Here is a 115,343-nt window from a genome sequence, read left to right as displayed (position 1 = left end):
TTTGAGGACGTGGATTTATTCGTAGTTGAATTAGCAAGTTTACTACACGATGCTGTTGATAAGAAATTATTTAAAGATGCCGATACAGCGTGGCAACAACTTTATCAATGGATGAATGACATGGAGCTAAGTGAAGCGATTCAAACAGAGATTATCCATATTCTAAAGTATGTTAGTTATAACGGTGGTAAAAATGAAGGTAAACTTACAAGCTTAGCAGGAAAGATCGTCCAAGATGCAGACCGTATAGATGCGATTGGCGCGATAGGAATAGCTAGAACATTTCAATATGCCGGTCATTTTAAAGAACCTATGCATATCTCCTCTCAACAACCGCGTAATTTAAATGACCTACAAGAAGGTCAATATCATGATGAACCGAATACAGCAATCAATCATTTTTACGAGAAATTATTACTATTAAAAGATTTAATGAATACTAAACGCGGCAAACAAATTGCTGAAGAACGCCACCTATTTATGGAAAACTTTTTAGAACAATTTTATCAAGAATGGAATATAATTAAAAAAACAAACTAATCACGATGATTAGTTTGTTTTTTTGCTTTTATTTCTTTTTCTTCTTATTAGATACGAGTTTAGCTGGTTTCTTCTCTTTGTTAGCTTCTTGTTGATTTCTTTCATGTGCTTCAATGATTGGTTTCATTTCTTCTTCAACTTTGTTGTTATAGAAGACATTACCTAACCATGTTTGAACAACTAAGAATGCACCACCGACTGCCCAGTATAAACCTAATGCAGATGCTGAAATGTATGACATCCAAATAATCATAATTGGAGAAATAAACATCATCATTCTCATCATATTTTTCTGTTCATCTGGAACATTCGCATACTTCATAGAAACAAATGCTTGTAATGCATAAATGATACCTGCAATGACCGTAATAATTAAATCAGGTTCAGTTAAATTAAACCATAAGAAATTCGGATATTCTGTAATTCCGCCTTCAGTAGGATATTTTAATACATAGAATAATCCCATGACAATTGGCATTTGTATAACGATTGGTAAACAACCCATGTTCATTGGATTAATACCATGTTTTTTGTATAATGCCATCATTTCTTGATTGGCTGCCATTTTTTCTTCTTGAGTACGAGCACGTTTAACTTTTTCTTGAATTGCTTCCATTTCAGGTTTAGCAAGTTTCATTTTTTCACGCATTAACTTTTGATTCTTATACGTCTTCATCATAAATGGGAATAACGCAAAACGCACAATTAATGTTATAACGATAATAGCTAGACCATAATCGTGATTCAAATTTGTACCAAGCCAATGAATAACACTATCCATCGGTTTTACGAATGTATTATAAAAGAATCCATCCCTATTCTCAGGTTTAGAATAATCACAACCAGCTAGCACAACCATTACACCAAATAATAATGGCCATAAAGCTTTTTTCTTCATTTTTCCACCTCTATTGATATACTCACATAAAACTCATTCTATCATAGAATAGCGACAACATAAATCAATATATTAATTTTATCAAATATTTTTATACTGTTTATGAAAGCCCTTCACAGTTTGTTCAATATTTTGACTTTTCGCTATAGCAGAGATAACACTTACACCATTTGCGCCAGCTTTAATAAGTGGTTGTACATCAACTTCAGTAATGCCGCCGATTGCAACGATAGGAATATCTTGATTGATTTTTCTCATATTTTCAATCTGTTGATACCCACCTTCTTCTCCTGCATCAGCTTTAGAATTTGTAGAATGTATAGGTCCGGTTCCAATATAATCCACGTCGGATATATCAGATTGATCATATTCCATTTTATTTGCAACACTTAAGCCAATGATTTTATCTTTAAACTTATCTTTAAAATCAGCTACGTTTCGGTCATCTTGACCGACGTGTATGCCATCAGCATTTAATTTAATTGCTAAATCTACATCATCATTGACGATAAATGGAACTTGATATTGCTTGCAAAGCTCAAATAATGATTGCACAAGGGCTTCTTTTTCTGCCCCTTTCTTACTCGTCTCACCTTTTTCACGAAATTGAAACATCGTGATGCCTGCTTTTAAAGCTTCTTCAACAACTCTTATAAGATTACCATCAGCAATATCTTGACTGCCTGCTATAAAATATACTTTTAACGTTTTTGGATCAAACATTTAGTTCACTTCTTTCACAATCTTTTTCTCTTTAACGATGTCTTCCGTTATAACATTCAGTTGATCTATAAACGAAATTTGAAATGTACCTGGTAAATGTGCCCCAGGTTGTTGATATGCCAACTCACTTGCAATATTATATGTTGATAACGCTTCTTCTAATAAGTCTATTGTGATGGTATTTTCATGAGATAAGAATGCAGCTATTACCCCACCTAATAAACAACCTCCACCAGTTACTTTCGTTAACATCTCACTACCATTGTGCAATTCGATGATTTTATTATGACATGCAATGACATCGACTTTACCAGTTATGATAATCGGTAGCTTTAATTGTTGATGTGCTTTTTTTGCAATTTTAACAGCATCAAGCGTATCATCACTATCTGTACCTTTCATAATTGTATCTTCTTCTATAAGCGCTAATATTTCTGATGCATTGCCTCTTATAACATCAACTACTTCATCATTTAATAATGTCGTACAAAAAGTCTTTCTTAATTGTGATGCACCAACAGCAACTGGATCTAGAACTACTGGAACACCATTTCTATGCATAATTTCAGCATATTGCTTCATATCATATGCTTTATCAGTCGTAATCGTACCTATGTTAAGAAGAAAAGCGCCTGCTGCTTTTGAAAATTCTTCTGCTTCTTCAGGTTCTTCACTCATTGCTGGACTTGCGCCTAATGAAATTAAACCATTTGCTGTAAAGTTTTTAACGACATCATTTGTATAACATACGATTAATGGACTATTTTCTCTAATATTTGTTAATTTACTCATAATCTAATCCCTCTATCTTTTGGTATGCAAAGTGGTTTACTGGACCTCTACCTTTGCCTATTTCAGGTGTATATTGAATAGCTAACGTAATAAATCTTTTAGCTACTTCTACCGCTTCTTCAATTGTATGACCTTTAGCTAATTCTGCTGTTATTACTGCACTAAATGTACAACCTGTTCCATGTGTATGCTTCGTATTGAATCTTTCACTTTTCCAACTTTTCACGCCATTTTCAGTAAATAAATAGTCGATTGCATCACCTTCCAGATGGCCACCTTTTATAACGACACCTTTAGATCCAATTTCATTTAAGAAAAATGCACCAGCTTTTTTAATTTCTTCTTCAGTTTGAATCTTAAATCCAGTAATATCTTCTGCTTCTGGAATATTAGGTGTAACGACTGTAGCTAAGGGTAATAATATTTCTTTAAGTTTCCCTTTCCCTTCATCATCCATTAGCGCATCACCACTTTTAGCAACCATGACTGGGTCAATAACATACGGTTTACCAGATTGTTCAATAAATGGTTTAATCGTTTGCATCATTTCTTCTGATGCAATCATACCTGTTTTGATAGCATGTGGCACTTCATCATCAAAGACACTTCTTAATTGGCTTTCAATAACATCAACAGGTAAATGGTAAACGTCTTGTACACCTAGACTGTTTTGAGAAACGATACTAGTAGCAACTGCCATTCCATAAACGCCCGATGCATGAAATGATTTCAAATCTGCCATAATACCCGCTCCACCACTTGGGTCCGTTCCAGCAATCGTTAATGCTATATTCGGTTTTTTCATTGTAATCCACCTCAAATTTATATTTATAATTCTATTATTGATAACTTCATAAAAAATGACCTCTTTCATAAGAAAGAGGTCAATTAATAGTTGTAAAAACGTTCATCGACCACTTTCCTACGTTGGCATTATCCAAATCAGGTGTTAAGGGACTGAATTAATTCATCTCAGCCAAATGGCGCCCCTAGCAGTCACTCATATATTCAGTTTATTTAAGATTATCAAATAGACGTATTGTGGTCAAATTAAAAAATCGCCTAGGATATTTCCTAGGCGATTGGATAAATTAATTTATAACCACTTTAGATTAAAGTGTATGGCTTACCAGTATGTGTTTGAAGAACGGAATGCTACTGCATTATCAATTGAACCATAACGACTTTTAGCATAATTAATCATACCTTTAGTTTGTTGTTCAACAGTTCCTCGACCCCATGCTTCTTTAGTTTGTCCAAGACCACGGTAGCCTAATTCATTAACTGCATTTGGATTACCACTTGATTCAGGTAAAACAATTGTATTCCACATAGCTTCAGTACCACCAGCAGCTAAGAATTGAGCTTTTACTGATCCACCAGTGCTAGCTGTTGAAGTTTGAGTAGTTCTAACTTTTTGAGCTGGAGCTTGGTATGATTGTTGAGCTGGTGCTTTATATGTTTGTTGTGCTGGCGCTTGGTAAGATTGAACAGGCGCTTGGTAGCTTTGTTGTTGAGCTGGAGCTGCAACTTGTTCTTGAGTTTGTTGAACTGGCGCTTGTTGTGCTACAGGCGCTTTAGCTGGCTCAGCTGATTGAGCTGGAGCTTGTAATGATAAAGTTTGTCCAACAATGATTAGATCTGAAGATAAGTTGTTCCATGCTTTTAATTGAGATACAGTTACATCGTATTTAGCTGCGATTTTACCTAAAGTATCTCCTGCTACTACAGTGTATTCTGTAGTTGATTCTGAACTTTTCTCGTTAACCTTGATTACTTGGTTAGGGAAGATTAAGTTAGATTTTAAACCATTTTCTGCTTTAATAGCACTTACTGAAGTACCATATTGTTGTGAAATACTACCTAAAGTATCACCAGATTTTACTGTATGTGTTGCTGCATCGGCTGTAGCTGTTACCCCTGTAGTAACTGCAACTGCCGCAGTTGAAACTGCTAATAATTTTTTCATGATTGAATGTTTCCTCCTGTAAGGTTTTCACTTTTTATATGATTTTTACTGTTTAAACTATACCACTTATTTTTATGTCATAGGTTACAGCTATATGAAAAAATTACAGCTAATATTACAGTTAGATTACGTTAATTTTCAGACAATATTTTGAATATTAATCATTAAAATACCTAAACAAAGGGATTTATAAAGATTGAACAAAATTAATTATCAGACAATTTGTCATATTCATGTAATTTTTTAAACAATTACGTGTAATTATGTATACTTGCTGCCCTACAGCAAGACAGCAAGTTTCGGAATTTAGAATCAAGAATATTTATTTTCGGAAGTATTTCTATAAACAGTTTTTATTGAAGTTTAATGCTACGAGGTTGTTACTTTTGATGCATCAGCATCAGGAGTTTGTTGTTCAGTTTCTTTAATAACGTCAACGACATTATGATATTCGCTATATAACTTTTCATCTAAGTTATTTTCACCATTTTCTTTAGCTAATGCTTCAGCTCGTAATTTTTCTTTTGCTACTTTTGATGAAAGGTCACTAGCATAACTTTCACTAATTAATTCACTCATTTCCTCTTTCGTTTGAGGGATCGTTGATTTACTTGATGCAGGCATATTTAAGAATTTAATCGTTTCACATATAATTTCTGTTATATAGTGTTTCTTATCATCTTTAACATATGCTCTTGATTGAATTTGCCCAGTTAATGCAACAAGCTGTCCCTTCTTAGTATATTCATGAATATTATGTGCAAGTTTACCAAATGCTTTACATACAATAAAATCAACAGCAATCGTGCCATCTTTAGTCTTATATCCACGTTCAACAGCTAAACAAAATGTAGAAATGATAATTTCGCCTTTCTTATAATATGCAGGGTCCTTAGTTAAACGTCCAACTAATACAGATTTATTTAACATATTCTCACCTCCTTATACTTATAATATAATGAGTCAATTTTTTCAGTCAAAGTCCGATAAATCATAAAATAAACACCTATTCTTCACTTTATTTTATGATTATTGTTATTTCATGCAAAAGTGCTTTATAATAGATAACAAAGTTAAACATTCGTAGATTTAACGATAAGGGGGATGTTTATGAAAACATTTAAAGCCGTACGCTTTCAAATTGTAGATGATGAACAGATTACAGAGTATGAATTATTAGATGGTATCATTATAAATAAAGAAAATAGTGGTACAGGATGGCTATTAGAGATCTTAATTTCAGATATCCATTACGAACAAATGAAAGAATATCACGATAACCAAACCTTACTAGATACACGTGTCGTTATAACAAGACCTTCAAACGACCCAGCATTATTTGATGCAACCATCAAATACATAGAACAACTAGAAGATAAAATATCCGTCGTATTTGAATGTCATATCTATACATTACGACAAGTATATGCAGAACGATTATTAGAGCAACTCATAGATGAAGGCTTATCAGGAGATGAGCTTAAAACATCATTTAATAGATTGATGCAATCTAAACCAAAATTAAAAGACGAAAAAAGCAATATATAAAGAAAAATCTAGGACAGTTTGTGGTCCTAGATTTTTTGTTAGGTGTGTATTTGGGTGTGTAACTTCCATTATTCCGAATTCTGGTAATTAGAATCCGTTAACTTCCATTATTTCGAATTCTGGTAATTAGAATGCGCTAACTTCCATTATTTCGAATTCTGGTAATTAGAATCCGCTAACTTCCATTATTTCGAATTCTGGTAATTAGAACGTTGTAACTACCACTATTCCGAATTCTGGTAATTAGAACTCTGTAACTACCACTATTCTGAATTCTGGTAATTAGAATCCGCTAACTTCCATTATTTCGAATTCTGGTAATTAGAATCCGCTAACTTCCATTATTTCGAATTCTGGTAGTTAGGTGGGCGCTCTCTTAGAGACATTTCTCGGAATTCTGTCCCTAACAACGCCTCTTACGGACATTTCTCCGAATTCTGTCCCTAACATCGCCTCTTAGAGACATTTCTCGGAATTCTGTCCCTAACAAAATCAAATCCCATTTATAAGCAGAAAAAAAGAGAAAACAGTCGCCTGTTTTCTCTTTTCTATTTATTGATCTACAATAGCAAAGCTAATTTCACAACTACATGCAACTTCTCCATCTACTGTTGCTTTTGCTGTTCCTTTTCCTATTGGACCTTTTATTTTGTTTATTTCTACTTCAAGTCTTAGAGTGTCACCTGGTGTAACTTGTTTTTTGAATCGACATTTATCAATTCCTGCAAACATTGCTAGTTTACCTTGGTTTTCTTCTAAGCGTAACATTGCAACTGCACCTGTTTGTGCTAATGCTTCTACGATTAATACGCCTGGCATTACTGCATAATCAGGAAAATGTCCTTGGAAAAATGGTTCGTTACCTGCTACTTGTTTAATACCTACACAACGTTTACCGTCTTCTAATTCTACTATTCTATCTAATAATAAAAATGGGTAACGGTGAGGTATAATTTTTTTAATTTCGTTAAAGTCATAAATAGTTTCCATTATGAGCTCCTTCCAGTTAAATCAAAGATGTGTTGCCAAGTTTCGGGATTAAACACCCCAAATGGATTATGAAGTATACCGTATCCAATCATAGTTCCAACAATAAATAATAAAATCATTAATACTAATAATATAAGTAATTTAATCCATAATGGAATGACACGATGCTCTACTTCCACTCCTTGAATTGTTTCTACTCTATTTCTTTGAAGTTTCTCTTTAATAGATTGATAAGTTGACTTTCTTTTTTTATCGTCAGATCTTGATGATTGTGTTTCAGCCATACTAAACCCTCGCTTTATCGTTTAACTTGCCATTATCATTGATGCGTTCAACATCTGCACCTAATGCTTTAAGTTTACCATGAAAATCAACATAACCTCTATCTAAATGTTTAAGTTCTGTAACGTTTGTATATCCGTCAGACACAAGTCCAGCAAGAATCAATGATGCACCAGCTCTTAAATCTGTAGCTTTTACATCTGCACCTTGTAATTTACTGTTACCTGTAATCATTGCACTTCTACCATTAATGAAAATATCTGCATTCATACGTTTGAATTCTTCTACATGCATAAATCTGTTTTCAAATACTGTTTCAGTTACTTTACTAGTACCATTAGCTGTTAATAATAAAGCCATAATTTGAGATTGCATATCTGTAGGGAATCCTGGATGTGGCATTGTTTTAACATCAATTGCTTTAATTTCACCAGGTACTTGAACATTTAATCCATCTTCGATATCCGTAATTTGAACACCAGCTTCTTCTAATTTAGACACTAAGCTAGTCATATGTTCTCTAATTGCTCCAATAACATTAACGTTTCCTCTAGTAATCGCTGCTGCAATCATAAATGTACCAGCTTCAATTCTATCTGGAATAATAGAATGTTCTGCACCGTGTAATTGACTAACACCTGTGATTCTAATTGTATCTGTGCCAGCACCGTGTACTTGTGCACCCATTTCATTTAAATAGTTAGCTAAATCTACAATTTCTGGTTCTCTTGCAACGTTTTGAATTTCAGTTTTTCCTTCTGCAAGGACTGCTGCCATCATAATATTTTGAGTAGCACCTACACTTGGGAAATCTAAATAAATTTTAGCCCCTTTTAAGCCATTAGGTGTTGTTGCTTCAATAAATCCGTTATGTAGTTCAATTTCTGCACCTAAAGCTTCGAATCCTTTTAAATGTTGTTCAATAGGTCTTGAACCAATTGCACAACCACCAGGTAAAGCAACTCTAGCATGACCTTCTCTTGCTAATAAAGGACCCATAACTAAAATACTCGCTCTCATCTTACTTACGTATTCATATGGTGCTTCGATTTTTAATGTATTTGATGCATCTATTTTTACAGTGTTATGATCTGCATCATATTCTATATCTGCATTTAAATGCGTAAGTACTGTGTTAATTGTATCTACATCACTTAATTTAGGTACATTCGTTAATACACTTTGACCAACACTTGGTAAAAGTGTAGCTGTTAATATTGGTAATACTGCGTTTTTTGCCCCTTCGACTACAACTGTGCCATTAAGACTTGCTCCGCCTTTCACGACGATTTTATCCATATAATTATCCTCCAAAAAACTTCACTTTTATTTATTTTACAAATGTATATATTTATTTAATACACATTTTTCTTGATTCATAAACATCACCAAAATATTATACTACTTTTTTGTTCTTTTTTCATATATTTATGTAATTTTTTCTTATTATTAGAATAGCAATCTTAATTGTAGCGAATATTGGAGTATATCTAAAATAAAACGACTTACAGCCGTACCTAATATGATAGATAAGATGATAATAAATGTTTGAGCTTGAGCAACATGATTTTTCTTAAAAATTTGTTCTAATCGTACGCCTTGGAGTGCCCAAAATGCTAAACATACACAGATGACATGTAGTAAAAGTCCGATAATACCTAATTGACCATAATATTCCATATTAACAACTCCTTCTAAAAATATAAGGCTGAGACATCACCTGTCTCAGCCTTATATTTTATCTAAATTTAGCCACTTCAATTCGATTAATTGCACGATGAAGTGCACGTTCAGCACGTCTAAAGTCTACTTCATCACGATTCATTTTCAATCGTTCTTCAGCACGTTCTTTAGAATTAATCGCACGGTCTTTATCTATTTCATCGGCAGTTTCAGCCGCTTGAACTAGAACTGTAACTTTATTAGTTCTTACTTCAACAAATCCTTCGGAAACAGCTAAATACTCCGTACCACTTGCTTTGTTTACTTTAACGTATCCTGTTTTCAAAGCTGCAACAGTTGGAATATGTCCAGCCATTACACCCATTTCACCAGTTTCAGTATGTAAAACAACAAGTTCTACTTCTTTTGCTGAGTAAACAGATCCATTAGGAGTGACAACATCTAAGGTAAATGTATTCATTTTCCATTCCTCCTAATTATTATTAGACCTCTACACCCATGTTTTTAGCATTTTCAAGAACTGCTTCAATACCACCGACTAAACGGAAAGCATCTTCTGGGATATGGTCATATTGTCCTTCTAGAATAGCTTTGAAATCTTGTACAGTTTGACTAACTGGTACGTATGAACCTTTTTGACCAGTAAATTGTTCAGCTACATGGAAGTTTTGAGATAAGAAGAATTGAATACGACGAGCACGTTCAACTGTTTTCTTATCTTCATCTGATAATTCATCCATACCAAGTATGGCAATGATATCTTGTAACTCTCTATATTTTTGTAACGTTTGTTGTACACGACGCGCAACATCATAATGTTCATCTCCAACAATTTCTGGAGTTAAAGCACGTGATGTTGAAGCTAATGGGTCAACGGCTGGATAGATACCCATTTCCGTTAATTTACGTTCCAAGTTAGTAGTAGCATCTAAGTGAGCGAAAGCTGTTGCTGGCGCTGGGTCAGTATAGTCATCGGCAGGTACGAATACTGCTTGGATAGATGTAACTGATCCTTTATTAGTAGATGTAATACGTTCTTGTAATTGTCCCATTTCAGTAGCAAGTGTTGGTTGGTAACCAACGGCAGATGGCATACGGCCTAATAATGCTGATACCTCTGAACCTGCTTGTGTAAAACGGAAGATGTTATCGATGAACAATAATACGTCTTGTCCTTGCTCATCACGGAAGTATTCTGCCATTGTTAAACCAGAAAGTGCAACTCTAGCACGTGCACCAGGTGGCTCGTTCATTTGACCGAATACCATCGCTGTTTTCTTAATAACACCTGAATCGCTCATTTCATAGTATAAGTCATTTCCTTCACGTGTACGTTCACCTACACCTGCGAATACAGAAATACCACCATGTTCTTGCGCGATGTTATTGATTAATTCTTGAATAAGTACTGTTTTACCTACTCCGGCACCACCGAATAGACCGATTTTACCACCTTTGATATAAGGTGCTAATAAGTCTACTACTTTAATACCAGTTTCAAGAATTTCTACTTTTGTAGATAAATCTTCGAATTTAGGTGCTAAACGATGAATTGGATCGCGACGTACGCTTTCATCAATTTCTTCACCTAAATCAATTTTTTCGCCTAATACATTGAAAACACGACCTAATGTAGCATCACCAACTGGTACTGAAATAGGTCTTCCTGTATCAGTAACTTCTTGTCCACGTTTAACACCATCAGTTGATGCCATTGCTATAGAACGTACAACATCATCACCAAGGTGTAATGCAACTTCTAATGCTAAGTCAAAGCTTGATCCGTCTGGACGTTCAACTTTAAGTGTTAAAGCATTATTAAGTTCTGGCAATTCACCATGTGGGAAGCGTACATCAATAACTGGCCCTGTAATTTGCGTTACTCGGCCTAATCCCATGTAAATTCCTCCTAATCATTATTCGAGTGCAGCTGCTCCGCCTACAATCTCAGTAATTTGTTGAGTAATTGCAGCTTGACGAGCTCTGTTATATTGTAATGATAATTCATCAATTAATTCTGAAGCGTTATCTGTTGCATTCTTCATAGCTGTCATTCTTGATGCATGTTCACTAGCTTTACCATCTAATAATGCACCATAAATTAAACTAATTGCATATTGCGGTAAGATAACTTTTAAAATCGTTTCTTTATCTGGTTCAAATTCATAACCAGCCATCATACTAGAACCTTTTCCAGTATCTTCATCAGATAATGGTAAGATTTTTTTAGATTTAACTTGTTGTTCAAGCACACTCACGAAATGACTGTAGTAAATTGTTAACTCATCATAAAATTCTTCATTAAACAAGTCTACAGCTTTCTCAGTTAAGGCTTGTACATTTTTAAATGTTGGTTGGTCAGGTAAACCTACATACTCTTCAATGATGTTATATCCTCTAGCTTTGAAGAAGTCTCGGCCTACTCGTCCGACAACAATAATGCCGTATTCGTCACTATTGTTGTTATGTTTTTCTTTAATATCGTTAACGACATTTTTCAAAATGTTAGCACTATATGGTCCTGCAAGTCCTTTATCACAAGTAACAACTAAGTAACCAGAACGTTTTACAGGTCTTGTTTTAAGCATTGGATGATTAACATCTGTACTCTTAGAAGCAATAGCTGTTACAGCATCTTGAATCTTATCCATATATGGTTGAAATGCTTTCGTATTCTCTTCTGCTTTACGCAATTTAGAGTTTGAAACCATATTCATTGCTTTTGTAATTTGACTAGTCTTTTGAGTAGAAGTAATTCTACCTTTGATTTCTCTTAGTGAAGCCACAATTTCACCACCTTTTATTTAAAGCTTAATATTACTCTACATGAGATTTATTAAATACTTTTTTGAATGCATCGATTGCTGAAACAAATTTATCATCAGATGGTAATTGTTTTGTTTCACGAATTTCTTTAAATAGATCGCTTGCATTTGCATCAATCCAATTTAAGAATTCATCTTCGAATCGTGTAATATCTTCAACTGGGATATCATCTAAATGACCTTTAGTTAAAGCATATAAAATAACAACTTGACGATCTACAGTCAATGGTTTGTTTTGATCTTGTTTAAGTACTTCTACTGTACGTTTACCACGTTCTAATTTAGCTTTCGTAGCTTGGTCTAAATCTGAACCAAATTGAGCGAATGATTCTAACTCACGGTATGATGCTAAATCTAAACGTAATGTACCTGCTACTTTTTTCATCGCTTTAATTTGAGCTGAACCACCTACACGTGATACAGATAAACCAGCGTTGATCGCAGGTCTTACACCAGAGAAGAATAAGTCTGATTGTAAGAATATTTGTCCGTCAGTAATTGAAATAACGTTTGTTGGAACGTATGCTGAGATGTCCCCTGCTTGAGTTTCAACAAATGGTAATGCAGTAATAGAACCGCCACCTAAGTCATCATTTAATTTAGCAGCACGTTCTAATAAACGACTGTGTAAGTAGAATACGTCACCTGGGTAAGCTTCACGACCTGGCGGACGACGAAGTAATAATGATAACTCACGGTAAGCTGCTGCTTGTTTTGTTAAATCATCATAAACGATTAATACATGTTTACCGTTAAACATGAATTCTTCAGCCATACTTACACCAGCATAAGGTGCAATGTATAATAATGGCGCTGGTTGAGCTGCTGACGCAGATACAACGATTGTATAATCTAAAGCACCATGTCTACGTAAAGTTTCTACCGCTGTACGAACTGTAGATTCTTTTTGACCAATCGCAACGTAGATACAAATCATATCTTCGTCTTTTTGGTTTAGAATTGTATCAATCGCAACTGTTGTTTTACCAGTTTGACGGTCACCGATGATTAACTCACGTTGTCCACGTCCAATAGGTACTAATGCGTCAATCGCTTTAATACCAGTTTGTAATGGTTCATCAACTGATTTACGATCCATAACACCTGTTGCAGGTGATTCTACAGGACGAGTCTTAGATGTATTGATTGGACCTTGTCCATCCAATGGTTGACCTAATGGATTTACAACACGACCAATTAATTCTTCCCCTACAGGTACTTCCATAATACGACCAGTTCTTTTAACTTCGTCGCCTTCTTTAATACCTTCTGCAGGTCCTAAAATTACGATACCTACATTATTTTCTTCTAAGTTTTGTGCTAACCCTAAAACGCCAGTATGGAACTCTAATAGTTCGCCAGCCATAACGTCATTTAAACCATGAGCTAATGCAATACCATCGCCGACTTGGATAACTGTACCAACATCGGTAACTGACATTTCTGACTCATAGTTTTCAATTTGAGAGCGTAATAAAGCACTGATTTCTTCAGCTTTAATGGCCATCTATGTCACTCCTTAATATTATTTCATTTGTTGAAATGATTTTGCTAATTGATTTAAGTCATTCTGAATGGAACCATCGTATACTTTTGTACCTATGGAAACACGAATACCACCAATTAAAGAATCATTAACTTGATTTTCTAAAATAAGTTTTTTCAAACCTGTTCTTTTAATAAATGCTTTACCAATTTCGTCTAATTCTTCATTAGATAAAGGATACACAGATTCAACTTTCATTAAATCTTGGCTATGTACCTGATTGTATATTTTGCTAAAATCTTTATGAATTTCTGGAATTAGTGACAATTTACTGTTATTAGCAAGTAGGTATAATGTGTTTAACAAAGGTTTAGAAGCACCTTTAAATACATTGTCAACAAATTGTTGTCTGTCGTTTTTTGCTAATTTAGGATTGTTATCAATTGCTTTTAAATCACTAATTTGTTCTTTAACACTTTCTGATACTTGAGTAAGTTCATCTAAGACGCTGTCTGTTAAATCTTGCGCTTCAGCTACATCATATAAGGCTTGGGCATATTTCTGACTAATATTCGCCATTATTTATCCCCTGCCTCTTTAATGTATTTTTCAACAAGGTCTTTTTGATCTTGTTCAGAGATTTCTTTATTGATTACTTTAGAAGCAATTAATACAGAAAGTTCTGAAACTCTATTATTAATATCTGCAATAGCTCTTTGTTTCTCTTGTTGAATTTCTGCTTGAGCTGATTGTACTAAGCCATTTGCTTTAACATTTGCATCATTAATAATTTGCTCTTGTTGTACTTTAGCTTGATGTTTAGCATCATCAAGAATTGTTTGTACTTCTTCTTGAGTTTTTCTTAATAGATTTCTATTTTCTTCTTCTAATTTCTTAGCGTTTACTTTTGCTTCATGAGCATCATCAATATCTTTATTAATAGCGTTCTCACGCTCATCCATAATTGATTTTAATGGTCCCCAAGCAAACTTTTTTAATAAGGCAAGCAGGATAATAAATGTGATCAATGTAAATAAGACTGTTCCCCATTCGACACCGCCACCTGCTGCTCCTAAAACTAATACGTTTTGATCCACTGCCAACTACACTCCTTTCACTGCAATTAAAGATGAATAACATCTCATAAATGAATGGCGAAATCCTTTTTAGATAGACTCCGCCTGTTCTAAAAATATTTTAGCTTATCGATTCATTACCATGAATGCTACTACTACTGCAATGATAGGAAGGGCTTCAACTAAACCAACACCGATAAACATGATTGTCATTAATGGACCACGTGCTTCTGGTTGACGTGCAACACCTTCTACTGTTCTTGATACGATAAGACCGTTACCGATACCTGCTCCTAATGCTGCTAAACCAATCGCGATTGCTGCTGCTAATACACCTAAACTCATTATAATTTTCCTCCTAGAAATAAAAATATTAATTGTTTTTTTAAATTATATATTAATGATCGTCTGCCACTTTATGGGACATATAAACCATTGATAACATTACGAATATGTAAGCCTGAATTGAACCAATAAATATTGAGAATCCTTGCCATACTATCGCTGGTAAAACTGCTCCGAACGCGCCTAAAACGCCTCCAGCTGCTAATGTTGCTAATAAACCAAGTAATACTTCACCTGCGAATATATTACCGTATAAACGTAGACCAAGCGTTAATGTTGAAGCAAATTCTTCAACAATTTTGAATGGCACCATAAATGCTACTGGTTGTACAAATGATTTCAAGTACGCGCCAGTACCACGCATTTTAACACCATAGTAATGTGTTAAAAGAACCATCAATGTTGCTAACGTTAATGTTACTGTTGGATCTGCTGTAGGTGATTTCCACCATAGTGTATGTCCTACAACAATTGAGAACGGTAATCCTAGCATATTTGATACAAATATGAAGAATATAAGTGTAACCGCCAAGAAGTGAAATCTTCCTCCGTCTTTCCATGCCATATTGCTTTGGATAATACCTTTTACAAAGTCAAATACCCATTCAATAAAGTTCTGTTTACCAGTAGGTCTAATTTTTAGATTCCTAGTACAGACAACAGCTATTACAAAGACGATAACTGCAGAAACTAACAACATTAACATACTTGAAAGATTGAATACTAAATCAAATCCTCCCAAATTGATGGACCACATAGGTGATTCGTGTTCCATATCTTCACCTCTTTTCACAATTTTAATTATTTAATCGAGACTTTTCAGTGATTTAAACATAATTAATACATATGCTATCATCAAACCAAATAAAATCCCGATAATATCAACGATTAGTGGATATTTAAGCCAAAAACAGCAAGCAACGATTGTCACAAGATATCTGACCCAGTTTCCTGTTGATAATTGTAATGATTCAGCATTTTTAGCTCGATTGAGGTAAACTTCCCATGAAAACAAGTTAACAGCTGATGCTATTGTTCCAATAATAAGTCCTAAAACGAACTCATGTTTCAAGAAGAAATACACTACAACTAGAATAATAATAAAGAAAATAAAATACTGTAAATAAGACTTAAAAAAGCCCTTTATATCAAACATTCAGCTGAAACTCCTTAGATAAGTGGCATATCTTTGAAAACCGTTTCATCACACAATTTTCATGATAATATAGTGGACTTATAGTGTCAATGCTATGACAAAAATAGAAAACAAATTTTTGTCATTTTTTTGTCACAGAATTGACACAAACCACCACTTTAATTATTTTGTTCTAAATGGTTCCGGTGCTTCTTTCAGAATATCAAAATAATATTTAATATTTTCACATATTCTCTTAGAAGCGAGACCATCCCCATAAGGGTTTTGAGCGATACTCATTTTTTCATATAATGATTGATCATTTAATAACGCTTTAGTTTCGTTATAGATGTTCTCTTCTTCTACACCTACAAGTTTTAATGTTCCAGCTTCAACGCCTTCAGGTCTCTCAGTCGTATCTCTTAAGACAAGTACTGGTTTACCTAATGAAGGTGCTTCTTCTTGAACACCACCTGAATCTGTTAAGATCAAGTGAGAATTAGCTGCAAAGTTATGGAAATCTATTACTTCTAAAGGTTCAATCAATTCTATACGATCATGATCACTCAATATTTGGTTAGCAATTTCTCTAACCTTAGGATTTTTGTGCATTGGATAAACGACAACAACATCTTCATGCTCTTCAACAATTTGTCTCACAGCTTTAAAAATGTTCTCCATCGGTTTACCAATGTTTTCACGTCTATGCGCAGTTAATAGCACGATGCGTTTACCTTCGTGACGTTTAATAATTTCACTTTCATAATCGTCAGTTACAGTAGTTGATAACGCATCTATAGCTGTATTACCTGTCACAACAATAGATTCGTCTTTTTTATTTTCCTGAAGTAAATTATGTTTAGACTGATCAGTTGGTGAGAAGTGTAAATCAGCAAGGACCCCCGTCATTTGTCGATTCATTTCTTCTGGGAATGGAGAATATTTATTCCAAGTTCTTAACCCTGCTTCTACATGGCCAATTGCAACTTCATTGTAGAATGCTGCTAAACTGCCTGCAAAAGTAGTTGTTGTATCTCCATGTACCAATATCATATCTGGCTTAGCTTCTTGAATAACACTTTCAAGTCCACCTAATACTCTTGATGTTACTTCTGAAAGTGTTTGCCCTTGTTTCATAATATTTAAATCATAATCTGGTGTAATATCAAATGTTTCTAGAACTGAGTCTAGCATTTCTCTATGTTGTGCTGTTACTACAACAATTGGTTGTAACTCCGGATCATTTTTTAATTCTAAAACTAAAGGTGCCATTTTAATAGCTTCAGGTCGCGTACCAAATATCGTCATAATTTTCTTCATTGTAATAAAATCCTCCTATTATCTATTTAGTGCCAAATAATCGATCACCTGCATCACCTAAACCAGGTGTAATGTATGCATGGTCATCTAATTTTTCGTCTAATGCAGCAATATAAATATCTACGTCTTCATGTGCTTCTTGTAATGCTTTAACCCCTTCAGGTGCAGCAATTAAGCCCATAAAACGTATTTTATTTGCTCCACGATTCTTCAATGATTGAATCGCTTCGATTGCTGATGCACCTGTAGCAAGCATAGGATCTACTACAATAATTTCTCTTTCTTCAATATCTTGTGGTAATTTCACAAAATATTCTACCGCTTCTAAAGTTTCTGGATCACGATATAACCCTACATGTCCTACTCTAGCAGCTGGAACGAGTTTCATAATACCATCTGTCATTCCAAGGCCAGCACGTAAAATAGGAATAAGTGCTAATTTCTTACCAGATAATCTTTGAGCGTTCATTTTAGTTACGGGTGTTTCGATTTCAACATCTTGTGTTTCAAAATCTCTCGTAACTTCATACGCCATAAGCATACCGACTTCATCGACAAGCTCTCTAAACTCTTTAGTGCCAGTTTTACGATCACGAATATAACTCAACTTATGCTGAATTAATGGATGATCAAAAACGTGTACTTTACCCATAAGTCTAGCCTCCAATAAATATTTATTTGTTGTAAAGTGGAAACTTAGAAGTTAGTGATAATACGCTTTCATGTGCTTCTTTTAATGTTTGTTCATCTTCTGGATTTTTAAGCACAAGTGCTATTATTCTACCTACTTCTTCAACTGCTTCCTCATCAAATCCGCGAGATGTTACTGCTGGTGTACCTAAACGAATACCACTTGTTACGAAAGGTTTTTCTTGATCAAATGGAATTGTGTTCTTGTTACATGTAATACCAACTTCATCTAAAGCATTCTCAGCTAATTTACCAGTAATGCCAAGAGAACCTTTAACATCTACACAGATAAGATGATTATCAGTACCGCCTGATACAATTCTTAAACCTTCGTCTTCTAGAGTTGCTGCTAATTTTTGAGCATTCTTAATTACTTGTTTTTGATATTCCTTAAATTCTGGTTGTAATGCTTCACCAAATGAAACTGCCTTACCAGCGATAACATGCATTAATGGACCACCTTGAATACCAGGGAAAATTGTTTTATCAATTTCTTTAGCATATTCTTCTTTACAGAAAATCATACCGCCTCTTGGTCCTCTTAATGTTTTGTGTGTTGTCGTTGTTACAAAGTCTGCATAATCTACAGGGTTTTGATGTAAACCTGCTGCAACTAAACCAGCGATATGAGCCATATCAACCATTAATTTAGCGCCAACTTCATCTGCTATTTCTTTGAATTTCTTAAAATCAATTTGTCTTGGATAAGCTGAAGCACCTGCTACGATTAATTTAGGTTGTGCTTCTTTTGCAACTCTCAAGATTTCTTCATAGTCAATTTGTTCATTTTCTTCAGAAACACCATACTCTACAAAGTTGTATAACTTACCACTGAAGTTAACTTTTGCTCCATGAGTTAAATGTCCACCATGACTTAAGTTCATTCCAAGTACAGTATCACCCGGTTCTAAAGCTACAAAATATACAGCCATATTTGCTTGTGATCCTGAATGAGGTTGTACATTTACGTGTTCTCCACCGAAAAGTTGTTTAGCTCTATCACGCGCTAAATCTTCAACGATATCAACGTATTCACAGCCACCATAATAACGACGACCTGGGTAACCTTCTGCATATTTGTTAGTTAATACAGAACCTTGTGCTTCCATTACTGTTTCAGAAACAAAGTTCTCTGATGCTATAAGTTCGATATTATTATTTTGTCTATCAAACTCTTTTTTCATTGCTTTGAAAAGTTCTTCGTCTTGCTTTTTAATTAATGACATGTACAATCCCTCACTTTTAAGAATTTAATACTTTGCTCTTTCGCCGCCTATTAATTTAGGACGACTCTTAGCTATTGTAACAATAGCTTCTCCAATGCGCTTAGTTTCAATTGATACAGGTACTGCGACGTGCTTTAAATGCATACCAATTAGTGTCTGACCAATATCAATACCTTTATCGCATTGAATGTGTTCAACAACTATTGGGTCTTTCATGTGTTGATATGCATAAGTTGACAAACTACCTCCAGCATTGGCTTGTGGTACAACAGAAACTTCAGTCATTGTATAAGGATCAAATATTTCTCGCTCGATTGTTATAGCTCGGTTAATATGTTCGCAACCTTGAAACGCAAAGTGAACACCTGTCTCTTTATGTATAAAATCAAGACTTTCATATATAACCTTAGCAACATCAATCGAACCATCTGAACCTATCTTTGAACCTTTAACTTCTGAAGTTGAACACCCAATGATGCATAGTTCTTGATTGTTAAAAAAATCAATAGACTTTAGTTCATTCAACAATTGTTTTAAATCTTCTTTCATGAATAACCGCCTTCAATCTTGTCTATACGTCTTTGGTGCCTACCGCCTTCGAATTCACTTGTCAACCAAGTCTTGACGATGAGAAGTGCTAAACCTTCACCTATAACACGTTGGCCCATTGCTAATACATTAGAATCGTTATGTTGTCTCGTCACTTCAGCAGTAAAAACATCATGCACAAGTGCACAACGAATCCCCTTTACTTTATTTGAAGCGATAGACATACCAATTCCAGTTCCACAAATCAAAATTCCTTTATCAAACGTTCCATCAGCAACACTTTCAGATACTGGTCTTGCATAATCTGGATAATCTACCGACTCACCTTTATGTGTACCAAAATCTTTATATTCAATGTTCATTTCATCAAGTAATTGTTTGATTGCTTCTTTGTATTCATAGCCACCATGGTCTGCTGCAATAGCTACTTTCATCTTCCCACCTCCCAATTTGTTTATACTATAATATTATAACTTATTTTCTATGTCTGTTATAGCAATTCTGCAAATTATTTGAATTCTTAATTACTTTGTAATAAATCTTCAATTAGTGCTCGAAGTTCTTCGTAAGTATTTTGATAAATGATTTGTGACTGCCCAAAGGGATCTGAAACATCTCCTTTTTCGCCTCTTACGTATTGTTTTATTGAATGAATGTTGTGATGTGTAAATTGCGATTCTAGAATTATTTTATGAGATTCAGTCATAGTTAAGATAATGTCAGCATCTAAATCTTGTTCAGAAAATTGTTTAGCAGTATCAGGTATTGGCAAATCATTTTTAAAGATGATTTCCATTGATTGCGGAGATATTGGTGTCCCATCAAAAGCTGAAATGCCTCTAGATTGAATATTATATTCAGGTTTAATATCTTTGGCTATCGCTTCAGCCAAAGGACTTCTACAAGTGTTGCCTGTACATACAAAAACTATTTTCACAATTCATCTTCTCCTTTAATATTGTGACCACTTGCTTTATCAATTCTATTCATTAATGCGATTGTATCGTCATTTCTTTCGTAGCCACTTATATAAATTTCATCAATATTTGTGAGTTGATCTGCTATTCGCAAAGCATCATACAGATCATGATGAGCACCTTTAATATCTGCAATATCTCTACCAAGCGGTATAAAAGTCATTTGTTCTGAGATTAATGGCTCAATACTTTTAGGACCTATTACTGCTATCTTTTTAGAAGTATTATCTGACAAACTCATTTGTTTTGTAATACCACCTTCTATTAATGTTACAGGTTGCGAAGGTGCATAATGTTTATATTTCATACCTGGTGCAATTGGTTTTTCCAAATCTAACTTTTCGTTAATGACACTGTTTGGCAGAACTTTATTAATCATCTCTATTGTTATAGAACCAGGTCGTGCAATTTTAAATGGATAACTTGTACAATCTAATACAGTACTTTCTATGCCTTCATCAATATCTTCTGCTTGAATGATGCCATATATTCTTTCATCCAAGTCATGTTTAACATGTTCAAATTTAGTTGGCGAAGGACGTCCACTAATGTTTGCACTTGGAGCCGCAATTGGTAAATCCGTTAATTGTAGAACTGCTCTACCAACATGATGACTTGGCATGCGTACAGCAACAGATTGTAATCCACCGGTAACGCGATCACTTAAAAATCCTGACTTGTAAGGAACAATAAATGAAATTGGTCCTGGCCAAAAAGCATCCATTAAAATTTCAGTTTCTTGAGATATATTTTGGGTGAAGTCATTTAATTGAGATTTATCATGTATATGTACGATAAGTGGATTATCAGACGGTCTACCTTTTGCTACATATATTTCTTTAACCGCTTCTTCATCTTTTGCATTAGCGCCTAATCCATATACCGTTTCAGTTGGTAAAGCAATCAATTTATTTTGATGATATCCTGCAATAATCTCATCGATTTGTGGATAACTTTGTAAGTTATGAACATACTTGCGCACATCCCAAACATTTGTTTCCAATGCATTTCTTCCCTTCTTTAAAGCATTTATTGTATTAAAACAAAAGTTATCCACACAACGTGGATAACTCCCGTTAAATGTGCATAACTTCTATTGATTATTCCAATTAAATTGTATCATACGATTGTTTTGATTTATATCTTGAATGATTTTTACATCTTCAACATTCAAATGGGTTTCAATAAAGTCTTTTAATAGTTCACCTTGTAAATGGCCAATTTCAAAAATGACGAGTCCATTATCCGACATAACGTGTTCTAAATTTAGAATAATATCTTTATAGATCGCTAAGCCATCATCTTCTGCAAATAAAGCTAAATGTGGTTCATAATTTAAGACTGTATCAGACATTTCTTTTTGTTCTGCATATGAAATGTACGGTGGATTGGAGACGAGTACATCCACTTTAATATTTTCTTTAATTAGTGGTTCTAAAGATTTACCTTTTAAAAATTCTACCGGTGCTTCAAGTGTCGATGCATTTGTTTCGGCGATTAATAATGCTTCTTCACTAATATCAGTTGCGATAACAGATAAATCAGGTCGCTCTTTTTTCAGTGTAATTGCGATAGCTCCTGTCCCCGTTCCTATGTCACATACGACTACTTGCTCGTTCTGAATCATTTGTAATGTTTGATAGACAAGTTCTTCTGTTTCAGGTCTAGGTATTAATACATGTTGGTTCACTTTGAACTTTCTACCATAAAATTCTGCAAAACCTGCAATATATTGTACAGGCTCACCTTCATACATACGTTCTCTACTTTTTAAGTAAGCATCTAAAATATTATCAGGTACATTTTGATTTAAATTCATGGCAATTTGCGTTCTAGACATGCCTGAAATATCCTCTAATAACCAATCAGCACGAGAGGTTTCAAACCCTCGTGCTGATAATCCATCATAAGTTTCATTTAGTAACTGTTGAAAATTATAATTGGCCATTATTTAATTCTTCCAATTTTTCCGTTTGTTCATGCAACGTTAATGCATCGATAATTTCGTCAACTTTACCTTCCATAATTTGATCTAACTTTTGTAAAGTTAATCCAATACGATGGTCAGTTACTCTGTTTTGAGGATAGTTATACGTTCTAATTCTTTCTGAACGATCTCCTGTACCAACAGCAGACTTTCTTTTTTCAGCGTATTTAGCATTTTCTTCTTGAACCATCATATCGTAAACTCTGGCTTTCAATACTTTAAATGCTTTTTCACGGTTCTTAATTTGAGATTTTTCAGATGATGTCGCAACAATACCAGTTGGTAAATGCGTGATACGTACAGCTGAGTCTGTCGTATTGACGTGCTGACCACCAGAACCACTAGAACGGTAAGTTTCGATTTTTAAATCTTCAGTTCTAATATCAATTTCAACATCTTCAGCTTCAGGTAATACTGCAACTGTTGCTGTAGAAGTATGAATACGTCCGCCTGATTCAGTTTCTGGTACACGTTGTACACGGTGTGCGCCGTTTTCATATTTAAGTTTACTGAATGCACCGTTTCCTTGAATTGAAAAGCTGACTTCTTTATAGCCACCATGGTCACTAATATTCTCTTCAACGACGTCAATTTTGTAGCCATGTGCTTCAGCAAATCTTGAATACATTCTGAATAAGTCACCTGCGAAAATAGCTGCTTCATCTCCACCTGCTGCGCCACGAATTTCCATAATAACGTTCTTATCATCGTTAGGGTCTTTAGGAATAAGTAGGAATTTCAATTCAGATTCTAATTCAGGTACACGTTTAGTAAGACTGTTAATTTCTTCTTTCAACATATCTTGTTCTTCTTTATCTGTTGTTTCGTTTAACATTAATTTCGCATCTTCAATGTCACCTTTAACTGATTTATAAGTTCTATATACATCAACTGTCTTTTGTAAGTCAGATTGTTCTTTTGAATATTTTCTTAGCTTGTCTGTATCCGAAACGACATCTGGATCACTAAGTAATTCATTTAATTGTTCATATCTATTTTCAACAATTTCTAATTGATCAAACATTTATATCACTCCTTATTTCAGTTCTAATTATATGATGATCTCTACATCTTGGTTCATAACTTTCGTCTGCACCAACTAATATAATCGGGTCATCAATATGTGCTGGTTCACCATTTATAAGTCTTTGCGTTCGACTTGATGGAGATCCACATACTGCACATACCGCTTGTAATTTTGTTACAATTTCTGCAACTGCCATCATTTCAGGCATTGGTTCAAATGGCACACCTTTAAAGTCCATATCTAATCCAGCTACAACAACACGATAGCCTTCTTCTGCTAACTTTTGTGCTACGCTTACGATTTCATTATCAAAAAATTGGACTTCATCTATTCCAATAATATCGATGCCTTGTAAATCATATTTTAATATTTGACTAGAATGTTCTATGCTGATTGCATCAAGCTGATTTCCATTATGAGATACTACAGCTTCTTCACTATATCGATTATCAATAGATGGCTTAAATACTTTTACATTTTGTTTCGCATATAAACCTCTTCTCAGACGTCTAATAAGCTCTTCTGACTTACCACTAAACATACTTCCGCAAATACATTCTATCCATCCGGAATGGTAATTTTCGTACATATTACTTATCCACCTTTTTCAACATAATCGCTTAATTATATCATATTATTTTTACTTATTTATTAATTTTTACAAAAAAAAGCACCCTTTATAAAAGGATGCTTGATTCGCTTCATAATTAGTTGTTTGATTTGAAACCAAATTTTTTGTTGAAGCGTTCCACACGACCATCCGCAGATGCGAATTTTTGACGTCCTGTATAGAATGGATGTGAATCTGAAGAGATATCTAAACGGATAACTGGGTATTCGTTTCCATCTTCCCATTCCATAGTTTCATTTGAAGTACGTGTTGAACCACTTAAGAATTTGAAGTCTGTAGTTGTATCTAAAAAGATAACTTTATTATACTCTGGATGAATTCCTTGTTTCATTTTTTTCAGCTCCTTTGCCCTGAACCATCTGGAACAGAGTTTATTTGTGACTTATTCACTCAATACTTACATATTATATATGTTGAAGAATTAAAATGCAACCTTAAATTTATATAATCGGTTTACCAGTCTTGGCACTATCGACCATAGATTTTCTTAAGACTTCAAAGAATTCTTCATTAGAATCCGTGCGTTTTAACTTTCTAATAAATCTTTCAGAGAAATCATTTGAATCAGTAAATAAATTACGTAGTTGCCAAATCATTTCAAGTTCTTCTTTATCTAATAGCAATTCTTCTTTACGTGTTGAACTTCTTCTAATATCAATTGCAGGGAATACTCTCTTCTCAGACAATTTACGATCTAAATGAAGTTCCATATTACCTGTACCTTTAAATTCTTCATAAATCATATCGTCCATACGAGAACCTGTTTCAACTAATGCAGTCGCTAATATTGTTAAACTTCCACCCGCTTCAATATTTCTAGCAGCTCCGAAGAAATGTTTAGGTCTATGAAGTGATGCTGGATCTAAACCACCTGATAATGTTCTACCACTTGGTGGTACAACTAAGTTATATGCTCTAGCTAATCTTGTTAATGAATCCATTAAGATAATGACGTCTTCACCGATTTCAACAAGACGTTTAGCTCTTTCAAGTAATAATTCAGCCACTTTAACATGATGTTCTGGCGGCTCATCAAAAGTTGAGTTAACGACTTCAGCTTGTTCAACAGAACGTTCAATATCCGTTACTTCTTCTGGACGTTCCCCAATTAATAATACAAATAATTTCGCTTTTGGTTGGTTAATTGCGATAGCATTTGCAATTTCTTTAAGTAATGATGTCTTACCAGCTTTAGGTGGTGCTACAATCATTCCACGCTGTCCTAGACCTATTGGCGTAATTAAATCCATGATTCTAGTTGAATAATTTTTACTTGTAGTTTCTAATTGGATACGTTGTTGTGGGTATAGAGGAGTTAACGCTTGAAAGTGTGGTCTTTTTTTAACTTCTTCTGCATTTTGATCATTTACAAAGTCAACTTGTAACAATCCATAATACTTTTCATTTTCTTTAGGTTTTCTAACTTTACCAGTTACTTTGTCACCTTTTTTAATTTCAAAGCGTCTAATTTGGCTAGCAGATATATAAATATCTTTTTCACCTTTAGAATAGTTAACAGTACGTAAAAAGCCATAACCATCAGGTTGAATATCATCTAAGATACCTTCCATATAATAGTTGCCGTCTTTTTCCATTTGAGCTTCCATAATTGCTAAGACAAGTTCTTTTTTATTTAATTTACTATAATTTGTTATTCTTAGTTCTTTTGCCTTTGATGTTAATTCTTTAGTTGTATAGTTCTTGTATAATTCGTGAAACGATTCATACTGAGGACTTGTTCTAACTCTTTCAGCCATATTTATGACACCCATTTCTTAAAAATCTCATTCATTTTTATCAGATTTATAATCTGCCTTTAAACTATAGCATTTTTTTATGAAGATGACAAAATAAGTTATATATAAATTATGTTAAAATATTTCACTTTTTTATTCAATTATAACTATCATATAAAAAGACTGAAACATCGAAATGTTTCAGTCTTAAAAATATATTGTATTTTGTATTTTTACTATTCTTTAAAATAACCTGGAATTGCTTTAATTTCTAAGAATTCTTCAATTCCGTAGTCGCCCCATTCTCTACCAATACCTGATTGTTTATAACCACCGAATGGTAAATTAGGTTTTCTACCTGCATCATTAATTTCCACAGTACCTGCTTCTAACGCTTTAGCAACTTCTCTTACACGTTCTGTATCTTTACCATATACATATGCTGCTAAACCATAAATTGTATCATTAGCAATTTCAATTGCTTCATCTAAGTCTTTATAAGTAATAATTGTACCTACTGGACCAAAGATTTCTTCTTGAGCAATTGTCATATCATTTGTTACATCAGTAAATAATGTTGGTTTAACGAAGTAACCTTTTTCAAGACCGTCTGGTTTACCAACACCACCATGTAATAATGTTGCACCTTCATCGATACCTTTTTGAATGTAGCTTTGAACTGTATCAAATTGTTTTTTAGATACAACTGGACCAGCATCTTGGCCAGCTTCTCTAGGATTACCAACTTTAACATTTTCAATTGCTTTTTTAGCTGCTGCGATAAATTCATCTTTAATACTTTCTGGTACTAATGTACGTGTACCTGCTGTACAAACTTGACCAGTATTTTGTACGAATTTAGCAACTGCACCTTTAGCTGCTTCTTCGATATCAACGTCATCTAACACTACTAATGGTGATTTTCCACCTAGCTCTAATGATACTTTTTTGAAGTCTTTAGCTGAGTTTTCCATAATTTTTCTACCAGTTGGTCCTGAACCCGTAAATGACATCATACGTACATCAGGATGTGAACTTAATGGATCACCAACACTTTGGCCATCACCATTTACTAAGTTGAACACACCTTTAGGCACGCCAGCTTTTTCAAATATTTCAGCTAAAATAATCGCTGCAAATGGTGTTTCTTCAGATGGTTTTAAGACTACAGGTGAACCTGCAGCAAATGCACCAGCTAATTTTAATGATGTTTGGTTAGTTGGGAAGTTCCATGGTGTTACTAATCCAGAAACACCGATAGCTTCTTTAATAACTAAATCATCACCACGACGTTCTTCAAATTGAATTGAATCGATCGCTTTACTTGCTTCTCTAAAATGATTTAAGCCCATTTGATAATGAACAGATTCTGATTTTTCAATTGGTGAGCCAAGCTCATCCGTCATTACATCTATTAAATCTTCTTTTCTATTTTCATATTCATCTGCAATTCGTTCTAATAAAGCTTTTCTTTCTTCTAAAGAAGTATTTCTAAATTTCACGTACACTTTTTTAGCGGCAGCTACAGCGTCATCAACATCTTGTTTGTTACCTGCAGCAATTTTACCCATTACTTCTTCTGTAGCAGGGTTAATAACATCTAATGTTTGTCCACTATGACTTTCAACCCATTCGCCATTTATATATTGCTTGATATCTTGTCTCATGAATTATCTACTCCTTTATATTTGTTACATTGGTTATTATAGTATGGATGATAGTCATAATTAAAATAATCTGTTTGAGAATTGAATATTTTAAATTTCAAACAAATAAAATACCCGCCAACGAAATAGGTTTCATCGCATTGACGGGTACTTTATAATATTCAATTTGTTTAGGAATGATTCTCTTGCAATTCCACATTTTTTTGCGCCCACTCTTCTAATGGTACAAGCGCTTGTGCTAATTCGTATCCTTTAGTTGTTAAATGATATTCAACTGATAGAGGCGTTGTTGTAACAACTTTCTTCTCAACTAATCCCCAATCACTTAATTCAGTTAATTTAAGAGATAATGCTCTAGGTGTAATACGTCTTAAGTCTCTTTTCATATCAGAAAAGTGAGCCGAACGTTCATCACAACGTGATAAATAATTAAGTATTAAACCATTCCAACTGCGTCCTATTACTTTAAAAGTTTCTTCCAAATAAGGACATACTTCCATGTTACTCACCTCTTTAACTTCTATATTGCCATTATACTACACTTTATATACAAAGTATATAATTTATACTTGTTATACGGTTTCAGTCCAAATATCAGCACCTAGTACTTTTAATTTTTCAACAATTCCGCTGTATCCTCTATGAATATGCTTCACATTATAAACCGTTGTAACGCCTTCAGACATTAATCCAGCAATTAATAAAGATGCACCTGCTCTTAAATCACTCGCTGCTACACTTGCACCTGTCAATTGAGATGGATAATAAATAGCTGTGCCATTTTCTAAATTCACATTTGCACCCATTCTGATCAATTCATCAACGTGTTTAAATCTTGCAGGATAAATCGTTTCTGTTATTTTACTTTGACCATTTGCTTTTAATAATAAAGGTGTAAATGGTTGTTGTAAATCTGTTGCAAAGCCAGGATAAACTGCAGTTTGTATATCAACTGGTTTATATTCGTCTTTACCTTTAATAACAACTGAATCTTCACCTAAATCGATTTCAGTGCCCATTTCTCTTAATTTAGCGATTAATGGTTCTAAATGTAAAGGAATGATATTTTCGATGTACACTTCTTCACCCATGGCTGCTGCTGCACACATGTATGTACCTGCTTCTATTCTATCAGGAATAATTGTATGTTTCGTACCGTGCAAGGATTCTACACCTTCAATTTTCAATGTATCTGTACCTGCACCTCTAATTTTAGCGCCCATATTATTTAATAATGTCGCAACATCAACAATTTCAGGTTCTTTCGCTGCGTTTTCAATTACTGTTTTACCTTTTGCTAAAGAAGCTGCCAACATAATATTGATCGTTGCACCAACACTCACAACATCCATAAATATTTTAGCGCCAACTAATTCTTCAGCTATTAAATACATCGCACCTTGTTCGTTTGTTACTTTTGCACCTAGTGCTTCAAAACCTTTAATATGTTGGTCAATTGGTCTAGGGCCTAAAGGACAGCCACCAGGTAAACCAATCACACATTTTTTAAAACGTCCGAGCATAGCCCCCATCATATAATAAGATGCTCTTAAAGATTGTACTTTATTGTTAGGTAAAGGTAGATTCACTGCATCGCTTGAATCAACGACAAGCTGATCACCATTTAATTCTGTTTTAATATTTAAATCACCAAGTAGGCTCATTAAAGTTTTGACATCTGAAATATCTGGTAGTCCATCTAATGTCACAACATCATTCGCCATTAAACTTGCTGGAATAAGTGCAACTGCACTATTTTTAGCACCGCTTATTTGCACTTTACCATTTAATTTTTTGCCACCATTTATTTTTATAACTTCTTGAGACATATGTTTACTCCTTTACTTCATCGTCTTAGAGAATGCATACTCTCTCAACATGAATAGATAATTATTTCCATTATATACTATTCAATAAGATAAACGCAAAAACATAAAAAGTAAATAGAAATGACATAATTTACTACGAAAGAAGTATCAAATTTTAAATTTTTGACATTAAAATAAATTGAGTAAACGTATTGAATAAATATTCAATTTATCTTTAAAAACAGAAAAAACTACTACAAGCACGATGCTTGTAGTAGTTTGAATTTAAATAAAATTAAGCTTGGTTAGAAGTACCAAATTCTTGGATTTTACCTTTAACAGTTGCTTTAATTGCTTCACGAGCAGGTCCTAAGTATTTACGTGGATCGTAAACTTCGCTGTCGTTGTTTAACACTTCACGAACTGCTTTAGCAGATGCGATTTGGTTTTCAGTGTTAACGTTGATTTTAGCTGTACCGAAAGTGATAGCTTTTTTGATATCGTGAGTTGGGATACCAGTACCACCGTGTAATACTAATGGTAAACCAGTTGAAGCACCGATTTCTTCCATTTCTTTGAAACCTAAGTTTGGTTCACCTTTGTAAGGTCCGTGTACTGAACCTAATGCAGGTGCTAAAGTATCAATACCAGTTCTTTCAACTAATTCTTGACATTCTTTAGGATCAGCATAGATAACGCCTTCTGCAACTACGTCATCTTCTTGTCCACCAACAGTTCCTAATTCAGCTTCAACAGAAACACCGTTAGCATGAGCATATTCAACTACTTTAGAAGTAATTTCGATGTTTTCTTCGAATGGGTGATGAGATGCATCGATCATTACTGAAGTGAATCCAGCATCGATAGCTTCTTTACATTTTTCGAAACTTGAACCGTGGTCAAGGTGAATAGCAACTGGAATTGTAATGTTGTAATCTTCAATTAAACCTTCAACGATTTTAACGACAGTTTTGAAACCACCAATATAACGTCCAGCTCCTTCAGATACACCAAGGATAACAGGCGCATTTTCTTCTTGTGAAGCTTGAAGAATAGCTTGTGTAAATTCTAAGTTATTGATGTTGTATTGACCAACAGCATAACCATTTTCTTTTGCTTTAATTAACATTTCTTTCATTGAAACTAAAGGCATTGAGTTTCCTCCTAATGTGCAAGGCACGAATTATTTACAAGATTATTATATCAAACTTTGTGAATATATGCACCTTTTGAAAGCCCTATCCTAAATGTTTTCTTACAATTTTCATAACTTCTTCAATTGTAAACGGCTTCATTAGCACGCCTGTAATATTTCCTTTTTTTAAAACTTCTAACTCGGTAGATGATTGAAATGCTGAAATGATATAAACCGGAATATTTTTATCAGATTTTCTAATTTCGGCAAATACTTCTTCACCAGAAATTCCAGGCATTCTTTTATCTATAAAAATCAATTTATAAGTATTTTTATGAAATAATTCAATACCCTCAGCTCCATTTTTTGCAGTATCTACATTGAATTGATTTAATTCCATAATTTCTTTTAGTAATTGTCTAATATTCTTTTCATCATCTATAATAAGTACATCCATTGAAGATACCCCACTTTTTCTATAAAATAAATTTAATGACGTTAATAAGGAGAATACAAATTGCTTAAAATTTTTAATACACAATTAAACGGCATATTTAGTAAAATAGATGCCCAAATTGAAGAAATTGAAATTGCATCACAACTGCTTATGCAAGCAGCAAACGGTGAAGGCAAAATACGCATCAAAACTTTCGATGAAATCAATCATTTCCAAACATTTATGACTGAGGGTAACGAAAGCTTACCACATGCAGAAACACTCAATACTTTAGATGAAATCGAAAAGATCGACTCTACTGACCGCGTATTATTAGCCGGAACTTCCTTTACTGAAGAACTCAACGAATGGATTACAAAATTAAACGACCACGATATAGATTTTGTCGTAATAGCCAACAAAGATAAAGACAATAAAACACACGAATCACTCATGCATTATATTGACTTAGCAACACCAAGAGCAATCGTTCCAACCGCTGATTACAGTAAAATTATTACCCCACATCTTATGGCTTTAAATTATATATATTATATCATGTTTGCTGAAATGCACGAGATTACACAAGATTTAAATGAAGAAATTTAGTAATAGTAGATAGTGGGTTTGCGTTTTATGAGTTGGTGGATAATGGAGGTTTTAGTTACACTTCTTATGAGTTTTGTAATTATGGGCCTCCTTAGTTACAATTCCGCCGACTTTTGTTACTATGGGCCGCCTTAGTTACACTTCTGCCGACTTTTGTAATTAACGCACCCGTTATGAACAAGTTTGGCGAAAAGTGTTCACAACGCACCCGTTACGAACAAGTTTGGCGAAAAGTGTTCACAACGCACCCGTTATAAACAAGTTTGGCGAAAAGTGTTCACAACACACCCGTTACGAACAAGTTTACCCAAAAGTGTTCACAACGCAGCACTTAATATCCCACACACATATTCATAAAAAAGCGCCCTCTATCTTAAATACTTGAAAAAGTATTAGGATAAAGGGCGCTTTATATATTATTTATTTTGAATACTTGCTTCTACAAATCCTCTGAATAATTTTTGTGGACGTGTTGGTCTAGATAAGAATTCTGGATGGAATTGACATGCTACAAACCATGGGTGATTTTCTAATTCTACGATTTCTACTAATCTACCATCTGGGCTTGTGCCTGAGAATTTCATGCCTTTTTCTTCTAGTCTTTCGCGATATTCGTTATTAAATTCATAACGGTGACGGTGTCTTTCGTCTACTTCTAATTCACCATAGACTTTATGTGCAATTGTACCTTCTTCAATTTTACATGGGTAAACACCTAATCTTAATGTGCCGCCTAAATCTTCGATGTCTTTTTGTTCTGGTAATAAATCGATAATTGGGTATGGTGTGTTTGGATCTAATTCTGCTGAATGTGCATCGTTTAATCCAACTACGTTTCTAGCAAATTCAACTGTTGCTAATTGCATACCTAAACAAATACCTAAGTATGGTACATTGTTTTCACGTGCATATTGAATGGCTAATATCTTACCTTCTACACCTCTATCTCCGAATCCGCCAGGTACTAAAATACCATCTACATCTGCAAGTTCTTTTTGATAGTTTGTTTCGTTTAATTTTTCAGAATCAATCCATTTAATTTCAACATCTGATTTAAAATCATAACCAGCATGTTTTAATGCTTCTGCAACTGATAAGTATGCATCTTGTAAACTAACATATTTACCTACTAAACCAATTTTCACTGAACCTTCTAAATTACGTACAGTGTCTAATAATTGGTTCCACTCTGTTAATTCCGCTTCTGGTGCAGCTTCTAAATCTAATCTTTCAATGACGATATCATCCATATGTTGTTCTTTTAAAGCTAATGGAATTTGATATAACGTATCAGCATCTCTACATTCAATGACTGCACGTTTGTTAATGTCACAGAATAATGCAATTTTATCTCTTAAATCTTGAGTCATTTCATATTCAGTACGTACCACAATTAAATCTGGTTGAATACCTAAACCTCTTAATTCTTTAACACTATGTTGTGTTGGTTTAGTCTTCATTTCACCAGCAGCTTTAATGTATGGAAGTAACGTACAATGGATGTACATAACGTTTTCACGACCAAGATCACTCTTGATTTGTCTAATTGCTTCTATAAATGGTAAAGATTCAATATCACCAGTTGTACCACCAATTTCAGTAATAACAACATCAGCATTTGTACTTTCGCCAGCCATTAATAATCTTGATTTAATTTCATTTGTAATATGTGGGATAACTTGGACAGTACCACCTAAGAAATCTCCACGTCTTTCTTTTTTAAGTACGTGAGAATAAACTTTACCTGCCGTTACATTTGAATATTTATTAAGGTTAATATCAATAAATCTTTCATAATGTCCTAAGTCTAAGTCTGTTTCTGCACCATCTTCAGTTACAAAAACTTCACCGTGTTGATATGGACTCATTGTACCTGGATCAACATTTAAGTATGGGTCGAACTTTTGAATTGTTACATTTAATCCTCTATTTTTAAGTAATCTCCCTAGTGATGCTGCTGTAATACCTTTACCAAGAGACGATACTACGCCACCTGTTACGAAAATGAACTTTGTCATGTTTGTACCTCCATTTATTTTTTAAAAAATAAAAAACGCTCCCACTTACATTAATTAAAATGTAAGGAGGGAGCGCTATATTTATACGATTGTCCTATTTAAAGGAGCCCAAATAAAATATTACCATCTTTTAAAGAAAAGTCAATTAAAATTCGTCTTCCTCATCTTCGTCTTCTTCGTCTACAACAAGTCCAGCTTCATCTAATTCATCTTCTACATCTTCATCTTCAGGGTCTTCAGGATCATTTAAACCTTCTTCATCATCTTGATCAATTGTAATATCAAAATCTTTAGATTTATCTTCTTCCCCTAATAATGAAATTTCTGAATCAGCTTCATCGTCTTCGTCTAGAACGTTGAATTTTTGAATTGTTGGTGCGATTTTTTCTTCGATATCGTCAACTGAATACCAGTCACGAAGTCCCCAAATATTCTCACCCACACTTAAGAAGCGTCCATCAGTATTTAAGTCCGTATAAAATTGTAAAATACGGTTCTCAATTTCTGAATCATTATAATTACCTAAGCTTTTGAATTCGTCTATCATATCATATAAGTTTGTTTCTTTACCGTTCTCTGTTAATAAAATATAAGCCATTTCGATAAATGAATGCTCATCTACCATTTCTTTTGTGAAATCTTTTAATTTCATGCTTTACTCTTCCTTTCAACAATCGAACTATTGTCGCACATTAATATTTATAATCATAACAGTTTACGATTATAATTGACAAGATGATTTTTAGCAAATGTTAGTTAATACTTAATATATTTCATGAGTTTAATATAGTCCTCAGATTTTTGTATTTCTACAAATCTTGCTTTCTCACATAAAGGTTTCAATTTATTGTTTGAACCGAATAAAGTGATGTGTATTTCTTTCTTATCTTCAAACCTTCTTCTAACAAAAGTACTTAACTGTCTTAAAGCACTCTCTGCAATACCTTCTTTTCTTTCGTCTTCTTCAACTTCTATACTACGAATATCAAAATAGTGATCTTTATCTTCTAATACGATGATACCTACTTTTTGATTATCTTTCATTAAATGTATATCGACAAATTCATTATCTAAATCATCTTCATTTAATACAAGTTTCAATGAAGATACATATTTTGAATCTAAATCTAAATAATATAAACGTTCTTTACCTAATGGACCTTCTTCTTTTGTAGCTGTATGCATAAAGCCAGCTCTTTCATATAAATTCCATGCTGCCTCATTTTCAGCATCTACTACTAAATATAAATGATCAAAATCAGGGAACACATGTTGAACGTACTCAGGTAAATTCATCATTATAGTTGTGCCATACCCATTTCCTTGATACTTTTCATTAATTGATAATGAACGTATATATACAACATTATGCGGTGTATCGTAACCTTCATGTTGATAATACTTATGCAATACAAAGAAACCAACTATGTCGTCTTGATCGTTTACAACAACATTAGGTCTTCTATCAGGATCTTCGATAGCACCATCCAACACTTCTTTAGGCAATGAAGAATAAATTTGTTGTCGTTCGTTTAATTCAAAATCATATAGTGCCGTTCTCATATGTTCTTCAAATGGTTTAATGACGATTTCACCGAATGATTTAGCTTTCATGATTGATATCCCCCCGTTTGTTTATATATATCATAACGAATTTTACATTCATTGCGCAATTAAGAACCTTATAAAACGTAATTATCGTACACATGTTAGTTTGATTTGGATGAGGGTAATAGAATTAAGACTGCATAATTTAAAGGGGGATATTAATGAAACAGTCAAAAGAAAATACAGACAGGCAAAATAATAAGACAACATTAGTATTTTGGGTATCTATGTCTATTATATTATTAGTAACTTTAACTGCTGGGATTTTCCCAAAAGGTTTTGGTAAATACGCTAATATATTATATACATTTATATCGAACAGTACTGGATGGTTATTCTTAATCATCGTATTCGTTTTAGATATCTTTTTACTCGGATTAGCTATAACGAGGTTTGGTCGATTTAAACTCGGTAGAGACGACGAAGAACCAGAATTCTCATTTATATCATGGGTCGGCATGTTATTCTCTGCTGGTCTCGGTGTCGGGATTGTATTCTGGGGCGTTGCTGAACCAATGACACATTACTTAAAATCACCACTTCCAAATGAAGTAGATGGCTCTACATTAGAATCAGCTCGACTTGCTATGGGATATACATTCTTCCATTGGGGCATTTCACAATGGTCTATCTTTGCAATGGCAGGGCTTATCGTAGCTTACTTCCAATTTAGAAAAAGAAGAGACGGTTTAATATCTACAGCAATGGAACCTGTATTCGGTGAAACTTATAAGAAACCATTCAGAAATGTTATCGATATCTTAGCGATAGTCGCAACTGTCATGGGTATTGCAACATCAATTGGTCTAGGAATAATGCAAATTGGTGGCGGACTTCATCATGTTTTTGATATTCCTAATAATAATTGGACTAAAATTATCATCACCGTTATTATGACTTTACTATTTCTTGGATCAGCAGCATCAGGTCTTAATAAAGGTGTTAAATGGCTAAGTAATGCTAACATATTTATTTGTTTTTCTTTACTTATATTTATACTTATTTTAGGACCGACACAATTTATATTTGAAACATTTACAGTTGCTATAGGTGACTATATTACAAACTTTGTACAATATAGTTTAAGATTAAATCCTTATGAAGGCGACAATTCTTGGATTCAACAATGGACTGTGTTCTATTGGGCATGGGTTATTGCTTGGTCTCCATTTATCGGAGGATTTGTAGCCAGAGTATCAAGAGGTAGAACGATAAGAGAATTTGTAATTGGCGTGTTAATTATTCCACCACTTATTTCATTTAGTTGGATTGCCACTTTCGGTGGAACGGCCATGTATTTAGTTATTAATAAAGGTGCTTCTATTGCGGAAGATGTTAAAGGAGATTATACAGTTGCACTATTCTCCCTATTATCAAACTTCCCATTTTACGAAGCAACAAGTATTCTAGCAATAATATTAATCTTCTTGTTCCTTGTTACAAGTGCGGATTCAACTACTTTTATCTTATCAAGTATGTCTGATAAAGGTTCAATCGTACCGCCATTCAAGTATAAATTAGTTTGGGGAACATTAATTGGTGCCATTTCAGTTGCCATGACATTAGCAGGTGGTTTAGAAAGTTTACAAACCGCTTCTGTCGTGGCCGGCCTACCATTCGCATTTATACTATTCTTAATGATGTTCTCTATTATGAAAGCATTACGTAGAGAACCATCTAAACATTTCAAAATGACTTATATAGATGACGACACAGATTTCTCCAAGTCATTAGAAGAACGTGAAGAAGAAGAAAAATAATTAAAATAGGCACCATTCATTGTTTAAATCAATGAATGGTGCCTTTTTGATTGTCTTATTTTCATAAACTAAAACGCATGTATCGAAAAATATACCCAATAGACGATTATCCAAACGATTAACCATAGTAATATTTTGATATATCGATTAACGTTTTTAAACACTATATGACTGAGTACATATGCCAGATAGCTCGTTAAGATAAATCTCAAAAGTCTTGCAATGAAACTTACGAGTATAAATACAATAAAAGATATACCTTCGTGATAGCTCATCATTGCATAAAGTTTATATGGAACACCAAACAATGGTGCTTCTATTAATCCGAGCACTCCTTTATCTTCTAATGAATGTATCACATGTTCTATCATATAAGGATGAATACCAGGAATCTTAACCATGATCATTTCAACAAAGTTCAAATGTTGAATTGAAATAATGTAAACGATGATACCACCTAGAACTGCACCTATAATTGCAATCAAATTTGCACATAATAATTTAAATTTACTTTTTTGTATAATTGCATAATAAGTTAAAGCTACATCAGGGATAATAAAGAATACAATCGCTTCAAGAAAAGCCCATATAAATATGATTACCATTCTTTAAAATCACCTTCATTTCTGAGTTCATTCATTCGTTCATTAAGCTCATCCATAAATACTTTTCTATTCTCATTAAATAAAAATGGACGTCCTACAAAAATATCAACAAAGAATGGTACAAATAGTTTTGAGCCTTTCGGTAATGATTTGCCTAACCCATGTAGAAACAAAGGTTGTATCGGAATGTCTGGTCGTTCTCTCATTAAATAATAAATTCCGGATTTATATTTTGATAACTTTTCAGGTTCGCCTCTACTTCCCTCCGGATACAAGATGATAATACTGCCCTCATCTAAAGCATCTACAATTGGTTCAAATAATCCTTTAATATCTCGCGTCATTTTTCGCTCTATTGGTATAATTCTCATAATATTCATAGAAAACCATTTTAATAGTTTGTTTTTTAGAAAATAATCACCTGCAGCTACAGGTCGTGCTTTCTTAAACCCTTCTCCTTGAAACAATGAAAGTAGTACAAGTGTATCTAAATGTGAATTATGATTGGCAATAATCACGATAGGACCTTTTTTAGGTAACCATTCTCGTCTACGTATATTTAATCCTAGAACAATTAAAATAATTGGCTTAATGATACATGTAAATATAATGAGTCTTAACATATCGGTTCACCCCTTAAAAGTAAAAGAACCTTACAAAGTGGAAGAAGAGTGGCGCTGTGTACGTTAAAGAATCTACTCTATCCAAAATACCGCCATGACCGGGTATTGTTTGAGAAGTATCTTTAATATTTAAATCTCTTTTTAAAGCTGAAATATTCACATCTCCCACAAATCCCATAATACTAATATATAAACCTGCTACAATCATGCCTAATAATGTGAATGGCGTTAATAATGGTGCTAAACATAACGATAGAATTGTCGTTGAAATAATCCCTCCAACAAAACCTTCCCAAGTCTTGTTTGGACTTACTTTAGGTACAATTTTATGTTTACCAAATGCTTTACCAAACAGAAATTGAAAGACATCATTTGCTTGCGTTAATATAACTAAAAATAAAACAAGGCTCGCACCGGGTACTGAACTTTTTTCGCCAGGTAAGACAATTAAGTATGCTAAATGACTTAAACTAAACACCATCAGCATCATACCCCATTGTACAGATCCCATTGATTGTAAAAACCCTTTTGTTTCGCCTATCAATATTGCTTGTATTGGTATAAATAAGAACATATATACCGGAATAAAAATAATAAACATTCCATAAAATCCAAAATAGATAAATGTAAATTGAATTGGTATAGATAAGTACGCCCAGAATAATACAGCTCTATGACTACGATTTGTAGGGATTAAAGAAAAATACTCTTTCAAGGCTAAAAAACAAAGTAAGCCAAGAAAAATCAATGACACAGTAGAATGAATAACTAAGGCGATTGTAAAGATAATACACATACTCCACCATGATTTAATTCTCAATCTAATTTCAGTGAAGTCTTTTTCAGGATATCGTTTGGTTAAATAAATACTAATCAAACTGGATAATACGAGTACGATAAATACCCCAATCATAACAATCAGCATTTCTGAAGATATCTTCCCTAAGTTCATGATTTAACCTCCTTTAACCCTTTTGTTATTCGATTATAAATATTGATTAACATGAGTATTGAACAAACATAGAACACAAAATGTAAATAAGGAATGATATTTAAATGAACAAAAATCAAGAAACTGATGAAACCTACAATAAATGCTCGGTCACTTTTACCCATCGGACCATCATATCTTCTTGAACTACCTATCACTTGAACAGTTACACCAGCCATTTCACTTATGATTGATAAACTGATAAACAACAAAATACCTATTCCATAATCTTCAGCAATAAACACGAATGGTATAAATAGAAATAAATCACTTATAACATCCCCTAATTCATTCAACAATAACCCTAAATGAGATTTCATTTGATATTTTTTTGCCATTACACCATCAATTGCATTTAAAGCCATTCTCACAAACATCACGATAGGCATTAAAATATAAATCCATTTGTTTTCATGAAATATACTTATAATAATTCCCGTTACGATAGAGAGCAGTAGTGCTAATATTGTAACTTGATTTGGGGTCATACCGATTTTTCTCATCCAGTCAACGATAGGCATTAATAGTTGCTGAAATTTCGGTTTTATTTCGTATATGCTAATCAAAATATAACCTCCCTCATTTATACTTGTTATCATCTTATCATGTAATTATACAATTTTTACAATATATTTCTAAAAATCATTAATTTATCATATACAATTTTTTATAGTATAATAACGATAATTATTTACTTTTCTAGATGAGGTGTTCGTGTGAAAATTGGTATTGATGCAGGTGGTACTTTAATTAAAGTCGTAACTGAATTAAATAATGAAAGAACGTATCAAAAATGGTTAGCAACTGACATTGATCAAGTTGCAGATTGGTTAAATCAATTAGATGATGTTGAAGTATCGATTACAGGTGGTAAAGCACAATACTTAGACTCATGCATTAAACATCAAGCGAAACGTAGTATTGAATTTGATGCGACTTATAAAGGGATTCAAATATTTTTAAAAGAAAACAATATAGACCTTGAAACATATATATTCTCGAATGTCGGTACTGGTACTTCTATCCATTATGCTACTACTGATCATCAAGAACGTGCAGGCGGTACAGGAGCTGGTGGCGGTATGATACAAGGTTTAAGTTATTTACTGACTCAAATTAGCGATTATGACGAACTTGTTCAAACAGCTTTAAATGGGGATCGAGATAAAATAGATTTAAAAGTTAAACATATTTATAAAGGTGATAACACCCCTATTTCTGGAGAATTAACTGCTGCTAACTTTGGACATGTATTACAACATATGAACGATACATTTCCAAATGCTGATCGATTAGCAGCTGTAATGGGTATTGTAGGAGAAACAGTCACAACCGTATCCATTCATGCCGCAAGACAGTATAATACAGAAAACGTTGTGTTTATAGGATCTTCATTTGTTAAAAATGAACTACTCAAAAATATCGTCGTTGATTACACGATTTTAAGAGGTCTAAAACCATACTTCATTGAAAATGGTGAATATTCAGGAGCGCTCGGTTCAATATATTGTTAAACATTAAGGAGTATTAATATGAAAATTATAGAACCTAAACTACACAATGATTTTGAATATGAAGAAGAAAAAGACGTAACACTCTATCAGTCTTCATATGACTTGTACTTTGATAAAGCATTGATTCAATTAGATGAAGAAACGAGTCAAATCGATACAATGTATTTCAATCAATGTACATTTGAATCTGTTGATTTCACTAAAATTCACGGATTAGATATTATATTTAAAGGATGCGACCTTTCAAACTGTATATTCAGTGAAGCTTCTCTTAATAGAGTGCACTTCAAAGATTGTCGTATGATTGGTGCTAATTTTACAGACGTTAAACTCAAGCATGTACAATTTTCTAATTGTCAGTTAAAAATGAGTCAATTTCAAAATTGTAACTTAGATCACGTTGTATTTAACGATAATCAAATGTCAGAAACTTACCTTTCATTCTGTACTCAAAAATCTGTCGCAATTGAAAGATGTGCATTAGAATCTCTTGAAGTTGTTGAAACATCATTAAAAGACATTGATTTATCATCCAATAAAATCGAACAACTTGTTGTACAACCTAATGACTTAAAAGGTGCAACAGTTTCTGAATATCAAGCTTATGATATACTTCCGTTATTCGGGGTTAACGTAACATCAAACTAGAAGGTGACACTATGAATCAAATGATAGACATTTTAAAACGCTTTGGATTAAGTGAATATGGCTCTAAAGCTTATATCGCCCTTGTTCAAAATCCAGGCATAACAGCTTATAAACTTAGTGAAATATCAAGCGTACCACGTTCAAAAATTTATGAAGCGCTCAATAAACTTGATGAACAAGGACTCGCTTATTTCAATTTACAAGACCAAAAGAAATACTACTATGCCCTATCACCAAAACAAACCATTCAACTATTTGAAAAAAAGCAAAATGAAGAACTCCTTCAACTCGAACAAGAAATCAATAAATTAAATATCGTAACAGACAATGCACCTATTCAAATAGAAGTCTTAACAAATGAATCAACAATCATCGATGCCGTAACATCTGCTATTAAACAAGCTAAAAGACAAATCACCGTTTCAATATGGCCAGACCTATATGACATCTTAACAAATCATGTCTCAGAAGATATCCATATTCAAGGAATTACATTCCAAGTCGACCAACCCGGCTATGATCTCATTAATCACCGTTATACAAACTACGTCAAAAGTTCATTAGCACTTAAACCATTTGTCGTAATCGTAGACGATGAACACATGATTTACGGGCAAACAGCAGAATCAAATATGCGTGCTTATATCAGTTATGACCACACGCAAATAAAAATGATGAAAGATTACATTTGGCATGACGTTTTAGTCAATAAATATATTAGTAAATTTGAAGAAGATATAGAAGACGAAATAACCCTTAAGAGAAAAACCTTTTTCTCTTAAGGGTTATTATTTGGGATAAATGATTTTACTACGTTGGGATGTAGTAACTACCTTAGTAGTTACTAATAATGTATCAAACAATCTTCCCACCGTCAACACGAATCGGCAAATATAATTTTTTCAACTTATGACCATCACGGTCGAGATAAACGACTTCCAATTTATGTTTACCTTTAATATTATCAAGGTTAGTGCTAAAACTTAAACGAGCTTCGTATTTATCATAAGTCTCACTAGCTGTTTTATATTTACTATTTTTCAATTCATATTTTCCGCTACTTGTATCATATAAATCATCAACAAGTAAAATGAAAGCTCCATCTATGTTTTTTTCAAATTCATATTTTGATCCTTTATTTTTTAAAATCGTCATATCCATATCTATTGTTATTTCATTACTAACAGTATACGCATCTAAATTACTGATTTTTAACTTGCCTACACTTATTTCATGATTATGATTTAATTGAATCTCCTCTTTTTTTAATTCGTAATCTGTAAATTTTTCATTTGCCTTTACATATTGATGGTACCCTACTGAACCAATACTTAAAAATAGAACGACTAAAACGGTAATGATGAGTGTTTTTTTCATAGTTATTCACCTACTTTGATGACTTTTTCTTCGCTGCTTAATCTATATATGTATGTAATCAATACAAGATAAATCGATATACAGAATAAACTCGGTAAAAATTGTGAATTATATATACCATATGATATTAATAAGAAATGTATAGGCGATACAATTATATCGACTATCATGAATTCTGTGATTGCATAAAATAGTGTTTGAAGAATGAAAGGTATGAACTTAACAATAACCTTCTCACCAAAATATAATAGTAATGATATTGAGAATACGTTTGTTACTATGCCCCATAAACCTACAAACACAATTAACGATAATATAAATATTGTTGGATAATCATAATACATAGAAATGATCATTGGATTATCTGAAAAAATGCCACCGAATTGTTTAAATACAATATCAGGTTTTATATTCGGTAAAATCATAAACATTCCTAAAAAATTTATTAAAAGTGGTATAGTTACCATGATAAACGATACAACACTCGAATAAATTAATGTTTTAAACTTTGATTTCAAATTTAGTTTATAAAATAACGTACTAACGCCAATTGAAATGAGCAATGGCATAATCCATACATATAAAATAGATAATAATGAGCCACCATTAATCATGATATTTTCTGTGTAAGGCGTATACTCTAGTAGTTGATGTTCTCCATGCTCTATTTTGACATTCCACAAATGAATAATGGATATTGAACATAAAAGTAGAAAAGAAATTATAAATTGCCATTTATAAATGATTAATTTTAAGTGCTTAAGCATATCAATCGCCTCCAATTACTATAATTTACCATTTTTTGATTTATTATAACCTCCAGTTAGTATTTTTACAACAATCGAATAATATTATATTATTAATTAATTGCAATTAATTCGAAAGACAAAAAAAGACGCTTGCTTTATAGCGAGCGTCTTTTGTAATTACAATTATTTATTTAATAATTTAACAAGGCATTGCGTTTAAAATGGCTTTTGGATCTGTTACTGTACCGATCATGCCTGATTTTAAGTTGATGCCTAATGCGATGTCTTCTTGTTTCAAGTCTTCTAACCATTCTTCAAAGACTTCTGTTTCTACTTCAATAATATCGTATTCTTCAAAGTCATCACGATGTACTTTTTCTGCTAATTTGCGTGTACTCCATACTGTCATCATGTTTGGTAGACTTGCATCTTCTTCTGATACGATAATGAATTGTTTTTGTCCTTTAACTGTTAACCCGTAAACATAGTTTTCGTTACAAATGTCTTCTGCAAATTCATCTATTCGGATATCATCTAGTTCACTCATGATTTCTTCTATGAATGGAATTGCTTCTACTTTTATTCCGTTATCTTCTGCTGATTTGTCCACAATGAATTGATCACCTTCATCAAGGATATCATCCATTTCATATGTAACAAATCTATCTAAATCTAACTCCATAATTTTATCGTATTTAGTAATTTCATACGATTTCAAATATGACTCTGCACTTTCTTTCGTTGACCAAATAAGACGAAAATCAGTATCGCCGTCTCTTAAGATTTTACGGTCATTCAGCACAACATAAAATCTTTCTTTTGTTAATATTTGTTTAAATTTAGACATATCCTGGATAGCCATTCTACCACCCTTTTCTTTATATTTAATCCCAATAAAATATATTATACGTATTAGGTATAAGTCAATATAAAAGAAGTTAAATTGTAAAAAATTTTTTATTTATTTAGACTACTTAATGCATCTAGAAAAAGTTGCTCTTGTTCTAATGCCTTTTCTTCAGTTTCTGCATGCCAAATTCCAACAAATCTTGATTTTACGTTGTCTTTACCGAAATAGTCACCATCATAGTATGCAAGTGGATAGAGGTAGCCATTTTTGATGAATTGTTCTATTGTATTGATGAAATGCGTGTTATCTCCTTTTGAATGATAACTTAGAAATTTATGAAAACCTTCATGCAGTCGATCTTTAAGTAATAACATACTTGTTGAACCATTTTGTCTAAAGTTTAAATCAATCGCATATACGTCATGGTTTTTATCTACGAGAAGATCAAACCCTGATACACCTTTATAACCATGCTCAACACCATTTTTCATAATTTCATACCCAGCATCTATAACACTTTGAGGTACATGATTTGAATTCACATTACCATTGTAGAAGCCATATTCATCTGTAAGCTGTTTTACTGCACCTATATATTGTATACCCGTCTTTTCACTATATACGTATTGAACGCAATAATTCTCAATTTCTTCAATAAATTGTTCGATGATAATGTATTTTGTATCTGTGGCTTCTTTAATTCTATTTGTTGCTTTCTTTAAATCCGCTTCATTATAACAAATCATTACACCATACCCACCTGCTGTAGGTAATTCGTCTCCCGGTTTAATGACTAATGGTAAATCCCAGTTTTGAATAGCTGCTTCAAATTCTTCAGCTTTAACAATTTCACGTTTCGGTAAATATTTACCACCCGTCCATTGTTCAATTTTAGATTTATTGTTTAAATCTATAAATTTAGGTTTATAAACGGCATATTCATCGTCTTTACATAAATGTTGACCATGTATGTATTGGAAGAATATTTTTTTATTGTCAGCTGTTAACTGTTGTAGTAAATGTTCATATTGCGTTCTATCTTTAAAAGTATATATATTGCTCGGAATATCCACATTTACTAATTTTAAAATTCGTTTAACATTATCTGTTAAACATGCTTCATGAACAATCATGGGCATGTTACTAATAATCATTTCTCTTGCTGTTAAAAAATTAGATTGTGCTTCTTCAGCTTTTAACCAAGGATTATCTTCATAAGAAGGTCTTGCATTATATACAATACCTTCTTCATATAAATCTCTTAACGTTAAATTGAGTGGTTTCCTATATTCTTTGTTCATAACAAGTTCTCCCTTAATGTTTGATGATGCTCAATGATTTCATTTCTAAGGGATACATTCTCTATAAGTTCTAATCCCATTGATGCCAATATTTTCGCACCGTTAATTAATGCCTTATCACCCTTTGTACTTGCAGCAGCTTGGCAAAATTCTTTCGTATGACCGACTAAATTAGAGGGTCCAATTTTAATGTGTGGATGTATAGTCGGTACGATATGACTTACATTCCCCGTATCTGTAGAACCAAAACCAAAATCGTCATCAATGACTTCTTCCCCAACTTGTTCAGCATGCTTTCTAAATAATTCGTCTAGTGGCTTATTAATTACGAATTCATTCACACCATTTTGGATGGGTCTTAATTCATATGTACCGCCTGTTTGTATAGCTGCCCCTTCAGCTATTTTTCTCACTTTATCAGTAAGGATATCTAATTCTTTACGTGAAGTAGCTCGCGTGTAGAAACGTGCATGAGTAAAGTCAGGAATAATATTCGCTGCCTCACCACCATTTAATATGACACCATGCACTTTATCTGTCTTTTTAATTTGTTGTCTTAACATGCTCACCCCATTAAAGAAAGATAACATAGCATCTAACGCATTAACCGCTTCAAAAGCATTTTCAGAGGCATGAGCGCTTCGTCCATAGAATTTAACATCAAATACATCTACAGCTAATGAAGGCACTGTCACGTACGTCTCATGGCCAGGATGGACCATTAGTGCAATATCAATATTATCGATAATACCAGCTTTCACATAAGTTGCTTTTGCACTACCATTAATACCCCCTTCCTCAGCAGGACAACCTAATACGACAACTTTTCCTCCGACTTGATCAATCACTTTAGACAAACTGATACCTGCTAACACACTTGATGTCCCAATAATATTATGACCACACGCATGACCGAGACCTGGTAATGCATCATATTCTGCTAAATATGCAATAGTTGGACCTTCTTTTCCTGAGTCATACGTTGCAATGAAACCTGTTGGATGTTTCGCAATATTCTTCTCTATCTTAAAATGATGACTCTTTAATTGATCGCTTAATAATCGTGATGCAAATACTTCTTCATTTCCTAACTCAGGACGCTCATGAATTTGATGACTCATTGATAAATATAAATGTCTATTTTGTTCTATATAATTAATAATATTTTGCGATAAGTTACTCATTAATGATTCACCTTTCCAATATAAAAGCGCACTACTTTGTAAGGAGTGCGCCAATCGTTCTTTTATCTTCCAGTAACAAACTGTAGGAATTGGCACCTTTCCATTATGGGAGGTTGCTGGACTTCATCGGGCCCTTCCCTCAGTCTCTCTTGATAATTCGTATGAAATTTGAATTTAATTCTAACTGTCTAACTCGGATATGTCAATGATTTGTTGCAATATCATTGGAATTTAAGTACCATTTTTCTGCTTTTTTCTCGAATTCTTTAATCATGCTGTCTTTTCCTTTATAGTACTGTTCACTGTCATCAGGAAATTCAATGACTAAGTCATGCTTGAGACGACTATATCTTTCTCTTTCTCCATTAAAAGCTCTTAAATAATCTCTAAAGGACAATAATCTTAAAATATGTGGGCTACCTTCATCATAAATATGTAAATGGTGAGAAACTGCACCGTAATGATCATATTTTTTGAAATATCGATTACCGATAACACCACGTTCTCCTTTAGACTCATATCCTAAAGCTGATAATTCATGTGTAAATTCATCAATCGATTTACTATCTTTGACAACTATTAATATATCTATAATCGGCTTCGCAGATAATCCAGGAATAGCCGTTGATCCTATATGTTCAATGCTGATACTATGTTCTTTCAATAACGACTGTAAATATTTTTTCTCTTCAAGAAAAAGGTGTTGCCATATACTGTCGTAAGGGACTACACGTAAACGCTCCATCTCATCACCTAATTTCAGAATAATTTATTAATATTATCTTATAAAGTAACATAGAAAGAAAGTAAAAGAAATCTGAATTGATTGTTTTTTCAAAATTAACTTGATATAATGATGCCGAAATCAAAGGAGGAATCTTCATGACAAAAATGAATGTAGAAAGTTTTAATTTAGATCATACGATAGTAGACGCACCATTTGTGAGACTTGCGGGAATCAAAGAAGGACTAAATGGTGATGTTATTCATAAATATGATATTCGATTTAAACAACCTAACAAAGAACATATGGAAATGCCTGCATTACATTCCTTAGAACATTTAATGGCTGAGAACATTAGAAACCATACAGACAAAGTGGTAGACGTAAGTCCAATGGGATGTCAAACAGGATTTTATGCTTCATTCATCAATCATGACGATTATGATGACGTACTTGCTATATTAGAAGCAACACTTAAAGACGTAGAACAAGCAACAGAAGTCCCAGCATGTAACGAAGTACAATGCGGATGGGCAGCAAGCCATTCATTAGAAGGCGCACAACAACTAGCAACTGAATTTTTAGCAGAACGCGATAATTGGAAAAATATCTTTAAAGAAGATTAATAAGGAAAGCCCAGGATTCATGTCCTGGGCTTTTTTATGTTGGAATGGCGCTGGCCGTTGTGAACACTTCTGCCCAAACTTGTTCATAACGGGGGTCTTATGAACACTTTCGCTCAAACTTGTTCATAACGGGGGTGTTAGTTACAAAACTCGCCTGAAGTGTTACTATGGGCCGCCTTAGTTACAAAACTCGCCCGAAGTGTTACTATGGGCCGCCTTAATTACAAATCTCGGCTGAACTGTAAACAAGGAGCTCCTTATTTGCACTTCTCTCCAAAACTGCTAATAACGCACCCACTATTTGCACTTCTTACCAAACTTGCTAATAACGCACCCAGTATTTGCACCTTCAGCCAAACTTGCTAATAACGACACCTAACACCCAACTCCCCCAACATAATATTCATCTATTCCCTCCATCACGCTCACCCACAAATTAAAAAAGAGTTTGGGATACGATATCCCAAACTCTCTCTTATAAAAATTACATTTTTCTTACTAATTTAATCATCACATATTGTAGTGGTAATCTACCCCACAACGCCCATTTTGGTAATTGTTTACCGTTTAATGGGATGTTCTTTTGCGCCATATAAACATTCGCTGGAAATACAGCTACTAAGAACCATTCGATTAATTTTTTCATTAAGCTACTTGGCTTTTTGATAATTAACATGATACCAAATACGATTTCCATCACGCCTGTTATCCAAACAATTGCTTTTTTAAATGGTAAATAGTTTGGAACGATTGCTTCAAAACCTTCTGATCTCACGAAATGCATCACACCTGCAAATGAAAATCCTATTCCAAATAATCGTCTAACTATATTCATTACTTAATTCCCCATCTCATTTAAATAGCTTTTACCGAATTCAGGTAACGTCACATTAAAGTTATCTGCAATTGTTGCACCAATTGAACTAAATGTATCATCACCTGATAGTTCATGATATTCTTTAATGCTTGGACTATACATTAATAATGGTACATATTCACGTGTATGATCTGTTCCTGGAGCAGTAGGATCGTTACCGTGGTCTGCTGTAATAATAACTAAGTCATCTTCATTTAATACTGCTTGTAAATCTTCTAATCGGTTATCAAAGTCTTTAATAGCTTGTGCGTATCCTTCTTTATCTCTTCTATGACCATATAATGCATCAAAATCAACTAAGTTTAAGAAGCTGATTCCAGTGAAATCACTTTTTACAACATCGATTAATTGATCCATACCGTCCATGTTGTCTTTCGTTCTAATAGCTTTCGTAACACCTTCACCATCGTAAATGTCATTAATTTTACCGATTGCAATGACATCGTAATCCGCATCTTTTAATGTATTCATAACTGTTTTACCAAATGGTTTCAATGCATAGTCATGTCTGTTTGATGTTCTCGTGAAGTTACCTGGCTCGCCAACGTATGGACGTGCAATAATTCTTCCTATTAGATATTTAGGATCTTTCGTAAGCTCTCTTACTTTCTCACAAATATCATATAATTCTTCTAAAGGAATAATATCTTCATGTGCTGCAATTTGTAGCACTGGATCTGCAGATGTATATACAATTAAATCTCCAGTTTCCATTTGATGCTTACCATATTCATCGATAATTGCAGTACCTGATGCTGGTTTATTTGCAACAACTTTTCTACCAGTGATTGATTCAATTTCTTTCACCAATTCTTCTGGAAAACCTTCTGGATATACTTTAAAAGGTTTATCAATATTTAGACCCATGATTTCCCAATGTCCTGTCATTGTATCTTTACCAACTGAAGCTTCACTTAATTTAGTATAGAATGCTTCTGGATTTGATACTTTTTGAACTACTGGTAAGTCTGCAATATTACCTAAACCTAACTTTTCTAAGTTTGGTAATGTTTCATTAAAACCTTCAAGTGTATGTTTTAATGTATGAGAACCTTCATCACCGAATGCTTTAGCATCTGGTGCTTCACCAATACCTACTGAATCCATTACGATTAAATGAATACGTTTAAATCGGTTTGTCATTTGACACACTCCTAATCTGTAATCACTTTATGAATTAATGTTGGTTTAACTTGTTCGTCAGAAATTGTGATGTTTTCTAAAATTTTAGCTTCTACATCTTTAACATCTTCTTGATTTGCGTAAATCGTTACTAACGATTCACCCGCTTCAACTTTATCGCCAACTTTTTTATTTAATACTAAACCAACTGCCAAGTCAATTATATCATCCTTTGTTGCTCTACCTGCACCTAAAAGCATTGAAGCAACACCAATTTCATCTGCAACGATGTGTGATACATAACCTGAAGTTTCAGCTTTAACTTCAAAAGTATATTGAGCTTGTGGTAACTTCGTAACGTCATCTACTACAGAACCGTCTCCACCTTGATTTTCAAGGAATACTTTGAATTTTTCTAATGCTTTACCATTTTGAATCACTTCTAAAAGTTTTTCTCTCGCTTCATCTAAAGTTTCAGCTTTCTTAGCTAATACAACCATTTGAGAACCTAAAGTTAATACAAGTTCAGTTAAATCTTCTGGACCTTCGCCTTTTAATGTTTCAATCGCTTCTTTCACTTCTAAGCCATTACCAATTGCTCTTCCTAAAGGTTGGCTCATATCAGAAATAATTGCCATTGTATTTCTACCTACATTATTCCCGATTTTTACCATTGCATGCGCAAGTAACTCAGAATCTTCAATCGTCTTCATAAATGCACCTGCACCAGTCTTAACATCTAAGACAATCGCATCTGCACCTGCTGCAATTTTCTTACTCATAATTGAAGATGCAATTAATGGAATTGAATTGACTGTACCTGTAACATCTCGTAAGCCATAAAGCTTTTTATCTGCAGGTGTTAAGTTACCTGTTTGACCGATTACAGCTACTTTATCTTTGTTCACTAGGTCGATAAATTCTTGCTCACTGATTTCAACATGGAAACCTTCAACCGCTTCAAGTTTATCGATTGTACCACCTGTATGACCTAAACCACGTCCACTCATTTTTGCGACTGGTACGTCTAATGCTGCTACTAAAGGCGCTAGCACAAGTGTTGTTGTATCACCTACGCCACCTGTAGAGTGCTTATCAACTTTAATACCTTCAATTTCAGATAAATCAATTTGATCGCCTGATTCAACCATAGCCATTGTTAAGTTTGCACGTTCTTCATCTGTCATATCTTGAAAATATATAGCCATTGCTAAACTAGACGCTTGGTAATCCGGAATATCGCCTGCAGTATATCCTTTAACAAAAAATTCAATTTCTTCTTTCGTTAATTCTTTCCCGTCACGTTTCTTTGCAATTACATCAACCATTCTCATCGTTAATACCCTCCAATTTTTGTATGAATACGCTTACCTTAATTTGAAAAATTAAAGGTACTATTTCAAGTACCCTTAATTTGAAAAATTAAAGGTACTATTTCAAGTACCATTAATTTTTAGTAATCTGAATCTGACGCTTCACCTTTTAAAATTTTAACGCCTGCTGAAGCACCGATACGTGTTGCACCATTATCTATCATTGTTTTAACATCTTCGTATGAACGGATACCGCCAGAAGCTTTTACGCCTAAATCAGGACCAACTGTTTCACGCATTAATTTAATATCTTCTGCAGTTGCACCACCAGTTGAAAATCCTGTTGAAGTTTTAACAAAATCAGCACCTGCTGCAACAGCAAGTTCACATGCTCTCACTTTTTCAGCATCTGTTAATAATGAAGTTTCAATGATAACTTTAGTTGTTACACCGTTAGCTGCTGAAACAACACTTTCGATATCTTTTTTAACATCTTCATCTCTGCCGTCTTTTAATGCGCCAATGTTGATAACCATATCTACTTCTTGAGCACCTTTTTTAATTGCATCTTCTGTTTCAAATGCTTTAACTTCACTTGTGTTAGCTCCAAGAGGGAATCCGATTACTGTACATACAAGTACATCTGACCCTTCTAAAGCTTTCTTGGCATGTGCAACGTGTGTAGGATTGACACATACTGATTTGAATCCATATTCTTTCGCTTCACTTAATAAAGCATCAATTTGTTCCAAAGTCGTATCTGGTTTTAGTGCTGTGTGATCGATATATTTAGCTAATGACATGTTGAATCCTCCTAATATTTTTTGATTAACTCTATTATATAACGTTGTTGAACATTTGTAAAACGATAACTGAAATATTGTTCACTAATCTAATAACGCCTGTGCAGTGTATTGATCTGTAATTAAAATATTACTCAATTTACCTTCAAGTGCACCTCTAATAGAAGCGACTTTATGCTCACCTCCAGCAACTAATACTGAATGTTCTATGCCTTTCAACGCATCAAGATCAATACCTATTGTACGATTATTAATAGCTTCGTCTGCTACTTCACCTTTGCTATTATAAAATCTTGAACAAATATCTCCTACTGCTGATTTTTTAAGTCGGTCTTTTTCTTCTTCACTCAAAAATCCAAGTTTAAATAATAGGGCAGAATCTCTTACTGTTCCTACAGTAAAAATCGCAACATCAACTTGTCTACCTTGATCGAGTATGGATTTAATATGTCGGTCTTTTTCAACCATATCTTTAACTTCTTTTACATCAAAAATAACGGGTAACGGTAAATCTCTCGGTGTCGCATTATAAGCTTGAGCAAATCTTTCTAGAATTTGATGACTTCTCGTATCAACATCTGAAAAACTAATGCCACCCTTCAACTGGATAATACCAATATCATTAAAATGACTTTGTTCTAGATATTGAGAAACTTGATACATCGTTTTACCCCAACTTATACCAATATTATCCCCGTTTTTCACAATTTTATTTAAATATTCAGCAGTCTTTTTACCAATTGCCGTTTGAATATTTGAATAATCGTTATAAGATGCATGTTCAACAACACAATCTTTTAAATTGTATTTCGCTTTTATAAGTGAAGCTAAACTTTCTGCATCTTGATAAGGGTCATCAATTTTAATCGTAACAAAGCCTTGATTTTTAGCATGATTCAATAATCTTGATATCGTTGGTCTTGAAATATTTAACTTTTTCGCAATCGCTTCTTGGCTCAAACCTTCTTGATAATAAAGCTTTGCAATCTTGATACTATCCTTGTTCTTTTGTAAATCCATCCCTATTCACCACTTTCTTTCACTCTTATCGTACAAAAATTCGCAAAAAATTTAAACAAATGTTATCTTTAAGATGAAAAAACTTTTATTTTATTTAAAGGAGAAGATAGTTATGACTCAAGGAACACCACATATTCAACCAAATGGTGTAAAAATCGCAAAAACAGTACTAATGCCGGGGGATCCATTACGTGCTAAATTTATCGCTGAAAACTTTTTAGAAAATGTAGAACAATTCAACGATGTTAGAAATATGTTAGGTTACACAGGAACTTATAAAGGTAAAGAAGTATCTGTTATGGGTTCAGGTATGGGTATCGCTTCAATCGGTATTTATTCTTATGAACTTTATAATTTCTTTGACGTAGACACAATTATTCGTATCGGATCATGTGGTGCTATGCAAGAAGATATCAACTTATACGATATTATTATCGCTCAAGGTGCATCTACAAACTCTCGTTATGTTGATCAATTCAACGTACCAGGTTACTTCGCACCAATCGCAGACTTCGGTTTAGTAGCAAGCGCTAAAAACAAAGCTGACGAAATCGGCGCAACATCACATGTAGGTAATATCTTCTCAAGTGATATTTTCTATAATGCAGACTCAGAAGTAACAAGCAAATGGGCAAGATTAGGTATCTTAGGCGTTGAAATGGAATCAGCAGGATTATATGTAAATGCCGCAGCAGCTGGTAAAAAAGCATTAGGTATCTTCACAGTAAGTGACCACTTATTAAGAGATGAAGCAACAACAGCAGAAGAAAGACAAAATTCATTTACACAAATGATGGAAATTGCATTAGAAATCGCAGAATAATTATAAAAAGAGAGCTGAGACGATCATGACCGTCTCAGCTCTTTTCATTTGTGAAAGCGAAGGAGCAATATAGGTTGCGTTAGTTTTCAGGATTTAGATAATTAGGGGTCGCTAACTTCCATTATTTCGAATTGTGGTAGTTAGAGCTCGCTAACTTCCATTTTTCTGAATTGTGGTAGTTAGTATGCTGTAACTTCCATTATTCTGAATTCTGGTAGTTAGAACGCTGTAACTTCCATTATTCTGAATTCTGGTAATTAGAACGCTGTAACTTCCATTATTCTGAATTCTGGTAGTTAGAATGCTGTAACTTCCATTATTCCGAATTCTGGTAGTTAGAATGCTGTAACTTCCATTATTCCGAATTGTGGTAATTAGAACGCTGTAACTTCCATTATTTCGAATTCTGGTAATTAGGTGGGCGCTCTCTTACGGACATTTCTCAGAATTGTGTCCCTAACGACACCTCTTACGGACATTTCTCGGAATTCTGTCCCTAACACCATCTCTTACGGACATTTCTCAGAATTCTGTCCCTAACGAACCCTCTTATGGACATTTCTCGGAATTCTGTCCCTAACACGCTCATCTCTCGCCGATTATCACTCACCTTCATCTCAACATCCTCATTATTCTATACCGCATGCTTCTGCTACGACTTCCACAATATGTTTCACTTGTATTTTATCTTCTAATCCTTCATTTTTAACACCTAACAACATTTGCAAGTGACATCCTGGATTTGATGTGATGATTAATTGTGGTTCTATTTCTTTTACGTGACTCATTTTTCGATTTAAGATTTCCATCGATGCATCATAATTCACGATATTATATATTCCTGCTGAACCGCAACAGATGTCTTTTTCAGGTAATACTTTATATGTTAATCCTTTTATTTGGTTGATTACTTTTTCAGGTTCATTGAATACATGTTGTACGTTTTGCAAATGACATGATGGCTGATATGTGGCTTGAATATTAATCGGGTGTTCTAAGTTCAAGTCAATATCTTCTAATATAACCGATATATCTCTCACTTTATCGACAAACTGTTCTGCTCTATCTTTCCACTCCGCTTCATTTCTCAATAAATGATCATATTCTATTAACGAAGCGCCACAACCGCCAATAGCATTGACATAATAGTCTACATCGTATTTTTCTAACGCTTCAATATTTAATTTGGCTAATTTTCTTGCTTTATCCATTTCTCCAGCGTGATGTTGAAGTGCGCCACAACATGTTTGTTGTTTAATTTCTACAACTTGAATATTATGCGCTTCTAAAATTTTTATCGCAAGATCGTTTATATGTGAGAAAAATGAATCCATCATACAACCTCTGAAAAAGCCAATTGTTGTTTTTTTCGTTCTAAAAGGCGTTTGATAAGGTCGTTTATCTTTTTGAACTGGTGGCAAAATCATCGCCATATTGCCTAATCTTTCTGGTAGTAATTTCAATACATTTGTCTTATTTAAAATCCCTGAAACAAATGACGTATGATAGAGTTTCAAGCCTTTATACATCGCATCTATCATATATTGACGTTCTAAAAATACAGACATAATTTGAGTGTCTAATTTTTTATTTCGCTTTTCTCTTAATACTTCGACTGCCGATTCATAAATGTCTCCATACTGAACATTCGTTGGACAAACTGTTTCACATTGTCTACAGCCTAAACATAAATCAATCGCTTCTTCTAAATCTTTAAGTTCCGCTTTACCTTCAACTGCATATTTAACGAGATTGATTCTACCTCGTGGAGAATGTTTTTCTTCTTTCATCGTTAAATATGTAGGGCAAGACGGTAAACAAAAGCCACATTGAACACAATCAAAAGTTGCATCATAAGCTAATTTTTCGATTAGATTATTCGTCATGGACTAACACAAACCTTTCATGCTCGTCTGGAAAGATTTTACCTGGATTCAGACGATTATTAGGGTCCAATGCCTGTTTTACATCTTTCATAAATTTCATGCCTGCTTCATCAAATTCGTTATACATAAATGGTTTTTTAAACAATCCAATACCATGTTCACCACTTAATGTACCGCCTAATTTCAGTGAAGCTTTAAAAATTTCAGCAACTGCTTCTTCAGCTCGTTTCATTTCTTCTGGCTTACGTTTATCAGTAATGATATTAGGATGTAAATTACCATCTCCAGCATGCCCAAACACAACTAAATTTAATTGATAAGTTTGTCGGATTCTTTCGATTTCTTCAAAGAAAGCTGGAATTTGACTAACCGGCACACTTGTATCTTCACTTATCTTTGTCGGTCCAAATTTCACGATAGCTGGTGACACAAGTTTACGTACTTCCCAAAGTTCGGATGCCTGTTTTTCATCTTCAGCAATAATAACTTTACATCCAGGTAACGCAGCACATGTTTCTTCAATTATCTTCATTTCTGCTTCGAGTGCTAAAGGATGACCATCTAATTCGACTAACAATACCGACTCAGCATCGGCTGTCACATTCTCAATTGGATGTGTCGACAATACAGCATCAACACAATATTTATCCATAATTTCGATTTTAGAAGGTAATATACCTGATCTTAAAATTTTGGATACCGCTTCACCTGATGTAATAAAATCATCAAACTGCAACATTGCTGTCTTTGTATCAATCGGCTTAGGTATCAATTGTAAAGTAGCTTTTGTAATAATACCGAGCGTACCTTCTGACCCTACAATTAATTTCGTCATATCATAACCTGTTACATTTTTTACTGTGCGTCCACCACAGTGAATAATATCTCCGTTGGCCGTTACGACTTCTAATCCAACAACATAGTCTTTCGTGACGCCATACTTTAAGCATCTTGGCCCACCTGCATTTTCAGCTAAGTTGCCACCAATCGTTGAAACACGAGAACTGGATGGATCAGGTGGATACATCAGTCCATATGATTCAGCAACTTTATGAATTTTCTCAGTGATAACACCTGGTGAAACTTCCATCATTAAATCATTTTCGTAAACTGTTATTTCATTGTCCCATCTTGAAAAATCCAATACTATACCACCATGAACAGCAAGTGGTCCCCCACTTAAACTTGTACCACTACCTCTCGGATAAATTGGTACGTCATATTGATTACTTAACTTTACAATATGCACCACTTCTTCAGTAGACATTGGCTGACAAATAATATCAGGCATATATTCACCGAAAGAAGCATCAAAACTATAACTTGAAAGATCCGCTACTTCTTTAGAAACGCGCCCATTATCTAAATGTTTCTTTAAAGCATGATAGAGTTCTTCCATGTTATCCCCCCTCAATATGAAATTATATTCATGATAGCACTGTTTACTTTAATTTTCATTTCAAGTGAATACGTTTACATTTATGATTTAAAAAATACCTAATCCAATATGTTCATGGATTAGGTATTTATAATTCAATATTATTTTAAGAATGATTTTAACATCCAGTTGTGTTTTTCAAGACTTGTTACCATTGCTAATAACATGTCACCAGTCATATCGTCATTAACTTTTTCTGCTAATTGAATACCTTCTTCTAATTGAGCAATTACAGTTGTGAAGTCTTTAGATAATTGTTCAACCATTTGGTTTGCAGTTAAGTTTTTCTCAGCTTCTTCAATAACTGACCATTCTAATGCTTCTCTTAAAGTAGCGATTGGGTTACCTTCAATTGCTAAAATACGTTCAGCTAAATCGTCAACATACACACTTGCTTCATTGTAAAGTTCTTCAAATTTCTCATGTAGTGAGAAGAAATTTGGTCCTTTAACATACCAGTGATAGTTGTGTAATTTAGTATATAATACTGTCCACTCTGCTACTTGTTTATTTAACGCTTCGATTACTTCTTTATTATTTGTCATTTATTTTACACTCCTCTGTAGTTATCTTTTCTTGATTACATTAATTATTATATTATAATCATTCTAATCTGTCAACGATATTTAGCAACTTATTTATAATAATTATAAATAAGAGTTTAAATCTACATAAAAAAAGAAGGTAAAGCCTACATTAGACTTATACCTTCTTTATCGATTTATAAACATTTATTCTGCTTTCTCAAGCTTAAGTGGAATCTTAATTTCTTTCTCAAGTTTCTTACCGTCCATCAATTTAATGATAGAGTCTACTGAAGCTTTACCCATCTTATCAGGTTGTTGTGCGACAGTTGCATCTAGTTTGCCACTTTTAATTGCTTTCATTGCATCTTCATTACCATCAAATCCAACTACGATTACATCTTTATCACCAATTGCTTCGATAGCACCGAGTGCCATTTCATCATTGTGCGAGAATATCGCTTCTACTTCTGGATGTGCTTGTAAGATATTTTGTGTCACGTTTAATCCTTCTGCTCGATCAAACTTAGCACTTTGTTTAGCAATGACATCAAGTGATTTGTCGGCAACTTTATGGAAGCCTTCTCCTCTTTCTCTTGTTGCACTTGCACCTGGAACACCTTCTAATTCAGCAACTTTAGCATTTTTACTTAATTTATCTAAAATAAATTGTCCGCCCATTTTACCGCCTTCAACGTTATCTGAAGCGATAAATGTTGCAACATCACCTTTATCAACTGATCTATCTAATGTAATAACAGGTATACCTTCATTATTTGCTGACTGAACGGCACTAGAAATTGCACTAGAATCTGTAGGATTGACTACTAAATAATCAACTTGTTGTTGAACTAAATCTTCTATATCATTTGTTTGTTTAGCTGAATCATCTCTTGCATCAACTACTTTTACTTTCATAACTTGTTTTTCAGCTTCTTTTTCAATACCTTCTTTAATTGAAACGAAGAATGGGTTATTTAATGTTGAAACACTGACACCAATCGTTATATCAGATTTTTTCTTATTTGTTTTACCTTCATTATCTTTTTTCAAAGGCGATTCAAGTGAACATGCCGCTAAAAATAACACAGTTGTCATTAATAGTATTAATAATTTCTTCATTTGTTTTCCCCTCAATCTAATTGATTATTTTTTTCTATCTATTAATACAGCAATTAAAATAACAATACCTTTTACGACTTGTTGGTAAAATGATGATACTCCTAATAAATTCAGACCGTTATTAAGTACACCAATAATAAGTACACCAATAAGCGTTCCAACAATTCTACCTTTACCGCCTGTTAAAGAAGTTCCGCCTAATACAACTGCAGCGATAGCATCTAACTCATATGAAGTACCCGCTGTTGGTTGAGCTGAGTTTAAACGTGATGTTAAAATTGCACCTGCTAATGCAGACATTAAACCAGAAATACCATAAATTAAAATTTTCACTCTGTTTACTTTAATACCAGAAATTTTTGAAGCGACTTCATTACCACCGATAGCATATGTATGTCTACCAAATGTTGTTTTTTGTAAAATAATCGCCAATATAATAAATACAATAATCATTGTGACTGCTGGTACTGGAATTCCGAAGAAATAACCTTTACCAAATAGTTGGAACATATAACTATCACCTAAATTAGTAATAGGGTTACCATCTGTTACAACGAGTGTTAAACCTCTAAATATTGTCATCGTAGCAAGTGTTGCGATGAATGGTGCCATACTCCCGAATGTTACTAATACACCGTTAAATACACCTAATAAGAAACCACCAAGTACTCCGACAATCAATGCTACGATTGGATCTAAACCACTTGTAATTAATATTGCAGTAAATGCACTTGATAATGCGAGTATCGAACCGACTGATAAGTCTATGCCGCCAGTTAAAATAACAAATGTCATACCAAAAGCAATTAACCCGTTAATTGAAACTTGTCTTAATAAGTTTAATAAATTCGATAAATCTAGAAATGCTGAGTTCATAATACTAATCACGACGATTAATAATATAAGTCCTATAAATGGAATAATTTTTTCGACTAATGAAGTCTTAGCTGTTAGTTGTTGCATGTAATTCCCCTCCTGTAGCTAATGTCATAATATTTTCTTCTGTTATATTTTCGCCTTCAACTTCACCTTTAATATTGCCTTCTTGAACTACAATAACGCGATCACTCATACCGATAACTTCAGGTAACTCTGAAGAAATCATAATAATCGATACACCACGTTCAGTTAGCTCATTCATCAGCTGATAAATTTCTCGCTTAGCACCAACGTCTATCCCTCTTGTCGGTTCATCTAAAATCAATATTTGAGCACCTGTACCAATCCATTTTGCTAATACTACTTTTTGTTGGTTACCACCTGAAAGTGATGATACTAGCGCTTTTCGTGGCGTCTTAATATTGAGCCTTTTGCTCATTTGATCTGCAAACACATGCGTCGCTTGTTCTTTAATAAATCCTTTATTTGAAAAGCTTTCAAGAGATGGTAGAACCATATTATGTTCGATTGAGAAATCGAGAATCAGTCCTTCATCTTTTCTATTTTCAGTAATTAAGCCTAAACCATGTTTCATTGCATCTTCCGGTGACTTAATCAATACGGATTTACCATTAATGTCTATATCTTTATGACCTTTATCAATTCCGAACAGACTTCTCATAATCTCAGTTCTACCAGCACCCATTAAGCCACTAAATCCTAATATTTCACCTTTTCTTAATGAGAATGAAATATCTTTGATGCCTTGTTCATCATTATTTAGGGATTTAACATGCATCAATGTTTCACCTGGTTCAACGGTTCTTTCTGGGAACTGCTCTGTTAAGTCTCTACCTACCATTGATTTAACAATTTCATCGTAATTGGTTTCGCTTGTAGGTTTGTATAATACAGTTTTACCATCTCTCATAACGGTAATTTCATCAGAAATCTCAAATATCTCAGCCATTCTATGTGAAATATAAACGAATGAAACGCCTTGATTTTGAAGATTTTTAATAAGTTTAAATAACTGTGTGATTTCTTTATCTGTAAGTGCTGCAGTTGGCTCATCCATGATGATAATTTTTGCATTGGTCATTAAAGCTTTTGCAATTTCTATCATTTGTTGTTCACCGATTGAACATTTTCCTGCAACTTTCTTCAATAAGATATTAAAGTTTAATTTTTCAAAGACTTTTAATGCTTCTTGCTTCATTTTCTTCTCATTTAATATGCCAAATTTATTGCGCATTTCTTTCCCGATAAATAAATTTTCAAGCACTGTTAACTCTGGCCAAATATTAAGCTCTTGATGTATAAACGTAATACCTGCTTCTTCTGACATTTGGGCATCTTTAAAGACAACTTCTTGATTGTGATAATTAATTTGACCTGCATCTTTTTCATGAATACCAACAAGAATCTTCATTAAAGTTGATTTCCCTGCACCATTTTCTCCCATAAGTGCATGAACTGAAGCTTCTTTTAATTTAAAATCTACGCCTGTTAACACTTTATTTTGGCCAAACGCTTTATGTACACCAGACATTTCTAGCATGAAATCCCTCCTTAAAATAAAACATCACTTTCTAATATGACGTTTGCATATGGTGTTGCTTCCCCTGTTCTTATAATTGCGACAGTATCATGTGTTAATTTTTTAAATGCTTCGTGTGATACAAATTCTCTTTCAACATCTGTTTCTTGAATCTTTTCATAAAGTGCTGAATTATCCGACTTCATTTCTTCTGCAAAAATCATTTTCTGTACAGACATATGTTCTAACAAAATATCGTAAACGCTTTCAAAACTTGGTACACCAAAAGACAGTGCTAAATCAATTTTTCGCACGCCTTTTGGTACTGGTAAACCACAATCTGCTATCACAATACGATCAGTATGACCAAGATCGCTTAATACTTTAGAAATTTCACTGTTTAATATCCCTGTCTTATACATGCCATTCTCCTTCAATATCTTGTAATGTTGGCATTCCGCCTTGTGCACCTAATCCAGTTACTGAGTGACTTGCTGCTAAATTAGCAAATGCTAATGCTTCATCTAAGCTGTATTCTTTTTGAAGCGCTACTGCAAATGCACCATTAAATGTATCGCCAGCACCAGTCGTATCTTTCACTTCACGTTTATAACCTGGTACTTGAACTTTTTCTTTACCATTATGATAAGCTGCACCTTTATCGCCTAAAGTTACAATCAATTTCATTGGATAAGCTGCTAACGCTTCATCTAATTCACCTTTAAACATCTCATCACTTTCTGTTTCGTTCGGTGTTAAATAATCGACTTTTTCAATAACAGTGTTGCTTACTTCTCTATATGGTGCGGGATTCAGAATTGAAATCAAACCATGTTCTGAACAATATTTAACCGCAAATTCAACTGTTTCACTTGGAATTTCTTGTTGTAATAAAACGATATCGCCTTCTGACAATGCTTCTAGATGTTTTTTAACATAGTCTGGTGTCACTTCATTGTTAGCTGAAGGTACGACAATAATACTATTATCTTGTTCAGATAATGTTATATGTGCTGTTCCTGATGGCATTTGTGTAACGGGTTCCACACCATCCACAATAACGTGATTTTTTTGAAGATTTTCGTATATTTCTTTACCAAAATCATCATCACCAACTCTACCAATCATATGTACGTTATCCCCTAATCTTGCAGCTGCGACTGCTTGGTTTGCACCTTTCCCACCAGGTGTTGTAAAGAAATCGTCCCCAAGAATTGTTTCTCCTTTACCTGGTCTTTTAGACGCTGATACAACTAAATCTATAGACATACTTCCGATAACTGTTATTTTCTTCATATTAATCTCTCCTTGTTGATTGTCTTTCCACTAAAGTAACATCTAATATTTGATGATGTTCTCTTTGTTTACCTTCCAACTGTTTAATTAATTGTTGGCATGCTTTTTGACCAATTAAATAAGCAGGTTGATGAATCGTTGTTAAACTTGGTGAATATGTACGTGATAACGGTATATCATCATAACCAACCACTTGTATATCATCGGGCACTTTGTATTGATGATTATAAAGAATACTCATGACGTTAAATGCGCCAACATCATTACTACAAATAATGCTATCAATGTCGTGTTCTTTAATTAAGTTAAGCAAATCATCTTCTGTTAAAGATAATTCATTAGCTGAAACATACGTGATACCCGCTTCATCTAACATTAACTTCGCACCATTGAATCGCTCTCTAAATGATTTGTAATTTAAATCTTGTTCTAAAATAAGAACAGATTGTGCTTTACCGTTAATCACTGCCTGAGCTTGAAGTTGTCCACCTTTGTAATGATTTGTTTCAACAAATTCATGATCTTCGTACACACGGTCTAATAGAACAAAAGGCATATTATAAGATTTAAATGAATCAAAAGTTTCCTTACTCGATAATTGTGAAGCAATAATACCACTACAATTATGTACGTTAAATGTATTTAAATAAGCAAGCTCTTTCTCATCATTACCATCACCATTTCCAATAATGATATGATAGCCCATCGCCATCGCTTCATCTTCAACACCTCTAGCAACTACTGTAAAAAAAGGGTTACTCATATCTGGTAACAATAGTCCTATCATTCTAGATTGTCGTTTATATAAAGTTCTTGCTGTTTCATTAGGTCGATAATTTAATTCTTGAATTGCTTTATCAATTTTATCTTGTGTTTCCTTCTTAACATAACCACTTTTATTCAGCGCTCTAGATACAGTAGCAACAGATACTCCTGCATGTTGCGCAACTTGTTTAATTGTTGCCATACTTCAACTTCCTTTTGTGTAACCGTTTACACAAAAGGATATCACGCAATCTTTATTTATGCAATATTAATTTAAAAAATATTTTCTTTCTTCAGGTGTCGGTAATCGACAAGCATTTTTCAAAATCACTTTATGTCTGATTTTGGCAAATGCATCATAGCCAATATCTCGTACAAATTTCGGTATCCATTTCAAAGTCCATCCTAAAAATTGATAGCCTTTTATTTGGCCTAATAAATGAATAATCGCGTTTGATTTAATCCATACTTTGTCGCCATCTACAACAATAATACTATCTATATTTTGCAAATCAGGTCGCGCTTCAAATAAATGATTACCATATGAAGATTCCAGTTGAGCAAATTGAAAACGATGTGAAATCTTATGATGAATTAACCACATCACAGCACGATTACAGTATCCACAATCCCCATCATAATAAACAATAGCGATAACAATCACTCCAATCATCATTTTCTTAAACGTAACACGACAGTATGATAAATAAAAGTTTTATGGACACAATTTCGAATAATGTCCCTAACGGTGGCTCTTACGGACACAATTTTGAATAATGTCCCTAACAACAAAAAAGTGCTAGGACTTTTCTGTCCTAGCACTTCATCATTTCTATTATTAAACAGCTTGCTTTTTAAATGCTTTATATTCTTCTTCGTTAATTTTGATAATTTTAAATCCTACATATCCAAAGATGACAGATATGATTGGTACCGTATAGTTGAAAACTGCATAAATGCCATAATCTAATACGTTCACATTCAATGTTTGGGCAATAAATACCCCACATGTATTCCACAAGAAGAATACGGATGTTACTGTACCACCGTCTTCAAGTGCACGTGATAAGTTTTTCGGATGTAGTCTTCTTTCTAAAAATGTATTAATGTACATTCTTGAAGGTACTACAATCGATATGTATTGTTCTGAACATGAAGCGTTAGTACCTATACATGAAATAATAACAGATGCTATTAAACCACCAGTGCCTTTTGCGATTTTTAAGATTTTTGTAATGATTGATTTTAGCATGCCTGAATATTCAAGAATGCCTCCAAATGTCATCGCAACGATAGTCATTGAAATTGTATAGAACATGGATTCTAATCCACCTCTATTGAACAATTCTTTGACTAAATCATTTTTAGATTCTAATACAAATCCAGTTTGTAATGTCTTCACACTGTCATGTAGACTTCCACCTTGAATAAATATTTGCGATAAAAATCCTAAAACAATACCGACAACTAATGCTGGTATTGCAGGTACTTTAAATGCAACTAATATAATAACTATTACAGGTACGAGCAACAACCACGGTGAAATTGTAAATTTGTCTAGCATTTCATTATTGATGGCATCAATTTTTGCTTGGTCCATATTACCAGCTGAAAATTGTTGTCCTAAAATAAAAAATACAATTAATGAAATGATAACGGCAGGTACTGTCGTATAGAACATGTGTTTAATATGATCAAATAAATCTGTACCTGTTAGACCTGCTGCTAAGTTTGTCGTATCTGATAATGGGCTCATCTTATCACCAAAGTATGATCCAGATATAATAGCACCTGCTATCATGCCTGCTGGTATATCCATACTTAATCCAATTCCCATACCAGCTACACCAACTGTTGCCATTGTTGACCAACTACTACCAATAGCTAATGCTACGATTGCACAAATAACTGCGATGGTTACTAAAAATAATGACGGCGTTATTAATTTTAATCCATAGTAAATCATTGTGGCTACTACGCCTCCACCTATCCAAGCACCAATGATTAAACCAACTAAAATGATAATGACGATTGCTGGTAAGGCTAGTCTAATACCTTTATACATCATTTCTTCGATGTCTTGCCAACTATACCCATGATAGTAAGCTACAATTGCAGCAATTGCTGTTCCTATCATTAACGGTATGTGCGGAGCTTGCTCTAAAACGACTACCGTAAATAACATACTGATAATCATAAATAAAAATGGCACAACGGCCCAAAAGAAACTAATTTCTTTCTTAGATGTACTATTATTCTCCATAGATAACCTCCTAATAATAAAGCGCTTACATTTATAATTTTAATAGTTTATGCAACATATTACAATCCCATAATGACAAAGCCTGGACAATTATTTTGTACCAGGCTCATACTTATAACTTATATAATTATTCATTTAACATATATATGACTTCTTGCATAATTTCATTGAATTCTTCTTTGAACTCATTGTTAAAACGTAAAATTACTGCTCGTTCGTCTGATTTTAAGCGATTTTTTAATATGTATCTTTTCTCAAATAAACGTTTAATCGCTCTCGCTGATTTATTTTGTTTAATATAGCCTTTTTCAATAGCATCTTTAAGATGCACTTCTTCCACTTCGTTTAATTTCATTAAAAAGAAAAATTCATGCTTCTTTAGACCATACTTTTGTTCAATAACTAAAAAGATATTATCAATTTTATTTTGCTGATCGAAAAATTCTGAACATGTTGAAATTGCTTCTGAATAAGATTGAGTCTTCATAGTTTTACCTCCTGTTTCCCGTGAATTTGATTTTCTTAAAATAATTTTAACACAAAATTAAATAACATCAATATGGAATTTAAATATATATTTGACAATTTATGTATTTTTCTCGTGGTTAATTATCAAACCGAAATCACTAACTCACAAAGTATATAGAAGTACTATAATTTTACAAATAAAAAAAGATTATAACTGTAATCGTTATAATCTTTTTCTTGTATTCAATTAATTGAAGATATTTACTTTTTAGCTTTATCTTTTAAGTAGAATTCTTTTCCTGTAAAGAATTCTGTTGTTAAACTTTTAACTTTAGGTGCTAACATCACGACTGCGATAATATTCGGAATCAATATACATGCAAGCGCGATATCTAATAAATTCCAAAGTTGTGTACCTGCACCGAATGCACCAAGCGCGATTGAGAGTACATAAACAATCTTCATAATAAAGCCTGCTGTTAAGCCAAATAAATATTCTGCCATTCTTGATCCATAGTATATAACAACGATGATTGTTGAGAATACGAAGAAGACCATAGAAATTGAAACAATCCAACTTCCAAATGTTCCAAATGCATTATTAAAGGCACGAGCTGTAAGTGCAGCGGATTGTTCTTTAGCATCATTATCTTTCCAAACATCAGATACTAAAACAACAAATGCTGTCGTACTACAGATAATTAATGTATCAACAACGATTTCACTAACACTCCAGAATGCTTGTCTTACAGGATGGTCTGTCTTTGCAGCAGCATGCGCAATTGGTGATGTACCAAGACCCGCTTCGTTTGAATAAATACCACGTGCAAATCCCCAACGTACTGTTGTGGCTAAAGCAGCACCGAAACTACCACCTAATGCTGCATCTGGATTAAATGCTTTCTCAACAACTAACGCAATTACACTAGGCACATGTTGAATATTCAGTATGATAATCAAGAATCCCATAATACAATATAAACCGACCATAACCGGTACGATCATTTCGGTAAATGTTGCAATACGCTGAATACCACCAAATACAACTAAAGCAGCAATAACAGCTAACACGATTCCTGTTATACCCATATGAATATCGAATGTATCTTGAACAGTACTTGCAGCTGAATTCCCTTGTACCATAATACTTGGGATAAGTTCAAGCATTAAAGCAAATGCAAATACAAATGAAAATACTAATCCGACTTTTTTATTTTTGAAACCTTTTTTCATATAATATGTAGGTCCACCAACAAATTCTCCTTTATCGTTTTTCTCACGATAATATATACCTAGTACGTTTTCGGAATATTTTAATGCCATTCCTAGAAATGCGATTACTAACATCCAAAATACTGCACCAGGTCCACCCATCATAATGGCTGTAGGTACACCGACAATGTTTGCCGCACCTACTGTTGATGATAAAGCTGACGTTAACGCTTGCCTCGGCGTAATTGTACCTTCACCTTTAGGCTCTTTATTAATACTTCCAAAAGTTTGTTTCATCATATAACCAAAATGTCTAAATTGTATTAATCCTAAATACAATGTTAAAAATAAACTTGATACTAATAAAAGTGTGACGATTGGATACCCCCATAACCAATCTGAGAATGCTACGATTTTCTCCATAAAATGACCCCTTTGCAATTTTATTTGTGAAATATTAACCAAGCATAATTCTATATTACAGAATATTCAGCAATTTATAAACCTTTAAAAAAATAAAAACGGAATAAAATCTTAAGTGTTAAGATTTTATTCCGTCTATTTTATCCTACATGTAATACTCTACAATGTTTTAAGAATTGATGTGAATATTGTTCTTTTATGTCTTCAATCGAGCCGTAACATAAACCAATCATGCGCCATTTAGGATTATGACGATAGAATGAGTCTTTTTCTAAACTCCACTTCACCATCTTACCTTCATGATTATATCTTGGTAATGTCATTTCATGACCATCAAGCACATTTAAGAATAATTGAAAGATTTCTGGATCTATTCTTTCAAACTGGTCAATCACAAGCCATTCTCTTTCTGAGTTCGTAATATGTCCTGTAATGAAACCTTCTCTATAATATAAAGCGCCACTTTCATTTGGTAAATATCGACCGTATAACATTTCTTCTGAGAAATCAGGATGACCTACTGTATATATACCTTTCGCAAGTTCACGTTCAACATAATGTTTCGCTTTTTTCAAACCGTCTTCTTTATTGTCACAGAGCATTAAAATAATAGGTTTATCTTTTTTAGGTTCATTTTCCTGATCACGTTGAACAGACATCTCATATTGATTACTAGAACTTTCTTTGTACGTCCCGTTACTCATATCTAACATCGCATCATATTGTGCTTTTGTTAAATTAGCAATAGATTGTTTCGAACTATCTTGTAAGAAATATAATTTCTTTAACGTTTGATGTCTATTTAATTCGCCAATATTCACAGGATTAATATCTTCATGATATTTAACTTCAATACATGTAGAATCTGTTCTACCAGGTTGTGGTGGTAACTTATGTATACTATCTGATACTTCCCCAGTTCCGATAATTGACTGATTAGCATTTCTACTTAAAAATATAATCTGGTCTCCTATTTCTAACTGAGTATAGTACGTATAACCATTTCTCTTTATACCATTTACAGTATGTGTAAATATTGTATATGTTTGATCTGGTTCAAATTGAATTTCTTCTGTAAGTAAAAAATACCTAGGAATTTTTATAGCGCCTTGTCCTAACCCTATAATTAAATCGAATTCTTCTTTCGTAATGCGATTAAACAATTGTTCTGTCATTTGTTTAATTCTAGATTCTAATTGTTCACTTCTCTTTAAATATTCAATTGATAACATTGTTAAAGATTGCTCAAACTTAAATTGGATGCTTACTTTTTGATTGCCACCTGTTTGAACTTGTAAGATCTCACCAAATCCAAGTAAGCCGACTTGATTTTGTACTTGATAATAAATGACTTTATCTCCTGGTTTGGCTGTCTTAAATGCATGATAACCTTGCGTTGGATTAAAGCTTGCACCTGATTCAAACACTGCAGTTTGGCCTTCTAATGGTTCCGTATGACGCCACCTATTATATCCACAATTTAACCAAAAGTAGTTTCTTTCTTCAGACATATGTATACTCCTTAATATCTATAATGATCGATTTTCATAATGATGTTTACTTTGATATCTTAATTTTATTTTCATATAAAAATTACGCTTAAAATTTACTTTTTTAACAACACATTAATATTAACATTGTATAAGACATTCACACTCATGTCTATGTTTACAATTATAAAAAAAGAGCCGAGGACACATCATAATGTCCAAGACTCTTCAATGATTAATGTATATAATTATAACTTGAAACTTGAGAAGCTGGTATCGTTCTGTATGTTAGTACACCTGGTGATGAACTAAAGTTCATTTCTGATACTTGAAGGCTTCCGTTTGAATTAATTCTTTCAACAAATGATACATGACCATAATAGCCAGCTGATGATTGAAGGATTGATCCTACTGAAGGTGTACGATTTACAACATAACCATCTTTAGCAGCAGCACTTGCCCAATTGTTTGCATTCCACCAATAAGTACTAATTGGTTTACCTATAGCTTTACGACGGTTAAATACATGCCATGTACATTGACCCCAGTCGTATAAATTTTGATGATTGAATGTCGGTGATGTGTAACCACTGTTGTTATTTGAATTAGAAGTAGAACCTGAACTTGATGCTGTTCCACTTACTTTTAATTTTTGTCCCGGATAAATGATAAAGTTTGATAAACCATTTAATGACATAATTTTTTGGTATGTCGTTCCATATCTAGCTGCAATCGCTGATAGTGAATCTCCTGACTTAACTGTATAAGTAGAAGTGCTGCCTGAAGCATTAGACGCTCCACTGTTACTAGAGCTACCCGTGTTACTACTAGAACTTGCTGTTCCATTAACTTTTAATTTTTGTCCCGGATAAATAATCGTGTTACTTAACCCATTCAATGACATAATTTTTTGATACGTCGTACCATATTTACCAGCAATAACCCCTAATGTATCTCCCGATTTTACTGTGTAATATGTCGTTGATGAAGTTGAAGTAGCTCTTGAGCTCGTGTTCGATGTACTTGATGAATTTGAAGTACCAGGAACTTGTAATACTTGATTAGGGAAAATAAGATTTGAACTTAATTTATTTAAGCTTTTAATTTTCGCAATCGTCGTATTATGCTTATCAGCAATCAGCCATAAAGAATCTCCACTTTTAACTTTATAAGTTGCTGCTTCCGCTTGATGAGAAGATACTGCAACTGCAACCGAAGCACCAACAAATGCCGCTATTGTCTTTTTCTTCAAAATAACTTACCTCCATCTTCTTACAGTTTATTTATGAATTCTTATTAATTATACACCGTAATCTTTACCGTTTATATTACAGTTTTATTTCATTTTCATTAATCCTATAATAGTATATTACTTTTAAAGATTAATTAGAAAATGAACAAATATAATAAATCGCATATTATAAATAGCGCAAGATAATTTGGACGTGGGTAGGAAGGTAATATGTGTGAGTGTTCGTGCGAGACACCCTGATTTTGTACCTTAGCGCACGATATCTCCGAGTCTTCGTGCGTTACACCCTTATTTTGTACCTTAGCGCACGATATCTCCGAGTCTTCGTGCGTTACACCCTGATTTTGTACCCTAGCGCACGATATCTCCGAGTCTTCGTGCGTTACACCCTGATTTTGTACCCTAGCGCACGATATCTCCGAGTCTTCGTGCGATATTACCCTATCATACATAAAAACAGTAGAAATTCTTTTACAGAATTTCTACTGTTGATTTATTATGCTTTATACGATCAACGATAACCCTGCTAAGCATGGCATAAGATTGACTAATATGCCGCCTATTTTGAGTCCTGCTGATATGTCTTTGTCTTTTAATGTAGAGATTGCAAGTATTAAACCAATTAACGCAATGATAAATGGTATGACTGGCGTTGGATACTTAGGCATTCCGAAAAATAAACCTAATCCTGCAATAACTGCACATACTAATGATAAATATAGAAATTTTTTCATTTGATAGACTCCAATCTACACATAACTAATGATGACTTCTAATTCACCATTTATGTGATTATCTAAATCATCTGCTGTCATGATTAAATGATCGCCTTTTTCTACTTCAAATACATTACCATCTGTAATGATTTCTCCGCTTCCAGCTATCACACTTACTAAGCAATAGTCTCTAGGTTTTCTAAAATTAAACGTCCCACTAATTTCCCATTTAGCAACTGTAAAGAATTCGCTTTCGATTAATAATGTGCCTTTTTGGTCTTCATCATCAATCTTTTTAGGTGGTACATTTGGACTTTGTGCACCAACAGTTATAACGTCGATACTCTTATCTAAATGAAGTTCTCTTTTCTTGCCGTCTTTATCAATTCTGTCATAATCATAAATTCTATAAGTTGTATCAGAATTTTGTTGTGTTTCTAGAATCATAATACCGCTACCTATTGCGTGAACTGTTCCACTAGTTACATAGAAGAAGTCGCCTTTTTCTACTTTTACGCGTTTAAATAAATGATCCCAATCTTCGTTCTGAATAAATTCTTCTAATTGTTGTTTTGTATTTGCATATGTACCATATATAATTTCTGCATCTTCTTTAGCATCTATAATATACCAACATTCTGTCTTACCAAATTCACCGTTTTCATGTTCATGTGCATATGTATCATCAGGATGTACTTGTACAGATAGTTGATCATTTGCATCAAGAATCTTAGTTAATAATGGGAACTTTTCTTCTGTAGGATTACCGAAAAGTTCTGGGTGATTTAACCAAACTTCATCTAAAGTTTGTCCTTTATATGGACCATTTGCGATTTCGTTTGGCCCATTTACATGTGCAGATATCCCCCAACATTCACCGATTCGTCCTTCAGGCAGGTTATATCCCATATTTTCTAAATTTCTACCACCCCATATACGTTCTTTGAATACAGGCTTTAAAATTAATGGAGACATTCAATCATCCTTTTCTAATTGTTGTTATATATTGTATACCGCTTATTTTTATAATCGTTTTAATGTACCAATGGTGATTGTACCATAACGACACTATATTGTGGAATACTCATAACACAGATAGATTGAATTTATAACTATTAATAATTTTATAATTATTAAAATGTATAATACTATTTATTCAAATGAATATCTCCACCTGGTCCTAATGGAAAGCCCAGTAAGAACCAAATAATCATGAATAACGGCCAAACGATTCCTAACACAATTGAATATGGCATTAAACTTGAAATCAATGTACCTAGTTTCATATTTTTATCATACTTTTGAGCATATGAAAGTAATAATGGTAAGTATGGCATCATTGGTGTAATCGGATTTGTAATAGAGTCTCCGATACGATAAACCATTTGTGTAAATGCTGGATGATAGCCCAATAACATAAACATTGGTATAAAGATTGGTGCTAATATTGCCCATTTAGCTGAAGCACTTCCGATTAATAAATTGATCAGACTACTTAGAATGATAAATCCAATAATTAAGATGACCCCATTTTGACCTTGCAATAATTCTGCACCTTTTACAGAAATGACAATACCTAGATTACTCCATTCTAAATATGCTAAAAGTTGAGCTGCAAAGAATACAATAACGATAAAGCTACCCATTGTGGACATGGAATCTGATAACATTTTTCCTAAATCTTTTGTATTTGAGATTTTCCCTGAAAGAATACCATATACAAAACCAGGCACGAAAAAGATAACTAATATAATGATACCTACACCATCCATCAATGGTGCTTTATCAATTAAACTACCTGTCTTTGGATTTCTTAACCATCCATTTTCAGGAATTGCTAAAGCAAGTAATAACGCTACAACAATAAAGAAACTAATATTCGCAAACTTCAATGCTTTACTTTCTTTTGCACTAATTTCATTATCATCACTTTGATCCTCAGAACCTTCATCAGGTTTGTATGTACCTAAACGTGGAATAACGACTTTCATACTGACATAATAAATTGCTGGTAATAAGATGATTGTTGATGCTGCAATAAAATACCAGTTCATTGCTACATTTAAACTGATGTCTTTATCAATGATTTCAGCTGCTGGTTTCGTAAACGCATATACTAACGCATCACTCATACCTAACGTAACGTTCGCAGCAAATGCACCTAGTGCTGAGGCATAAGCCATCGCAAGTCCAGCAATCGGATGATAACCTAACTTTATAAATACTAACGCTGTTAATGGCGGTAACACAACTGGTGCTGCATCTCCTGCAGCATTACCGATAATACCTACAAATATAATAATGGGAACAATAATTTTTCTAGGTGCTTTTTGAACAACTTGGATCATTAACTTATCAAAATAACCCGTCTTCTCAGCAACACCTATACCTAACATAACAGCAAGGACTAAGCCTAACGCAGGAAACTCTGAAAAATTCGTGATAGATTCACTAATAATTTTTCCAAAACCTTCTCTAGAAATTAAATTTGTAACTTCTACAGTCTTCCCAGTTGCAGGACTTTCCACTTTTATGTGAAATAATGAAATAAACCAAGACAGAAATATTAACGCTGCACATAAGAAGAAAAATAGTATACTCGGATCGGGCAGTCTATTTCCTGCTCTTTCTATTAAATTTAGAAATCTATTAATGATTGAAACTTTTTCTTTTGTTTGATTCATATATTATCCTCCCATAAGTAAATTAAAAACAGTATATCAAACTGTGTTTATTTTTTGAAGGTTCTGATAATTTTACAAATGTTTTGATAACAAGTCTTTATATAAAATTTTAAATCACATTTAAGTGTAAATTTGGCATCTTTTTTTAAGAATTAACATTGATAAAGTGCACCGTTGACCTTATACTAAGTATACAGATGATAAGTTGTAATAAATGTACTTCATTTTCGAATAGACATCATGCAATTTATTATTAACTGTAAGAAGTCTTTATATATGATTATGAAATGGAACGGATGGGGTTACATACCCTAAAGCGATAAGCCTCCTGAAGCTTATCGCTTTTAATTTTGCATAAAATAAAAAACTGCTATCATGTCTCTGTTAGAGGTTAATAGCAGTTATGATTATCAAGTATTATTGTTCTGTTTTTTTAATATTACTGAGTACAACTTTTTCCACTTCTTCTAAATGAAATGCCATCTTATGTTGCGCAAGTTCTGCATTTTGAGATTTAATAGCTTCAAAAATTTCTTTGTGCTCGTTATATAACTTCTCTATTGATTTACTTTTCGTATATAAATAAATTCTTCTTGTTTCTTTCATTGTATGTCTCATAATTTCAGATACATTTAACAATAATTGTTTAAGCATATCATTTTTAGCCGCTTCTACTACAGCTAAATGAAATTTCAAATCAGAAGCTTCTCCTAATTCATTGTCTTGAATGGCTTGTTTCATATCTTTTAATGCAGATTCAATAGCATGCAAGTCATCATCCGTTCTTTTTTCAGCTGCAAGTCTTGATACACCGACTTCAACAATTTTACGGACTTCTAGTAGATTTTCAATATCTTTAACGTCTCCATTAATTGCTTCGATATTAAAATAAACTTCTTCTCTTTCAACGATGAAAGTCCCTTGCCCGTGTTTAATTTCTACATATCCCATTGCTCTTAACGCATTCAATGCTTCTCTTATCGTTGCTTGTCCTACCCCAAAACTTTCAGATAAAGCCTTTATAGATGGTAAGCGGTCTCCTATTTTCAAACGACCTTCATTAATATCTAATATGATGACATCTGCAACTTTTTCGTATAATTTCTTGTTCGATATCTTCATTCTTCTTTCTCCACCTTGTTAAAATCATTAGTAGAGCAATTATATCATTTAAAATATATTTCATCTTAAAGAATTTAAATTATTGATGAAATTCTCTTTTAATACTTTCCATTGCTTCTTCTAATGTTGCACCTGTTGATAAAGATACACTCGCTAAAAATGCACCTTCTACAATGGGACCGTCTACTTTGTACAATTTATGTTCACCATCATATAAGTCTAACGCCATTTCTAAATTCATTTCAGATGAACCAATATCATAAAATAACAATGCATCTTCAGTTAACGCATCAATTACTTCATTAACCGTATCAATACTTGTACCGATTCCACCTTCATTTGTACCGCCATTTGCGATAACTGTAACACTTGGAGACATTTGCTCCAATAATGCTTTTACACCTTGTGCGATATCGTTACTATGACTAATAATACCTATTGTCGCCATGTTTACACATCCTCACTTAAAGCTTTTAATACGTATACCATACTTTGAGCACCAGGATCTATATGTCCTATAGAATCTTTTTTGAAATAGGCTGCTCTACCTTTAGTTGCTTCTAAATCTTTCGTATCTTCAGCGAACTGTTGTAACACATCTTCAGATAATGACTCTCCATTTGATAAATGATCTGAGGCTTTTAACAACACATCATACATTGTTTTTTCGCCACCTGTTACTTTACCTCTAGCAGCAACAGCATCTTTAAAAGTATTGATATATTCTAATAAATTATCAGAAGTGATTTCGTCATAATCTAGACCTGCCATTTTAACAAAGCTAAATCCATACAATGGACCTGATGCACCACCTACTGAACTCATTAAAGTCATGCCTGTAGATTTCAATACATCACTTACTGTATCTCCTGTAACTTTTTCGTCTACTGCTTTAAATCCGCGTAACATATTAACACCATGGTCGCCATCACCAATTGCTCTGTCTAATTGTGTTAAATTTTGTTCTTCTTGTTCAAATGTATGACTTAAATCTTTAAGTTTGTTTAACAATGTTTCTGCGTTCATTTAAAATGCCTCCTATTTAAAATATTTACTTTCTGTCGGTGCGTTAAATGCTTCTTCAACTTCTTGTTGATAAGGCACTAATGTAATAGAAAATCCTTGCATATCTAATGCAGTCATATAATTTCCAACAAAGTATTTTTTAACATCTAATTTATTTTGTTCTGCATATTCATTAAAATAATGTGCGATGATTGCAAGCTCTGAATCAGGTGTCGCACCCATACCATTAATCATAACAATTAATGATTTATCAGAAACTTCCTTTTCAAGTTCATGCATTAAACGGTTAATGATTTTATCGATTGTTTCAATATTTTCTTGATAAATACCACGTTCACCATGAATACCAATACCAATCTCCATTTTATTATCATCTAAATCAAATCCGTATTGACCAGTTGTTGGTACTAAACAAGGATAAATGGCCATTCCAATCGTTCTAATATTTTCAATAAATGATTCTACTTTTTCTTTAATAGCTGCTAAGTTATATCCATTATCAGATAGATAGCCGGCATACTTATGTACAAGAACTGTACCCGCTACACCTCTTCTATCTTGTTCATTTTCAATAGAAATATCATCACGTACGATAACGGATTGGCAAGAAATACCTTCCATTTCTGCCATCTCTTGTGCCATTTCAAAGTTCATAACATCTCCGGCATAGTTCTTAATGATTAATAAGACACCTTCATCAGTCGCGACATGTTTAATCGCTTCGAGAATCTTATCTGGTGTAGGAGAAGTGAAGACTTCACCACATACAGCTGCATCTAACATACCTTCAGCAACATAACCAGCATGCGCAGGTTCATGACCAGACCCACCACCAGAAACTAAAGCAACACCACTCTTTTTAACATTTTTACGAACGACAACATTGTCGCTAATAATTTCAACTGAGTTATCCATCACTTCGATTCCCTTAAGCATATCCGCTACAAAGTTTGTTTTTTCATTCATTAATTTCTTCATATAATGACCTCCCGTTGAATTCTATGTTTTCTATTCCATTATAAAACGTTTAGATAGGTAAGCGTTAACAATATGAGTTAATAAGAAATGATAATTTGGGAATGAGCTTGTATGTGGCGCATGCGGACAGAATTCTGAGAAATGTCCCTAACGAGGGGACGTTCTTATTACCACTTTTCCGAATTATGGTAGTTACAGCATTCTTATTACCACTTTTCCGAATTATGGTCGTTAGCGCCTTCTTATTACCACTATTCTGAATTATGGTCGTTACATTCCCACACATAAATAAAAAATCCGAGACAAAGCCTGTTGTCTCGGATCCCCACTCTTATTCTTCTATTCGATATACTCTTGTTTCAAATGGTTCTAATATGTTTGTATCTTCTATCGTTGTATAGTTGTGTAATAATAACTTACTTTTTTCTAAATTAAGTGGATATGTGATAGTAGCTTTTTCGCCTGTTAAGTTACTCATAATAATGACTTCTTCGTTATCTAATATGCGTTTATAACTATAAATTTGTTTATGATCTTTATCGACTAGTTCGTATTTACCGTAATTAAACACGTCGTAATCTTTTTTCAATTGAATCAAACGCTTATAATAATTTAATACAGAATGTTCATCTTCTAACTGATCTGCTACGTTGATCGTTTTGTAATTTGGATTTACGTGGAACCATGGTTCTGTTGTTGAAAATCCTGCATACGCACGATTATCCCACTGCATCATTGTACGAGAATTGTCTCTATTTACTTTACTCAAATTATTTAATAAAGATGATGTATCTTCGCCATTTTGTTCTTTCAATTTAATTTCATTTTTAACTGAAACATCATTAAAATCTTCTAATGATTCAAACGGATAGTTCGTCATCCCTATTTCTTGTCCTTGATAAATAAACGGTGTCCCTTTTTGTAAGAAATAATTTGTCGCATGACTTGTTGCACTTTCATACCAATACTGCTCATCATCTCCCCAAGTTGAAACGAGCCTTGGTTGATCATGATTTTCGATAAATAGCGCATTCCAGCCAACTCCTTCAAGTTGGTCTTGCCATTTAGACATGATATTTTTATATTGAATAACATCAAATCCACTATCTTCTGTATTCCATAATCCTAAATGTTCGAACTGAAAAATCATATTAAATATACCATTATCAAAGCCTACCCAATCATTCGCATCATCAGTACTGACACCATTTGCTTCTCCTACTGTCATAATGTCATATTTATTGAATGTTTCATCTCTCAATTCACGTAAATGATTTAATATACCTGGTCTATTCGTATAACGTTCAAATGCTGCTTTATACTGCTCATCACCTGGTTCGACTGGTATGTCGCCATCTTCAAATGATTTTTGAATATGTGTAATCGCATCTACGCGGAAACCATCGATGCCTTTATCAAACCACCAGTTAATCATTTTATATAATTCAGAGCGAACCGCTTCATTCTCCCAATTTAAATCTGGTTGTTTTTTACTGAAAATATGCAAGTAGTATTCATCAGTTTCTTCAGTTTTTTCCCAAGCTGAACCGTTGAATATACTTCCCCAGTTATTAGGTTCTTTGCCGTCTTTTCCTTCTTGCCATATGTACCAATCTCTTTTAGGATTGTCTTTACTCGATTTAGACTCGATAAACCATGGATGTTCATCTGATGTATGATTGATGACTAAATCCAATATGAGTTTCATACCTTTATCGTGCGTCTCTTTTAAAAGTAATTCGAAGTCTTCCATCGTACCAAACTCATCCATAATATCTTGATAATCACTAATATCATAGCCATTATCATCATTAGGTGATTTAAATATTGGTGAAACCCAAATCACATCTATACCTAGACCTTTCAAATAATCTAACTTTTCTCTAATACCATTTATGTCACCAATACCATCATTGTTAGAATCATTAAAACTTCTAGGATAAACTTGATAACATACCGCTTCTTTCCACCAAATTCGTTCCTCCATCATTCAGTCACCTCTTATTTTATCGTTGATTTTCTCTCTATTATATCTGTTGGAATAATCGTATTTTTTCTTAAAATATTAGGATTCTCAATCAGTTTAATTAAAGCTATACCCGCTTCCTCACCTAAATGTTCAGGATAAATATTTACGACCGTTTGAGGTGGTGAAGCAAAAGTATTAATAAATGAATCATTAAAAGTTGCTGTCATCACTTCATCTGGCACTCTTATATTAAGTTCATATAATGCACTTAATAAATTAATATTGATCATGCTATCTGACGTAATAATCGCTGTAGGAAAAGTCGCACTTTCTTTCATTTCTTTAATGATTGCTAATATTTCATCTCTGTTAGGATTTGCATGGTAAATGTCATATTGGTTAATACCATGTTTATCGCAAGCTTTCTTAAAGCCTTCTACCCTGTCTAATGCAACAGCATATGAATCTGGTTCAGCTATAAAAGCTAAATGCTCATGCCCTTTATCAATCATAAATTCTGTAATCATTTGACTTGCTTCGACATTATCATTGTCGATATGAATAATTTCTCTTTCGCCTAGTTGTTTACCTACAACAACAAACGGAAATTGATATTTTTTGAGTAGTTGTGTAACCGGATCATTCTCTTTTGAATAAAGCATAATAAAGCCATCTATCGATTTAGATTTAATGAGATTTTCTACTTCAACTAATAAGTCAGCTTGTTCAACAGAAGTTGTCATAATCGTTGAATATTCTCTTTGTTTACAGGCTATTGATATCCCCATCAGAACATCTGTAAAGAATGGGTTTTGCGTCATTTCTTTAGAAGCTGATTTTAAAATTAAACCAATCGTTTTAGATTTTTGTGTTACAAGTGTTCTCGCGGCAATATTAGGTTGATAGCCCAATTGCTTCATCACAGCTTTTACTTTCTTTGATGTCTTTTCACTTATACTTTTATGTCCACTAATCACTCTTGATACTGTTGATGGTGCAACATTTGCTTCTTTCGCAACATCTTTTATTGTAACCACGAGATCACTCCTTTATTATCCTTTTGTAGCACCTGCCGTTAATCCAGTCACTAAGTATCTTTGTAATAATAAGAATACGATAGAAATTGGAATTGCAATCATCATTGCCCCAGCAGCAAATACTGTAAAGTTGTTTCCGAATTTATCATTTATAAAATTAAATAATCCGACTGCTAGTGTGTATTTTTCAGGACTTCTTAATAAAATTCTTGGCAAAATAAAGTCCATAAATGGTCCCATAAAATTAAATAATGCAACAACTGCTAGAATCGGTTTAGCTAACGGTAACATAATTGTGAAAAATATTCTCATATGTCCTGCACCATCTATTTTAGCAGATTCATCTAATTCTTTAGGAATTGTATCGAAATATCCTTTTACTAAGAAAGCATTCATCGGAATGGAACCACCTATATAAATTAACGTAAGACCGAATAGTGAATCTAATAAGCCTATTGTATTTAATAAGATATAAATTGCTACCATTGCCATCAATACCGGGAACATTTGTAAAATTAAAAATGCAATCAGTCCATATTTTCTACCGACAAAACGATATCTAGAAAATGCGTATGACGTTAAACCAACAAAGATCACTGAAAATAATGCATTAGCCGTCGCCACGATTAAAGTATTCTTATACCAAGTAAGGTAGTCACTTGATGGATCAGTTAGTAAATAAATATAATTTTTCAAAGATGCATCTTTCGGTATCATAGAAGAACCATAAAGATTGGAACCTGAGTTAAGTGATAACCCTAAAGTCCACAGTAATGGATAAATAATGATAATAAACATAATAATCAAAATGCCATACATGATAATCGCTCTTAATATATTTTTATTCTTCTTATTCATTAAATATCCCCCTCATCTTTAAAAGTACTTGTCTTTCTAAATTGTAAGAATGCAATAATGGCAATAAACACACCGATAATTAATGAAATCGTTGCAGCCATATTATAATTTTGCATATCAAATGTTAATCGATAAACCCATGAAATTAAGATATCTGTACTACCTGCATTCTGACCAGAAACAGGTGGACCACCTTTATTAAATAAGTAAATTAAATTAAAGTTATTAAAGTTTCCTGCGTATTGCATAATTAATAATGGTGCAGTCGCAAATAAAATATGCGGAAACGTAATATTTCTAAATTTTTGCCAACTTGATGCGCCGTCCATATCTGCCGCTTCATACCAATCTGATGAAATACTTTGTAGAACACCAGTGAATAAAGCAAATACGAATGGGAATCCAAGCCAAACTTGAATTAAGATTAAAGCAACCTTTGCCCAGAATGGATCATTTAACCAAGCTGGTGCAATGCCGAATAATGGTTGTAGGATATCATTATTAATCGAACCAAAATCATCATTAAAAATGGCCGCAAAGATTAATATTGTCACGAACGATGGAACTGCCCAAGGTAAGATTAATACTGTTCTAATAAGCTTTTTAAATCTAATAAGTGGATGATTAACAATAATAGCGAGTAATAACGCTAACGCGATTTGTAAAGTAGTCGCTACTAAAGTCCAAACAATCGTCCAAGTTAATACGTTAAAGAATGTTGTCTTCCAAATAGGTACTGTAACTAATGATTTAAAGTTATCAAATCCTACCCATTCTAATAAATGTCTAGGTGGTGCATTATATAAATTGTAGTTTGTAAAAGCTAAAAAACACATGAATAAAAGTGGAAATACGACAACAAAGATTAATAAAAAGATACCTGGTGATATTAATAAATATGGGAAAGTCTTATCCCATGTTGCCGTCATTCGACCTTTACGATCTTTAATTTCAAATCCTTTATTATATTGATCTGCATTACGATAAGCATCTATGATATTTACGACATATAAAGTGATCGCAAATGCAATTAATAATAACGAAATGATACCTTGTGCTAATAGAACCCTTGAATCATCTAGTTTAGGCACTGTACCTAAAGTGAATAATCCCCAGAACCCAATATTCATAAATTGATAAAATACTGAAATGAAACTAATAAAAAATACGATAAATATACTACCTTTTATATATCTTTTATTATAGAATTGGCCAATACCTGGAATAATCGATAGTATGGCAGCTAATTTTGGATTTCTCATTTTCACACCTTCTTTTATTTTTTAGATGCATTCATAATTTCTACTTGTTCATCAATACCGTTTTTCGCTTCATCAAGCGCTTCTTTAGGGTCTTTACCGTTGGATATAAATGTCGCTGCATTTCCCATCGGATCCCATACTTGACTCATCTCTGGAATATTTGGCATTGGAATGGCATTTTGAGCTTGTTCTTCATATGGCTTTAATAATTCATTTTTAGAAGAAACGTCTGTACGACCTGTAATTTCTTGCATTTCATCTGTATATTTCTGCATATTATCTTTATTTGTTAAATACAGCATTAAGTTTTTAGCCCAGTATTTTTCTTCACTATATTCGGATATAAACCAACCTCTTACCCCTAGGAATGGTTTCATTTCTTTACCATTATCAGTTGGGAAAGTTGCTGTTCCGAAATCATCACCAAGTGCTTCTTTAAACTCATTCGTTTGCCAAGAACCTGTTACAAACATGCCTACTTTTCCTTCTTTAAACAGTCCTACAATAACATCTTGATTAGCTGACTTCGTAATATAACCTTTGTCATACCAAGATTGTAATCTCTCTCCATTTTTCACGACAGATGGATCATTTACAGCAACATCATTTGTATTAAATCCATCTTTTTCTTCTTTAAATATGTATCCGCCTTGTGAGAATAAAAATGGATAATTAAAGTAGAAGTTTTTTGCATCAAACATAAATCCATATTGCTTTTTATCTTTGTCCGTTACATCTTTTGCGATTTTTTCAACATCATCCATCGTCTTTGGTGGTGTCTTAACAAGTTTCTTGTTATAGACAACAGCCGTTGATTCTACGATAACGGGTAATGCTAACTGTTTACCTTCATAATTTAAAGCTTGTAATGCTTCTTTGGAATAACCTTTTAATTCTTCATCTGTAAAATCAATTTCTGCCGCTAATCCTTGTAAATAAGCATCTCCTGCACGGTCATGCGGTTGGAAGAATAAGTCAGGTCCATTACCTGAAGGACCATCAAGCGATAAGTTATCTACTTGGTCATCTTGAGCTGTATTTTTAAGAATGACTTTAATACCTGTCTTTTTTGTATAATCTTCTGTTACTTTCTTATAAAAAGCCATTTGTCTATCGCCATCTACCCACATCGTAAGTGACTTAGGTTTGGCTGTTTTTTCATCATCATTCAGTGCTTTATCAATATCTTCTTGTGTTCGATTAGGACCACAACTTGCAAGCAATAATGTCACGAGTAATATTGAGCAAATTTTTAGTAAATGTTTCATCTAATCCCCTTCTTTCATTAATTGTTAATTCACTCAATCAATTAATTTTTAATTTTCTCTCCAGTTTCTTTATCAAAGAAGTGACATTTATTTAAATCTAAAGCGAGCTCAATTTCATCATTTGGATGAATGACTGTTCTAGCATCTAACTTGGCACAAATTTCTTCATCGTTAAATAATCCATGAATCATAATTTCAGAACCTAATAATTCACTAACAAGTACTTTAGTCTTGAAAGTTACATCTTTATTAGCATTAATAAATACAGGTTCATCATGAATATCTTCTGGTCGAATACCGAATCGTATCGTCTTGCCATCATAGCCATTATGATTAAGCATGCGTGCTTTACTTTCATTTAATTTAATCACTTGATTGCCAATCACTAATTCGTCTTTATTAACTTTTGCGTCAAAAATATTCATTGCTGGTGATCCAATAAATTGTGCAACAAATTCATTTTCTGGTGCGTCATATACTTCACGTGGTGTACCTATTTGCATAATATCGCCATCTTTTAAGACAACAATACGTGTTGCCATCGTTAAAGCTTCTGTTTGGTCATGTGTGACATAAATCGTTGTAGTTTGTAAACGTTCATGCAACTTTAATATTTCTGTTCTCATTTGAACTCTTAATTTCGCGTCTAAATTAGATAAAGGTTCGTCCATTAAGAATACTTTCGCATCCCTTACAATTGCTCGACCTAATGCAACCCTTTGTCTTTGACCACCTGATAAAGCTTTAGGCTTTCTTGGTAAATATTCCTTCAATCCAAGAATTTCAGCTGCGTATTGAACCCTTTTATCTATTTCTTTTTTATTCATTTTTCGTAGTTTAAGTCCAAATGCCATATTGTCATATACTGTCATATGTGGGTATAAAGCATAATTTTGAAAGACCATTGCGATATCTCTATCTTTTGGTGCGACATCATTCATTCTTCGATCATCAATAAAAAAATTTCCTGATGTAATGTCTTCTAATCCTGCGATCATTCTCAAAGTTGTTGACTTTCCACACCCTGATGGACCAACGAAAACAATAAACTCTTTATCTTTAATATGTAAGTTAAAATCATGTACTACAGTATTACCTTTGTCGTATGTCTTCTTTATATTCTCTAATTTCATTTCAGCCATAGATAAACCCTCCATAATTGTAATCGCTTTCAAAATTTAATATAGATTTATCATATGTGTAAAAAGTTAAAAAGTCAACAATTTTATGCAAACGATTGCATTAATAATTCACGACAATATAAACCATTTATTTTTAAAAGAAAGCCTTTACACGCAAACGATTGTATCTTTTTTGAGTTAAACCTCTTGCAATTATAGTACATAGGGTGTACTATACTCTTTGTATTAAGTACAGGAGGTGTACTAATCATGGAAGAAGAATTAAAAAAAGCTTTTAACCTATTCCAAGAATCCATCATTAATATACACAGTGAAGTTGCAAAGATTTTAAATAATTCTGGGTTAGATGAAGTTGTTTCTAAAGAACAATATCAAACTTTAAAAATTATTAAAGATTTTCCTAGATGCACATACAGTTTTATTGCCTCTAAACAAGGTGTCTTTAAGACTGCTATATCAAACAGAATTAATAAATTGAAGCATCTAGACCTCATTGCTATTCAGCAAGGCGAAGATAAAAGAGAGAAATCTGTTTTGCTAACAGATAAAGGTTTAGAACTTGTAAAGCGTACTGAAGATGTTATTTACGAAACATTTAATCGTAAACTGTCTTCTCACTTTTCAGACGAAGAAATTATAACGTTTGTTAAACAATTAGAGAAAGCTAATAAACTTATAACAGGAAAGGACAATGTTAATCATGTTTGATGATATAAAAAATTTATGGACACATAAGTTTCTACTCGTATCACTAATAGCAATTATGCTTATTCCACTTATTTATAGTTCAGTATTTGTAGGTTCTTTATGGGATCCATACGGAAAGACGGATTCATTAAAGATATCTGTAGTAAATAGCGATAATGGTGGAAAAATCAATGGTGAAAAGGCAGACATCGGTAAAGACGTAGTAGATAAATTAAAAGACAATGATAAATTTAAATGGGAATTTGTTTCTCAAGAAACTGCAGACAAACATTTAGAACATGGTGAATCTTATGCTGTCATTTCAATACCAGCTGAAACGACTAAAAATGCAGGTTCTATGTTAGATAAAAATCCTAAAAAAATCGACTTAAATGTCAAAACGAACCCTGGTTATAGTTACACTGGTTCACAAATCGCATCTAAAGCTATTACAGCTGTTGAAGATAATTTAAGTGAATCTGTTCGTGAGAAATATATTTCAGAATCATTTAAAGGTATGAATAAATTAACAGATGGTTATAAAGATACTTCTAAAGCACTTGGACAAATGTCAGATGCAGAATCTCAACTCATTGATGGTAATAAACAAGTTGAATCTGGATTAGAACAACTTGCTCCAATGGCTGGTGCAGAAGGACAACAACTTTTACAAGGCAGTATGAAAGTATCTCAAGGTTTAAGTGATTTACAAGCTAATAACGATAAATTAAAAGCAAATATTGATAAAGCTATTAAACAATCAGATGATAAATACTTTGAAGATAAAAATGTTAAAGCAATCAATAATCCAGTCGTATCAAACGAAGATGATTTAACAGAAGTTAATAACTATGGTCAAAGCTTTGCGCCATATATCTTATCATTAAGTTTATATGTAGGTGCAGTTGCATTCTCAGCAGTTTACCCTATTGATAAACGAATTGGTGATTCTACAGGATTCAAATGGTGGTTAAGTAAGTTTGCAATATTCATGATGCAAGCTTTAGGGTCAGCATTAGCATTAGCGGTACTATGTTTATACGGATTTGAAATTGATATCGCCAATCCAGGACACTTCACTTTAACACTTATCTTATGGAGTATTGCAGCATATATGATTGTGACATTCCTAACAGTAGTATTAGGTAATATCGGTAAATTCTTAGCGATTATACTATTAATCTTACAATTAGGATCAAGTGAAGGTACATTCCCAATAGAATTATCAGGTAAGTTCTTCCAAGACTTACACCCATTCTCTCCAATGAGTTATGTAATCAAAGCATTAAGAGAAAATATCTTTAACTTCACAAGTGACGTAACTTATGGACAATCAATGCTTATAATAGGACTTATCGCAATTGTATTCGCAGCACTAACATTACTTGTATATGTAATACGTTCTAAATATCCACACTTAAGACGTATCGCAAACGAAAACGACTATTAAGATGTAGAAAAGCACAACCTCGCGTGAGGTTGTGCTTTTTTGTAGTTTATTTTAAGTAGTGACGGCGCCGTTAGTTACAGTTGTAGCGACTTTTGTAATTATAGACCGCCATAGTTACACTTCCGCCGACTTTTGTAATTATAGACACCTATAGTTACACTTCGGCCGACTTTTGTAATTAACGCACCCGTTATAAACAAGTTTGACCAGAAGTGTTCGTAACGAAATCTCTATTAGTACACTTAATATTCTATTACTATTTTACCAATACTTTTTCCTTCTTCTATTAAACGATGTGCTTCTGTAATTGTTTCTACGCTTAATCCTTTTAGTGTCTTATTTACTGTCGTTTTAATCGTACCTCTATCTAATAAATATGTTAACTTTCTTAAATATTCGTGATGTGCGATCATGTCGTCTGTTTCATATTTTGGTCTAGTGAACATAAATTCAAATGAGAATGTCACACTTTTATCTTTTAATAAATTTAAATCTACTTTATCCATAAAATTAACAAGTGCTACGATTTTTCCTCTTGGCTTAATCATTTCTGCCATTACATTAAAGTATGCATCGCTACTATGTGTATTAAAAATATAATCTACTTGATTAATTTTATGTGCTCTTAATTCATCTGGTAAATGGTGTTTATGATTGAGCACGATGTCAGCACCCATTTTCTCTGACCATCTTCTTGTTTCTTTACGTGATGCTGTCGTGATAACTGTTAGCCCCAAATGTTTCGCAATTTGAGTAGCTACAGAACCTACACCACCAGCACCATTTATAATAAGTAACTTCTTATCTTTATTATCTTCAGGGTTAGATGAAATATTTAGTCCTTCTAATAATGCTTCAAATGACGTTAGTGCTGTTAAAGGTAAAGCTGCTGATTCAACGTAAGATAAGTGTTCTGGTTTAATGCTAACAAGTCGTTCATCAACTAATTGATACTCTGCATTCGATCCTTGTTTCGTATTTGTGCCAGAATAATATACTTCATCACCTACGTGGAATAATTCTACTTCTTCTCCGACCGCTTCTACAACACCTACTGCATCATACCCTAATATTTTAAATTCCCCATCAGATGTATTTCTTGATTTCGTATCTATAGGATTTATACTCGCAGCCTTCACATTCACTAAAATATTTCTTCCTTTAGCTTCTGGAACTGGTATATCTCTTTCTTCAAATTCATTTGATACTCTCAAATCAAAACTGTTACTAAACCCAATTGCTTTCATCTAAAAGTCACCTCTTGTTTATAAATGTTTATGATAATAGTTATGTTCATCATCGATTTGCATGCCTAATTTTTGATATAAACGATTACCAGCTTTATTTGATTTTTCGGTTTCTAAATATATTGTCTCATATCCATTTTCTTTCCCATAAGTAAATGCTTGGTTCATTAATTGCTCACCAATTCGTTGACCTCTCGCATCTGCTGTTAAAAATAAATCATTAATAATAAGTAGGTTTGACATTTTCATTGATGACAACATCTTGTATAGCTGTACAAATCCTATCACTTGCTCATTCGCTTCAGCTATAAATATAACAGCATCTTCACGAGAAACATTTCTATATATAAATTCATACGTCATCTTTATATCTGATTGTTGTCCAAAATGAACACGATAGTCATCAAATACAGCAACAACTTTCTCTATCTCATTGAGTTGTAATCTTCGAATATTCAATCCATCACCTCATTTATCCTTAACGGTCTCCCATTACAGTTTTAGTATCAGCTTTTGCTTTCGGACGAACGACTAGTTCACCATTACATTCTGGACATACATAATATAAATTTTCAGCGCATTCTCTACAGTATGTTGTTTCTTGAACACATATAAAAGCATTACTTTTCTTATGAAATTCATATCCGCATTTTTCGCAATTTGGTTTCATCTCTAAAGCCATTTCTATCACTCCATAAAAATATGTTAGTATATACATAATTATCATATCACTTTTAAGTACATAAAATGAATTTTAAGGTGTGATTCTATGGAAAAAGAATTCGTAGGTAAATGTGCCAAATGCCAAACAGATATTTATTGTAATAGTGGCTTTATAGAAGGTGTCGTGCAAGAAGACAAAACATTATTATGCTTTGACTGTTCTAATGAAAAAGAGAGAAAAGAAACATAATCGTTTCTTTTCTCTCTATATTTTTATACGCCTTGATCTAATTTATCTAACATTGATTTCATCAACTTAATTTGACCAGTATGATAATTCGTATGCAATATGCCAAATGAAATTGTTTCTGCAAAAGTATCCATATTCGCTATCGGTGCTTTTCTTGATTTGTCCATTTGTTCATCAAGTGCATTTAATATTCTTTCTAGTTGTTGATTTAATATGCCTTTTAATTCTTGGAAAGTTGGTTCTACACCTGTAAAATCTTGTGGTGAAGTACCTGGTGAGAATGATTTACCTAATTTTTCACCGAGTATATTACCTTCTTCACTTGTACCAAAGACAAATGATTCATTTGCCACAATTACGTGACCAAGTTGCCATTTAATATTATTGTTCGCTAACTCCAGTTGAAAATCCGCTTGTTTCTCATCTATATCTTTGACAACATCAGATAACATACTATAAGAAATTCGGAACTGCGTTTCTATCATTTCAATTCCCTCCGTTTTTACTCAGTAATTGCAAAATAATTACCTTGTTTATCATGAAAATTAAATACTCTACCCTCAGGCATTTCTATAATATCATGACCAGTTAATCCTTGTTCTTTTAACGACTTATATAATTCATCAAAATTCGAAGCTTTAAACATTAAAGAAGGTGTTTCTAAACTCACTTCAGGACTGTACTTTTCAATAAAAGCTTTATCGAATAATACAAATGACGTTTCAGCATCTTCACTAGGTGCAATCTCTACAGATTTGAAACCTTCAGGCAACTCGTCTTCAGACTTCACAACAAAGTTCATTACATCTTTCCAAAATTCAACAGCCTTTTCTTGATCATCAACATATAACATGACTTGATGTAACTTTTCAATCATACATATCACCTTCATTCATTTATTACATTTAGAATACGCTATATATGATTCAAGTGCAAAAATAACAAAGTTTAATTTCACTCTGTATCCTTTTCATAAACCATGATGTCACCAGGCTGACAATCCAAGTATTCACATATTGCTTCTAGTGTACTAAATCTAACAGCTTTAGCTTTTCCAGTCTTTAAAATAGATAAATTTGCGATCGTAATATCTACCTCTTGAGCAAGTTCAGTCAGAGAAACATGCCTCTCTTTTAATATTTCATCTAATTTAATTTTTATCATCTTGTCACCCTTAAACAGTCAAATCATGTTCTTCTTTCATTGATTCAGATTCATTATAAATTGTTAAGAAGTTTAACATCATTAAAGAGATACTCAGCAATAATACCGTTGTATAAGGAGTAGTACTTAATAATTCTTTATATGTGACGTCAACACCAATTAAACTCTTCATTGAGTTTAATGTACCATATACCATAATAATGATTGAAGAAAAGAATATTTTATTATAATTTCCTGAATTAAAGAAATCCTTTTTGTTGATGTTCTTTATAAAGCTCAACACAAATATAAAGAAAGCAATTAACAACAGTGCTTGAATAATAAAACATATCATGTAGTATAATACGCCACTCTTTATATCAAATGCAGTACTCAAAGGTACTTTTCTAAAGAAAACCACAAGATTAACAACCACTAACAAAGCATGTATGATCATCGCTATTAATGTAATCAAATAACTACGTTTTTCAGTATTACTAATATTACTCATCGAAACCTCTCCCTTTTATCGTTTTTCAATAAAAGTTTAACACCTTTTTTATTGTTTATCAATAAAAATTATTGTTTTTCGATAAAAAAAGAGTTATATCAAGTAATTCTCATCCACGTTGTGTTTTATTGGATTTTAACTTATACTCTCAGTAACAGTCTTTACTGTAATTTTACACTAGAGAGGAAGATTACCATGAGAAAAAATAATAATCGTATCCTTTTAACTACTGCCACTGAGGTCGTTTACCTTTAAGTGAAATGTATTAAGTTTATTGGTAAACGACACCAATAAAACTTAAGGAGCTATTATTGTGAAATTTAAAAAATTCATATCATACTACAGACCTTATAAACGAATTTTCGGTTTAACTTTAATTTGTTCATTACTTGTTACGGTTATAACGCTTGTAATACCATTGATTATTCGTTATATCACAGAGAATTTAATTCAACATTTCTCTGTAGCGCATGTTAAAGAAATTTACTTACTAGGTGCTGCTATGGTATTGCTCATATTGATTCAATTTTTGTGCCATATTTTTATAGATTATTATGGTCATGTTATGGGTGCAAAGATGGAGAAAGATATGAGCGAAGAGTTATATGAACATATTCAAAGCCAACCTCATCACTTTTTCGACCGAAATAGTACAGGTGGTTTGATGTCGAGATTAACGGGTGATCTTGAGAACTTATCAGAGTTATATCATCACGGTCCTGAAGATATCTTAATGTACATTATTCGTTTTATAGGTGCTGTCATTATTCTCTTGTATATCAATGTAGAATTAACAATTGTGATGATGCTATTTATTCCTATTATGATTGTGGTTTATTGGTACTACATCAAAAAGCTCTCTTCTATCTATGAACAAGATAAAGCTACCAATGCTGAAATTCATGGATTTTTAGAAAATACGATATCAGGAATTAAAGTTACAAAATCTTTTACGAATGAATCATTTGAAAGTAATCAGTATAAATCACTTAATAAAAAAGCAATTGAAATCAAAAAGAAAGTTCATAAATATGAAGCTCTATATAATGAGATTATAGGGTCCATCATTCAAGCAATGCCTGTCATCATCATTGTACTCGGTGCATTACTAATTATGAAAAAAGAAATTTCTATTGGGGATTTGTTAGCATTTGTACTTTATGTAGGTAATATCGCAACACCTATAGAAGTACTTGTTAAGCTGTCTGTTCAATATAATGAAGGTATTTCAGGTTTTAACCGCTTCTTTAAATTAATGCAACTTAAACCGGATATAACTTCAGAGAATACTCACCAACAACAAACACAACATTCAAATGGTGCTATTCAATTTGATCATGTTTACTTTCAATATGACCAAGAATATATTATCCATAATTTAAATTTAACAATCGAACCCGGTGCATATATTGCGATAGTTGGCCCATCAGGTTCAGGTAAATCAACCATCGCCAATCTGCTACCAAGATTTTACGATGTCACATCAGGATCCATAACGATTAATCATCAAGATATTAGAACGATCCCTCTTGAAGAACTTAGACAAAAAATAGGTATCGTTCAACAAGATGTCTATATATTCTCAAGTACCGTTTACGAGAATATTAAATATGGTAATCCTGAAGCTTCAATGGATGAAATCATTCATGCATCTAAATTAGCCAATGCACATGAATTTATTCAACAACTGCCAAATGGTTATCACACACAAATTGGTGAAAAAGGTGCTAAACTTTCTGGCGGACAAAAGCAAAGACTTAGTATCGCAAGAATGTTTCTAAAAAACCCAGAAGTTGTCATCTTAGATGAAGCCACAAGTGCTTTAGATAATTTAAGTGAGAAAGTCGTTCAACAATCATTGGAACAACTGACACTCAATCGCACAACTATCGTTATCGCCCATCGATTATCAACAATTCGAAATGCAGATAACATATACGTCCTAACAAAAGAAGGCATTATAGAATCTGGTAATCACGACACACTAATAGACAAACAAGGATTCTATTATAGAATGTATATCAACGAAGAGAACTAAATATAAGCATTATAAAAGCTGAGACAATACGTCTCAGCTTATTTCAATATATCCTTTAACGCTTCTAAATGATTTATAACATACGTCGCAATATCCCCGTTACCAAGATTTTGATGGTCAAAGTAACATGAATCAATACCATATTCATTTGCACCAACAATATCAGATGTTAACGTATCTCCTATCATTAAATAATGTGACGTATCATCATCTTTAATAACATTTAAACAATGATCAAAAAATTGTTTATGAGGCTTTTCAAATCTAATTTTCTCTGAAATAAAATGATCATCAAAATAATCAAAAATACCTGCATCATGCATGCGTTTCATCTGAGTTTCATAAACACCATTAGAAGCACTATAAAGATGATAACCCGCTTCTTTCAAATAACTTAATATATCTTTCGCACCATCAACCAGCTCATGATTATCATTCAACGTCTTTCTAAAAATAGCCTCTTTAGCACGCGCATCAACATTTAAATCAAATGACTCAAAAAACTCCTTAAAGCGAGTCGTTAACACTTCATCCTTAGAAACCTTGCCCTGCTCAAGTTCTAACCATAAACGCTTATTAATATCCTGATACTGCTTAAAATTCAATTCATTAAACACAATACCCTCAGATTCAAAAACCGCTCTAATCGCTTCCCTTTCACCAGCATTAAAATCTAATAAAGTATTGTCCAAATCAAATAAAATATGTTTATACATCGAAAAATCCCCTTTTAGTCTGTAAGGTTATGGAATATATTATACCATTACCTAAAAAAACACTCCTCGAAGTTGTTCGAGAAGTGTAATGCATTATTTAGAGTTAGTTCTCTAATATTTTATAACCTTTATATCCTACTCCTAATATTTTAAAAGCATCAGTATACGAAATTTTATCTGACTTAACTGCATTTTCAACATAATTAAAAAAGTTTTTATCCATCCTAAAGTTCAAGTTATTTCTGTAGTTTCCACCTTTATTTCTATCAATATTTTTGATTTCTTGATAGTTTTCTTCTAATACTTTAACCTGTTCTTTATATTCATTATGCGTAATAAAGTTAAAATCGTATTGTCTTCTTATAAGGACATATTCACTAACCGGAAATATTTTTAATAATTCATCTATCGGCTTATTACCTATAGTCTCAAATATTTTACTTGGTACTAATATTTCAGCTGTAACTTTATTTACAAAGGCTTCTACTTTATCAAATTTACTATGATTAATTTCTTTAATATTATATATTTCATCATAGCCTATAAATAAATGGACAAGTTCATGAACAAGTGTGAAGAGTTGTCCTTTTTTAGAATCTTTTTGATTAATAAAAATAATAGGTGCTTTTTGATCAGCTAAAACAAATCCTCTGAATTCATTAATATTCAAATTTCTATGAGTATTGTCTTTATATTTACCATTCAAGAAAATAAAAACACCAATCTGACTTATTTTATTACGGAAATAAGTAAATGGATTATCATCGATATTTTCAAAGTAATTAATATTTATATTTAAATATTTTCTAATCTCTTCAGCTACATGTTGATAATTATCATTGATACTAAATTTGTTTATAAAATCTAAATGATTTTCTACTTCATCTTTCAAGAAATCTTGCTTAACTCTCATTTCTTTAATCGTATCTTTAAGTTCACTACTCATCTCTTCAATATCAGATGAATTAATTGTCCTAAAATCTAATTTTTCTTCATATGGTTCAATATAATCATCTAAAATTAATAAGCCAACTGGTACATTTATCATTTTTGAAATAGTGGATAACTGATTAAAAGTAGGATTTTTCTTACCATCGAGAATGAGATTTATACTTTTAATGCGTTTAGCTATAGCGTCAATAGGTGTATTAGAATTATGAATGTATCGAGATAGAACTTTATTATTTACTGCCAATTCTGTACTCATCACGTTCCCCCCCTTTAGTTATCATTAAATGCATTAAGTTCTCTATTTATATTAAATATATTATACCACCACATATATTTCCACATATAAAAAACACTCCTCGAAGTTGTTCGAGAAGTGTTGCAACGATGATATATTCTAAATATATTACCGTTTTGAGAATTGTATGTGCTGAAACGAAAAATACACAATACAAATTAATTCTTTTATATCAATGATTACAAAATATTAAGATGCTAATCCGATAATAGGAACTCATTGATTTAGACAAAGTTAACACCAATTAACACTATAAAATAGACTAGTCATACTTTGAATTTAATTTTTATTATAATGTTATGTTCTTCACCTCATATGTAATAACTATACAAAAATTAGAAATTCTTTTTGCAACTTTCACTACGTTATTTTTTCATCATATATTATTTCATATTCTGTTTAAAACCATATCTGACTGCACGGTGATTAAATGCATCTTCTCCACCTTCCATAACTTTACAGATTCGATTTTTAACTGTAGGCTCATCTACCGAACCATAAAGATCTGGCATAACTTCTTTCAAATCACCCATACAAATTAACCATTCTGAATCTCCATTTACTGGAATATTAGCATTATGGGTAACAATTATTATTTGACGATTTTCTTTACGTTTTAATATACTCTTAACTATTAAATTATTAATCAATTGACTATCTAAATCATCTTCTGGTTGATCAAGTACTAGTACTGAATCTCCATGTGCAAGTATCATTGATAAAATTGCTGATGTCTTTTGTCCTGCTGACGCATTAGATAGACTAATCTTTTTTTTGTTTATTTCAATTGTTATAGTTATCAAATCATTTGGAGTTAAAACCTGAACTTCAGATAATTGAGTGTTTGATAACTTATTAAAATAATTAATCAATTTTTTATTTGTAAAAATAGTACTCTCTTCTCCTAATCTGATTTTTTTAATATCTTTATAGACATCTTTGTAAGAATAATCAGACCCCTTTAACTTTTGAAGAAGACTATCAAATTCAGATCCAAAGCTATCTTCTTTGCCTAATATTACTCTCAATTCCTCAACATAAGATGAAAAATCTCTATTAGGTTGTATTTGTGCGGTTATTCCATCAATATCTTTGAATATCTCTTTACAAAACCTACGTCTTTCCTGAGTTAATCTTTTAAGGCTTAAGTCTACTTGCTTGCTTAATTCTTCTATTTTTCTATTATTCTGCTTGAATTTATCTTCTTTTTCAATAACTTTTTCTAATTGTTTTTCTTTCACTTTTAGTTCCTCGTGAAGTAAACCTAGGTTTTCCATCGATTCGAGTTCACCCGGTTCTAATTCATCTTTCATCTGCTTAAACTCTTCATCAATTTTTTTAAACTCTTTATGCCAATTTGAATTATTTATTTCTTTTTGATATTCATCGATATTTTTCGTTATTTCTAGAATATGTTCAGATATTCCATCAATTTCATATTTTATCTTATCTAACAAATTACTTCTAAATCCATCAATTTCAGAAGAAACTGATAGTTTTTTTGCGGGTATAAAAACTTGATCTATCAAACTCTGCAATTGTGCAGGAATTTTACGAAATTGAGTCAAATCGTCATCTATAGTTTTATTATTTTGTGTTTCTTGATTGTTTTTTTCAAACACTTTCTTGTTATGTCCAGTTCCTAACTTTAATATTTTATTTTTTAAATCCTCAATTCCTAATTGTAAAATTTGTTTTTTATCTACTTCTTCTTTAAGCTTAACATTGTCCATATTAATTTTCAGAATATCACTTTTAAAACTATTAATTTCCTCGTTTATTTCAGCTATTTCTGTAAAATTAAATGTATCCACCAATTCAAGAATGCTTTTTTGATTTTTCGAAATCTCATAAATATGTTTTTGCATATAAAGGCTAATGTTTTCCGAAAGCATTTCCAAACGTTTAAAGTCAGTAAGTTCTTCATTTTTTTCAAAATCCACTGAAAATACCTGATGTGATATAGGTGTTCTAATAATTTTATACATTGATCCTTCATAAGAAACTTCTAAAACAACTTTTGTATTTTCAGTAAATACACCTGACTCATTATCTGCTATTTTAGAAAATTTTGAATAGTCAGCGTATATTTCTGAATAATCTCTAAGTTTATCTTCTTTACCTAATACATAAAATAACAGTCGTGTTATACATGATTTTCCCGTGCCTCTTCCACCTATTATCGTTGTTAAATTATTACTAAAATCTACTTTAACTTCCTTACTACTTAAAGTAGTGCCTGAAAAACTAAGTGTTTTGATTGATACCTTCCTATCATTTTTATTAGAATTAATAAAATCTGATTGAGTTCTACTTTTACCAAGCATCAATGCATCTCTAAGCGAATATAAGTCAGGATTTTCTTTCATTTTTATATATGTATATCTTTGGCCTATTCCCCACAAACCATGCTTCGGATTCCCTTCTTCATGAGGGTTATCTGAGAACGTCAAAAAATTAATATTATTATTTATTGCTTCTCGTACAGGTTTTAACCATTCTGCAAGAGTATCCTCTCCAACGTTTCCATATCGTTGTCCAACACTAGCAATTTTTCTCTTTGCATCTTCACCTGAAAGATTATCTTGCAAAATATCTAAGAATTCTTTTTGTACGACTTGAACAGATGAAATATTAGGTGCTTTAAAGACATCTTGTCGTACAGCATAACTTAAACCTGATAGACCGTTATATTCATCAATATGGGCTGGAATAACGACTAATCCATGTCTTTCAGCATAGTTTATCACCTCTAAAACAGTTTTTGGTGAATTTGCATCTGATGACGCCATCTTATCCCTTTCAATCTCCATTTTCAATATAAAATCTTCTACCTCTGTAGTTCCAGAATTACGATCAAATAAGACTAATAAATGCGTCTTACTTTCTCCACAGGTTAACTCAACACCAGGAAACAATATAATATTATTTTTTTCGGCTACTTCTTTATATTCATCGATATTAGCACCCGTATTGTGATCAGTCAAAGCAACACAATCCAGTCCTTTTTCTTTACACTTTGCAACCCATTGCTCTGCAGTGACTGATTTATCATGAAAACATTTGCTTGCCGTTGAGTGTATGTGAAGATCACACTTATACCATTTATTTCCGACCATTTACTTACTCCCTTTCATATTGGTTTATATACAAACTACTTTATATTATTTTTCATTTTAACTATGTTAATAACACTTTTTATGACAGTGATTTACTTTATACAAATATTCGTTAATTATTGTTATAGATATAAAGTATCTCAATTACTGAATTAAAAATTAAAACTGACTTCACAATTACTTTCACCACAAAAAAATTTAATTTACTACTCGATATCCATAATTGTTCTAATTCATATAACATTTCAAATCAAATTAGTTTCTTTTATTAATTTAATTGTATTAACAATCACGTTATTTGACTCTTCAATTGATACAGGCATCCACATTCCTGTTAGTGGACCATATACAACAGGATTAATATCTACTTCGTAACCTCTATACTGATATTCTGTTTTATATGGTAAATAACCATAATAACCATTAGTATATCCACCGAAAAAATTAAAATCATTTTCTAACAATTCTTTGACTTCTAGCGACATTTCATAGAATGGTTCAAAAGGAATACCTATAAATATACCCTCATTTAATTTGAAACCACTAATTTCAAATTCTAAGAACATTGGTTCATTAATTCTTTTCAGCATTTCAGATTCCCATTTTGTTGTATTTAAATTCCAGATATTAGATGCATATTTTGCTTGTTCTTTTATTTGAATAAACGTTTGAGCCTTCATAAGCTCAATATCATACTTTTTATTAAAGATTCTAAATGATTCTACGTCTTCATAAATAAGTGTTTGACTACTAAATGACTCTTCTATTTTTTTAGCAACAATACTTAAATCTTTTCGATTACCACGCCATTTAGGATTTAAATTTCCTGTACCTAGCTGTACCACAGAAACATTAGCATGTTTACTTTCTAATCTTTTTCTTATGACACTTATATAATCATTGGAAAGGACATAACTATTACTTTTCAAAATATTAGGATGTGATGACATAAATATCAATAATCCTAAATTTTCTTTACTATCTTTGCTTCTAATACTTAAATATCCGATTCTATTATCCACTGATGTATTCTTTCTTACTCCCATAGTGGCTAAACCATTTATTATTTCTCTTCGGTTATCAGAAATTTCTATTTGATCAAGGTTCCACGAAATCTCAATAGGTTCAGCATTTTTTATGCAGTCTAATGAAACTTTTAATAATTTATTTATTAACTCTTGATTATATTTAATGGTAATTTGTTTCCCATCTGCTGTTGCTGGACCAGAATGAGTATGACTGAAATTCAATATAATATTATTAAATTCAATATCATGAGCTTCAGAAATTCTATTCCTTATCTCATCGCTAAATTCTTTTAATAAGCCCACATTATCTATACATATAAACAACATCTCTTTTTTACTATCTTTAATATAATGCACAATAGCATATATTATGTAAAATTTCTAAAATAGGTTTATCACGATGATAACCAATAAAATTAATACCCAAGGGAGGGTTAATTTCTATTTTTTTCACTGATCCTATAACCATATTAATCACCTCTCACTTTCTATATAATATATCATTATTATATAGAATATTCAGTTAATTTTCTTTATTTTTTTATGAGTTATAATAATTAATAATTTAAAGTAATTCCCATTAAATTTTGAAAATCTATTTTCTGTATAAATATTACAGATAGAAATACATTCATTATATATATTGTTATACTGGTTCAGATGATTTAAACTACAACAACTTTTAAGATAAAAAATTTTCTTTCAGATACCTTTATCATCACAAAAAACACTCCTCAAAGTTGTTCGAGAAGTGTTGAAGATTTAGGTATTAATATTATTATTCAATTCGATAACTTTATTACAATACTTCTTGTTTTCTAAATCGTGGGAAATGATAAAAATAATTTTGTCTGAATATCGTTCTGTTATAAATTTAAAGATCTCATTTTCTAATGCTTTATCAATGTTACTAGTTGCTTCATCTAATATAATGCAGTCTACCTTTTCATGCAATACTCTTGATAGCATCAATCTTTGTTTTTCTCCACCTGAAAAATTAGTTCCACCTTCATAGACAGTATCATCAATGTCTTTATCTTTTAAAATACTTTTTAGAATGATGTTTTCTTTTAATGTATCCCAATTTATATTGTCATCTTTCTTACCATAGAGTATGTTGTGCTTTAATTCCATTGGAAGAATAGACATATCTTGAGAAATATAAAGAATTTTTTCTCTCAAACTATTTTTTTCAATATCACATACATTTATATTATTAATTCGAATTCCTGAACTCTCTCTAAAGTTTAGCAATGACTTCATTAACGTACTTTTTCCTGAACCAGAATGCCCTTCAAGAAAAACGATATCACCATGATAAAACTCTTCACTAAAATGATATCTAAATTCTCTTTCATTTATTGTTATTGTAGGATTATTAAATGCTATTGATTTTATAGTATCTAGTTTTAAATCACTTGTGGCTTCTTGATTATTTTGAACTTCTGTATCCAAAAATTCTTTAGAAGCAAGTAGATCTCGTAATTCAAGATTTACATTGGTAAAAGCTTGCAATGATATGAAATAAATAGGTAGTATCACACTGATAATGACTAAATCTTCTACTTTTGTTTCTCCAATTATGATTAGATATGCTAATATGAAAAACGTTAAATTTTGGACAAAAGTATTAATTAACTCTATTACTAAACTAGTACTCTGACCAAATTTATTAACCTCAGCCATCGATTTGTATATTCTTTCAATTGATGGAGAAATCAAATTTTCAATTCTATCATAGCTTTCTTGTTTCATCATATCTATATTTTTATAAACAGCGATAATTTCCTTATATCCTGTAGAAGTCTCTTTTTGCATTTGCAAACTTTTTTCTTGAAGTTTTGTATTAATCATTTTATAGCCAAAATAGTTTAATGGAATCAATAAAAGCAGTGTTATCGCTATATAAATATTGATATAAAAAACTATTATTAAGCACGTTATTAATATGATGATATTGCTTAATGTACCAATTAACGATTTTGTTACAAAAAAATATAAACTGATAACCACCTGACCAACACGATCAATAAGATATGTTGGTTCTTTTTTTAAAATTTCATCATATTTCATATCATATACTTTTTTATACAAATCAGTAGCATAGTTTTTATTGAAACTTAAGGCAAAATTTTCTCTAATAATTACCATAAATATTTGTAACATATAAGTTATAAACATGAATATAATGACTAAATAGAGTGCATTAGTATTTAACTTATAATTTGAATAGAATACTTGTGTAAGGAGTATAGGAATAGCAACTGTTAATAATGATGTGACGATAGTCATTAATACCGTTACTAAAATAAATTTCTTACTTTGTAATAATATTTTAATCATCGGCTTTCTCCTTAAAAAAATTATTAATATATTATAAAGAGAAAATGTTTTTCCTAATATGATTTACATCACATTTTAGTTATTTAAATTTCCACTTACAAAAAAACACTCCTCGAAGTTGTTCGAGAAGTGTTTTAAAGTTATACAATTTATATTACACGCTAATCCATTCATCATTTCCAGCTATTAAAATTTCTTCATCTTTATTCATACCAATAGTATAGTCTGATCCTGCACTTACACAAATGATATTTTCCCATTCAGTTGTATCACATTGCCCATTATCATTCTTCCCGGTTGCTACTACGTTTCCTGATTGAGTTAATCCTACAGAATGATAACTACCTGCTGAAAGATACACGATATTCTTCCAATCTTCTATATCACAAGTAGCATATTTATTATCTCCTGTTGCTACAACTGTTCCATCTTGTTTTAATCCTAATGAATGTAGATATCCTGCTGAAATTTGTTTTATATGGTTCCAGTCTGAAACGTTAATCTGTCCTCTTGTGTTATTGCCAGCACCAACAACTGAACCATTTATAGATAAACCTAATGTATGCCAATCTCCAGCAGAAACTTGAATGATATTATTCCAAGATGATACATTACATTGACCTTCAGTATTTCTCCCGATTGCTTGCACGCTGCCATTTTTCAATACACCTACTGTATGCATCCAACCACAATCTATATCTATTACATTTTGCCAATCATGTACGTCAATTTGTCCATGCTGATTATTCCCGCTTCCAATAACTGAACCACTGTGCATTAATCCTACTGAATGTGTATTACCAGTATTTCTTGCTTTATGTACATTCCCAGCACTAAGTAGTTTAATATTACTCCATAAATCAACATTACATTGCCCATTTTTATTATTACCTTTAGCTATTACTTTATTATCCTTCTCACGAATAAGCACATGTCTTGATCCTGCAGAAATACGTTTATACTGACCTCTCATTACATTCATAATATCTCCTTAATTTAACTTTTATTAAGAATAAACTTACTTGAAACCATTATAACTTCTATCAGTATGACAAACTCAATACAACTAGTCCATAAAATAAAAAAACACTCCTCGAAGTTGTTCGAGAAGTGTTGAAACGTATATTCTGTTGAACACAAATTGCGTATGCAATTTGCGTACCAAATTTGTAAGCGAACAAGTTCGCAACAACTTTGGGATATTAACGTTTTGAGAATTGTGGTGAACGACGAGCACCTTTAAGACCAGGTTTCTTACGTTCTTTCATACGTGGGTCACGTGTAAGTAATCCAGCGCGTTTTAATGATCCACGGTATTCTGGATCTGCTTCTAACAATGCACGTGCAATTCCGTGACGGATAGCTTGTGCTTGTCCAGTGAAACCTCCACCTTGAACGTTTACTAAAACATCGTAGTTACCTTTTGTTTCAGTTACATCAAATGGTTGGTTTAAATCTAAAATTAATGATTCAAATGGTAAGTAGTCACGTACGTCACGTTTGTTAATTGTTACGTTACCTTCACCAGGTACTAAACGTACACGTGCTACTGAATGTTTACGACGACCTGTGCCTTTATATTCAACTTGTGCCAATGTAGTATCCTCCTCTTAATTAACCACGTAACTCGTAGTTTTCAGGTTGTTGTGCAGCATGTGGATGCTCTGCACCAGCATATACGAATAATTTTTTACCTTGTTTTTCACCAAGTTTGCTCTTAGGTAACATACCTTTGATAGATGTTTCTAATAAACGAACTGGGTTTTTCTCTTTTAATTCACCAGCAGATACTGATTTTAATCCACCTGGGTGATTTGAGTGACGGTAGTAAATTTTATCTTGTTCTTTATTACCTGATAAGTAGATTTTTTCAGCGTTAATGATGATAACGTTATCTCCTGTATCAACGTGTGGTGTGTAAGTTACTTTATGTTTACCGCGTAAGATTGATGCGATTTCTGATGATAAACGACCTAACGTTTGTCCTTCAGCATCAACAACGTACCATTTGCGATCGATGTTTGCTTCATTAGCCATAAATGTTTGACGCATTATAGTGTCCTCCTAAATTTTAAAAAAGTTCTGGGTTAAGATGTATATATTAACCTGTACCAAAGCTTCATATATACATCTTATTTCCTTAGTCTGATTCCTGCTTCTATATCTTAAAACACAATAAGATTCCGGGGCTTATCGTGGTGGTGATATAAAACAATACCGTTGTCTATAATATAATTTATTTGTCTTTTTGTCAATTGGTTTTAAACATTTTCTGAAGACTTTTTATTATATATTTTGATATCATTTCCGAACTCTTTGATAAGTTCTGCTTTATCTAAGTAAATTTTTTCTAAATATAGCCCATGTGCTGGTGCTGTATGTGGTACTTTGTTTCGATCTTTTTCTTCTAGAAGCTGATGAATATCATCACCGCTTCTCTTCCCTTCACCGACGAGTATTAAATAAGCGACCATGACTCTTACCATATTATATAGAAAGCCTGATCCTGTAACGATAAATTCAAATCCGTCATCTGTTTCAACGACTTCACTTTGATAAATGGTACGTTCTTTATTTTGCACTTCAGTCTTTTGTGAACAGAAACTTGTAAAGTCATGTGTACCTATAAAATGTTGTGCAGCTTGATTCATCAAATCAATATCAACGGGTTTCTTTTGTTGTACTTTTGTGTCATGTTCAAATACATGTCTTTCTGGATCGATATAAACTTTATAACGATATTTCTTACCGACACAATCATATCTACAGTGAAAGTCTTCATCAATTTGTTCTACACTTTGTACGTGTATATCTTTAGGCAATGCTGAATTAAAAGCATATTCCCATTTATCTGGTTTAATATTTAATGGTGTATCAAAATGAAAATACTGCTCTATTGCATGCACGCCTTTATCAGTTCTGCTTGAAGGATGTATTCTTACAAATGTTTGATGCATTCTTTTTAGAATTCTCTCAAATTCATATTGCACAGTTCGTTCATGATGTTGAATTTGAAATCCCATAAACTGTCCACCGTGATATGAAATTTTCACTAACATTCTCAAAGTCTGCACCTCAATTCCTTAATAAATATAATGCTATCGCTACAACAATAATTGTTGCGAGTCCAATACTATCTCTTAGTTTCCATTTTAATTTTCGATAGGTTGTTCGTTGATTTGAAGCATTATAACCTCTAGCTTCCATAGCAACTGCTAAATCATCTGCTCGTTTAAACGCCGATATGAACATTGGTATGAGTAGTGGAATAATAGCTTTTAATCTGTTAAATATACTACCTGCTGTTACGTCAGATCCTCTTGATGTTTGTGCTTTTATGATTCTATCTAATTCATCCATTAATGTTGGGATAAATCTAAGGGATATGGACATCATCATTGCGAGTTCATGTACTGGGAACTTAACCTTTTTTAATGGTCTCAACATTGATTCTATTGCATCTGTTAAGCTTATCGGACTTGTTGTTAACGTCATGATTGTTGAAATCATCACTAAAAGTGCAAGTCTTAAAACAATAAATGCACCTTGTACAACACCATTTTGTTCAATTGTGAATAGTTTTAAATCAATAATGACTGGTCCGCCTTTAGTCACAATTAAATGCATGATGAACGTAAAAATAAACAGCAGCATAACAGGTGTTAGTCCTTTAATTAAGAACCAGAATCTTATTTGTGCTAAATACATAATGATTAACACTGTTAACACCATAAAGCCATAAGATGCCCATGAATTACAAAAGAATATTAATATCATAAATATAAATACATACAGCATTTTCATGCGTGAATCTAATCGATGGATTATTGTATTACCAGGTATGTATCGCCCGATTATTAACTTATCAGTCATGAGGCTTCACCTGCTTTTCATACATATCTTTAAACATCTCTTCACTTGTCGCGATTTGATCAAACTTCATATTATATTTAGCTTCAACTGCTTGTTGAAGTTTAATAATATTAGGTGGTTCAAGATGCGTTTGATTCAGAAGTTCTTCATTTGTAAAAATATTAACTGGCTTATCTTCTGCAACGATTTCACCAGCTTTAATGACTTTAACTTCATCCGCATATTTAAGTACGATATCCATTTGGTGTGAAATTAAGATAACCGTAATACCGAGATTTTCATGGATGTCATTGAAGAGTTCCATCATATCATGTTGCCCTTTCGGATCTAAGCCTACTGTAGGCTCGTCAAGGACAAGTATTTCAGGTTCCATAGCTAATACACCTGCAATGGCTATACGTCGTTTCTGACCGCCTGAGAGCTCAAATGGCGATTTCTTTAATAAGCTACGATCCATGTTTAACAAATCCATTAGAGATTCTGCTTTTTGAATAGCTGCTTCTTTATTCATACCGTAATTGAGCGGTCCAAAAATAATATCTTTTTCAACTGTATCTTCAAATAATTGATGTTCTGCAAATTGAAAGACGATACCTACTTTTTTACGCACTGGCGCTAATTTCTTTGATTTCGTCTTCTTCGTAATGTTTGTATCACCGATTGTTAATTGTCCCTCTGTCGGCTTTAATATAGCATTTAAGTGCTGAATTAATGTTGATTTACCAGAACCTGTTTGGCCAACAATAGCATAAAATTTAGATTCTGTGAATGTTGTAGAAACTTGATTTAAAGCTCTATATTGATATGGTGTCTTTATACTGTAGTCATAAGTGACGTGATCAAACGTTATTTTCATAATCGATTCACCAACTGTTCGAATGTTGTATATTCATAATTATGATTGAGCAAGTAGTTCATTCTCATAGCAAAAGGTAAGTCTAAGCCAATTTCAGTTAAATAGGCACCTTGCTTAAATATTTCTTCAGGTATGTCTTGTTTATAAACTTCACCTTTATTCATCACAATAATCTCATCAGCATTAACAGCTTCTTCTAAATCATGTGTAATGGAGATAACTGTTAAGTGGTGTTCACTTTGAATAGATTTAATTAAGTTCATAATACTCTCTTTACCTTCAGGATCAAGCATAGCTGTCGCTTCATCTAAAATCATAATGTCTGGTGACATCGCTAATATACCTGCAATCGCGACACGTTGTTTCTGTCCACCTGAAAGATGACTTGGTTCGAATGTTTTCATGTCTGACATGCCAACTTCTGTTAATACCTCATCAACTATTTCATGCATAACGTGATAGTCTATACTTTGATTTTCCATACCGAATGCTACATCATACTCTACAGTTGAACCAATAAATTGATTATCAGGATTTTGAAATACAATACCTACATGTCTTCTCACTTCATCAATTGTATCGTTCGACAGTAAGATGCCATCAACAATGATTTCACCTTCATAATTTTGATTAATACCCATCATTAATTTAGCAATTGTAGACTTTCCAGAACCGTTATGTCCGACAATGGATGTCCACTTGCCTTTTTGTATATTAAACGAAACATCGCGAAGTGCAGCTGGCTCATTTTCATCATATTTAAATGTAACGTTCGAGAACCTAATCAAATTTTCCTGCACCATAACATTCATCCTTCAACAAGTTAATTACTATATATTTTACAGTATACATACGAAATTGTAAGCATTAATTACTTTAAACATATTACCTATTATAAAATAAAATGCAATAAAAAAAATCCGTATAAACGGATTTAAAATAAAAAAGCGCGCACTCCACCATAGACGAGTTCACGCAATAAGTCATTCAAATGTGGTGGAGTACTCTGAGCTAGACAATATCTATGTGTGGTAAACATTATCATTGCACTCATTTGCTTTGTGTGTGTGAAATAAATTGTATTTATATAGAAATGATTGAAGTGACTTTCGTCACTCCAATAAAGAATAGATTATACTAATTCAATAATTACTGATTCAGCACCGTCACCGCGACGTGGACCAACTTTCATGATACGAGTATATCCACCTTGACGCTCTTCATAGCGTGGCGCAACATCATTGAATAATTTTTGTAATGCAGTAATTGTTTTGTCATCTTCTAAGATTTTAACGTCACGAATCGTTTGAGCAGCTCTACGACGTGAAGCTAGATCACCTTTTTTACCTAAAGTAATTAAGTTATCAACAACTTTACGAAGTTCTTTAGCACGAGCTTCTGTAGTCTCGATACGTTCAGAAACGATAAGTTGAGTAGCTAAGTCACGTAACATTGCTTTACGTTGATCAGAAGTACGACCTAATTTTCTGTAACCCATGAATTAACCTCCTTTATTAGTCTTCTTTTCTTAAACCAAGACCAAGATCTTCTAATTTATATTTAACTTCTTCAAGAGACTTACGACCTAAGTTTCGAACTTTCATCATATCTGCCTCAGATTTGTCTGCTAATTCTTGTACAGAATTAATTCCTGCACGTTTTAGACAGTTATAAGAACGTACTGATAAGTCTAATTCTTCGATAGACATTTCAAGTACTTTTTCTTTTTGATCTTCTTCTTTTTCAATCATGATTTCAGCATTTTGTGCTTCATCTGTTAAATTAACAAAAATGTTTAAGTGTTCAGTCATGATTTTAGCACCTAAAGAAACAGCTTCTTGAGGAGATAATGAACCATCTGTCCACACATCGATTGTTAATTTATCATAATCACTACTTTGCCCTACACGTGTATTTTCAACTGTATAGTTCACACGATTTACTGGAGAATAAAGTGAGTCGATTGGAATGACACCAATTGGCAAATCACTTGTGTTATTTTGTTCAGCTAAAGCATATCCGCGACCTTTATTAGCAATTAAGCGCATCTTAAGGTGTCCACCTTTAGAAACTGTTGCAATTTTTAAATCTGGGTTTAAAATTTCAACATCACTGTCATGCATGATATCTTTCGCAGTAACTTCACCTTCATCTTTAATATCGATTTCAAGTGTTTTGTCTTCTTCAGAGTAGATTTTTATAGCTAATTTCTTGATGTTCATAATGATAGTAGTAACATCCTCAACTACATTTTCAACTGCTGAGAATTCGTGAAGTACACCTTCAATTTCGATATTTTTAACTGCCGCACCTGGTAATGAAGATAATAGGATACGACGTAAGGAGTTGCCTAGTGTTGTACCATAACCACGTTCTAGCGGTTCAACAACGAACTTACCGAATGTAGAATCATCACTAACTTCTATTGTTTCAATTCTAGGTTTTTCGATTTCAATCATTTAAATATATCCTCCTTATAAACGTCGATTAAACTTTATTAATTTCTATCCAGTGACTCTTGAACATTAGAACTAACAAAAATTATACACGACGACGTTTTGGTGGACGACATCCGTTATGTGGAACTGGTGTTACGTCTTTGATTGCTGTGATTTCTAATCCAGCTGATTGTAACGCACGGATCGCTGATTCACGACCTGGTCCAGGACCTTTAACTGTTACTTCTACAGTTTTCAAACCGTGTTCCATAGCAGCTTTTGAAGCTGTTTCTGAAGCCATTTGAGCTGCAAAAGGTGTTGATTTTTTAGAACCTTTAAATCCTAACGCACCTGCTGAAGACCATGATAATGCATTACCGAAATCATCAGTGATCGTTACGATTGTATTGTTGAATGTTGAACGGATGTGAGCTACACCACTTTCAATATTCTTTTTAACTCTACGTTTACGAGAAACTTGTTTACGTGCCATTTATATGTGCCTCCTTTACTTATTATTTTTTCTTGTTCGCTACTGTTTTAACTGGTCCTTTACGCGTACGCGCATTGTTCTTAGTGTTTTGACCACGAACTGGTAAACCACGACGGTGGCGAATTCCACGGTATGAAGCGATTTCCATTAAACGTTTAATGTTTAAGTTTTTCTCACGACGAAGGTCACCTTCAACTTTGTAACCATCTACAACTTCACGGATACGACCTAATTCGTCATCAGTTAAATCACGAACACGTGTGTCTTCAGATACGTTTGCTTCTTTAAGAATTTTTTGTGCTGTTGTTTTTCCGATACCATATACGTAAGTTAACGAGATTACTACGCGTTTCTCACGTGGTACGTCAATACCTGCAATACGAGCCATTTATTTACACCTCTCTTTTATTAGCCTTGTTTTTGTTTGTGTTTTGGATTTTCACAAATCACCATTACTTTACCTTTACGACGAATAACTTTACATTTTTCGCAAATTGGTTTTACTGATGGTCTTACTTTCATCTTTGTATACCTCCTTGTATTTGGAGTGACGATTATTTATAACGATAAGTGATTCTTCCGCGTGTTAGGTCATACGGAGACATTTCAACTGTTACTTTGTCGCCAGGTAGAATTCTAATATAGTTCATACGGATTTTACCACTAACGTGTGCTAAAATTTCATGTCCATTTTCTAATTCTACTTTAAACATAGCGTTTGGTAAAGTATCTAATACTGTACCTTCTAATTCGATTACATCTTGTTTAGCCATGATCATTTCCCCCTTTTTCTATTCATTCTAGTGAAATACAAAAGTATTTCATGTTTTAAAACCTGGTCCAAAATTAGAGACATACTTTAGGTGATTAAATCACATAGAATAAGCACAGGTTTATAAAATTGGGATGATTTAATACTTAAGATTTGCATTCGACAACACTTCAAATACTTATCGCTTCTTGTAATCACTCCGATTGTATTTCAAAAACCTAAATACTATCTTGATTCTTAAAATTGAACGCATTCACGCGTTCAAGAATCACCTAAAGTTAGGCGAATTCGGGGTGAAAGCGTCATTACTATAATGATTCAAGAATTTGAATAACATCTTCAGTAACATTATCAATTTGTCTAGAACCATCGATGTTTTTAAGGACACCTTGATTTTCATAGAAATCTAAAAGTGGTTTAGTTTGTTTAACATTGACACTTAAACGATTTGCTACTGTTTCAGGGTTATCGTCTTCACGTTGATATAATTTACCACCGTCAAGATCACAAACACCTTCAACTTTTGGTGGATTAAATACTAAATGATAAGTTGTTCCACATACTTCACAAATTCTTCTACCAGTTAAACGATTCATAAGTTCTTCTTCTGCAACTTCGATGTTGATAACAGCATCTACTTTACGATCTAAGTCACTTAAAATTTCATTTAATGCATCAGCTTGTTCAACTGTACGAGGAAAACCATCTAGTAAAAATCCTTTTTTCGCATCTTCTTCAGCTAGTCTTTCTCTAACGATACCTATAGTCACTTCATCTGGTACAAGTTCCCCGCGATCCATATAAGATTTAGCCTCTTTACCGAGGTCAGTCTCTTCTTTGATCGCTTTACGGAACATATCACCAGTTGAGATATGAGGAATAGGGTATTTCTTAACAATTTCACTCGCTTGAGTACCTTTACCTGCTCCAGGTAAACCCATTAAAATGATGTTCATAAAAACCCTCCTACTTGCTTATCGTCTTCTAAAGCCTCTATATTCACGTTGATTGAGTTGAGCTTCTAAAGTTTTCATTGTTTCAATTGCAACACCGATAACGATTAGTAAGCTAGTACCACCAACTTGTATTGCTTGAGGTAAATTCATTAACTTAATTGCTAAAATCGGAATAATAGCAATAAATGCTAAGAAAATTGATCCCACAAACGTTAAACGATAAAGCACTTTAGTGATGTATTTTTTAGTTTGATCTCCAGGTCTAATACCTGGTACATAACTACCTTGTTTTTGTAAGTTTTCAGCCATCTTATCAGGATTAACCTGAACAAATGCATAAAAGTATGCGAAAGCTATAATTAAAATAACATATACAATCATACCAATATTATGTGATGGATCAGCATAATTTGTAATTGTTTGCGCCCATTCTTGATCCGGGAAGAACAATGTTAATGTCTTCGGAAGCATGAAGAATGCCATCGCAAAGATTACAGGAATTACACCTGCTGAGTTAACTTTTAAAGGTAAGTATGTTGCGTTTGCAGATAATGAACCACCTGCACCTTGAGTTTGGCGTTTAGCATATTGAATAGGAATTTTACGAATTGCTTGTAGTACATAAACTGCACCAACAGTTAGTAAAATCATACCTACGAATAAACCAATCGCTTTTAACCAAGCCATAGTTGTATCATCTGCACCAACAAAACTTTGTTGGTAGAACTGAATTAATGAGTTTGGCATTGAAGATAAAATACCAGCGAAGATAATAATAGAAATACCATTACCTACACCAAATTGTGTTATCTGTTCACCTAACCACATTAAGAAAGCTGTTCCTGCAGTTAAAACAAGTGCTATTAACACATAATTTAACACTGAAGTATTTTGAATTAAATTACCACCAAGCATATTATTAAATGAATACGACATACCTAAGCCTTGAATAAAGGCTAATACAATTGTGAAGTAACGTGTAAATTGATTAATCTTTTTACGACCAACTTCACCTTGTTTAGACCATTCTGTAAACTTAGGTACAACATCCATTTGTAATAATTGCATTACGATTGAAGCAGTAATGTAAGGCATAATACCCATCGCTAAAATTGAGAAGTTCTGCAAGGCACCTCCACCGAATGTGTTAAACAAATCGGTAATACCTTGCGAACCTTTATTTTGATTAAAAGCATCTGGATTAACACCAGGAGCTGGAATGTAAGTTCCAACTTTAAATATAACGAGCATTGCTAGTGTGAATAATATCTTGTTACGAATATCTTTAGTCTTCAAAAAACTAATGATCGTTTCAAACATTAGATCACCTCATGCGTTCCGCCCTTACCTTCGATTGCTTCAATAGCTGAAGCTGAGAATTTATGAGCTTTTATTGTTAATTTCTTTTCTAATGAACCGTTTCCTAAAACTTTAACGCCAGATTTTTCAGATTTAACAACACCTGATTCTACTAATAACGCTGGTGTAACTTCAGTTCCTTCTTCGAAACGATTTAATTGATCAAGATTAACAATTGCATATTCTTTACGGTTGATGTTAGTGAATCCACGTTTTGGTAAACGACGGAATAATGGTAATTGACCACCTTCGAAACCTAAACGAACACCGCCACCTGAACGTGCTTTTTGACCTTTAGTACCACGACCACTTGTTTTACCGTTACCTGTAGCCATACCACGACCTACACGGTTACGTTCTTTACGAGCACCTTTAACTGGTTTCAACTCATGTAATTTCATTTTGGCACCTCCTTAATACTTTAGATGAATTTATTTTTCAGTAACTTTTACTAAGTGACTTACTTTGTTGATTTGCCCACGAATCGCAGGATTATCTTCAACTACTACAGTTGAGTTTGTTTTTTTAAGTCCTAGCGCTTGAACTGTCTTACGTTGAGTTTCAGGACGACCAATAACGCTACGAGTGAGGGTAATTTCTAATTTAGCCATAGTGTTTGTTCCCTCCTTAATTTAATAATTCTTCTACTGATTTACCGCGTAGACTAGCTACTTCTTCGGCATTTTTAAGTTCTTTAAGTCCTTCAATTGTAGCACGAACCATGTTGATTGGCGTGTTAGAACCTAATGATTTACTTAAGATATCAGTGATACCAGCTAGTTCTAATACGGCACGAACTGGTCCACCTGCAATAACACCTGTACCAGGTGCTGCTGGTTTAATTAAAACACGACCTGCACCAAAACGTCCAATAACTTGGTGAGGAGTTGTTCCTTCAACACGTGGAACTGTTACTAATTCTTTCTTAGCATCTTCTACTGCTTTTTTAATAGCTTCAGGTACCTCTTGAGCTTTACCAGTACCGAAACCTACGCGACCATTTTTATCTCCAACAACTACTAAAGCTGTAAAACGGAAACGACGACCACCTTTAACTACTTTAGCTACACGGTTAATCGTAACTACGCGCTCTTCAAATTCTTTAACTTCTTGTTCTTTACGACGCATGAGTGTCCCTCCTTTAAATTAAAATTGAAGTCCGTTTTCACGAGCTGCATCAGCTAATGCTTTGATACGTCCGTGGTATAAATATCCTCCACGATCAAATACTACAGCGTCAACGCCTTTTTCAGCGGCACGTTTTGCAACGATTTCGCCTACTTTAGCAGCTGCTTCTACATTACCTGATTGCTCTAAATTAAATTCTTTATCTACAGTTGATGCTTGAGCGATTGTTACACCGTTTAAGTCATCAATTACTTGAGCATAAATATGTTTGTTTGAACGATATACGTTTAAACGTGGCTTTTCGCTTGTACCAGCTAATTTAGCACGTACACGAGCATGTCTTTTCAAACGAACTTTATTTTTGTCGATTTTAGCGATCATGTTAGTGCTCCTTTCTTATCTTAATGATTACTTACCAGTTTTACCTTCTTTACGACGAACATATTCGCCTTCGTAACGAATACCTTTACCTTTATAAGGTTCTGGTGGACGGATTGAACGGATATAAGATGCAATTGCACCAACACGTTCTTTAGAAATACCTTCTACTTTAACTTTAGTGTTTTTCTCTACTGATAATGTGATTCCATCTTCAGCAACGATTTCTACAGGGTGAGAATAACCAACGTTTAAGATGATATTTTTACCTTGCATTTGGGCACGGTAACCAACACCAATAAGTTCTAAGTTTTTCTCGAAACCTTTAGATACACCTTCAATCATGTTAGCGATTAACGCACGAGTTGTACCATGGATTGTTTTATGTTCTTTAGAGTCAGATGGACGTACAACTTCTAAGCTGTTGTCCTCTTGTTTATATGTCATTTCTTCATTAAAAGTACTAGTTAATTCACCTTTAGATCCTTTAACTGTTACTGTGTTACCTTCGATAGTAACTGTAACGTCTGAAGGGATCTCAATAATTTTCTTACCAACACGGCTCATTATGTGGGCACCTCCTTATAATTTTATAATTACCAGATATAAGCTAATACTTCTCCACCGATTCCACGTTGTCTAGCATCTTTATCAGTTAAAACACCTTCAGATGTAGAAACAAGTGCAATACCTAAACCGTTAAGAACTTTTGGAAGTTCGTCAGCTTTAGCATATACACGTAAACCTGGTTTAGAAATACGTTTTAATCCTGTGATAACGCGCTCGTTGTTTTGACCATATTTAAGGAACATACGGATAACACCTTGCTTATCATCTTCGATATATTCTACGCTTTTTACGAATCCTTCTTTTTTAAGGATTTCTGCGATTTCTTTTTTAATGTTTGATGCAGGTAACTCTAATTTTTCGTGACGTACCATGTTTGCGTTACGCACGCGAGTTAACATATCTGCAATTGGATCTGACATTGTCATTTGTGTTTCCTCCTTTCATTCTTTTGAGTTTACCAGCTAGCTTTACGTACGCCAGGGATTTGGCCTTTGTATGCTAGTTCACGGAAACAAATACGGCAAAGTTTGAATTTACGATATACTGAGTGTGGACGTCCACAACGTTCACAACGAGTGTATTCACGAACTCCGAATTTTTGTTTACGTTGTTGTTTAGCGATCATTGATTTTTTAGCCACTTAATTAGCCTCCTTTATAATTAGAGATTACTTTTGAAATGGCATACCGAATTGTGTTAACAATTCACGAGCTTCCTCGTCAGTGTTAGCAGTTGTAACGATAACGATATCCATTCCTCGTACTTTACTTACTTTATCATAGTCGATTTCAGGGAAAATTAATTGTTCCTTAACACCTAAAGTGTAATTTCCA

General features: G+C 33.0%; 130 protein-coding genes and 2 riboswitches (2 of these 132 only partly in view). Of the genes, 13 read left to right on the top strand and 117 right to left on the bottom strand.

Annotated elements, in window-relative coordinates:
- Window positions 1-540: the 3' portion of an HD domain-containing protein gene (locus LQ677_RS06875; protein ID WP_239748199.1), read on the top strand. It extends 126 nt beyond the left edge of the window; the window shows 540 of its 666 coding nt (coding positions 127-666); its start codon lies off the left edge, out of view; it ends in the stop codon at window positions 538-540.
- A gap of 28 nt (window positions 541-568) precedes the next feature.
- Here the strand turns inward: LQ677_RS06875 and yidC are convergent, their stop codons facing one another.
- The 6 genes from yidC to LQ677_RS06845 form a co-directional block, all read right to left on the bottom strand.
- Window positions 569-1,438: a membrane protein insertase YidC gene (gene yidC / locus LQ677_RS06870; RefSeq protein WP_126477267.1), complete on the bottom strand. Its 870-nt coding sequence runs from the start codon at window positions 1,436-1,438 to the stop codon at window positions 569-571.
- 81 nt (window positions 1,439-1,519) lie between these two features.
- A complete protein-coding gene (gene thiE, locus LQ677_RS06865) occupies window positions 1,520-2,161 on the bottom strand; it encodes a thiamine phosphate synthase (RefSeq protein ID WP_239748198.1) in 642 nt (213 codons plus the stop codon).
- A complete protein-coding gene (gene thiM, locus LQ677_RS06860) occupies window positions 2,162-2,953 on the bottom strand; it encodes a hydroxyethylthiazole kinase (protein WP_191836448.1) in 792 nt (263 codons plus the stop codon).
- The gene (gene thiD, locus LQ677_RS06855) at window positions 2,946-3,758 is read right to left on the bottom strand and encodes a bifunctional hydroxymethylpyrimidine kinase/phosphomethylpyrimidine kinase (protein ID WP_204258969.1); all 813 of its coding nucleotides are present in this window, start codon (window positions 3,756-3,758) and stop codon (window positions 2,946-2,948) included. The genes thiM and thiD overlap by 8 nt, the downstream gene beginning before the upstream one ends.
- Window positions 3,759-3,855: 97 nt before the next feature.
- Window positions 3,856-3,954, bottom strand: a riboswitch (TPP riboswitch).
- Between the two features lie 125 nt (window positions 3,955-4,079).
- Complete coding sequence (locus LQ677_RS14835) at window positions 4,080-4,922, bottom strand: aggregation-promoting factor C-terminal-like domain-containing protein (protein WP_239748197.1); 843 nt, start codon at window positions 4,920-4,922, stop codon at window positions 4,080-4,082.
- Window positions 4,923-5,291: 369 nt separating this feature from the next.
- On the bottom strand, window positions 5,292-5,852 hold the full coding sequence (locus LQ677_RS06845) for a single-stranded DNA-binding protein (RefSeq protein WP_239748196.1): 561 nt from the start codon (window positions 5,850-5,852) through the stop codon (window positions 5,292-5,294).
- A 180-nt stretch (window positions 5,853-6,032) separates the two neighbouring features.
- Here LQ677_RS06845 and LQ677_RS06840 point away from each other — a divergent pair, with 180 nt between their 5' ends.
- Window positions 6,033-6,470: a YwpF-like family protein gene (locus tag LQ677_RS06840; RefSeq protein ID WP_025904490.1), complete on the top strand. Its 438-nt coding sequence runs from the start codon at window positions 6,033-6,035 to the stop codon at window positions 6,468-6,470.
- 552 nt (window positions 6,471-7,022) lie between these two features.
- Here the strand turns inward: LQ677_RS06840 and fabZ are convergent.
- From fabZ to LQ677_RS06690, 30 genes are all read right to left on the bottom strand, one after another.
- Window positions 7,023-7,460 carry a 3-hydroxyacyl-ACP dehydratase FabZ gene (fabZ, locus tag LQ677_RS06835; protein WP_025904489.1) on the bottom strand — a complete coding sequence of 146 codons (438 nt, stop codon included), beginning with the start codon at window positions 7,458-7,460 and terminating at the stop codon, window positions 7,023-7,025.
- Window positions 7,460-7,744, bottom strand: a complete 285-nt coding sequence (locus LQ677_RS06830; RefSeq protein ID WP_025904488.1) for a DNA-directed RNA polymerase subunit beta — start codon at window positions 7,742-7,744, stop codon at window positions 7,460-7,462. The genes fabZ and LQ677_RS06830 overlap by 1 nt, the downstream gene beginning before the upstream one ends.
- 1 nt (window position 7,745) lies before the next feature.
- Window positions 7,746-9,041: a UDP-N-acetylglucosamine 1-carboxyvinyltransferase gene (gene murA, locus LQ677_RS06825; protein WP_204258966.1), complete on the bottom strand. Its 1,296-nt coding sequence runs from the start codon at window positions 9,039-9,041 to the stop codon at window positions 7,746-7,748.
- A 150-nt stretch (window positions 9,042-9,191) separates the two neighbouring features.
- Window positions 9,192-9,422 carry a DUF1146 family protein gene (locus LQ677_RS06820; protein ID WP_025904486.1) on the bottom strand — a complete coding sequence of 77 codons (231 nt, stop codon included), beginning with the start codon at window positions 9,420-9,422 and terminating at the stop codon, window positions 9,192-9,194.
- 58 nt (window positions 9,423-9,480) lie between these two features.
- Complete coding sequence (locus tag LQ677_RS06815; protein WP_025904485.1) at window positions 9,481-9,885, bottom strand: F0F1 ATP synthase subunit epsilon; 405 nt, start codon at window positions 9,883-9,885, stop codon at window positions 9,481-9,483.
- Window positions 9,886-9,907: 22 nt separating this feature from the next.
- A complete protein-coding gene (gene atpD / locus LQ677_RS06810) occupies window positions 9,908-11,323 on the bottom strand; it encodes a F0F1 ATP synthase subunit beta (protein ID WP_025904484.1) in 1,416 nt (471 codons plus the stop codon).
- 18 nt (window positions 11,324-11,341) lie between these two features.
- Window positions 11,342-12,211 carry an ATP synthase F1 subunit gamma gene (atpG, locus tag LQ677_RS06805; RefSeq protein WP_037589780.1) on the bottom strand — a complete coding sequence of 290 codons (870 nt, stop codon included), beginning with the start codon at window positions 12,209-12,211 and terminating at the stop codon, window positions 11,342-11,344.
- A gap of 31 nt (window positions 12,212-12,242) precedes the next feature.
- Window positions 12,243-13,757, bottom strand: coding sequence for a F0F1 ATP synthase subunit alpha (atpA, locus tag LQ677_RS06800; protein ID WP_025904482.1), 1,515 nt, complete (start codon window positions 13,755-13,757; stop codon window positions 12,243-12,245).
- Between the two features lie 18 nt (window positions 13,758-13,775).
- Window positions 13,776-14,315 carry a F0F1 ATP synthase subunit delta gene (locus LQ677_RS06795; protein WP_239748195.1) on the bottom strand — a complete coding sequence of 180 codons (540 nt, stop codon included), beginning with the start codon at window positions 14,313-14,315 and terminating at the stop codon, window positions 13,776-13,778.
- Window positions 14,315-14,839 (bottom strand): F0F1 ATP synthase subunit B, encoded by a 525-nt coding sequence (locus LQ677_RS06790; RefSeq protein WP_048540915.1) that lies wholly within the window; start codon window positions 14,837-14,839, stop codon window positions 14,315-14,317. The genes LQ677_RS06795 and LQ677_RS06790 overlap by 1 nt, the downstream gene beginning before the upstream one ends.
- Before the next feature lie 99 nt (window positions 14,840-14,938).
- Window positions 14,939-15,157, bottom strand: a complete 219-nt coding sequence (gene atpE, locus LQ677_RS06785) for a F0F1 ATP synthase subunit C (RefSeq protein WP_016998905.1) — start codon at window positions 15,155-15,157, stop codon at window positions 14,939-14,941.
- Between the two features lie 52 nt (window positions 15,158-15,209).
- Window positions 15,210-15,932 (bottom strand): F0F1 ATP synthase subunit A, encoded by a 723-nt coding sequence (gene atpB / locus LQ677_RS06780; RefSeq protein ID WP_025904479.1) that lies wholly within the window; start codon window positions 15,930-15,932, stop codon window positions 15,210-15,212.
- Between the two features lie 30 nt (window positions 15,933-15,962).
- On the bottom strand, window positions 15,963-16,313 hold the full coding sequence (locus LQ677_RS06775) for an ATP synthase subunit I (RefSeq protein ID WP_025904478.1): 351 nt from the start codon (window positions 16,311-16,313) through the stop codon (window positions 15,963-15,965).
- A gap of 162 nt (window positions 16,314-16,475) precedes the next feature.
- Window positions 16,476-17,612, bottom strand: coding sequence for a non-hydrolyzing UDP-N-acetylglucosamine 2-epimerase (gene wecB / locus LQ677_RS06770; protein ID WP_037589782.1), 1,137 nt, complete (start codon window positions 17,610-17,612; stop codon window positions 16,476-16,478).
- A 22-nt stretch (window positions 17,613-17,634) separates the two neighbouring features.
- On the bottom strand, window positions 17,635-18,264 hold the full coding sequence (gene upp, locus LQ677_RS06765; RefSeq protein WP_025904476.1) for a uracil phosphoribosyltransferase: 630 nt from the start codon (window positions 18,262-18,264) through the stop codon (window positions 17,635-17,637).
- Window positions 18,265-18,286: 22 nt separating this feature from the next.
- Window positions 18,287-19,528, bottom strand: a complete 1,242-nt coding sequence (locus LQ677_RS06760; protein WP_239748194.1) for a serine hydroxymethyltransferase — start codon at window positions 19,526-19,528, stop codon at window positions 18,287-18,289.
- Window positions 19,529-19,552: 24 nt separating this feature from the next.
- Window positions 19,553-20,077, bottom strand: a complete 525-nt coding sequence (locus tag LQ677_RS06755; protein ID WP_048540920.1) for a TIGR01440 family protein — start codon at window positions 20,075-20,077, stop codon at window positions 19,553-19,555.
- Entirely contained in the window at window positions 20,074-20,511 is a 438-nt protein-coding gene (gene rpiB, locus LQ677_RS06750; RefSeq protein ID WP_204188458.1) for a ribose 5-phosphate isomerase B, read from the bottom strand. Before rpiB ends, LQ677_RS06755 begins: the two co-directional genes overlap by 4 nt.
- Window positions 20,512-20,597: 86 nt before the next feature.
- Window positions 20,598-21,014, bottom strand: a complete 417-nt coding sequence (locus LQ677_RS06745; RefSeq protein ID WP_239748193.1) for a low molecular weight protein arginine phosphatase — start codon at window positions 21,012-21,014, stop codon at window positions 20,598-20,600.
- Window positions 21,011-22,057 carry an L-threonylcarbamoyladenylate synthase gene (locus LQ677_RS06740; RefSeq protein ID WP_239748192.1) on the bottom strand — a complete coding sequence of 349 codons (1,047 nt, stop codon included), beginning with the start codon at window positions 22,055-22,057 and terminating at the stop codon, window positions 21,011-21,013. The genes LQ677_RS06745 and LQ677_RS06740 overlap by 4 nt, the downstream gene beginning before the upstream one ends.
- A 90-nt stretch (window positions 22,058-22,147) precedes the next feature.
- Window positions 22,148-23,002, bottom strand: coding sequence for a peptide chain release factor N(5)-glutamine methyltransferase (gene prmC / locus LQ677_RS06735; protein WP_239748191.1), 855 nt, complete (start codon window positions 23,000-23,002; stop codon window positions 22,148-22,150).
- Window positions 22,989-24,065, bottom strand: coding sequence for a peptide chain release factor 1 (gene prfA, locus LQ677_RS06730; RefSeq protein ID WP_037589786.1), 1,077 nt, complete (start codon window positions 24,063-24,065; stop codon window positions 22,989-22,991). Before prfA ends, prmC begins: the two co-directional genes overlap by 14 nt.
- Window positions 24,058-24,657, bottom strand: a complete 600-nt coding sequence (locus tag LQ677_RS06725; protein ID WP_025904468.1) for a thymidine kinase — start codon at window positions 24,655-24,657, stop codon at window positions 24,058-24,060. Before LQ677_RS06725 ends, prfA begins: the two co-directional genes overlap by 8 nt.
- Window positions 24,658-24,775: 118 nt before the next feature.
- Complete coding sequence (locus LQ677_RS06720) at window positions 24,776-25,030, bottom strand: type B 50S ribosomal protein L31 (RefSeq protein WP_025904467.1); 255 nt, start codon at window positions 25,028-25,030, stop codon at window positions 24,776-24,778.
- A gap of 109 nt (window positions 25,031-25,139) precedes the next feature.
- The gene (gene rho, locus LQ677_RS06715) at window positions 25,140-26,456 is read right to left on the bottom strand and encodes a transcription termination factor Rho (protein ID WP_025904466.1); all 1,317 of its coding nucleotides are present in this window, start codon (window positions 26,454-26,456) and stop codon (window positions 25,140-25,142) included.
- A 215-nt stretch (window positions 26,457-26,671) separates the two neighbouring features.
- The gene (locus LQ677_RS06710; protein WP_107576517.1) at window positions 26,672-28,102 is read right to left on the bottom strand and encodes an aldehyde dehydrogenase family protein; all 1,431 of its coding nucleotides are present in this window, start codon (window positions 28,100-28,102) and stop codon (window positions 26,672-26,674) included.
- A gap of 170 nt (window positions 28,103-28,272) precedes the next feature.
- On the bottom strand, window positions 28,273-28,602 hold the full coding sequence (locus tag LQ677_RS06705; protein ID WP_025904464.1) for a winged helix-turn-helix transcriptional regulator: 330 nt from the start codon (window positions 28,600-28,602) through the stop codon (window positions 28,273-28,275).
- A 72-nt stretch (window positions 28,603-28,674) separates the two neighbouring features.
- A complete protein-coding gene (locus tag LQ677_RS06700; RefSeq protein ID WP_239748190.1) occupies window positions 28,675-29,931 on the bottom strand; it encodes a UDP-N-acetylglucosamine 1-carboxyvinyltransferase in 1,257 nt (418 codons plus the stop codon).
- Between the two features lie 274 nt (window positions 29,932-30,205).
- Window positions 30,206-31,063, bottom strand: coding sequence for a class IIb fructose-bisphosphate aldolase FdaB (gene fdaB, locus LQ677_RS06695; RefSeq protein WP_025904462.1), 858 nt, complete (start codon window positions 31,061-31,063; stop codon window positions 30,206-30,208).
- Between the two features lie 85 nt (window positions 31,064-31,148).
- Window positions 31,149-31,502, bottom strand: coding sequence for a response regulator (locus LQ677_RS06690; RefSeq protein ID WP_025904461.1), 354 nt, complete (start codon window positions 31,500-31,502; stop codon window positions 31,149-31,151).
- Between the two features lie 60 nt (window positions 31,503-31,562).
- Between LQ677_RS06690 and LQ677_RS06685 the strand changes: the two genes are divergently transcribed.
- Window positions 31,563-32,090 (top strand): DUF2529 family protein, encoded by a 528-nt coding sequence (locus tag LQ677_RS06685; RefSeq protein WP_239748189.1) that lies wholly within the window; start codon window positions 31,563-31,565, stop codon window positions 32,088-32,090.
- 416 nt (window positions 32,091-32,506) lie between these two features.
- Here the strand turns inward: LQ677_RS06685 and LQ677_RS06680 are convergent, their stop codons facing one another.
- The 3 genes from LQ677_RS06680 to LQ677_RS06670 all read right to left on the bottom strand — a co-directional run bounded on the left by LQ677_RS06680 (window position 32,507) and on the right by LQ677_RS06670 (window position 35,725).
- A complete protein-coding gene (locus tag LQ677_RS06680) occupies window positions 32,507-34,108 on the bottom strand; it encodes a CTP synthase (protein ID WP_025904459.1) in 1,602 nt (533 codons plus the stop codon).
- Window positions 34,109-34,253: 145 nt separating this feature from the next.
- On the bottom strand, window positions 34,254-34,760 hold the full coding sequence (rpoE, locus tag LQ677_RS06675; protein WP_239748188.1) for a DNA-directed RNA polymerase subunit delta: 507 nt from the start codon (window positions 34,758-34,760) through the stop codon (window positions 34,254-34,256).
- Between the two features lie 104 nt (window positions 34,761-34,864).
- Entirely contained in the window at window positions 34,865-35,725 is an 861-nt protein-coding gene (locus LQ677_RS06670) for a GNAT family N-acetyltransferase (RefSeq protein WP_162841896.1), read from the bottom strand.
- Between the two features lie 152 nt (window positions 35,726-35,877).
- Between LQ677_RS06670 and LQ677_RS06665 the strand changes: the two genes are divergently transcribed.
- Entirely contained in the window at window positions 35,878-37,476 is a 1,599-nt protein-coding gene (locus LQ677_RS06665) for a BCCT family transporter (RefSeq protein ID WP_239748187.1), read from the top strand.
- A 68-nt stretch (window positions 37,477-37,544) separates the two neighbouring features.
- On the opposite strand, the gene LQ677_RS06660 is transcribed toward LQ677_RS06665, so the two are convergent.
- From LQ677_RS06660 to LQ677_RS06645, 4 genes are read right to left on the bottom strand one after another with little or no spacing between them, the layout of a single operon-like run.
- The gene (locus LQ677_RS06660; protein WP_239748186.1) at window positions 37,545-38,081 is read right to left on the bottom strand and encodes a YqaA family protein; all 537 of its coding nucleotides are present in this window, start codon (window positions 38,079-38,081) and stop codon (window positions 37,545-37,547) included.
- A complete protein-coding gene (locus LQ677_RS06655) occupies window positions 38,075-38,704 on the bottom strand; it encodes a lysophospholipid acyltransferase family protein (protein WP_037589798.1) in 630 nt (209 codons plus the stop codon). The genes LQ677_RS06660 and LQ677_RS06655 overlap by 7 nt, the downstream gene beginning before the upstream one ends.
- A gap of 13 nt (window positions 38,705-38,717) precedes the next feature.
- On the bottom strand, window positions 38,718-39,656 hold the full coding sequence (locus LQ677_RS06650) for a phosphatidate cytidylyltransferase (RefSeq protein WP_025904453.1): 939 nt from the start codon (window positions 39,654-39,656) through the stop codon (window positions 38,718-38,720).
- Window positions 39,653-40,261: a CDP-alcohol phosphatidyltransferase family protein gene (locus tag LQ677_RS06645; RefSeq protein ID WP_239748185.1), complete on the bottom strand. Its 609-nt coding sequence runs from the start codon at window positions 40,259-40,261 to the stop codon at window positions 39,653-39,655. The genes LQ677_RS06650 and LQ677_RS06645 overlap by 4 nt, the downstream gene beginning before the upstream one ends.
- 150 nt (window positions 40,262-40,411) lie before the next feature.
- On the opposite strand from LQ677_RS06645, the gene coaW reads away from it, so the two are divergent.
- Genes coaW through LQ677_RS06630 form a run of 3 tightly spaced genes read left to right on the top strand, consistent with a single transcriptional unit; the run spans window position 40,412 to window position 42,639 of the window.
- Window positions 40,412-41,209, top strand: a complete 798-nt coding sequence (coaW, locus tag LQ677_RS06640) for a type II pantothenate kinase (protein ID WP_239748184.1) — start codon at window positions 40,412-40,414, stop codon at window positions 41,207-41,209.
- A gap of 18 nt (window positions 41,210-41,227) precedes the next feature.
- Window positions 41,228-41,857 (top strand): pentapeptide repeat-containing protein, encoded by a 630-nt coding sequence (locus LQ677_RS06635; RefSeq protein WP_239748183.1) that lies wholly within the window; start codon window positions 41,228-41,230, stop codon window positions 41,855-41,857.
- 11 nt (window positions 41,858-41,868) lie between these two features.
- A complete protein-coding gene (locus LQ677_RS06630) occupies window positions 41,869-42,639 on the top strand; it encodes a TrmB family transcriptional regulator (RefSeq protein ID WP_107576511.1) in 771 nt (256 codons plus the stop codon).
- Between the two features lie 73 nt (window positions 42,640-42,712).
- Here the strand turns inward: LQ677_RS06630 and LQ677_RS06625 are convergent, their stop codons facing one another.
- The 6 genes from LQ677_RS06625 to LQ677_RS06600 form a co-directional block, all read right to left on the bottom strand.
- Window positions 42,713-43,234, bottom strand: a complete 522-nt coding sequence (locus LQ677_RS06625) for a hypothetical protein (protein ID WP_239748182.1) — start codon at window positions 43,232-43,234, stop codon at window positions 42,713-42,715.
- Window positions 43,235-43,236: 2 nt separating this feature from the next.
- Complete coding sequence (locus tag LQ677_RS06620; protein WP_196307587.1) at window positions 43,237-44,001, bottom strand: hypothetical protein; 765 nt, start codon at window positions 43,999-44,001, stop codon at window positions 43,237-43,239.
- Window positions 44,002-44,182: 181 nt separating this feature from the next.
- Window positions 44,183-44,830, bottom strand: coding sequence for a DUF2750 domain-containing protein (locus tag LQ677_RS06615; protein ID WP_224658883.1), 648 nt, complete (start codon window positions 44,828-44,830; stop codon window positions 44,183-44,185).
- Between the two features lie 110 nt (window positions 44,831-44,940).
- Entirely contained in the window at window positions 44,941-46,134 is a 1,194-nt protein-coding gene (gene ldmS / locus LQ677_RS06610) for an L-aspartate--L-methionine ligase LdmS (RefSeq protein ID WP_196307588.1), read from the bottom strand.
- Window positions 46,131-47,318, bottom strand: coding sequence for a M20 family metallopeptidase (locus LQ677_RS06605; protein ID WP_037589813.1), 1,188 nt, complete (start codon window positions 47,316-47,318; stop codon window positions 46,131-46,133). Before LQ677_RS06605 ends, ldmS begins: the two co-directional genes overlap by 4 nt.
- Before the next feature lie 59 nt (window positions 47,319-47,377).
- A riboswitch (SAM riboswitch) is annotated at window positions 47,378-47,477 on the bottom strand.
- 43 nt (window positions 47,478-47,520) lie between these two features.
- Window positions 47,521-48,063 (bottom strand): GrpB family protein, encoded by a 543-nt coding sequence (locus LQ677_RS06600; protein WP_025904443.1) that lies wholly within the window; start codon window positions 48,061-48,063, stop codon window positions 47,521-47,523.
- A gap of 137 nt (window positions 48,064-48,200) precedes the next feature.
- Here LQ677_RS06600 and LQ677_RS06595 point away from each other — a divergent pair, with 137 nt between their 5' ends.
- A complete protein-coding gene (locus tag LQ677_RS06595) occupies window positions 48,201-48,668 on the top strand; it encodes an S-ribosylhomocysteine lyase (protein WP_025904442.1) in 468 nt (155 codons plus the stop codon).
- 484 nt (window positions 48,669-49,152) lie between these two features.
- Here the strand turns inward: LQ677_RS06595 and LQ677_RS06590 are convergent, their stop codons facing one another.
- The 5 genes from LQ677_RS06590 to LQ677_RS06570 all read right to left on the bottom strand — a co-directional run bounded on the left by LQ677_RS06590 (window position 49,153) and on the right by LQ677_RS06570 (window position 53,803).
- Complete coding sequence (locus tag LQ677_RS06590; RefSeq protein ID WP_107576504.1) at window positions 49,153-49,503, bottom strand: DoxX family protein; 351 nt, start codon at window positions 49,501-49,503, stop codon at window positions 49,153-49,155.
- A 3-nt stretch (window positions 49,504-49,506) separates the two neighbouring features.
- Window positions 49,507-50,688 carry a phosphopentomutase gene (deoB, locus tag LQ677_RS06585; protein ID WP_239748181.1) on the bottom strand — a complete coding sequence of 394 codons (1,182 nt, stop codon included), beginning with the start codon at window positions 50,686-50,688 and terminating at the stop codon, window positions 49,507-49,509.
- Between the two features lie 11 nt (window positions 50,689-50,699).
- Window positions 50,700-52,001: a pyrimidine-nucleoside phosphorylase gene (locus tag LQ677_RS06580; protein ID WP_037589816.1), complete on the bottom strand. Its 1,302-nt coding sequence runs from the start codon at window positions 51,999-52,001 to the stop codon at window positions 50,700-50,702.
- Between the two features lie 119 nt (window positions 52,002-52,120).
- On the bottom strand, window positions 52,121-52,783 hold the full coding sequence (deoC, locus tag LQ677_RS06575; RefSeq protein WP_037589818.1) for a deoxyribose-phosphate aldolase: 663 nt from the start codon (window positions 52,781-52,783) through the stop codon (window positions 52,121-52,123).
- A gap of 84 nt (window positions 52,784-52,867) precedes the next feature.
- Entirely contained in the window at window positions 52,868-53,803 is a 936-nt protein-coding gene (locus LQ677_RS06570) for a DNA-binding transcriptional repressor DeoR (RefSeq protein ID WP_107576502.1), read from the bottom strand.
- 112 nt (window positions 53,804-53,915) lie between these two features.
- Between LQ677_RS06570 and deoD the strand changes: the two genes are divergently transcribed.
- Window positions 53,916-54,626 carry a purine-nucleoside phosphorylase gene (deoD, locus tag LQ677_RS06565; RefSeq protein ID WP_025906394.1) on the top strand — a complete coding sequence of 237 codons (711 nt, stop codon included), beginning with the start codon at window positions 53,916-53,918 and terminating at the stop codon, window positions 54,624-54,626.
- Between the two features lie 629 nt (window positions 54,627-55,255).
- Here the strand turns inward: deoD and LQ677_RS06560 are convergent.
- From LQ677_RS06560 to LQ677_RS06425, 28 genes are all read right to left on the bottom strand, one after another.
- Entirely contained in the window at window positions 55,256-56,512 is a 1,257-nt protein-coding gene (locus tag LQ677_RS06560; protein WP_239748180.1) for a (Fe-S)-binding protein, read from the bottom strand.
- Complete coding sequence (locus tag LQ677_RS06555; protein WP_025906398.1) at window positions 56,502-57,911, bottom strand: FAD-binding oxidoreductase; 1,410 nt, start codon at window positions 57,909-57,911, stop codon at window positions 56,502-56,504. Before LQ677_RS06555 ends, LQ677_RS06560 begins: the two co-directional genes overlap by 11 nt.
- Before the next feature lie 140 nt (window positions 57,912-58,051).
- Entirely contained in the window at window positions 58,052-58,495 is a 444-nt protein-coding gene (locus LQ677_RS06550; protein WP_025906400.1) for a Dps family protein, read from the bottom strand.
- Between the two features lie 186 nt (window positions 58,496-58,681).
- The gene (locus LQ677_RS06545) at window positions 58,682-59,596 is read right to left on the bottom strand and encodes a D-ribose ABC transporter substrate-binding protein (protein WP_239748179.1); all 915 of its coding nucleotides are present in this window, start codon (window positions 59,594-59,596) and stop codon (window positions 58,682-58,684) included.
- A gap of 24 nt (window positions 59,597-59,620) precedes the next feature.
- Window positions 59,621-60,559, bottom strand: a complete 939-nt coding sequence (locus tag LQ677_RS06540; protein WP_037588979.1) for an ABC transporter permease subunit — start codon at window positions 60,557-60,559, stop codon at window positions 59,621-59,623.
- A complete protein-coding gene (locus LQ677_RS06535; protein WP_239748178.1) occupies window positions 60,540-62,036 on the bottom strand; it encodes a sugar ABC transporter ATP-binding protein in 1,497 nt (498 codons plus the stop codon). The genes LQ677_RS06540 and LQ677_RS06535 overlap by 20 nt, the downstream gene beginning before the upstream one ends.
- Window positions 62,037-62,047: 11 nt before the next feature.
- The gene (gene rbsD, locus LQ677_RS06530; protein ID WP_204188446.1) at window positions 62,048-62,437 is read right to left on the bottom strand and encodes a D-ribose pyranase; all 390 of its coding nucleotides are present in this window, start codon (window positions 62,435-62,437) and stop codon (window positions 62,048-62,050) included.
- Window positions 62,430-63,311, bottom strand: a complete 882-nt coding sequence (gene rbsK, locus LQ677_RS06525; protein WP_159315427.1) for a ribokinase — start codon at window positions 63,309-63,311, stop codon at window positions 62,430-62,432. The genes rbsD and rbsK overlap by 8 nt, the downstream gene beginning before the upstream one ends.
- A gap of 1 nt (window position 63,312) precedes the next feature.
- Window positions 63,313-64,278 carry a LacI family DNA-binding transcriptional regulator gene (locus LQ677_RS06520; protein WP_025906408.1) on the bottom strand — a complete coding sequence of 322 codons (966 nt, stop codon included), beginning with the start codon at window positions 64,276-64,278 and terminating at the stop codon, window positions 63,313-63,315.
- Between the two features lie 66 nt (window positions 64,279-64,344).
- Window positions 64,345-64,752 (bottom strand): thiol-disulfide oxidoreductase DCC family protein, encoded by a 408-nt coding sequence (locus tag LQ677_RS06515; protein ID WP_239748177.1) that lies wholly within the window; start codon window positions 64,750-64,752, stop codon window positions 64,345-64,347.
- Window positions 64,753-64,914: 162 nt separating this feature from the next.
- Entirely contained in the window at window positions 64,915-66,339 is a 1,425-nt protein-coding gene (nhaC, locus tag LQ677_RS06510; protein ID WP_126477244.1) for a Na+/H+ antiporter NhaC, read from the bottom strand.
- A 127-nt stretch (window positions 66,340-66,466) separates the two neighbouring features.
- Window positions 66,467-66,826 carry a transcriptional regulator, SarA/Rot family gene (locus LQ677_RS06505; RefSeq protein ID WP_037588985.1) on the bottom strand — a complete coding sequence of 120 codons (360 nt, stop codon included), beginning with the start codon at window positions 66,824-66,826 and terminating at the stop codon, window positions 66,467-66,469.
- A 242-nt stretch (window positions 66,827-67,068) separates the two neighbouring features.
- Window positions 67,069-68,442, bottom strand: coding sequence for an alanine/glycine:cation symporter family protein (locus LQ677_RS06500; protein ID WP_037588986.1), 1,374 nt, complete (start codon window positions 68,440-68,442; stop codon window positions 67,069-67,071).
- Window positions 68,443-68,582: 140 nt separating this feature from the next.
- The gene (locus tag LQ677_RS06495; RefSeq protein ID WP_126477242.1) at window positions 68,583-69,953 is read right to left on the bottom strand and encodes an EVE domain-containing protein; all 1,371 of its coding nucleotides are present in this window, start codon (window positions 69,951-69,953) and stop codon (window positions 68,583-68,585) included.
- Between the two features lie 214 nt (window positions 69,954-70,167).
- Entirely contained in the window at window positions 70,168-71,184 is a 1,017-nt protein-coding gene (locus LQ677_RS06490) for a LysM peptidoglycan-binding domain-containing protein (protein ID WP_126477241.1), read from the bottom strand.
- 503 nt (window positions 71,185-71,687) lie between these two features.
- Window positions 71,688-71,918 carry a hypothetical protein gene (locus LQ677_RS06485; protein ID WP_048541014.1) on the bottom strand — a complete coding sequence of 77 codons (231 nt, stop codon included), beginning with the start codon at window positions 71,916-71,918 and terminating at the stop codon, window positions 71,688-71,690.
- A 15-nt stretch (window positions 71,919-71,933) separates the two neighbouring features.
- A complete protein-coding gene (manA, locus tag LQ677_RS06480; RefSeq protein WP_239748176.1) occupies window positions 71,934-72,875 on the bottom strand; it encodes a mannose-6-phosphate isomerase, class I in 942 nt (313 codons plus the stop codon).
- Between the two features lie 173 nt (window positions 72,876-73,048).
- Complete coding sequence (locus LQ677_RS06475) at window positions 73,049-74,584, bottom strand: AbgT family transporter (RefSeq protein WP_037588991.1); 1,536 nt, start codon at window positions 74,582-74,584, stop codon at window positions 73,049-73,051.
- Between the two features lie 417 nt (window positions 74,585-75,001).
- Window positions 75,002-75,706, bottom strand: a complete 705-nt coding sequence (locus LQ677_RS06470; protein WP_025906426.1) for a FadR/GntR family transcriptional regulator — start codon at window positions 75,704-75,706, stop codon at window positions 75,002-75,004.
- A 79-nt stretch (window positions 75,707-75,785) separates the two neighbouring features.
- Window positions 75,786-76,154, bottom strand: a complete 369-nt coding sequence (gene dhaM, locus LQ677_RS06465) for a dihydroxyacetone kinase phosphoryl donor subunit DhaM (protein WP_191836468.1) — start codon at window positions 76,152-76,154, stop codon at window positions 75,786-75,788.
- Window positions 76,155-76,156: 2 nt separating this feature from the next.
- Window positions 76,157-76,732 (bottom strand): dihydroxyacetone kinase subunit DhaL, encoded by a 576-nt coding sequence (gene dhaL / locus LQ677_RS06460; protein ID WP_159315431.1) that lies wholly within the window; start codon window positions 76,730-76,732, stop codon window positions 76,157-76,159.
- A gap of 12 nt (window positions 76,733-76,744) precedes the next feature.
- Window positions 76,745-77,710, bottom strand: a complete 966-nt coding sequence (dhaK, locus tag LQ677_RS06455; protein ID WP_037588994.1) for a dihydroxyacetone kinase subunit DhaK — start codon at window positions 77,708-77,710, stop codon at window positions 76,745-76,747.
- Between the two features lie 331 nt (window positions 77,711-78,041).
- On the bottom strand, window positions 78,042-79,697 hold the full coding sequence (locus LQ677_RS06450; RefSeq protein WP_191836476.1) for an alpha-glucosidase: 1,656 nt from the start codon (window positions 79,695-79,697) through the stop codon (window positions 78,042-78,044).
- Between the two features lie 14 nt (window positions 79,698-79,711).
- On the bottom strand, window positions 79,712-80,716 hold the full coding sequence (locus LQ677_RS06445; protein WP_037588996.1) for a LacI family DNA-binding transcriptional regulator: 1,005 nt from the start codon (window positions 80,714-80,716) through the stop codon (window positions 79,712-79,714).
- Window positions 80,717-80,731: 15 nt separating this feature from the next.
- Window positions 80,732-81,574 (bottom strand): sugar ABC transporter permease, encoded by an 843-nt coding sequence (locus LQ677_RS06440; protein ID WP_025906438.1) that lies wholly within the window; start codon window positions 81,572-81,574, stop codon window positions 80,732-80,734.
- Complete coding sequence (locus tag LQ677_RS06435) at window positions 81,574-82,842, bottom strand: sugar ABC transporter permease (RefSeq protein ID WP_107609238.1); 1,269 nt, start codon at window positions 82,840-82,842, stop codon at window positions 81,574-81,576. The genes LQ677_RS06440 and LQ677_RS06435 overlap by 1 nt, the downstream gene beginning before the upstream one ends.
- Window positions 82,843-82,850: 8 nt before the next feature.
- Entirely contained in the window at window positions 82,851-84,104 is a 1,254-nt protein-coding gene (locus LQ677_RS06430) for an extracellular solute-binding protein (RefSeq protein ID WP_239748175.1), read from the bottom strand.
- Window positions 84,105-84,145: 41 nt separating this feature from the next.
- The gene (locus tag LQ677_RS06425; RefSeq protein ID WP_058611907.1) at window positions 84,146-85,246 is read right to left on the bottom strand and encodes an ABC transporter ATP-binding protein; all 1,101 of its coding nucleotides are present in this window, start codon (window positions 85,244-85,246) and stop codon (window positions 84,146-84,148) included.
- A gap of 249 nt (window positions 85,247-85,495) precedes the next feature.
- Here LQ677_RS06425 and LQ677_RS06420 point away from each other — a divergent pair, with 249 nt between their 5' ends.
- Both LQ677_RS06420 and LQ677_RS06415 read left to right on the top strand, forming a co-directional pair.
- A complete protein-coding gene (locus LQ677_RS06420; RefSeq protein WP_025906446.1) occupies window positions 85,496-85,954 on the top strand; it encodes a MarR family winged helix-turn-helix transcriptional regulator in 459 nt (152 codons plus the stop codon).
- Window positions 85,947-87,383 carry a YhgE/Pip domain-containing protein gene (locus LQ677_RS06415; protein ID WP_025906449.1) on the top strand — a complete coding sequence of 479 codons (1,437 nt, stop codon included), beginning with the start codon at window positions 85,947-85,949 and terminating at the stop codon, window positions 87,381-87,383. Before LQ677_RS06420 ends, LQ677_RS06415 begins: the two co-directional genes overlap by 8 nt.
- Before the next feature lie 242 nt (window positions 87,384-87,625).
- Here the strand turns inward: LQ677_RS06415 and LQ677_RS06410 are convergent, their stop codons facing one another.
- The 3 genes from LQ677_RS06410 to LQ677_RS06400 are packed head-to-tail and all read right to left on the bottom strand — an operon-like array spanning window position 87,626 to window position 89,312.
- On the bottom strand, window positions 87,626-88,630 hold the full coding sequence (locus tag LQ677_RS06410) for a zinc-binding alcohol dehydrogenase family protein (protein ID WP_191836469.1): 1,005 nt from the start codon (window positions 88,628-88,630) through the stop codon (window positions 87,626-87,628).
- A gap of 18 nt (window positions 88,631-88,648) precedes the next feature.
- Complete coding sequence (locus LQ677_RS06405) at window positions 88,649-89,089, bottom strand: GNAT family N-acetyltransferase (RefSeq protein ID WP_191836470.1); 441 nt, start codon at window positions 89,087-89,089, stop codon at window positions 88,649-88,651.
- Between the two features lie 19 nt (window positions 89,090-89,108).
- A complete protein-coding gene (locus LQ677_RS06400; RefSeq protein WP_037589002.1) occupies window positions 89,109-89,312 on the bottom strand; it encodes a DUF1272 domain-containing protein in 204 nt (67 codons plus the stop codon).
- An 87-nt stretch (window positions 89,313-89,399) separates the two neighbouring features.
- Between LQ677_RS06400 and LQ677_RS06395 the strand changes: the two genes are divergently transcribed.
- On the top strand, window positions 89,400-89,543 hold the full coding sequence (locus tag LQ677_RS06395) for a hypothetical protein (RefSeq protein WP_167739975.1): 144 nt from the start codon (window positions 89,400-89,402) through the stop codon (window positions 89,541-89,543).
- A gap of 23 nt (window positions 89,544-89,566) precedes the next feature.
- Here the strand turns inward: LQ677_RS06395 and LQ677_RS06390 are convergent, their stop codons facing one another.
- From LQ677_RS06390 to LQ677_RS06375, 4 genes are all read right to left on the bottom strand, one after another.
- Window positions 89,567-90,028, bottom strand: a complete 462-nt coding sequence (locus LQ677_RS06390) for a DinB family protein (protein WP_126477234.1) — start codon at window positions 90,026-90,028, stop codon at window positions 89,567-89,569.
- Between the two features lie 17 nt (window positions 90,029-90,045).
- Window positions 90,046-90,417: a VOC family protein gene (locus tag LQ677_RS06385; RefSeq protein ID WP_025906454.1), complete on the bottom strand. Its 372-nt coding sequence runs from the start codon at window positions 90,415-90,417 to the stop codon at window positions 90,046-90,048.
- An 80-nt stretch (window positions 90,418-90,497) separates the two neighbouring features.
- Window positions 90,498-90,707, bottom strand: a complete 210-nt coding sequence (locus tag LQ677_RS06380; RefSeq protein ID WP_037589004.1) for a helix-turn-helix domain-containing protein — start codon at window positions 90,705-90,707, stop codon at window positions 90,498-90,500.
- A gap of 10 nt (window positions 90,708-90,717) precedes the next feature.
- Entirely contained in the window at window positions 90,718-91,197 is a 480-nt protein-coding gene (locus tag LQ677_RS06375; RefSeq protein ID WP_078354928.1) for a hypothetical protein, read from the bottom strand.
- 313 nt (window positions 91,198-91,510) lie between these two features.
- On the opposite strand from LQ677_RS06375, the gene LQ677_RS14780 reads away from it, so the two are divergent.
- Window positions 91,511-93,235, top strand: a complete 1,725-nt coding sequence (locus tag LQ677_RS14780; RefSeq protein ID WP_191836472.1) for an ABC transporter ATP-binding protein — start codon at window positions 91,511-91,513, stop codon at window positions 93,233-93,235.
- A 38-nt stretch (window positions 93,236-93,273) separates the two neighbouring features.
- On the opposite strand, the gene LQ677_RS06365 is transcribed toward LQ677_RS14780, so the two are convergent.
- The 28 genes from LQ677_RS06365 to rplE all read right to left on the bottom strand — a co-directional run.
- A complete protein-coding gene (locus LQ677_RS06365; RefSeq protein WP_191836473.1) occupies window positions 93,274-93,951 on the bottom strand; it encodes a YjjG family noncanonical pyrimidine nucleotidase in 678 nt (225 codons plus the stop codon).
- A 103-nt stretch (window positions 93,952-94,054) separates the two neighbouring features.
- Complete coding sequence (locus tag LQ677_RS06360; RefSeq protein WP_191836474.1) at window positions 94,055-95,158, bottom strand: ImmA/IrrE family metallo-endopeptidase; 1,104 nt, start codon at window positions 95,156-95,158, stop codon at window positions 94,055-94,057.
- Between the two features lie 422 nt (window positions 95,159-95,580).
- Window positions 95,581-98,316, bottom strand: coding sequence for a TrlF family AAA-like ATPase (locus LQ677_RS06355; protein ID WP_239748174.1), 2,736 nt, complete (start codon window positions 98,314-98,316; stop codon window positions 95,581-95,583).
- Between the two features lie 245 nt (window positions 98,317-98,561).
- Window positions 98,562-99,647: a hypothetical protein gene (locus tag LQ677_RS06350; protein WP_239748173.1), complete on the bottom strand. Its 1,086-nt coding sequence runs from the start codon at window positions 99,645-99,647 to the stop codon at window positions 98,562-98,564.
- 459 nt (window positions 99,648-100,106) lie between these two features.
- Window positions 100,107-101,687, bottom strand: coding sequence for an ATP-binding cassette domain-containing protein (locus tag LQ677_RS06345; protein ID WP_191836482.1), 1,581 nt, complete (start codon window positions 101,685-101,687; stop codon window positions 100,107-100,109).
- A gap of 154 nt (window positions 101,688-101,841) precedes the next feature.
- A complete protein-coding gene (locus LQ677_RS06340; RefSeq protein ID WP_191836483.1) occupies window positions 101,842-102,669 on the bottom strand; it encodes an RCC1 domain-containing protein in 828 nt (275 codons plus the stop codon).
- Window positions 102,670-102,889: 220 nt separating this feature from the next.
- Window positions 102,890-103,282 (bottom strand): 30S ribosomal protein S9, encoded by a 393-nt coding sequence (gene rpsI / locus LQ677_RS06335; RefSeq protein ID WP_025906473.1) that lies wholly within the window; start codon window positions 103,280-103,282, stop codon window positions 102,890-102,892.
- Window positions 103,283-103,301: 19 nt separating this feature from the next.
- The gene (rplM, locus tag LQ677_RS06330) at window positions 103,302-103,739 is read right to left on the bottom strand and encodes a 50S ribosomal protein L13 (protein ID WP_025906474.1); all 438 of its coding nucleotides are present in this window, start codon (window positions 103,737-103,739) and stop codon (window positions 103,302-103,304) included.
- 209 nt (window positions 103,740-103,948) lie between these two features.
- On the bottom strand, window positions 103,949-104,752 hold the full coding sequence (gene truA, locus LQ677_RS06325) for a tRNA pseudouridine(38-40) synthase TruA (protein WP_049320036.1): 804 nt from the start codon (window positions 104,750-104,752) through the stop codon (window positions 103,949-103,951).
- A 10-nt stretch (window positions 104,753-104,762) separates the two neighbouring features.
- Window positions 104,763-105,560 carry an energy-coupling factor transporter transmembrane component T family protein gene (locus LQ677_RS06320; RefSeq protein ID WP_025906477.1) on the bottom strand — a complete coding sequence of 266 codons (798 nt, stop codon included), beginning with the start codon at window positions 105,558-105,560 and terminating at the stop codon, window positions 104,763-104,765.
- Window positions 105,553-106,416, bottom strand: a complete 864-nt coding sequence (locus LQ677_RS06315; protein WP_191836484.1) for an energy-coupling factor transporter ATPase — start codon at window positions 106,414-106,416, stop codon at window positions 105,553-105,555. The genes LQ677_RS06320 and LQ677_RS06315 overlap by 8 nt, the downstream gene beginning before the upstream one ends.
- Entirely contained in the window at window positions 106,413-107,219 is an 807-nt protein-coding gene (locus LQ677_RS06310) for an energy-coupling factor transporter ATPase (protein ID WP_191836485.1), read from the bottom strand. Before LQ677_RS06310 ends, LQ677_RS06315 begins: the two co-directional genes overlap by 4 nt.
- Window positions 107,220-107,548: 329 nt before the next feature.
- Window positions 107,549-107,914: a 50S ribosomal protein L17 gene (rplQ, locus tag LQ677_RS06305; protein WP_037589012.1), complete on the bottom strand. Its 366-nt coding sequence runs from the start codon at window positions 107,912-107,914 to the stop codon at window positions 107,549-107,551.
- Between the two features lie 16 nt (window positions 107,915-107,930).
- Window positions 107,931-108,875, bottom strand: coding sequence for a DNA-directed RNA polymerase subunit alpha (locus LQ677_RS06300; protein WP_025906483.1), 945 nt, complete (start codon window positions 108,873-108,875; stop codon window positions 107,931-107,933).
- Between the two features lie 82 nt (window positions 108,876-108,957).
- Complete coding sequence (gene rpsK, locus LQ677_RS06295; RefSeq protein ID WP_025906484.1) at window positions 108,958-109,347, bottom strand: 30S ribosomal protein S11; 390 nt, start codon at window positions 109,345-109,347, stop codon at window positions 108,958-108,960.
- Window positions 109,348-109,369: 22 nt separating this feature from the next.
- Window positions 109,370-109,735 carry a 30S ribosomal protein S13 gene (gene rpsM, locus LQ677_RS06290; protein WP_037589013.1) on the bottom strand — a complete coding sequence of 122 codons (366 nt, stop codon included), beginning with the start codon at window positions 109,733-109,735 and terminating at the stop codon, window positions 109,370-109,372.
- 20 nt (window positions 109,736-109,755) lie between these two features.
- A complete protein-coding gene (gene rpmJ / locus LQ677_RS06285; protein ID WP_003156543.1) occupies window positions 109,756-109,869 on the bottom strand; it encodes a 50S ribosomal protein L36 in 114 nt (37 codons plus the stop codon).
- Between the two features lie 32 nt (window positions 109,870-109,901).
- Window positions 109,902-110,120: a translation initiation factor IF-1 gene (gene infA, locus LQ677_RS06280; protein ID WP_001118443.1), complete on the bottom strand. Its 219-nt coding sequence runs from the start codon at window positions 110,118-110,120 to the stop codon at window positions 109,902-109,904.
- A 307-nt stretch (window positions 110,121-110,427) separates the two neighbouring features.
- Window positions 110,428-111,075 carry an adenylate kinase gene (locus LQ677_RS06275; protein ID WP_025906780.1) on the bottom strand — a complete coding sequence of 216 codons (648 nt, stop codon included), beginning with the start codon at window positions 111,073-111,075 and terminating at the stop codon, window positions 110,428-110,430.
- A gap of 18 nt (window positions 111,076-111,093) precedes the next feature.
- A complete protein-coding gene (gene secY, locus LQ677_RS06270) occupies window positions 111,094-112,395 on the bottom strand; it encodes a preprotein translocase subunit SecY (RefSeq protein ID WP_191836486.1) in 1,302 nt (433 codons plus the stop codon).
- Window positions 112,395-112,835, bottom strand: a complete 441-nt coding sequence (gene rplO, locus LQ677_RS06265; RefSeq protein ID WP_025906782.1) for a 50S ribosomal protein L15 — start codon at window positions 112,833-112,835, stop codon at window positions 112,395-112,397. Before rplO ends, secY begins: the two co-directional genes overlap by 1 nt.
- A 30-nt stretch (window positions 112,836-112,865) precedes the next feature.
- Window positions 112,866-113,045 (bottom strand): 50S ribosomal protein L30, encoded by a 180-nt coding sequence (gene rpmD, locus LQ677_RS06260; protein ID WP_037589015.1) that lies wholly within the window; start codon window positions 113,043-113,045, stop codon window positions 112,866-112,868.
- 16 nt (window positions 113,046-113,061) lie between these two features.
- The gene (gene rpsE, locus LQ677_RS06255; protein ID WP_037589016.1) at window positions 113,062-113,562 is read right to left on the bottom strand and encodes a 30S ribosomal protein S5; all 501 of its coding nucleotides are present in this window, start codon (window positions 113,560-113,562) and stop codon (window positions 113,062-113,064) included.
- A gap of 18 nt (window positions 113,563-113,580) precedes the next feature.
- Window positions 113,581-113,943, bottom strand: a complete 363-nt coding sequence (rplR, locus tag LQ677_RS06250; RefSeq protein WP_037589017.1) for a 50S ribosomal protein L18 — start codon at window positions 113,941-113,943, stop codon at window positions 113,581-113,583.
- A 27-nt stretch (window positions 113,944-113,970) separates the two neighbouring features.
- Complete coding sequence (gene rplF / locus LQ677_RS06245; protein WP_025906786.1) at window positions 113,971-114,507, bottom strand: 50S ribosomal protein L6; 537 nt, start codon at window positions 114,505-114,507, stop codon at window positions 113,971-113,973.
- Window positions 114,508-114,536: 29 nt separating this feature from the next.
- Window positions 114,537-114,935 carry a 30S ribosomal protein S8 gene (gene rpsH, locus LQ677_RS06240; RefSeq protein ID WP_025906787.1) on the bottom strand — a complete coding sequence of 133 codons (399 nt, stop codon included), beginning with the start codon at window positions 114,933-114,935 and terminating at the stop codon, window positions 114,537-114,539.
- Window positions 114,936-114,964: 29 nt separating this feature from the next.
- Entirely contained in the window at window positions 114,965-115,150 is a 186-nt protein-coding gene (locus LQ677_RS06235) for a type Z 30S ribosomal protein S14 (RefSeq protein ID WP_016998812.1), read from the bottom strand.
- 27 nt (window positions 115,151-115,177) lie between these two features.
- Window positions 115,178-115,343, bottom strand: the final stretch of a protein-coding gene (gene rplE, locus LQ677_RS06230) for a 50S ribosomal protein L5 (RefSeq protein ID WP_025906788.1). The gene runs 374 nt beyond the window's last position; the window shows 166 of its 540 coding nt (coding positions 375-540); the start codon falls outside the window, past its right edge; the stop codon is at window positions 115,178-115,180.

Origin of the sequence: Mammaliicoccus sp. Q-M61 (assembly GCF_022386055.1) — a bacterium.
GTDB classification, from domain to species: Bacteria; Bacillota; Bacilli; order Staphylococcales; family Staphylococcaceae; genus Mammaliicoccus; species Mammaliicoccus sciuri_A.
The sequence above is the reverse complement of the archived record's forward strand: the minus strand, read 5'-3'. Positions and strand labels throughout refer to the sequence as shown.

What these genes read in the sequence shown, in the direction of transcription:
- yidC (WP_126477267.1), bottom strand. Translation starts at nt 1,438, where the DNA reads ATGAAGAAAAAAGCTTTATGGCCATTATTATTTGGTGTAATGGTTGTG.
- thiE (WP_239748198.1), bottom strand. Translation starts at nt 2,161, where the DNA reads ATGTTTGATCCAAAAACGTTAAAAGTATATTTTATAGCAGGCAGTCAA.
- thiM (WP_191836448.1), bottom strand. Translation starts at nt 2,953, where the DNA reads ATGAGTAAATTAACAAATATTAGAGAAAATAGTCCATTAATCGTATGT.
- thiD (WP_204258969.1), bottom strand. Translation starts at nt 3,758, where the DNA reads ATGAAAAAACCGAATATAGCATTAACGATTGCTGGAACGGACCCAAGT.
- LQ677_RS14835 (WP_239748197.1), bottom strand. Translation starts at nt 4,922, where the DNA reads ATGAAAAAATTATTAGCAGTTTCAACTGCGGCAGTTGCAGTTACTACA.
- LQ677_RS06845 (WP_239748196.1), bottom strand. Translation starts at nt 5,852, where the DNA reads ATGTTAAATAAATCTGTATTAGTTGGACGTTTAACTAAGGACCCTGCA.
- LQ677_RS06840 (WP_025904490.1), top strand. Translation starts at nt 6,033, where the DNA reads ATGAAAACATTTAAAGCCGTACGCTTTCAAATTGTAGATGATGAACAG.
- fabZ (WP_025904489.1), bottom strand. Translation starts at nt 7,460, where the DNA reads ATGGAAACTATTTATGACTTTAACGAAATTAAAAAAATTATACCTCAC.
- LQ677_RS06830 (WP_025904488.1), bottom strand. Translation starts at nt 7,744, where the DNA reads ATGGCTGAAACACAATCATCAAGATCTGACGATAAAAAAAGAAAGTCA.
- murA (WP_204258966.1), bottom strand. Translation starts at nt 9,041, where the DNA reads ATGGATAAAATCGTCGTGAAAGGCGGAGCAAGTCTTAATGGCACAGTT.
- LQ677_RS06820 (WP_025904486.1), bottom strand. Translation starts at nt 9,422, where the DNA reads ATGGAATATTATGGTCAATTAGGTATTATCGGACTTTTACTACATGTC.
- LQ677_RS06815 (WP_025904485.1), bottom strand. Translation starts at nt 9,885, where the DNA reads ATGAATACATTTACCTTAGATGTTGTCACTCCTAATGGATCTGTTTAC.
- atpD (WP_025904484.1), bottom strand. Translation starts at nt 11,323, where the DNA reads ATGGGATTAGGCCGAGTAACGCAAATTACAGGGCCAGTTATTGATGTA.
- atpA (WP_025904482.1), bottom strand. Translation starts at nt 13,757, where the DNA reads ATGGCCATTAAAGCTGAAGAAATCAGTGCTTTATTACGCTCTCAAATT.
- LQ677_RS06795 (WP_239748195.1), bottom strand. Translation starts at nt 14,315, where the DNA reads ATGGCGAATATTAGTCAGAAATATGCCCAAGCCTTATATGATGTAGCT.
- atpE (WP_016998905.1), bottom strand. Translation starts at nt 15,157, where the DNA reads ATGAGTTTAGGTGTATTAGCAGCAGCAATCGCGATTGGTTTAGCAGCA.
- atpB (WP_025904479.1), bottom strand. Translation starts at nt 15,932, where the DNA reads ATGGAACACGAATCACCTATGTGGTCCATCAATTTGGGAGGATTTGAT.
- LQ677_RS06775 (WP_025904478.1), bottom strand. Translation starts at nt 16,313, where the DNA reads ATGTTTGATATAAAGGGCTTTTTTAAGTCTTATTTACAGTATTTTATT.
- wecB (WP_037589782.1), bottom strand. Translation starts at nt 17,612, where the DNA reads ATGAAGAAAATTATGACGATATTTGGTACGCGACCTGAAGCTATTAAA.
- upp (WP_025904476.1), bottom strand. Translation starts at nt 18,264, where the DNA reads ATGGGTAAAGTACACGTTTTTGATCATCCATTAATTCAGCATAAGTTG.
- LQ677_RS06760 (WP_239748194.1), bottom strand. Translation starts at nt 19,528, where the DNA reads ATGTCATTAATTAAAAAGCAAGACGAAGAACTTTTCAAAGCAATGAAA.
- LQ677_RS06755 (WP_048540920.1), bottom strand. Translation starts at nt 20,077, where the DNA reads ATGAAAGAAGATTTAAAACAATTGTTGAATGAACTAAAGTCTATTGAT.
- rpiB (WP_204188458.1), bottom strand. Translation starts at nt 20,511, where the DNA reads ATGAAAGTAGCTATTGCAGCAGACCATGGTGGCTATGAATACAAAGAA.
- prmC (WP_239748191.1), bottom strand. Translation starts at nt 23,002, where the DNA reads ATGGCCAATTATAATTTTCAACAGTTACTAAATGAAACTTATGATGGA.
- prfA (WP_037589786.1), bottom strand. Translation starts at nt 24,065, where the DNA reads ATGTTTGATCAATTAGAAATTGTTGAAAATAGATATGAACAATTAAAT.
- LQ677_RS06725 (WP_025904468.1), bottom strand. Translation starts at nt 24,657, where the DNA reads ATGTACGAAAATTACCATTCCGGATGGATAGAATGTATTTGCGGAAGT.
- LQ677_RS06720 (WP_025904467.1), bottom strand. Translation starts at nt 25,030, where the DNA reads ATGAAACAAGGAATTCATCCAGAGTATAATAAAGTTATCTTTTTAGAT.
- rho (WP_025904466.1), bottom strand. Translation starts at nt 26,456, where the DNA reads ATGGCTGAAAGAGTTAGAACAAGTCCTCAGTATGAATCGTTTCACGAA.
- LQ677_RS06710 (WP_107576517.1), bottom strand. Translation starts at nt 28,102, where the DNA reads ATGAGACAAGATATCAAGCAATATATAAATGGCGAATGGGTTGAAAGT.
- LQ677_RS06705 (WP_025904464.1), bottom strand. Translation starts at nt 28,602, where the DNA reads ATGGAAGTATGTCCTTATTTGGAAGAAACTTTTAAAGTAATAGGACGC.
- LQ677_RS06700 (WP_239748190.1), bottom strand. Translation starts at nt 29,931, where the DNA reads ATGTCTCAAGAAGTTATAAAAATAAATGGTGGCAAAAAATTAAATGGT.
- fdaB (WP_025904462.1), bottom strand. Translation starts at nt 31,063, where the DNA reads ATGCCTTTAGTTTCAATGAAAGAAATGTTAATTAAAGCAAAAGAAAAT.
- LQ677_RS06690 (WP_025904461.1), bottom strand. Translation starts at nt 31,502, where the DNA reads ATGGATGTACTTATTATAGATGATGAAAAGAATATTAGACAATTACTA.
- LQ677_RS06680 (WP_025904459.1), bottom strand. Translation starts at nt 34,108, where the DNA reads ATGACAAAGTTCATTTTCGTAACAGGTGGCGTAGTATCGTCTCTTGGT.
- rpoE (WP_239748188.1), bottom strand. Translation starts at nt 34,760, where the DNA reads ATGAAATTAAAAGATTTCACAAAAGAAATGGTAGATGAGCATTCATTT.
- LQ677_RS06665 (WP_239748187.1), top strand. Translation starts at nt 35,878, where the DNA reads ATGAAACAGTCAAAAGAAAATACAGACAGGCAAAATAATAAGACAACA.
- LQ677_RS06660 (WP_239748186.1), bottom strand. Translation starts at nt 38,081, where the DNA reads ATGGTAATCATATTTATATGGGCTTTTCTTGAAGCGATTGTATTCTTT.
- LQ677_RS06655 (WP_037589798.1), bottom strand. Translation starts at nt 38,704, where the DNA reads ATGTTAAGACTCATTATATTTACATGTATCATTAAGCCAATTATTTTA.
- LQ677_RS06650 (WP_025904453.1), bottom strand. Translation starts at nt 39,656, where the DNA reads ATGAACTTAGGGAAGATATCTTCAGAAATGCTGATTGTTATGATTGGG.
- LQ677_RS06635 (WP_239748183.1), top strand. Translation starts at nt 41,228, where the DNA reads ATGAAAATTATAGAACCTAAACTACACAATGATTTTGAATATGAAGAA.
- LQ677_RS06630 (WP_107576511.1), top strand. Translation starts at nt 41,869, where the DNA reads ATGAATCAAATGATAGACATTTTAAAACGCTTTGGATTAAGTGAATAT.
- LQ677_RS06625 (WP_239748182.1), bottom strand. Translation starts at nt 43,234, where the DNA reads ATGAAAAAAACACTCATCATTACCGTTTTAGTCGTTCTATTTTTAAGT.
- LQ677_RS06620 (WP_196307587.1), bottom strand. Translation starts at nt 44,001, where the DNA reads ATGCTTAAGCACTTAAAATTAATCATTTATAAATGGCAATTTATAATT.
- LQ677_RS06615 (WP_224658883.1), bottom strand. Translation starts at nt 44,830, where the DNA reads ATGTCTAAATTTAAACAAATATTAACAAAAGAAAGATTTTATGTTGTG.
- ldmS (WP_196307588.1), bottom strand. Translation starts at nt 46,134, where the DNA reads ATGAACAAAGAATATAGGAAACCACTCAATTTAACGTTAAGAGATTTA.
- LQ677_RS06605 (WP_037589813.1), bottom strand. Translation starts at nt 47,318, where the DNA reads ATGAGTAACTTATCGCAAAATATTATTAATTATATAGAACAAAATAGA.
- LQ677_RS06600 (WP_025904443.1), bottom strand. Translation starts at nt 48,063, where the DNA reads ATGGAGCGTTTACGTGTAGTCCCTTACGACAGTATATGGCAACACCTT.
- LQ677_RS06595 (WP_025904442.1), top strand. Translation starts at nt 48,201, where the DNA reads ATGACAAAAATGAATGTAGAAAGTTTTAATTTAGATCATACGATAGTA.
- LQ677_RS06590 (WP_107576504.1), bottom strand. Translation starts at nt 49,503, where the DNA reads ATGAATATAGTTAGACGATTATTTGGAATAGGATTTTCATTTGCAGGT.
- deoB (WP_239748181.1), bottom strand. Translation starts at nt 50,688, where the DNA reads ATGACAAACCGATTTAAACGTATTCATTTAATCGTAATGGATTCAGTA.
- LQ677_RS06580 (WP_037589816.1), bottom strand. Translation starts at nt 52,001, where the DNA reads ATGAGAATGGTTGATGTAATTGCAAAGAAACGTGACGGGAAAGAATTA.
- deoC (WP_037589818.1), bottom strand. Translation starts at nt 52,783, where the DNA reads ATGTCATTAGCTAAATATATCGATCACACAGCACTAAAACCAGATACG.
- LQ677_RS06570 (WP_107576502.1), bottom strand. Translation starts at nt 53,803, where the DNA reads ATGGATTTACAAAAGAACAAGGATAGTATCAAGATTGCAAAGCTTTAT.
- deoD (WP_025906394.1), top strand. Translation starts at nt 53,916, where the DNA reads ATGACTCAAGGAACACCACATATTCAACCAAATGGTGTAAAAATCGCA.
- LQ677_RS06560 (WP_239748180.1), bottom strand. Translation starts at nt 56,512, where the DNA reads ATGACGAATAATCTAATCGAAAAATTAGCTTATGATGCAACTTTTGAT.
- LQ677_RS06555 (WP_025906398.1), bottom strand. Translation starts at nt 57,911, where the DNA reads ATGGAAGAACTCTATCATGCTTTAAAGAAACATTTAGATAATGGGCGC.
- LQ677_RS06550 (WP_025906400.1), bottom strand. Translation starts at nt 58,495, where the DNA reads ATGACAAATAATAAAGAAGTAATCGAAGCGTTAAATAAACAAGTAGCA.
- LQ677_RS06545 (WP_239748179.1), bottom strand. Translation starts at nt 59,596, where the DNA reads ATGAAGAAATTATTAATACTATTAATGACAACTGTGTTATTTTTAGCG.
- LQ677_RS06540 (WP_037588979.1), bottom strand. Translation starts at nt 60,559, where the DNA reads ATGCAACAACTAACAGCTAAGACTTCATTAGTCGAAAAAATTATTCCA.
- LQ677_RS06535 (WP_239748178.1), bottom strand. Translation starts at nt 62,036, where the DNA reads ATGCTAGAAATGTCTGGTGTACATAAAGCGTTTGGCCAAAATAAAGTG.
- rbsD (WP_204188446.1), bottom strand. Translation starts at nt 62,437, where the DNA reads ATGTATAAGACAGGGATATTAAACAGTGAAATTTCTAAAGTATTAAGC.
- rbsK (WP_159315427.1), bottom strand. Translation starts at nt 63,311, where the DNA reads ATGAAGAAAATAACAGTTATCGGAAGTATGTCTATAGATTTAGTTGTA.
- LQ677_RS06520 (WP_025906408.1), bottom strand. Translation starts at nt 64,278, where the DNA reads ATGGCAACAATTAAACAAGTTGCGCAACATGCAGGAGTATCTGTTGCT.
- LQ677_RS06515 (WP_239748177.1), bottom strand. Translation starts at nt 64,752, where the DNA reads ATGATGATTGGAGTGATTGTTATCGCTATTGTTTATTATGATGGGGAT.
- nhaC (WP_126477244.1), bottom strand. Translation starts at nt 66,339, where the DNA reads ATGGAGAATAATAGTACATCTAAGAAAGAAATTAGTTTCTTTTGGGCC.
- LQ677_RS06505 (WP_037588985.1), bottom strand. Translation starts at nt 66,826, where the DNA reads ATGAAGACTCAATCTTATTCAGAAGCAATTTCAACATGTTCAGAATTT.
- LQ677_RS06500 (WP_037588986.1), bottom strand. Translation starts at nt 68,442, where the DNA reads ATGGAGAAAATCGTAGCATTCTCAGATTGGTTATGGGGGTATCCAATC.
- LQ677_RS06495 (WP_126477242.1), bottom strand. Translation starts at nt 69,953, where the DNA reads ATGTCTGAAGAAAGAAACTACTTTTGGTTAAATTGTGGATATAATAGG.
- LQ677_RS06485 (WP_048541014.1), bottom strand. Translation starts at nt 71,918, where the DNA reads ATGAAAAAATTTCTATATTTATCATTAGTATGTGCAGTTATTGCAGGA.
- manA (WP_239748176.1), bottom strand. Translation starts at nt 72,875, where the DNA reads ATGTCTCCATTAATTTTAAAGCCTGTATTCAAAGAACGTATATGGGGT.
- LQ677_RS06475 (WP_037588991.1), bottom strand. Translation starts at nt 74,584, where the DNA reads ATGAATCAAACAAAAGAAAAAGTTTCAATCATTAATAGATTTCTAAAT.
- LQ677_RS06470 (WP_025906426.1), bottom strand. Translation starts at nt 75,706, where the DNA reads ATGAAGATATCGAACAAGAAATTATACGAAAAAGTTGCAGATGTCATC.
- dhaM (WP_191836468.1), bottom strand. Translation starts at nt 76,154, where the DNA reads ATGGCGACAATAGGTATTATTAGTCATAGTAACGATATCGCACAAGGT.
- dhaL (WP_159315431.1), bottom strand. Translation starts at nt 76,732, where the DNA reads ATGAACGCAGAAACATTGTTAAACAAACTTAAAGATTTAAGTCATACA.
- dhaK (WP_037588994.1), bottom strand. Translation starts at nt 77,710, where the DNA reads ATGAAGAAATTAATGAATGAAAAAACAAACTTTGTAGCGGATATGCTT.
- LQ677_RS06450 (WP_191836476.1), bottom strand. Translation starts at nt 79,697, where the DNA reads ATGGAGGAACGAATTTGGTGGAAAGAAGCGGTATGTTATCAAGTTTAT.
- LQ677_RS06440 (WP_025906438.1), bottom strand. Translation starts at nt 81,574, where the DNA reads ATGAATAAGAAGAATAAAAATATATTAAGAGCGATTATCATGTATGGC.
- LQ677_RS06430 (WP_239748175.1), bottom strand. Translation starts at nt 84,104, where the DNA reads ATGAAACATTTACTAAAAATTTGCTCAATATTACTCGTGACATTATTG.
- LQ677_RS06425 (WP_058611907.1), bottom strand. Translation starts at nt 85,246, where the DNA reads ATGGCTGAAATGAAATTAGAGAATATAAAGAAGACATACGACAAAGGT.
- LQ677_RS06420 (WP_025906446.1), top strand. Translation starts at nt 85,496, where the DNA reads ATGGAAGAAGAATTAAAAAAAGCTTTTAACCTATTCCAAGAATCCATC.
- LQ677_RS06415 (WP_025906449.1), top strand. Translation starts at nt 85,947, where the DNA reads ATGTTTGATGATATAAAAAATTTATGGACACATAAGTTTCTACTCGTA.
- LQ677_RS06410 (WP_191836469.1), bottom strand. Translation starts at nt 88,630, where the DNA reads ATGAAAGCAATTGGGTTTAGTAACAGTTTTGATTTGAGAGTATCAAAT.
- LQ677_RS06400 (WP_037589002.1), bottom strand. Translation starts at nt 89,312, where the DNA reads ATGGCTTTAGAGATGAAACCAAATTGCGAAAAATGCGGATATGAATTT.
- LQ677_RS06395 (WP_167739975.1), top strand. Translation starts at nt 89,400, where the DNA reads ATGGAAAAAGAATTCGTAGGTAAATGTGCCAAATGCCAAACAGATATT.
- LQ677_RS06390 (WP_126477234.1), bottom strand. Translation starts at nt 90,028, where the DNA reads ATGATAGAAACGCAGTTCCGAATTTCTTATAGTATGTTATCTGATGTT.
- LQ677_RS06380 (WP_037589004.1), bottom strand. Translation starts at nt 90,707, where the DNA reads ATGATAAAAATTAAATTAGATGAAATATTAAAAGAGAGGCATGTTTCT.
- LQ677_RS06375 (WP_078354928.1), bottom strand. Translation starts at nt 91,197, where the DNA reads ATGAGTAATATTAGTAATACTGAAAAACGTAGTTATTTGATTACATTA.
- LQ677_RS06365 (WP_191836473.1), bottom strand. Translation starts at nt 93,951, where the DNA reads ATGTATAAACATATTTTATTTGATTTGGACAATACTTTATTAGATTTT.
- LQ677_RS06360 (WP_191836474.1), bottom strand. Translation starts at nt 95,158, where the DNA reads ATGAGTACAGAATTGGCAGTAAATAATAAAGTTCTATCTCGATACATT.
- LQ677_RS06355 (WP_239748174.1), bottom strand. Translation starts at nt 98,316, where the DNA reads ATGGTCGGAAATAAATGGTATAAGTGTGATCTTCACATACACTCAACG.
- LQ677_RS06345 (WP_191836482.1), bottom strand. Translation starts at nt 101,687, where the DNA reads ATGATTAAAATATTATTACAAAGTAAGAAATTTATTTTAGTAACGGTA.
- LQ677_RS06340 (WP_191836483.1), bottom strand. Translation starts at nt 102,669, where the DNA reads ATGAATGTAATGAGAGGTCAGTATAAACGTATTTCTGCAGGATCAAGA.
- rplM (WP_025906474.1), bottom strand. Translation starts at nt 103,739, where the DNA reads ATGCGTCAAACATTTATGGCTAATGAAGCAAACATCGATCGCAAATGG.
- LQ677_RS06320 (WP_025906477.1), bottom strand. Translation starts at nt 105,560, where the DNA reads ATGACTGATAAGTTAATAATCGGGCGATACATACCTGGTAATACAATA.
- LQ677_RS06315 (WP_191836484.1), bottom strand. Translation starts at nt 106,416, where the DNA reads ATGAAAATAACGTTTGATCACGTCACTTATGACTACAGTATAAAGACA.
- LQ677_RS06310 (WP_191836485.1), bottom strand. Translation starts at nt 107,219, where the DNA reads ATGGTGCAGGAAAATTTGATTAGGTTCTCGAACGTTACATTTAAATAT.
- rplQ (WP_037589012.1), bottom strand. Translation starts at nt 107,914, where the DNA reads ATGGGTTACAGAAAATTAGGTCGTACTTCTGATCAACGTAAAGCAATG.
- LQ677_RS06300 (WP_025906483.1), bottom strand. Translation starts at nt 108,875, where the DNA reads ATGATTGAAATCGAAAAACCTAGAATTGAAACAATAGAAGTTAGTGAT.
- rpsK (WP_025906484.1), bottom strand. Translation starts at nt 109,347, where the DNA reads ATGGCACGTAAACAAGTTTCTCGTAAACGTAGAGTTAAAAAGAATATT.
- rpsM (WP_037589013.1), bottom strand. Translation starts at nt 109,735, where the DNA reads ATGGCTCGTATTGCAGGTATTGACGTACCACGTGAGAAACGCGTAGTA.
- rpmJ (WP_003156543.1), bottom strand. Translation starts at nt 109,869, where the DNA reads ATGAAAGTAAGACCATCAGTAAAACCAATTTGCGAAAAATGTAAAGTT.
- infA (WP_001118443.1), bottom strand. Translation starts at nt 110,120, where the DNA reads ATGGCTAAACAAGATGTAATCGAATTAGAAGGTACAGTATTAGATACT.
- LQ677_RS06275 (WP_025906780.1), bottom strand. Translation starts at nt 111,075, where the DNA reads ATGAACATCATTTTAATGGGTTTACCTGGAGCAGGTAAAGGTACTCAA.
- secY (WP_191836486.1), bottom strand. Translation starts at nt 112,395, where the DNA reads ATGTTTGAAACGATCATTAGTTTTTTGAAGACTAAAGATATTCGTAAC.
- rplO (WP_025906782.1), bottom strand. Translation starts at nt 112,835, where the DNA reads ATGAAATTACATGAGTTGAAACCAGTTAAAGGTGCTCGTAAAGAACGT.
- rpmD (WP_037589015.1), bottom strand. Translation starts at nt 113,045, where the DNA reads ATGGCTAAATTAGAAATTACCCTCACTCGTAGCGTTATTGGTCGTCCT.
- rpsE (WP_037589016.1), bottom strand. Translation starts at nt 113,562, where the DNA reads ATGCGTCGTAAAGAACAAGAAGTTAAAGAATTTGAAGAGCGCGTAGTT.
- rplR (WP_037589017.1), bottom strand. Translation starts at nt 113,943, where the DNA reads ATGATCGCTAAAATCGACAAAAATAAAGTTCGTTTGAAAAGACATGCT.
- rplF (WP_025906786.1), bottom strand. Translation starts at nt 114,507, where the DNA reads ATGAGCCGTGTTGGTAAGAAAATTATTGAGATCCCTTCAGACGTTACA.
- rpsH (WP_025906787.1), bottom strand. Translation starts at nt 114,935, where the DNA reads ATGACAATGTCAGATCCAATTGCAGATATGTTAACTCGCGTGCGTAAC.